A 115,343-nucleotide genomic window follows, 5' to 3' on the forward strand; every position below is an offset into this window, starting at 1 on the left:
CAAGTCTCTGAAGGAAATCTACGTCAGCTCCCAGGGTGACCGTAAGGGCACTAACTCCGGTATTACCGTTTACAATCTGGAAACCGGCGCTTACAAGAAGACCATTCCTTTCGGCTCTCAGGCTCTTGCGATCACCTCCGATGAAGCACGTGACCTGCTGTACGTGACCGATTACGGCACCGGCAATGTCGGTGTTGTTGATGCACGAACCGGCACCGTTGTTTCTCAGGTGTCTACCGGTGCGACCAGCGGCGCAAATGATGTTTTGGTCACTGCAGACGGCAGTGTATACGCTGTAGCACGCAGCATCGAAGGTGCTTCCGCTATCGAAACCGACTACACCATCGATAAGACCACCGGCGAATACCGCACCTCTAGCACCGAGCCCAAGGGCAAGGACAACGCAGACTCCCCGATTACTCCCGGCGTCATGGTGAAGATCAACACCACCGTTGAAACCACCGCGAAGCCTGCTGCACAGACTTCTTCTGAAGAACTGGTGAAGACCTACGCCGACGGCGCTAAGCTCTACGCCGTGAAGGACTGGACCACCGGTGAAACCCTGAAGCTGCGCGGTGAAGGTTTCAAGACTCAGGACGGTTCAAAGGGCTCCGTACTCGCAGTCAAGCTGAACAAGGGCCGCATCTCCGCGAAGGAAGAGCCGAAGTTCAACGGTGCTGAGGGCAACAGCGCAGGTGTTTGGGCGTACATCCAGGCAGATGAGAACGGTAATTTCACCGCTGAACTGCCGTACCCGACCACCGAAAACTCTAACCTGACGGAAAACCTGAAGAGCGGCGATAAGGTTTCGGTCTTCCTGCTCTCCGGCTCCATTGTTGAAGGTGACACTCCTCGCGGTGGTGAAGCGCTCTCCGCAACTGTTGCAGAGAAGAAGGCAGACACCGCTGAGACCTGCGCACCGGCAGAAACCACCCAGGTCTCTGCTGCTCCCTCTGGCGTGACTACCACTTACCCCGCGGGCACTAAGCTGAGCCTGCCTGATAGTGATGCGCCCACTCCTGCTCCGAGCGAGTCTGCTAAGCCTGAGCCGACCACCCCGGCTCCGAGCGAGTCTGCTAAGCCTGAGCCGACCACCCCGGCTCCGAGCGAGTCCGCAAAGCCCGAACCCAGCACCCCGGCACCCTCCGAAAGCGCAAATTCCAATGAGGTTGTGCACGAGTACAAGGACGGCGCTAAGGTCTACTTCCCCAAGACCTGGGACGGCCAGAAGCTGACCTTCCGTGGTGAAGGCTTCAAGACTCTGGACGGTAAGGGCTCCGTTATCGCCGTCAAGCTGAACAAGGGCGCTATTTCCGCGAAGGAAGAGCCCAAGCTCGAAGGCGTTGAAGGCAATAGCGCAGGCATCTGGGCATACATCAAGGCGGACGAAAACGGTAACTTCACCGCAACCATCGACCGCCCCACCGTGGCAAACTCTAACCTGACTGAAGAACTGAAGACCGGCGATAGCGTTGCTATCTACCTGCTCTCCGGTTCCTTGGCAGAGAACGATAACGTACGTGGTGGCGTTGCCGTAGAGTACACCTTCAGCGTTGAAAACCAGGCACCTGCGCCGAAGGTTTCGGAGCCGAAGGCATCCGAGTCGGCTAACGCACCTGTAACTAACCCCTCTGCAGCGCCTTCCGCACCGGCAGAATCCAAGGAACAGGTAAAGGAAAACGCTAAGGACCAGTCCAAGGCTCCCGTGGATTCTTTGAACTCCGAGACCCAGAAGAAGGACAACGCTGCTCCGAAGACCTCCGGATCTTCGTCGCAGAACGTCACCTCTTCCAGCAATGGCTCGACCTCTTCGAACTCCTCGAAGTCTTCACTGGCTAACACCGGTGCTTCGGGCGTCGTCATTGCAGCCGGAATTGGTGTTCTTGCACTGGTTGTTGGCGCAACCGTGCTGGTAGCACGTCGCCGCAAGGCATAGTCCCGTACCCCACGGCAGCCCACGATACTACCGCTCGGTAGTAGCTAAAGAGGCAGAGCGGGATCTACTAGATATTCAAGAACCCGATTGACTCTCTGAAACTGCCGATACACATTGAAAGGGGCGGTACCCATCGAAGCGATGGGTACCGCCCCTTTCAGTTTGCATATATGCCTGTTATATAGGCGGAAGGCCTAGACCAGGGTTAGAAGTAGCAGCTGGGGATGGGGAAGGGAATGAATGAGAGAAAAGGGGGAGGCGCCCCCTCTGCACTCGCTCACCCATATTTGACGATTTAACAGCCCCAAAGAATGAAATGTAGGGTTCTAGCGCCTCAGATATAAAGAAAACCCGCACCGAAGTGCGGGTTTAGTGTCAAAGCGAGGTTCGGTCCCTAGACAAACGGATTAGCGAGGAAAAAGGGACCCAAGAAATCTGTCCGATAAGGACCGAACCTCTTATTTGACGCATGCGTCTCTTCTATTATGGTACATCTCGTTGATTTTCGCACCTTGAAGCGTGTTTATTACCAAAAAACTTGATTTTTGAAAAAACAACCCTTAATTTCTAAATTTTTAAGCAGATTTTTTCGGAACGCTGCTTTGAGGGGCTCAGAAGTGACGAAATATTACGAAATCCATGGCTCTAGACGCCTCAGGATAAGCTTATAAACTCTATAATCTGTCAATATCTCTAGATAGATGTCTTTTGTGCTGATTATATGCAGACTGCAAAGTTTTCGTTGAGTAAATCCACCTCACTCAGATCCCGGGGGAGAGCAATGAGTATTGCCGATATAGGGTATCTTGGCCACGAACGGCGCAGCGCATGGACTACGCCAGAAAAGCCTCAAAGTGGTGGGTGAAGCGTAAGATATATAACAGAAAGCTCCGGATGCTAAGCCCGCAAAATATGAGGTGAGCTAGCCTCCAACCTACACAACTCTGGAGATATCTATGGTTCCCTCAGCCTCAGGAGAAGAACAGAAGAGCACCCTGGGCGCCAACCATTTTTCTGTGGATCGTTCTGCGGGGCTCGCTGGGCAGTATCAAGTGGCATACAACCCCGAAGAGAACGTTCTTTTCGTAAGCGGAAGCTTTAATCACACGAAGACCCACGGTACTCTCTGCGCAACAATCGCACGCATAAACGCAGATACCCTGCAGATTGAGAAGACGGCTGTTCTGCCTGCTATCCCGGAAAATAACCCCGGGTTAGAGAACCTCTTCCAAATCCAGGCTGCCTACGGTCTAGCAGCAGACAACGAGCGGGAGCTTCTCTGGACCGGAGGAACCCGCACAAACTCGGTATCCGCATACTCCCAAAAAGACCTAGCACTCGTATGGGATTCTCTCGCTCTAGGAGTGGAGATGCTAATTCCGCGTGAGCTATATGTTGCACCCAGCGGTGCCGTACTCGTGACCGGAATGGGTGGTTACCAGGTAATCGCTGCACCTAACGCAGAAGGAGAACACACGGTTAGCTCTCTTCAAGGGGACGGTCCCGCTATGCTACTAGGACCCGTAGCTGATGAAGCTCGTAGCCGCCTGTACATCCCGAATATTATGCGAGATGAAATCTGGGTTGTGGACATGAACACCTGGGGGCTCGTACGTAGGCTACCCGTAACTGGCGGGGAAGACGCCAATGCTCCAATCGGTGTTCACGGTGTGGAGATTGATTCAACGCGCGGCGAACTGTATGTCTCTGCACAGGGGCGCGAGGGTAAAAACGGCGGTCTATATGTTCTGAGTTTTGAGGGCGAACACCTCGCTTATCTTCCATTTGGCAAAATGCCCACCGATATCTTGCTCGATGCAGAACGCCAGCTGCTCTATGTTGCCGATTTTGGGGGCAAGGGAGACCCAGCCGCTGCTGGCGGCGGAACTGTTACCGTCGTTAACACGCTCAATCGAACCATTGTTGAGACTCTGCAGGTAGCCCCAACCCGTATTAATCATCAGGTCCTGTTGAAAGATGGGAGCGTCGTCGTTATTGATAAGGCAGGGGACTACTCAGCAGTTATGGTTCCCTACGTGCTGGATGCGCACTCCGGTGAATACTATGAGGCGGCGGAGGAGTCTCGCCCCGGAGAAACTCCTCGCGCTATCGTTCGTGACGGTATTGCGAAAGTGTATGTGCCTTAGCTGCTGAGTGGAGAGTGGTAGGCGTGCTGTACTCTAGTCCGGTATGCACGTTTACGAGGAGTGGAACCTCTGGGATCTCTCGCCAGCCCTGCGGCAAGTCTGTCGTGGGGGCATATTAAAACGTAGTAAAATATAAATATCTACCATCCTTGTTTGACACATTGTTTGGTAGATTTCTCGAGGCCCCTTCAGTTTCTTATGCGTCAGGAACTACACGAAGGGGCCTCCTGCTTTAAGTGTCAAATAAGCCGCCTTCTCGCTCGGTGTTGATGTGGGGTATGAGGTTTTTGGTCTCCGATACATGCATTGTCTTGGTGAATAGGGTAGTGGAGACCGAAATCATAGTTAACAAGCCCTTGCGCTACATACCTGCTTCCTGTACAGTGTTAAGACTGTGTGGCTGTATCCAAATAGCCGCACAACCACGGGCTTCTCGTGCCAGTGCATAATGCCGCTACTTACGGGTGGGATACGCCCGCTTCACGCGGGTCCAAATGCTTCTGGCATGGGTTTGCCCCAGGCGTTTCCGCTAACCCCTTCCACAGAGATGGGGCCCGGGGCGTCAACCAATCCCGTAAAAATGTTCCGCAAGGCTGGCTCGCGCCTAAAGCGAGTCGGAACCGGCGAGACGACAGGAGAAATATGATTCAGCAGGAGTCGCGACTGAAGGTCGCCGACAACACTGGTGCGAAGGAAATCCTGACCATCCGTGTTCTCGGTGGTTCCTCGCGTCGCTACGCAGGCATTGGCGACATCATTGTCGCAACCGTCAAGGATGCAATTCCCGGCGGTACCGTAAAGAAGGGTGACGTTGTCAAGGCAGTCGTCGTCCGCACCAAGAAGGAAACCCGTCGTCCCGACGGCTCCTACATCAAGTTCGACGAGAACTCCGCAGTGATCCTGAAGAACACTGATGGTGATCCCCGTGGTACCCGTATCTTCGGCCCCGTGGGTCGTGAACTTCGCGACAAGAAGTTCATGAAGATCGTTTCGCTGGCTCCGGAGGTGCTCTAATTCATGGCTAAGATCAAGTCCGGCGACCTGGTTCAGGTTATTTCCGGTGCAGATAAGGGCAAGCAGGGCAAGGTTCTGAAGGTTCTCCCCAAGGAAAACCGCGTGATTGTTGAGGGCGTCAAGGTCGTCACCAAGCACACCAAGGCTAACCCCCTGACCGGCGCAGCAGGCGGCATTCAGAAGGTTGAGGCACCGATCCACGTTTCTAACGTTGCGATTGTTGACCCCGAGACCAAGAAGCCGACCCGTGTTGGTTTCCGCCTCGAGACTGTAGAGCGTGACGGCAAGGAGCGCACCGTTCGCGTGCGCGTTGCTAAGCGTTCGGGTAAGGACATCTAATGACCGAAACCAAGATCACCCCCCGCTTCAAGACCAAGTACGCTGAGGTCGTCGTTCCCGCTCTGCAGGAAGAGTTCAAGTACGAGAACGTCATGCAGACCCCGAAGATCGTTAAGGTCGTCGTAAACATGGGTGTCGGCGAGGCAGCTCGCGACGCAAAGCTCATGGACGGCGCAATCCGCGATCTCACCGCAATCACCGGTCAGAAGCCGATTGTTACCCGCGCTAAGAAGTCCATCGCACAGTTCAAGCTGCGCGAAGGTATGCCCATTGGTGCACACGTCACCCTGCGTGGCGACCGCATGTGGGAATTCCTGGACCGCCTCGTCACCCTGGCACTGCCCCGAATCCGCGACTTCCGCGGCCTCTCGGACCGCCAGTTCGACGGTAATGGTAACTACACCTTCGGTCTGACCGAGCAGTCCATGTTCCACGAAATCGATCAGGACTCGATCGACCGCGTGCGTGGTATGGACATCACCGTGGTGACCTCCGCGAAGACCGACGAAGAAGGCCGTGCAATCCTGAAGGCACTGGGCTTCCCGTTCAAGACCAACTAACGACTACGTTGTAGGTCCAGACCCCGTTACCGCGGGGTAGGGAAACCACAACGAGGAAGGGCTAAAGCCCACAATGACTATGACTGATCCGGTCGCAGATATGCTGACCCGTTTGCGTAACGCAAACTCCGCATACCACGACACCGTATCCATGCCCTACTCCAAGCTGAAGGCTCGCATTGCAGAGATCCTGAAGGCTGAGGGCTACATCGCCGACGTGAAGGTTGAGGATGCAAAGGTCGGCAAGACCCTGACCCTCGTCCTCAAGTACGGTCCGTCCCGCGAGCGTTCCATCGCTGGCGTGCGTCGTATTTCCAAGCCGGGCCTGCGTACCTACGCAAAGTCCACCAACCTGCCCCAGGTTCTGGGTGGCCTCGGCATCGCAATCCTGTCCACCTCTTCGGGTCTGCTCACTGACAAGCAGGCAGCGAAGAAGGGCGTGGGCGGCGAAGTCATCGCTTACATCTGGTAGTCGGTTAGAAGAGAAAGGAAGAGAATAATGTCACGTATTGGACGTCTCCCCATCTCGGTTCCCGCCGGCGTTGAGGTTAAGGTCGATGGCAACCTGGTCACCGTTAAGGGCCCGAAGGGCGAGCTCTCCCACAAGGTAGCTTCCCCCATCACCGTGGCTCTGAACGAAAACGAGATCGTTGTATCTCGTCCGAACGACGAGCGCCTGTCTCGCTCGCTGCACGGTCTGACTCGTACCCTGATTCAGAACCTGATTATCGGCGTTACCTCCGGCTACGAGAAGAAGCTGGAAATCGTTGGTACCGGTTACCGTGTGACCCCGAAGGGTAACGACCTGGAGTTCGCTCTGGGCTACTCCCACCCGATCAACATCACCGCTCCCGAGGGTATTACCTTCGCAGTGGAGGGTGCTAACAAGCTGACCGTGTCGGGTATCGACAAGCAGCTCGTTGGTCAGGTTGCAGCAAACATTCGTGGTCTGCGTAAGCCCGATCCCTACAAGGGTAAGGGTGTTCGCTACGCAGGTGAGCACATCCGCCGCAAGGTCGGAAAGGCTGGTAAGTAAACATGGCTATCAAGTCGAAGGCAGCGCAGCGTGCACGTCGTCACGCTCGCATCCGCAAGTACGTTTCGGGTACCGCTGCGCGTCCGCGCCTGTGCGTCACCCGTTCGACCCGTCACATGTTCGTTCAGGTTATCGACGATGTCAAGGGCGTAACCCTGGCATCCGCTTCCACCATGGAAGCAGAGCTGCGTGCAGCTGACCTGGACAAGACCGCTAAGGCAAAGCGCGTTGGTGAGCTCGTTGCAGAGCGCGCCAAGGCAGCTGGTGTTGAGGCAGTCGTGTTCGACCGCGGTGGTAACAAGTACCACGGCCGTGTTGCAGCCGTTGCTGACGGTGCACGCGAGGGAGGTCTTGCACTCTAATGAGCGAGCAGAACGTAAAGGAAACTCAGGTGAGCGAAGCAGTAGTAGCTGAAACCGCTGAGACCTCCAACCAGCGCGAGGAGCGCCGCAACAACCGCGGCGAGCGTCGTGGCCGTGGTGAGCGCCGTAACAACCGCGCTCGCGAGGAGGAGAAGGACAAGTACATCGAGCGCGTTGTGACCATCAACCGCGTTTCCAAGGTCGTCAAGGGTGGTCGTCGCTTCAGCTTCACCGCACTGGTCGTCGTTGGTGACGGTAACGGCCTGGTCGGCGTTGGCTACGGTAAGGCTAAGGAAGTTCCCGCAGCAATCTCCAAGGGTGTCGAGGAAGCAAAGAAGAACTTCTTCCGCGTTCCCCGCATCGAAGGCCGCACCATCCCGCACCGCGTGCAGGGTGAAGCAGCTGCAGGCGTTGTGATGCTCCGTCCGGCAACCGCTGGTACCGGTGTTATCGCAGGTGGCCCCGTGCGTGCAGTACTCGAGTGCGCAGGCATTCACGATGTGCTGTCCAAGTCGCTCGGTTCCTCGAACCAGATCAACATCGTTCACGCAACTGTTGCAGCACTCAAGGAGCTTGAGGAGCCCCTGGCAGTGGCAGCCCGCCGTGGCCTGCCCACCGATGAGGTTATCCCCAGCTACCTGCGCAACACCAAGTCTGAAAAGGCAGGTGCGTAGTAATGGCCAAGCGTATTCAGCCCAGCGACGCAAAGCTGGAAATCACCCAGGTCAAGTCCTATGTTGGTCAGAAGCAGAACATGCGCGACACCCTGCGTTCCCTGGGCCTCAAGCGCCCCGGCAACAAGGTAGTCCGCACTGCTGACCCCGTCACCGTTGGCATGGTTAACACCGTTGCTCACCTGGTGAAGGTTGAGGAGGTCAAGTAAAGATGGCAGAAGCTATCAAGATTCACGATCTGCGCCCGGCACCGGGTGCCCACAAGGCAAAGACCCGCGTTGGCCGCGGTGAAGGCTCCAAGGGTAAGACCGCAGGTCGCGGTACCAAGGGTACCAAGGCACGTTACCAGGTTCGTGCAGGCTTCGAAGGCGGCCAGCTGCCGCTGCACATGCGCCTGCCGAAGCTGCGCGGCTTCAAGAACCCCTTCCGCACCGAGTACCAGGTTGTTAACCTGGACCGCATCCAGGAACTGTTCCCCAACGGTGGCGACGTCACCGTCGAGGCACTGGTTGCTAAGGGTGCCGTTCGCAAGAACGAGCTCGTGAAGGTTCTGGGCAACGGCGAAATCTCCGTCAAGGTGAACGTTGTTGTCGACAAGGCATCGGCTTCTGCTATCGAGAAGATCGAGGCCGCTGGCGGTTCTGTAACCGTTAAGTAGTCTTCAAGACTAGAAAGCCCCCGTCCGTACACTGTACGGCGGGGGCTTTCTGCTGCTCGAAAAGACTCACAACAGGGGTATATTCCTGTATTCGTATATTTGAACGCTTGGTGCACGCCACATTTAGTGTTCAAAAATCACGCTAAGAGAATATAAAAGCTACATAATCTGCTAGGGAGTTATCGTTACCCGCTCCAAACACGATAGACTGGAAGATGTGTTTACTGCGCCCTAAAACTCCTTGAGAGGGATGGGCGCCCCATAGACTTACAGGAGGACATGTGCTGAGCGCATTCGGGCGAGTCGTTAAGACCGCCGATTTGCGGCGTAAGCTGCTGTTTACCCTGGCAATGATTGTGCTGTACCGCGTGGGCACTTTCATCCCCGCGCCAGGCGTTTCCTACGGAAATGTACAGCAGTGTCTGAACGCCAATGTTACGAGCGGTGGCGTCTACGATATCGTCAACCTCTTCAGTGGTGGCGCACTGCTGCAGCTTTCGATCTTTGCCCTCGGCGTGATGCCGTACATTACCGCGTCCATTATCATCCAGCTGCTGCGCGTGGTCATCCCGCGATTCCAGGAGCTGCACGATGAAGGCGCGCAGGGTCAGGCAAAGCTCACCCAGTACACCCGCTACCTGACCATCGCTCTTGCTCTGCTGAACGCAACCACCATCGTCTCGATGGCGCGCTCCGGCGTTCTGTTGGGTAACTGCCCTGGCATCATTCCCCAGGACGACGTACTGCACATCCTGCTGATTATCGTCACCCTGTGTGCGGGTACTACCGTCATCATGTGGATGGGTGAGCAGATTACCGAGCGTGGCGTCGGCAACGGCATGTCCCTGCTGATCTTCACCTCCATCGCTTCCTCCTTCCCGAGTGCTCTGGGCTCCATCCAGCGCACCCACGGTTGGGGTATCTTCGCAGCTGTCTGCGGCATCGGCCTGCTGGTCATGCTCGCTGTGGTCTACGTGGAACAGTCTGTTCGCCGTATCCCCGTACAGTACGCAAAGCGCATGATTGGTCGACGCACCATTGGTGGCACCAGCACCTACATTCCGCTGAAGGTCAACATGGCAGGCGTGATCCCCCTGATCTTCGCCTCCTCCCTGCTGACCCTGCCCGGTCTGATTGCCCAGTTCAACACCCCCACCGACGGCTCCACCCCGCCGGACTGGGTTAACTGGATTAATGCATACCTGGTGCGCGGCGATCACCCGCTGTACATTGCTCTCTACTTCTTCATGATTATTGGCTTCGCGTACTTCTACGTGGCGGTCACCTTCGACCCGGTAGAAGTAGCGGACAATATGAAGAAGTACGGTGGCTTCATCCCCGGTATCCGTGCCGGTAAGCCCACCGAGCGTTACCTCAGCTACGTACTCAACCGAATTACGTTGCCTGGCGCACTTTACTTGGGTGTAATTTCCATGATTCCCCTGGTAGCGCTTATCCTATTCAACGCAAACCAGAATTTCCCGTTCGGCGGCGCCTCGCTGCTGATCGTGGTGGGTGTTGGTCTTGATACTCTCAAGCAGATCAACGCTCAGCTCCAACAACGAAACTACGAAGGACTGCTCCGATGAACCGTCTGCTCATCGTCGGCCCTCCCGGTGCAGGTAAGGGCACCCAGGCCGTCAAGATCGCTGAAGCACTGAAGATTCCCGCGATTTCCACCGGTGATATCTTCCGCAAGAACATCAAGGAAGAGACCGAGCTGGGCAAGGAAGCGAAGTCGTACATCGACTCCGGTAACCTGGTTCCCGACTCCGTCACCAACAACATGGTGCGCGCACGCCTGGAGGAAAGCGACGTCGTCAACGGCTTCCTGCTCGACGGCTACCCCCGCAACACCTCCCAGGTGCACGAGCTGGACTCCATCCTCGAAGCCAAGGGCGAGAAAATCGACCGTGTTCTCCTGCTGGTTGCAGACAACGACGAACTCGTCGAGCGTCTGCTCAACCGCGCAGCAGAACAGGGTCGCACCGATGACAACGAAGAGGTCATCCGTCACCGCCTGAAGGTCTACGAAGAAGAGACTGCACCGCTGATCGCAATCTACCGCGAACGCGGCATCGTCAAGGAAGTTAACGGCCTCGGCGAGATTGCTGAAGTCACCGAGCGCATCCTCGACGCTCTGAAGTAATCTTCTGCTGTACCCCCGCAATTTGAGGTGCATGATGCATCACAAAGACTTGCGGGGGTACAGTGCTGTCTGTAGAGTTCTAAGCTTGGGCGTACTGCCCCCCATACCTAAGGAGCCAGAATGGCACGAGTCGAAATCAAAACCAATGCACAGCTTCAGCAGATGGCTCGTGCAGGCGTCATTACCAGCCGTGCACTCGATGCGGCAGTGGCGGCAGCCCGCCCAGGCGTAACCACCGCAGAGGTGAACGCCGCCTTTGAGCGCACCATGCTGGAGCTGGGTGGCACCTCCAACTTCTACGGCTACTACGACTACCCGGCGACCGTATGCACCTCCGTCAACCACGAGGTCGTTCATGGTATCCCCGGCGACTACGTTCTCAAGGACGGCGATATTCTCTCCATCGACGGTGGCGCATACGTCATCGACCCCGCCACCAATCGCCAGTGGCACGGCGACTCGGCACGTACCGTGCTGGTCGGTGACAATGTGAGCGAAGCCCGCGCGGAACTCTCCGCCGTCACTCGCGAGGCAATGTGGCACGGTATCGCTGCTCTGGCAACCGCAAAGAAGGTCGGCGAAATTGGCCTTGCCATCGAAGCGTACGTGACCGAAGAATATGGCGACAAGTACGGCATCATTGAAGACTACGTAGGCCACGGTATCGGTTCCCAGATGCACATGGCACCGGACGTACTGAATTACGCAGTACGTGACATGGGCCCGAAGATTAAGCCTGGCATGGCTTTCGCTATCGAACCGATGCTCGTCACCGGTTCCATCGAGACCAAGGTACTCTCTGACGACTGGACCGTTGTGACCGTTGACGGTTCCGATGCATGCCAGTGGGAGCACTCCGTTGCTGTGCACACCGACGGCATCTGGGTTCTGACCGCAGAAGACGGCGGCGCCAGCGAACTTGCTCGCTTTGGCGTAACCCCGGTTCCGATTCCCGCCTAAGCCCCCCCCTAGGGGGAACCCACCTTTAGCTGCCCCACCTCCATCCGAAGAAACCGGCGAATCCGGTCCGGTGCGTGACAACGCATCCGAAAGCATCCACATCACAAGGAAGAAGCTCCATGAGCGAAACTCTCAATAGCGGCGAGGCAACCGCACCCGCTGCGACCAAGGTGCCGGTTGAAATCTCGAACGTTCGCCCCGCACCCGGCCAGATTGCCCTGAAAGCGCCGCGCCGCGCGAAGCCGCCCAAGCACATCGCTGACTTTGATATGGCTGGCCGCCGCGAATTTCTGAAGGAACTGGGCTACCAGTCGTTCCGTGCGTCCCAGCTGTCTAAGCACTATTTTGAGCGTCTGGTCACTGACCCCGCTGAGATGACTGACCTGCCGGCTAAGGATCGCGAGCAGATGGTTGCTCAGGCGATGCCCCAGCTTCTGACCCCGGTCCGTACCCTCGAGGCTGACGGTGGCGACACCCTGAAGGTTGTGCACCGCCTCTTTGACGGTGCGCTCATTGAGTCTGTCATCATGCGCTATGACAACCGCGTGACCATGTGCATTTCTTCGCAGGCTGGCTGCGGTATGAACTGCCCCTTCTGTGCAACCGGTCAGCAGGGTTTGACCCGTAACCTGTCCACCGCAGAAATTGTGGAGCAGGTCGTAGCTGGTGCCCGCTACCTGAAGCAGATGAAGGGCCTGGAAGAAGCAGAAGGTGGCTCTGAGGATACTCGTCCGCTGCGTGTCTCGAACATTGTGTTCATGGGTATGGGCGAGGCGCTCGCTAACTACAAGGCAACCATGGGTGCTGTGCACCGTCTGATTGACCCTTCGCCCGAGGGCCTGGGTATTTCTGCTCGCGGTCTGACTATGTCGACCGTGGGCCTGGTGCCGGGTATTCGCAAGTTTGAGATGGAGAAGCTGCCCATTACTTTGGCTCTGTCTCTGCACGCTCCGGATGATGAACTGCGTGATGAACTGATTCCGATTAACCAACGATGGAAGGTTGATGAGACCCTGGACGCTGCGTACGACTACTACCGTACGACCGGCCGCCGCGTCTCCATCGAGTATGCGCTGATTCGCGATATTAACGATCAGGGTTGGCGTGCGGATCTGCTGGGCAAGAAGCTGGCTCAGCGCGGCCGCGGCTGGGTGCATGTGAACCCGATTCCGCTGAACCCGACCCCGGGCTCGAAGTGGACGGCATCCCGTAAGGGCGTTGAGCAGAACTTTGTGGAGCGTCTGCGTGCCCACGGTATTCCGACGACTATTCGTGATACTCGCGGTTCCGATATTGATGGTGCATGCGGTCAGCTGGCTGCTAAGGAAGACTAAGCGGCTGAGCTTTGACCGATAAACGGTGCCCCTTTCCCGAGGAGGGAAGTCCTTAAGACTTTCTCGATAGCGGGGGAGGGGCTTCTTCCTTTCAAACCTTAAGTGCCTGATGTCATAAAAATCACGGTTGTTTTTCCATGGTCTTTGCCGTAGAGTTAACAGTTGGTTGTTTGTGCCAGTGTTAAGTGCGCCTTAAAACGCCCTAGCACCTCACCGCGGTGAGCTCACAAACAGAAGATACATTTGCCCGCCGCACCTGCGACGGGCACCGACGTTAGCGGAGGATATGGCTAAGAAAGACGGCGTCATCGAGATTGAAGGCTCTGTGGTTGAAGCTCTGCCCAACGCGATGTTCCGTGTTGAGCTGGATAACGGCCACAAGGTTCTCGCACACATCTCGGGCAAGATGCGTCAGCACTACATTCGCATCCTGCCTGAGGACCGAGTAGTAGTGGAACTGAGCCCCTACGACCTTTCCCGAGGTCGTATCGTCTACCGTTACAAGTAAACCCGAGATAAACGTCGCCCCTGGCGGCGTTTAAATCGTGTTCAAAGGGATAACGCAGTTCCCCAACGTAAGTGAGGGAACCTCTTATCTCGCCAGTAATCAAGTTGCAATCAAAAGGAATGCGATGAAGGTCAAGCCGAGCGTTAAGCCGATCTGCGATAAGTGCAAGGTGATCCGCCGTCACGGTGTGGTCATGGTGATCTGCGAAAACCCGCGCCACAAGCAGCGCCAGGGCTAATCCCTAGTAGCTGATTTCATAGCCGCCCTGTAAGGGGGCGGAATTGTCATAGGCACCGCTCCGAAGCAACGCCAACGAGGCGCCTTCGGATACCTCCGGACTCAGAGGCCGGGGACCGGGTCAGAACAACCCGGGCAGTGATGCTATAGACCTCTGGAAAACAACAAGGAGAAGCCAGTATGGCACGTCTCGCTGGAGTTGATATTCCCCGCGAAAAGCGCGTGGAAGTTGCTCTCACTTACATCTACGGCGTGGGCAAGACCCGTGCACACGAAACCCTCGCTGCTACCGGCGTCAACCCTGACACCCGCGTCAAGGACCTGACCGACCAGGAGCTCGTGGCACTTCGTGACTTCATCGAAGGCAACTACAAGGTTGAAGGTGATCTTCGCCGCGAGGTTGCAGCTGACATCCGCCGTAAGGTTGAAATCGGTTCCTACCAGGGCCTGCGCCACCGCCGCGGCCTGCCGGTTCACGGTCAGCGCACCAAGACTAACGCACGTACCCGCAAGGGCCCGAAGCGTACCGTCGCAGGTAAGAAGAAGTAAGCAACGTTGCTCTGTTGGATATCTCTATCCGACCAACGTATTAGAAAACCTTTGTAGGAGAATCAAAAATGCCTCCCAAGACTCGCGCTGCGGCAGCTCGTAAGACCAACCGCCGCAAGGTTAGCAAGAACATCGTTGCTGGTCAGGCTCACATCAAGTCGACCTTCAACAACACCATCGTCTCCATCACCGATCCCACCGGTGCAGTGATCTCCTGGTCCTCCGCTGGCGACATGGGCTTCAAGGGCTCCCGTAAGTCCACCCCCTACGCCGCACAGCTGGCTGCTGAGGCTGCTGCAAACCGCGCCAAGGAGCACGGCGTCCGCAAGGTTGACGTGTTCGTCAAGGGCCCCGGTTCCGGTCGCGAAACCGCAATCCGCTCCCTGCAGGCTGCAGGCCTCGAGGTCGGTTCGATTCAGGACGTTACCCCCGTTGCACACAACGGTTGCCGTCCCCCGAAGCGCCGCCGCGTCTAATTAGGTCCCTGACCTAATCCCTCGACGGGTACGCTCCACGGAGCTGTACCCGGAGAGTACAGACACCCGTCTGCTTCCTAAGATATGTTTTCCCCAACCTGTGGGCTCATATAGCGGAGCTCACCGAAAGGAAACAAAGTGCTTATTGCACAGCGCCCCACTCTGACTGAAGAGGTCGTAGCGCCCAACCGCTCGCGCTTCACCATCGAGCCTCTGGAGCCCGGTTTCGGCTACACCATGGGTAACTCCCTCCGCCGTACTCTGCTGTCCTCCATCCCCGGCGCCGCTGTTACCAGCGTCCGCATTGATGGCGTACTGCACGAGTTCAGCACCGTTCCCGGCGTGACCGAGGACGTCACTGAGATTATCTTGAACATCAAGAAGCTCTCCATCTCTTCTGAGAACGACGAGCCCGTCGTGGCCTACCTGCGCAAGCAGGGCGAAGGTGAACTGACCGCAGGCGACATCGAGGTTCCCGCTGGCGTGGAGATCCACAACCCGGAACTGCACCTGGCAACCCTGAACGCCTCGGCAAACTTCAACGCTGAGCTGGTTATCGAGCGCGGTCGCGGCTACGTGACTGCAGCTCAGAACAAGGTCGGCGATGGCGAGATTGGCCGTATCCCGGTTGACTCCATCTACTCCCCGGTTCTGAAGGTTACCTTCAGCGTGAACGCGACCCGTGTTGAGCAGCGCACCGACTTCGACAGCCTGACCCTGGACGTCGAAACCAAGGAAGCCATCGCACCGCGTGACGCCGTTGCTTCTGCAGGCAGCACCCTGGTCGAGCTCTTCGGCCTGGCACGTGAGCTGAACATTGCAGCTGAGGGTATCGAAGTTGGCCCGTCGCCCGCCGACGAGTCCATGGCCGCTGATCTGGCACTGCCGATCGAGGACCTGAACATGTCCGTCCGCTCCTACAACTGCCTCAAGCGCGAGGGCATCCACACCGTGGGTGAGCTCGTGACCCGCAGTGAAGCTGACCTGATGGACATCCGTAACTTCGGTGCTAAGTCCATTGACGAGGTCAAGGCAAAGCTCATCGAGCTCGGCCTGGCCCTGAAGGACTCCCCTCCCGGTTTCGAGCCTGCTGCACGCCCGCTTGATGACGAAGACGGTTCCGGCGAATAATTTCGACCGAATAGTTCACCCGGTTCCACCGGGATCAGTCAAACTTGATTCCCTAAGAGGCTCCGCTGCTGGGGCGTTAGGGAACGCAACTATGGAGATTTAACTATGCCTACTCCCACTAAGGGTCCCCGCCTCGGCGGTTCCCCGACCCACGAGCGCCACATGCTCAACAACCTGTCGGCGCAGCTGTTCCAGCACAAGCGCATCACCACCACCCTGACCAAGGCAAAGCGCCTGCGTCCGGTGGCAGAGCGCTTCATCACCTTCGGTAAGAAGGGCGACCTGGCTGCTCGCCGTCGCGTGCTGCGTTCCATCACCGACAAGTCCGTCGTGCACGAGCTCTTCACCGTTATTGCTCCGGCAATGGCAGAGCGCCCCGGTGGTTACACCCGCATCATCAAGATCGGTAACCGTAAGGGTGACAACGCTCCCATGGCAGTCATCGAGCTCGTCATGGAGCCCGTTGCAACCAAGGGTGCAGTTGCTGAGGCAACCAAGGTTGCTGAGAAGGCAGCTGAGGCTCCCAAGGCTGAAGCAGCCGAGGGCCTGCCCGCAGGTTCCCACGCACCCCTGGAGTCCGGCGAGGCTCCCGAGGGCTTCGAGGTTAAGGGTAACGCCGATTCCATGAAGTACCACGTGCCCGGTTCCCGCTGGTACTCCAGCACCAAGGCTGAAATCTGGTTCGACTCCGCTGAGTCGGCAGAGGCTGCAGGTTACGCCCCCGCAGGTGGCGCAGCAGCACAGAAGGTTTCCGAGTAATACGGATCCCAGCTGATTTAGGCTAAGCCTAAAATATATCAATCCGCCGTCCACTGCTGTGGGCGGCGGATTGGTGTATCTGCATACTTAACGAGGAGACGGTTCTTTGCGCATTCGCTATACAAGAGCCGGCCCGTATTCTTCAACCGTCCTTTACCGCTGAAAGGCACACCAATGCATAACGCTACTGCTTTAGAGAACCGTGAAGAACAGCCCTTCACTGCTACGCACCGCGTGCGAATTGATTGTGCCTACGACGGTTCTCTTTTTAGCGGGTGGGCTGCCCAACCGAACCTGGTTACCGTGCAGGGGGTCATTGAGAACGCCCTTGAACTGATTTTGCGGGCGCCTCACCGCGTGGTGGTCGCAGGCCGAACCGATGCCGGTGTGCATGCGGAAGCCCAGACTCTGCATTGCGATCTGAACGATGAGGATTGGACTCGCCTGCAAGGTCGAACTGGGGAGGACGACCCGACGGCTGCCCTGGGCCGCCGCCTCACCGGCGCTCTTCAGCGTTGTCTTTACGATGCGGAAGAGCAGTTGAACTTGCCGAAGAACGTTCGCGGTATTCTGCAGGGTGCTATTCAGATTCACCGCGTGAGCGAAGTTTCTTTCGAATTTGATGCGCGTTTCTCGGCTACCGGTCGCCGCTACGTATATCGCATTGCAGATGGCGCGGCGAACGGTCTTAATCCTCTGCACCGTACCTACACCTGGGCGGTACCTGAGCACCTGGATTGTGCTGATCTTAACCAGTCAGCGCAGCAGCTACTCGGTCTGCGTGATTTTCTCGCCTTCTGCAAGCCGCGTGAAGGCGCGACCACGATTCGTGAGCTGCGAGAACTTAGCTTCACTCGTACTGAAAGTGGCCTTATTGAGGTGCGTGTGGTGGCTGATGCCTTCTGTCATCACATGGTGCGTTCACTTGTGGGTGCGTTGGTGCTCTACGGCACGGGTAAACGTGACGCGGCCTGGTTGCGTGAGCGGATCAAGAACCCGGGACGCGAGGCTTCGCTGACTCTGGCGCCTCCGCATGCTCTGGCACTAGCTGAGATTTACTACCCTGCCCCAGAGCTGTATGGAGAGCAGGCGAAACGTGCTCGAGCAAAGCGCGAGGACCACGAAGCACAGAGCGCTTAACGCCCTGTGCATATTGAGCTCCGTCATGTTGCTCATGCGCCGTGAAGCGTCGCGGGGGAGCGCAACTACCTCAGGTGAATTACACGGATGGAATTTAAAATGTGTTTAAGACAAAAAAGCCCTATTTTTAAGGCTTCGGCGGTGGATTAAGCACTCGACGTCCTGTATAGTCTTGATATGTTGTGCGTGTTCTACCCGAGCGCGCTCTAAATCGCTGTCTAGTTGCAGGACGTTAAGGCGGTCTAGAGTACGGGCAGAACGGGCGGCAGCTCGGTCCTCACCCGGGTGTTCGTCATGCACGTAAGTAAAAGGCGCGATACCCAACTAAGCGCCGTATGTACATTTCGAGACAAAGGCCAATATTTTGCGCACTTATACTCCCAAGCCCGGCGAAGTCGAGCGCCAGTGGCACGTCATTGACGCCACCGACGTTGTTCTCGGCCGCCTCGCAAGCCAGACCGCTATCCTGCTGCGCGGTAAGCACAAGCCGACTTTTGCTCCCCACGTTGACACCGGTGACTTCGTTATCATCGTGAACGCTGAGAAGGTCGCCCTGACCGGTGCAAAGCTCGAGCAGAAGCGTGCATACCGCCACTCGGGTTACCCCGGCGGTCTGAAGTCCGTGAACTACGCAGAGCTGCTTGAGACCAACCCCGTTCGTGCGGTTGAGAAGGCTGTTAAGGGCATGCTGCCCAAGAACAAGCTTGCTGCACAGCAGCTCAAGAAGCTGAAGGTCTACGCTGGCCCCGAGCACCCGCACGCGGCACAGCAGCCCAAGACCTACGAATTCAACCAGGTCGCCCAGTAATTCGGGCCTACGAAGAAACAATAGGAGAAATCGTGGCTCAGAACGAAGAGCAGATCGTAGTCGAGGAAGAGCTGACCAGCTACACCTCGGAGTCCGCTGCCCCCGCAGCGGCTAAGGCAGCACGTCCGGCACTGACCGTTGCAGGCGCAGCAGTTGGTCGCCGCAAGGAAGCAGTAGCACGCGTTCGCGTTGTGCCCGGTTCCGGCAACTGGACCATCAACGGTCGTAGCCTGGAAGACTACTTCCCCAACAAGCTGCACCAGCAGGACGTCAACCAGCCCTTCAAGCTCCTGGAGCTCGAGGGTGCATACGACGTCATCGCACGCATCAACGGTGGTGGCCCCTCCGGTCAGGCAGGTGCTCTGCGCCTGGGTATCGCTCGTGCACTGAACGAGATCGACCGCGAGAACAACCGCCCCGCACTGAAGAAGGCTGGCTACCTGACCCGTGACGCACGCGTCATCGAGCGTAAGAAGGCTGGTCTTAAGAAGGCACGCAAGGCTTCGCAGTTCTCCAAGCGTTAATCGCTGGTTTTTCCGAAGCGTTACGCCCCGCTTCTCCCTAGGAGAGCGGGGCGTTTTGCGTATCTACTCACCGTGAGCGTTACAAGGTTATAGGGTGCATATAACTGTTACGTTTGTTCATCGAAGAGCACACCGGTAGAGTTAAAGAGTCAAAGCAGACAGGAAGAAAAGAGTACTCATGGCAGAGCAGAATCCCTCCACCCAGCCCGAAAAGAAGGCAGTGGAGGCTCCTCAGACTGAAGCCCACCAGCACGCCGCTGAAGGCGCACACGCACACACCGGTTCTGAGAAGAAACAAGCCATCAAGGAAGCCCTGAAGCCCCAGGCACGCCGCACCTCCGTTGTCGAGGACTACTCGGCAGAGCTGGACGAAATGGCTTCCCTCACCCGCGCCCTCGGCAAGGACAAGAAGGACGACGAAACCTCGCAGGCATGGAAGAAGGGTTACCCCTACGACACCAAGCTCAGCCGTAAGGCATACGAGAAGGAAAAGCGTGCCCTGCAGATTGAGCTGCTGAAGCTGCAGCTCTGGGCTAAGTCCACTGGTCAGAAGATTCTCATCATCTTCGAAGGCCGTGACGCAGCAGGTAAGGGTGGCTCCATCAAGCGCTTCACCGAGCACCTGAACCCCCGTGGCGCTCGCGTTGTGGCACTGGAGAAGCCGACCGATATCGAGCAGACTCAGTGGTACTTCCAGCGTTACATCAAGCACCTGCCCTCCGGCGGCGAAATCGTCCTGATGGACCGCTCCTGGTACAACCGTGCCGGCGTTGAGCGCGTTATGGGCTACTGCACCCAGGCGCAGTACTTCGAGTTCATGCGCGAAGTTCCGGACCTGGAGCGCATGCTGGTGAACTCCGGTATCCACATCATCAAGTTCTGGTTCTCCGTCACCCGCGAAGAGCAGCTCGCACGCTTCACCTCCCGCCGTACCGACCCGGTTCGCCAGTGGAAGCTTTCTCCCACCGACCTGGCATCCCTGGATAAGTGGGACGACTACACCGCGGCAAAGGAAGCAATGTTCTTCTACACCCACACCGGTGACGCCCCCTGGACCGTTATCAAGTCCAACGACAAGAAGCGCGCACGTCTGGAAGCAATGCGTTACGTGCTCTCCCAGTTCGACTACCCCTCCAAGGACGAGGCAGTCGTGGGCGAGCTCGACTCGCTGATCGTTCGCTCCGCATCACACGTCTTCGAGGACGAGTCCGGTGACTCCCCCGACGGCTTCCCCGTCGTCAAGTAAGCGTTGAGAGATAAGGGAGAGTAACAACTCAACCTTGCGGCGGTATAACCGCTAAACAGCTTGCCCTGTGAAGGTGCCTGCCTCTCTTTTCCCTCTCTGGGAACTGAGAGCAGGCACCTTTGCGCGTCTACAGAAACATTAGCTATGAAGCAGATATGTAGCCGCTGAAAATCACTTTCTGATTCTGAAGAAAATACGGTGTATACGCCTGAGGAGAGTTATGCGCATCGTAAAATAAAAGGGTGACTGAACGACTTTTTGGAACCGACGGCGTACGCGGTCTGGCAAACGATGTAATTACTCCCGCCCTGGCTATGGAGCTCGCGCAGGCGGCCTCTATTGTGCTGGGCTTTGACACGGTAGAAGAGGGTGTACGCCCCCGTGCCGTGATCGCAAATGACTCCCGATCCTCTGCAGACTTTATTGTCTCTGCGATGAAGGCTGGCTTCGCTAGCGCAGGTGTTGACGTGCTGGACGCCGGCATTGTCCCCACCCCCGCAGCAGCTTACCTGGTGGCACACACCGGTGCTGACTTCGGCGTGATGATTTCTGCATCGCACAACCCCGCAGCGGACAACGGCATTAAGTTCCTGGCCCGAGGCGGCCAGAAGCTGGAAGACTCCGTTGAGGACGCCATTGAGCGCGTCTACCGTGAGAAGTCCTTCCGCTACCCGACCGGTGGTGCTGTGGGTACCGTCAAGCCCCTGGAGAACGGTACCGAGGCTTACGTGAAGCACCTGGTCTCCACCCTGCCCGAAGGCAAGCCCCTCGCAGGCAAGAAGATTGTTCTGGACTGCGCAAACGGTGCGGCATACGCAGCATCTCCCGCAGCTTTCGAAGCGTTGGGTGCAGAGGTTATCGCACTGGCTGTAGAGCCCAACGGCACCAACATCAACGACGGCGTGGGCTCCACCCACCCCGAGAAGCTGCAGGCAGCAGTCGTTGAGCACGGCGCGGACCTCGGCATCGCCCACGACGGCGACTCCGACCGTTGCCAGGCAGTTGATGAAAAGGGCAACCTGGTAGACGGCGACCAGATCATGGCTATCCTTGCTGTTGCCGCTAAGCGCGAAGGTAAGCTCGCAAAGGACACCCTCGTCGCAACCGTGATGAGCAGCCTGGGCCTGGAGCTGTACCTGCGCGAGCACGGCATTACCCTCGGCCGCACCGCTGTGGGTGACCGCTACGTCCTCGAGTCTATGCGCGAGCACGGCTACAACCTTGGCGGCGAGCAGTCCGGCCACGTTATCATGAGCGACTACGCAACCACCGGTGACGGCGTTCTGACCGGCATCCAGCTGGCTGCAGAGGTGGCTCGTAGTGGTCAGACCCTCTCGGAGCTGGCATCCCGCATGCAGCCCACCCCGCAGCGCCTGATCAACGTCAAGGGCGTTGACCGTGCGGCGGTCAAGACCAACGAGGCGCTCGCTACCGCTGTGAGCGGGGCTGAAGGCGTACTGGGTGAGAGCGGCCGCGTGCTGCTGCGTGCATCCGGCACTGAGCCTCTGGTTCGCGTGATGGTTGAGGCTGCAACCCAGGAGCAGGCTGATGAGGTTGCTCAGCAGCTGGCTGACGTCGTGGCTAAGGAATTGGCACTCTAAACGTATTCTTCCGGTGCGAAGACCGCAGTGGAGGATAGAGAAGGGCTGGGAAGGTGTTACCTTCCCAGCCCTTCTTCGTCATCTTGAGCGGGCGTAGGGGATGAGGATACGGAAAACCCCCGTATCCACAGGGATACGGGGGTTTGAAAGTTAGTGTTAGAGAGCAGAGAAATTACTTCTTTGCCAGAGCGTCGCGGATCTCCTTGAGAAGTGCAATCTCGGTCTCTTCCTCTTCCTCAGCCTTGTTCTTTGCTGCCAGCTCGGTCAGCTTCTGAACGGGCAGAACAACTGCGAAGTACACAGCAGCTGCGATCAGGATGAAGTTAACAACAGCGGTCAGGAACACGCCAACCTTGATCTGGTCAAAGACCAGGAACTCGTCGAAGTTGGGGGACTTCACCAGCATCGAGATAGCGGGCATCAGGACGGACTGGACGAGTGCGTTCACCACAGCGGTGAAGGCGGTACCCATGATCAGACCAACTGCGAGGTCGATGACGTTACCGCGGATCAGAAAATCTTTAAAACCCTTAAGCATGAGATATAGAATAGCGCCTTTTCACCTCAGAAAATGCCATATTCTGAGAAAATTTTCACTGTAAAGCATGTGTCTTTCTTCACAGTGATTCCGTGGCGCCCAATACTTAAGGTCTAGGTTACATGAAGCTGAGTAAAAATCTCTGAAACCCGCGAAAAACCGCGGATTTGCAGGACTTGTACGCGAAAAAATATGCATCTACTGCGCCTATTTAATTCCGACACGGAAGCTAGAAATACGATGCACATCACCACTCGACGCACTTGGCAAAGCTGAAAGCTTAGCCCAGAGCCTAGCTCGCACTTGCATAATCGGGTGCCGCACCCGTACCGATGAACTCCTCAAAAGTCTTCGCACCCGAAGACACATACTCCTGAGCAATCTGCACACCCACATAACGGTAATGCCACGGCTCAAAACGATAACCGGTCACCGACTGACGACCATCAGGGAAACGCAAAATATATCCGTAACGCGGAGCATTCTTCGCCAACCACTGACCAGCCAGCGTATCGCGGTAACACTCCTCCAGACGGCAACCCTCAGGAGAAGCAAAATCAATCGCCAAACCCGTCTGATGCTCCGAATAGCCGGGACGAGCCGACAACTGGTCTGCCACCTGCTGGCCGTTCACCGAAACCCAATACTGATAGGTCTGCTGCTGCACCGCATACGAACGATACGCGCTAGAAACAAGCAGGGTCACGCCGTCGGTCGCCGCCGCATCAATCATCGTGTCCGCCGCCTTAGCCGCCTCAGCACGCAATTGATGGCCGTAGAACTCCACCAGGTCACTCGGCTCCCAGTCCTGCTGCGCAAAAGGGCGCATCTTATTCACGAGGCAACGCAACGAGTCCGGCTGAGACTCAACACTCGGCTGAGCAAGAGCCAACGGGGAAGAAGACGTGCTCGCAGAAGCTGAAGTGCTGGCAGAAGCACCGGTAGCAGAAGCAACAGGGGAGGGCGCGGCAGAAGAGGTCGCCGCAGTGGAAGAGGCACTAGAAGAAGCCACTGAAGCCGTCGCAGACTCAGAAGCAGAAGCGCTCGCTGCAGAAGATGAAGAGGAGGCACCCTGACCCTGTGAACCACCCTGCGAACCACAAGCCACCAATAGTGCGGTACCGCCAACCCCCAAAGCGGCACCCAAGAGAGCGCGGCGGTTCAGCGCAGAACTATTAAGAGACTCCTGAGCGGTAGACGTACGGTGCAGAGACTTCACAATAACTCCTCATCATGGCGTAGATGCAAACAAAAAGCGCCGGAAGCCTAAACCCACCCCGCGAGGGAGTGGAGCCTCCGGCGCCTTCTACTAGAATGCACCACAATACCGGCTAAAAGCCGCACACGAACACTAAAAACCTAAAGAACCTCTAGTTCTTACGCAGAAGAACCTGCTCCACGGTATGCTCGGCACCCTTCTGCAGAATCAAATGCGCACGAGCACGAGTCGGCAAAACATTCTGCACCAGATTAGGCTCATTCACGCTCTTCCAAATGCCGGTCGCTACCTCAACCGCCTGCTCATCGCTCAGCTCCGCATAACGCTTGAAATACGACTCCGGATTCGCAAAAGCCGAAGAACGCAGAGTCAAGAAACGATTCACATACCAGCGCTCAATATCCTCAGTGCGGGCATCCACATAAATAGAGAAATCAAAGAAATCACTCAGCGTCAAATCGGAAGTCTCCGGACCCTCAGCCTGCGAAGGTGCCAAAACATTCAAACCCTCAAGAATCAGAACATCCGGTGCCGTGACCTCAATATGCTCATCCGGCATGATGTCGTAATACAGATGCGAATACTTCGGCGCCACCACACGCTCAGCGCCAGACTTCACCTGCGACACAAAATTCAACAGGGCGCGGCGATCATACGACTCCGGGAAACCCTTACGGTGCATAATGCCGCGACGCTGAAGCTCCGCGTTCGGGTACAAGAAACCATCCGTCGTCACCAGCTGAACATTAGGAGTAGACGGCCAACGACTCAAAAGAGCCTGCAAAATACGCGCCGTCGTCGACTTGCCCACCGCAACAGAACCCGCCACACCAATAATGAACGGGACACGCCGCTGAGACACATGCAGAAAATCATTTGTCATATGGTTCAACGAAGAAGCAGCAGTCACATACAGATTCAGAAGACGAGAAACCGGCAGATAAATACGCTGCACCTCCTCAAGGTCGACAGTTTCACCCAGGCCTCGAAGAGACTCAATTTCCTCAGCACTGAGGGGAACAGAAATCTCATCGGCTAGGTGCGACCAACGGGAACGGTCAAGATGCATGAAGCGGTCATCGCCAGAAAAATACGGTGCGGTGCTCATTTATCTAAGTGTACGAACTTTCAGCCCGTGGGGAAAATATCTACTCTCACGGTATGTCTGAAGAAATAAATGTATGGAAAGAAAAGGGTAAAACCTGAAAAAGCCAGGAAAGCCACAATAAACGTGACGTATAACGGTATTTCACCGTGCGCATATCTGGATACTTGTGGGATAAACTTATAGCATGTGTGGAATCGTAGGATATGTAGGTCTGGACACTGCTCCGGACGGTAACAAGTTTGACCACAACGCATACGATGTGGTCCTCGAAGGTCTGCGCCGCCAGGAATACCGCGGCTATGACTCTGCTGGCGTGGCACTCGTGTGCCCCGACGGCATCGTATTCCGTAAGAAGGCAGGCAAGCTCCTGAACCTCGAAAACGAGGTTAAGGAAAACCCCCTGCCGGACTCCCAGATTGGTATCGGTCACACCCGTTGGGCTACCCACGGTGGACCCACCGACAACAACGCTCACCCCCACGTTGTCGACAACGGCCGCCTCGCCGTCGTACACAACGGTATTATCGAAAACTTCGCAGAACTGCGTGCCGAACTGCTCGCCGAAGGCGTAGAGTTCGCATCTCAGACCGACACCGAGGTAGCTGCAGCAACCATCGCAAGCATCTACAACAAGCTCGGTACCGGTGACCTCACCGAGGCAGTACGCGTCGCATCCAACCGCCTCGAAGGTGCATTTACCATCCTGGCTATCCACGCCGACCACCCGGACCGCGTTGTGGCAACCCGCCGCAACTCCCCGCTGGTCATCGGCCTGGGCGAGAACGAGAACTTCCTCGGCTCTGACGTCTCCGCGTTCATTGACTACACCAAGGAAGCCGTCGAAATGGGTCAGGACCAGATCGTGACCATCACCGGCAGCGACTACTCCATCATCGACTTCGAAGGCAACCCCGCAGAGGGCAAGCCCTTCCACATCGAATGGGACGCCGCAGCAGCTGAAAAGGGCGGCTTCAACTCCTTCATGGAGAAGGAAATCCACGAGCAGCCCACCGCAGTTGAGCAGACCCTCATGGGCCGCCTCGACGAAAACGGCAACCTCACCCTCGACGAACTGAACATTGACGACTCGGTGCTGCGCACCATCGACAAGATCATCGTCGTCGCATGTGGTACCGCAGCATACGCAGGCCAGGTGGCACGCTACGCCATCGAGCACTGGTGCCGCATCCCCACCGAGGTTGAGCTCGCACATGAGTTCCGCTACCGCGACCCCATCGTGAACGAGAAGACCCTCATCGTGGCACTCTCGCAGTCCGGCGAAACCATGGACACCCTGATGGCAGTGCGCCACGCACGCGAACAGGGTGCAAAGGTTATCTCCATCTGCAACACCCACGGCTCGACCCTGCCCCGCGAATCCGACGCTGCGCTGTACACCCACGCAGGCCCCGAAATCGCAGTGGCATCCACCAAGGCATTCCTGGCACAGATCACCGCAGCATACCTGCTTGGCCTGTACCTGGCACAGCTGCGCGGCAACAAGTACAAGGACGAAATTGCTTCGATCCTTGCCGAGCTGCAGAACATGCCCGCAAAGATCCAGAAGGTCCTCGACAACGACACCCAGGTCAAGGAACTGGGCGTCGAAATGAAGGATGCCTCCTCCGTGATCTTCCTTGGCCGCCACGTGGGCTTCCCCGTCGCAATGGAAGGCGCACTCAAGCTCAAGGAAATCACCTACATCCACGCTGAAGGCTTCGCAGCAGGCGAGCTCAAGCACGGCCCCATCGCACTGATCGATGAAGGCCAGCCGGTCATCGTAGTGGTTCCCTCCGCAAACGGTCGCGACTCCCTGCACGGCAAGGTCGTCTCCAACATCCAGGAAGTGCGCGCTCGCGGCGCCTTCACCATCGTCATCGCAGAGGAAGGCGACGAGGCCGTCAAGCCCTACGCAGACCGCCTCATCACCGTCCCGGCATGCCCCTCGCTGCTGCAGCCCCTGCTGGCAACCGTGCCCCTGCAGATCTTCGCATGCGCACTGGCAGAAGCTAAGGGCCTGGACGTTGACCAGCCGCGTAACCTCGCAAAGTCCGTGACCGTGGAGTAATCCTCTGGAGTAATCCTCGGAAATCGCCTCAGCGATAACGACAAGGGCGGTGGTTGAGTTCTTAGAGAACTTGACCACCGCCCTTGTCGTTTAACCTGGTGGTTATTCGTGGATGACCCAACAAAAATAGACGCTGTGAAACAGATATCAACTATGCGTCATATTTGCCGCTATCCCATCTAAAAGAAACGAATCTCGCTAGACTTAAAACAAGAGAAACCGCAAACAGGACGCGGCACCACCCCTAGCCCAGAAGGTGAAGCTCATGATCATGGGAATCGGCGTAGATACCGTCAACATCGAACGATTCGAACGAATCGTCACCGAAACACCAGCCTTCGTCCGCCGCGTCTTCACCCCCAACGAACGTACCCGGAATGTACGCTCCCAAGCCGTACGATTTGCCGCCAAAGAAGCCGTCGCAAAAGTACTCGGAGCACCCGCCGGACTCAACTGGCAAGACTGCGAAGTCGCCACCGCCGAAAGCGGCCAACCCTACCTCATCATTCAGGGCACCATCGCCCGCCGTGCTAAAGAACTCGGCATCAACCGCATCCACCTCTCGCTGACCCACGATGAACCCATCGCCATCGCCATCGCAACCGCCGAATACCTCAGCGATGCAGAACTGGCGCACCTGCAAAAGTTCAACCCCGAAAGCTACCGACTCAGCGTCATCGCCGGTGATGACACCGACGACTAACGTAGAGTCACACTAACACAGAATTACACCAACACAGAGTCACATCAACATCACAACCAGGTGACCCCTAAGGCCCGCACGGTGCCACCCAAGGAGACAGCAATGAAGCTCATCTACACTGCTTCCCAGGTACGCGAAGCAGAAAAGCCCTACATCGAAGCCGCCGACTACGACGGATACCTCATGCAACGCGCCGCAGACGCCGTCGCAGCCGAAGCGCAGGAGCTACTCCACGGCACAGAAAACGCCAAAATCCTGCTCCTCATCGGCCCGGGCAACAACGGCGCAGACACCATCTACGCCGGCGCCCGTCTCAGTGCCAAGGGCCACCGCGTTGACGCAGTCATCTTCGACCCCAGCGAAAAGAACCTCGAACTCATCGCCCGCGAAGGCGGCGAAGGCACCCGCGTACTCGACCCCGAACACACCCTCGAACACCTTACCGGCTACGACCTGACCATTGACGGCATCCTCGGTACCGGCTCCAGCGGTGCCGTACGCGGTAGCGCCGGCGAATACCTGGGCGTACTCCGTGCAGCGCAGCTCGACGGTAAGCTCGGCGCAGTCCTCGCAGTAGACACCCCCTCCGGAGTCGACAACAACCGCGGAACCGTGCACGAACCCTCCCTGCGCGCCGATCGCACCGTCACCTTCATCGGCCACAAGCTACCGGCAGGCACCTGCCACAGCGTCCACTCCGGAGACATCAAACTCTACGACCTTGGCGTTCCCGAAGCCCTCAACTCCCACAAGCCTGCCCTGCGCGTTCTCGACCGCGAAGACTACCGCGAACTCATCGAAGTACCCGACGAGCACTCCCACAAGTACACCCGCGGCGTACTGGGCATGCTCACCGGTAGCCTCGAATACCCCGGCGCAGCCCTCATGAGTGTACGCGCAGCCCTCAACACCGGCGTGGGCATGGTCCGCTTCAACGCCAATTCTCACGAGCTACGCCAGCTCATGATTGCCCACAACCCCGAAACCGTCTACTTCAGCGGCGCCCCCGCCCTGCAGAGGGTCACCGTATGGGCCGGCGGATCTGGCTCTAGCCACGACTCGCTGGACAAGAACCGCTACCTGCTCCACTCGCCCGAACCCGCCATCATCGACGCGGGCGCCTGCGACCTGGCGGCAGAATACCTGGCAACCGGCAAGCCCCTCGGCTCCCACAAGATCCTCACTCCGCATGCCGCAGAGCTCGAACGCTTCCTGCGTATCGTGCACGAGCTCGCCCCCGAAACCTGGAAGAAGCACCTGGGTGACGCCATCGTACCCAGCCGCAAGGATATCGACGCAGAACCCTTCCGCTGGGTACGCGCCGCCTCCGAACTTTCCGGCGCCACCGTGATGCTCAAGGGTGGCTACACGCTCATTGCTGCACCCAACGGCGCCACCTACAGCGTCGCCGGAGGAAGCCCCTGGCTCGCCACCGCAGGCAGCGGCGACACCCTCACCGGCATCTACGGCGCCCTGCTCGCCCAAACCGTAGCCGCCTTCGACGCCCGCGGAGAAGCCCTAGAAGGCTGCACCTTCGCCTCCATCGGCGCGCTCGCAGTCTACCTGCACGGTGAAGCCGCACGCGCCAGCGCCACCGGAAGCGTCAAGGACGCACTGCTGGGCCCCGCCCCGGCAACCCGCGTCGCGCAGATGCTCCCCGAAGTCATTGCGCGACTCATCGCCGAATAGGGCAGAGGCGCCCAGTACGCCGCCTCCAGCCTAACGCCCTCCAGAGATTCTAGAGCGTCTCTCAATGAACCAGGCAGAAGGCACAAAGGAAGGGGCGTGAATCCACCGGAAATGGATTCACGCCCCTTCTGTGCGTTTATATCAATGGATGATGCCAAGCTGCCTGTGCCGGAACAGCATCTTCAAAAACGGCATACATACCAGCGAGAGACCCCCAACTCTTCTTAGTACGCGCCTTCCTTAGCGAAAACCGCACGGACAGTACGCAGAAGAATAATGAGGTCACCGGTAAGCGACCAGTTCTCAACATAGTAGAGATCCAGACGAACCGACTCTTCCCAAGAAAGGTCACTACGGCCAGAAACCTGCCACAGACCGGTAATACCGGGCTTCACCAGCAGACGGCGGTACGCAATGTCCTCGTACTGCTCAACTTCCTCAACCAGCGGAGGACGCGGACCCACCAGCGACATATCGCCAATGAACACGTTCCACAGCTGAGGCAACTCATCAATCGAGTACTTACGGATGAACTTGCCGATGGGGGTAATACGCGGGTCGTCCTTCATCTTGAAGAGCACACCATTACCCTCGTTCTGCTCCAGGAGGCGCTTCTTAACCTCTTCGGCGTCAGTACGCATCGAACGGAACTTCACCATCTTGAACATTTCACCGTTCAGACCCACACGGTTCTGCAGGAAGAAGACCGGACCGCCATCACGCTTGACCAGCAGCGCCACCACCAGGAACAGCGGAGACAGCAGAATCAAACCCAGACCCGAAGACACAACATCCACAGCGCGCTTGAAGAACGCCGACAGACCGGTAATACGCGGCGTCGACACGTGCACCAGCGGCAGACCATTCAGCGGCTGCATGTGCATACGCGGACCAGCAATATCGGTCGTCGCAGGAGCCATAATCAGCGAAATATGCGCATCAGCAAGCTTCCAACCCAGCAGACGAACCTGATCCGGGCTCAAGTGGTGACCATTCGTAACCGCGACCATGTGAATATCGTTCTCGCGGATGGCCTCCATAATGTCAGCCGGAGAAGTGCTGTAACCAAGGACCGGAATCGGAGCGCCAGCAACAGTAGTACCCGGGGTGAAACCGGGCAGGTAGAACGCAGCGGGGGACAGACCGGAAGCAACCACATCCTTCAGGTTCTTGTACAGGTGCTGACCGGTCGTCACATCAGAAATAATCATGACGCGAGTCAACGCACGACCGCGAGTACGCGAACGCACCAGACCCTGACGAATCAGCCAACGCTCAACGAGCAGAAGGAACAGACCCAGCGGGTAAGCAATCAGCAGGTACATACGGGTGACGTCAACCTTAAGGAAGAACGCCACAATAATCAGCAGGCAGAAAAAGTAAGTAGTACCGCGAGTAATGAGGCGGTACTCCTCAGTGCCGAACCCCATGATGCGCAGGCTGCGGGAGCCGTTCACCTGGAGGATAAACCACCAGCCGACAACCATACCAACGCCCAGGAAGATGTAATCAATAGCGGGAATACGGCCATCCAGGGCGTTAATAGGCCAAACGTTCACATAGGGCAGGTCAGCATTCTCCCACCCGAAACGAATCAGATGCGCAGCGACAACCGCAATAGCAATGGCGAGAAAATCGCCAAAGTAAAGGGCACGCTGAACCTTGGGATGCCAGCTTCGCTTGACGACGAAGTCTGAACCCCACATTTTTTTAAGACGATCTTGTACTTTCAACGGTGTAATCTTCCCCGGAAATTTGTCCTGTGTCGTGGACTGAGAGCGGCGAATAGGCACATTTACCCCTAATTATCGGTGAATAGGGAATCGTGTCCTAGTCTTTGTCCTGATGAATGAGTGAACCCTTAATCTTACTGAGTGAAAATAATGGCAGAGACTACGGCAAAGGCGCTGGTAAGACGCCTAGTGGAGCGTTATATGAGCCCACAGAGCGCATAAACGTGTTCCGTAAACTATTCTACGGGGTCGGGGGTCTTCCGTCTCGAAGAATGAAGAGGCAAAGTCGCTCCGGTGTGATGAAATCAATCACAGAAAAAGAAGAGAATAAGAGCCTCCGGGAAGAATGCCTAGTGGAGCTAAGAAACTCCCAAAACTACCGGTATGTTTCACGCACCTGCAGAAAAACAATAACCGGCATATAAAAAGACAAACCCCGGAGGCTCAATAACAAACCCTACGCACACGGCGTAAAAGGGACATTAAGGACGCTCAAGCCCCGCACGATCCAAAATGAAATCAATCATCGGCTCATAACGGCGCGGCGGAACGTTATCGTCCATCGGCACGCACACCGGCAAATCTCCCTGCTCAGCCGCAACAAACAGACCCGGATCATTACAATCCGCAATGCCAATCGTCAGCAGCTTACGAGTAGACGCCGCATAACCACCCATACCGTGATCCGAAACCACCAGGTCCGGGGTCACGCCACGCGCCTCCAGCTGATCCAAAGCGATGCGCATCGGGCCGGGGAAATGCGTATGCTGCAGGTTGCCGTACTGCTCAAACATCACGACATCCATAATCTGGCGGACGTCGCCGTCCAGGAAACGCTCGCCCTCCTCAATCTGAAGAACCTCAGCACCAGCAGCCTTCGCCGCCGCAGCCATCACCGCGTACATGGGGAACAGACCCGCCGGGTGACCGGTCGCAAACAGAATACGAGAACCCGCACGCACCGCCTCGCCAAAGATACGGGCGTACTCCTCCAGCGCGCTGATGCACTGCTCGGCACCAATAGTGTCCTGACCGTGAGTATGCGAACGGTCCGGGTTCAGACCCGCGCGGCGGACCATCACCTCAAACACCGAATCGTAATCCCACTCGCGGGTCCACTGCACACCAAACTCAAGGTGCTCATTACCATCCAGGAAACCCTGAATATGGTCCAGGTTATTCTCTCGGGCGGTCGCTACCTCACCGGTAATACGCACCGAATCCAGGTACGCGGCGAACTCATCGCGGCTCATGGAGAAAGACATTAAAACTCCTCACAACGTGAAAAATACATTACTGCGAGATACCCTGACGTACCTCGGCATAAGCTTCAAGGGTTCGGCGCGCCGTCTGATCCCAACCCATCGTGCGGGCACGCGCCGCGGCGTTCGCACCCAACGAATGACGCAGATACGGGGCACGCACCAGACGCTCAATAGCCGCAGCCCAACGCTGCGGAGTACGAGGCGCCACCAGCAGACCCGTACGGTGGTTCTCCACCGCATAGCGCAGACCGTCAGCATCCGTAGCGAGCACTGCCGCGCCGCACGCCTGCGCTTCCAAAGCGACCAGGCCGAATGTCTCAGACGACGACGGGGATGCCACAATATCGGCGGCACGGAAAATATTCGCCAACTCAGACGCCGGAACCGGGTCCTTCAAATGCACCCGATCCGCCACACCCAGCTCAGCTGCACGCTGCAACAGGCGGCGCTCATAATCCGAATCGGAACGACCAATAATATCTACGTCCACCTGCAAGTCATCGGGGAGCAGCGCGAGTGCCTCCACCAGCAGATGCGGGCCCTTCAACGGCTGAGGCCTACCGGCAAAAACAATGCGGCAACGAGTCTCAGAGGTGTCATTGAGCGGATGCACGCCAGGAATCGTATGGAAAATCGAGGTGTCAACACCCGGCGGGATAGTGGCAAGCTTCTGCGCGTCCGTACCGTAATACTCGCCCATCTGCTGCGCCTCCAGGGGAGTATTCACAATCACCCGGCTCGCGGAGCTACTCATCAGGCGCTCGGCGGCATAGCGCTCCTCGGGTTCGGGCGCCTCACCTTCGCCGCGGCGCGCATCCTTGGCAGCAGCCGTCGTATGCGGAGTAAAAAGAACAGGAACCGGGAAGCCAACGCCCTGAGCCGACCACAGGTCGGATGCACGAGCCGCAGCCTGACCCGACAGCCAATAGTGGGCGTGAATAATATCCGGGGTGTACAGTGCCTGCTCGACGCACGCCTGCGCAAAATCATCGGTGACCGCAGCCAGCTCATTCTTCGAAAGACCACGGGCGGAGGGCAGATCAAGACTGTGGCGCACAAGGCGCTCGCCGGGCTGAGGAGGCTGACGGAACGGCGAATCGGTCGGAAGCGCCTCACCGCGATCCAGGGTGAAAACCTCAACCCGCAGCTCCGGATCCAGTTCCAGCATGGCATGCACCGACCGGGCAATATAGACGTTCATGCCGCCTGCATCTCCGCTACCGGGCTGCGCAAAAGGGTCGGTGTGCATGGAATACACGTGAACCGTCCGAACCGGCGGCAGAGTGCTCATCGATGCTTTCCTCTCTAAAGGGGTACCTGACCTAGTGTAGCGCGACAGGACTTTCGCACAGCGGGAGGTCTAGAATTTAGTAGAAGAGAGGCTGCTCAAGTACAGCCTGTAGTACCCGCCCGTCAGAAACGAAGGACCATGACTCACCCTCAGCAGCCTGCCGAACCGCTTTACTGCCCGCCCTGCGCTCCCGGCCAGGTGGAACGTAGCGCCACGATTGATCTTGACGCGCTGGAACATAATGTGCGCCGACTCAAGGAACTCCTTGGCGACCGCGTGCTCATTGCAGTGATTAAGGCGGATGCGTACGGTCACGGCGCGTACCCGGTGGCACGTTCGGCTATTGCAGCCGGCGCTGACCTGCTGGGTGTGGTGCACGTGAACGAGGCGCTGGAACTGCGTGCTGACGGTATTGATGCGCCGCTCATGGCGTGGCTGCACACCCCCTCCACCGATTTTGAGGCTGCACTGCAGGAGAAGATTCGTCTGGGTGTTTCCGGTTGGGACCTGGAGGCGGTTGCCGCCGCCGCTGAATGCACCGGCGAGCGCGCTATCGTGCATCTGAAGGCTGATACCGGTCTGGGCCGTAACGGTGCCACCGCGGCGGATTGGCCTGCGCTGGTGGCTCGCGCCGCTTCCCTGGAGGATGCCGGTCTGATTACGGTTGAGGGTATTTTTAGCCACCTGGCGGTTGCGGATGAGCCGACCCGCGCCGAGACTGCGCAGCAGGTCGATACTTTGGATACTTTTGTGGCTCAGGCTCGTGAGGCTGGCCTGGCCCCGAAGATCGTGCATTTGGCGAACTCCCCGGCGACCCTGACCGCCTCGCTGGAGGGCTGGGACACTGAGGAGCGTCTGCTCGGTGACGGCGTGCGTTGCGGCCTCGCGCTGTACGGTCTTTCCCCGCTGCCGGAGGTGACCGCTGAAGACCTGGGGTTGAAGCCCGTCATGACGGTGGGCAGCTACATTGCCGCCGTGAAGGAAGTTCCTGCAGGTCAGGGTGTTTCCTACGGTCTGCGCTACCACACTCCCAAGGCAACCACCCTGGCGCTTGTGCCGCTCGGCTACGCTGACGGTGTGCCGCGCATTGCGGAGAACGCGCCGGTGCGCATCTACCCGGGCGCGCAGAACGTGGAGAACGGCTCCGTGCCTAATAACGCGGAGGGTACGACCTACCGCGTGGTCGGCCGCGTCGCCATGGACCAGATGGTCGTTGACCTGGGCGAACCCGGCCTGAGCGATCCCGCCCTGGGGTACCTGGGCGCGCCCGCCATCCTTTTTGGCGCTGGCGAGAACCCGCCCGTAGAGGAGTGGGCTGAAGCGGCGCAGACCATTAACTACGAAATCGTGACCCGTATTTCTCCCCGTGTGGAGCGCCTCTACGTCGGCGGCTCCTGGGTTGAAGCTGAGCTGAACGAGCTGTGGGGCACCGGCGAGGAACAGGAGGGCTAATGAGCGCTGAATACATTTCTGCCGCCCTCGACCTGGACGTGACCGGCCCCGACCATACGCGCCGCCTGGCGCTCACCCTGGCGCAGCACCTGAACGCCGGGGACGTACTACTCCTCTCGGGCGAGCTCGGCGCGGGCAAGACCACGTTCACCCGCTCCCTGGGCGAAGGCCTGGGCGTGCGCGAAGGTGTTATCTCACCGACCTTCGTGCTCTCGCGCGTGCACCCAAACCTGCCGGACGGCCCCCGCCCCGGCGGCCCCGACCTGGTGCACGTGGACGCCTACCGCCTCTCCAGTGCCGAAGAGCTCGACGACCTGGACCTGGAGTTCTCCCTGCCGCGCTCGGTGACCGTCATCGAGTGGGGCCGCGATAAGGCTGAGCATCTGAGCGATTCCCGCCTGGAGCTGGACTTCACCCGTCTGACTGGTGCGGATGCGCGCTTTGCCTACTCGGGTGCCGAAGAGTTCAGCTGGGACGACGAAGACGAAAGTGACGAGGACGCGGACACCCCCGAACCTCGCCTGCTGCGGGTGCGCGCCTTCGGCCCCCGCTGGGAGCACGCTTTCGACGCTCTGAAAGAGGCCCTGCAGAGCGCCTAGAGCCCGCGCGTTAGAATGATAGGGTGCTAGTACTTGCCCTTGATTCATCCGCCACCGCATCTGTGGCGCTCGCCCGTGTGCACGGCTCCGAAGCCGGTGCGTCCTTCGAAATCCTCGCCCGCTACGAGAGTGAAGATACCCGCTCCCACGCCGAGGTGATGGGCCCCTACGCGCAGGCGGCCCTGCAGGACGCTGGCGTGCGCGGCGAAGATTTGGATGCGATTCTGACCGGTACCGGCCCGGGACCTTTTACGGGTCTGCGTGCCGGTATCGTTACTGCGCGCGCTCTGGGTTTTGCCTGGTCGGTGCCGGTGTACGGCATGATGAGCCTGACCGCGCTGGCTGAGCGTGCTGTGTCTGGTGCGGCTGCCGAGGATACTGCCGGGGAAGAGAACGTAGAACGAGCGTTCGCCTCTGCTGAAAGTGCTGAGCTTGTAGAAGGTGCTGAGCTGCTCGTACTCTCCGACGCGCGCCGCCGCGAAGTCTACTCCGCCCGCTACCGCGTGAACTCCGAAGGCTACAACCTGGTGGACGGCCCGAACGTATGCCCCGCCTCCGAAATTCTGCCCGGTAGGGCTCCCGCCTACGCTTACGGTTACGGTGCTGGCCTATACTCCGAAACTCTCGAAGAACACGGCTGGACCATCGTCGATTCTGCCCGTCAGGTTCACCCCCACGCCGAGTACCTGGTTGCCGCCGCGGCACGCCTGGGCGTAGAGAACCTGAGCGAGGACACCTCCGCCCAGTACCTGCGCGACTCGGACGCAAAGGTCCCCGCCGCAATGCTCGCCCGCCAGCAGAAGCAGGCCGCGCAGTCCGCCGCACAGGCTGCGCAGACTGCCGCGCAGAAGGAGAGCTAAATGAGCGCTACCGAAAATATCGTGCGAGACGACCTGGCACTGAATAACCTGGCACTGAATAATCTGGCACTGAGTAACCTGGCACTGGGCGCCCGCCTGCGCGTTGCCGAACTTGCCGACGTGCAGGCCATGCACCGCATGGAGACCACCCTGTTTCCTGCCGATGCCTGGCACATCGACATGTTCCTCGAAGAGCTGACCCACCCGACCCGCACCTACTACATGCTCGAATTGCCTGCAGAAGGTTCGGAAGATAACGAGGGCAGCTGGCGCGCTATCGGCTACTGCGGAACCATGGTCGTAGCCGACACCGCCGACGTTCAAACCATCGGCGTGCTCCCCGAGTACGAGGGCCACGGCTACGGTCGCGCCATGCTCGAGCAGATGCACGAGCGCGCCCGCGAGCAGGGAGCCGAGCGTATCCTGCTGGAGGTGCGTGCCGACAACCCGCGCGCCCAGCGCCTCTATGAACGCAACGGCTACCGTGCGATTCACGTACGCCGCGGCTACTACGATGACGGAACCGACGCCATCATTATGGAATGTACGTTCTAAATACTCCGTTGGGCTAAACGGCAATCCCCGCAGTAGGGGCAAGCTTTCGCCGCCCTCTACATCGCAGTATCCCTACAGTACAGCATCCCTACATCACTGCAACTAGAAGCACTACGCGCAGACAGCGCAACAGAAAGATAGACTATGAGCACTCGCGAACCCCTCGTTCTGGGTATCGAATCCTCCTGCGATGAGACCGGTATCGGCATCGTGCGCGGTGCACAGCTGCTCAGCAACACCATCTCCTCCTCCATGGAAGAGCACGTGCGCTTCGGCGGCGTGATCCCCGAAATCGCCTCCCGCGCTCACCTGGACGCCATGATCCCCGCCCTCAAGGCGGCACTCGCCGAAGCGGACATCACCCTCGATCAGGTGGACGCTATCGCCGTCACCGCTGGCCCCGGCCTGGCGGGCGCACTCATGGTCGGTGTCTCCGCGGCGAAGGCACTCGCTATTGCCACCGGCAAGCCCCTCTACGGCATTAACCACCTGGTCGCCCACGTTGGCGTTGGCCTGCTGGAGGACAACGGCACCGAAGACGGCTCCGACCTGCTGGCGAATGCCGGTTCCGGTGGTCTGGGTGCGCTGCTGGTCTCTGGCGGTCATACCGAAATCCTGCAGGTGCGCGACATTACCTCCGATGTGCGTCTGCTCGGCGCGACCCTCGACGATGCCGCAGGCGAGGCCTACGACAAGGTCGCCCGACTGCTGGGTCTGGACTACCCGGGTGGCCCCGCGATTGATCGCGCCGCCGCCGAGGGTAACCGCAACGCCTTCGTGTTCCCGCGCGGCCTGTCGAACCGCAAGTTTATGGGCACCGCCGAGGAGCCCGGTGCGCACCGCTACGATTTCTCCTTCTCCGGCCTGAAGACCGCCGTGGCGCGCGTGATTGAAAGCTTTGAAGCGGCCGGTGAAGAGGTACCGGTTGCCGATATCGCCGCGTCTTTCCAGGAGGCGGTCGTGGACGTCATCACCAAGAAGGCGATGCTTGCCTGCCGCGAGCAGGGCATGAAGACCCTGCTGCTCGGCGGTGGCGTGGCGGCTAACTCGCGTCTGCGTGAGCTGCTTGCCGCCCGATGCGCCTCCGAGGGGGTGCGCCTGATTATCCCGAAGTTCACCCTGTGCACCGATAACGGCGCGATGGTTGCGGCGCTGGGTGCCCGCCTGGTCGCTGCCGGTCGTGAGCCCTCGGGTGTGGACTTCACGACGGATTCCTCGCTGCCGGTGACCACGGTCTGTTTCTAAACGGGCTACCTCTGAAATAGCTACTTTCGCAGGGATTATTAGCGCGAACCCGTTGATGCGGCTCGCCTCGAAAATGCTCATAGAAATGCCTCGGCACAGTCTCACAAAGGACTGCGCCGAGGCATTTTCTGTATTCAAACTTTAGCTGGGGGGGGGGGCTCTAACGCAGCGCTCGCGCACGAGACTGCGCGGCAACATCTAGCGCCACTTCACGCAGAGAGCCGGTCTTCTCAAAGACCGCACGCTGACGATCCGCACCCGTACCCTCGGCGAGGATGCGGCGTACCTGCGCCAGCTCTACCTCACAGTCAAGGTCGCGTGCCACCGGCTCCAGCTTGGGCAGAAGCAGCTCAAAATCTTCACGCAGGGTACGCTGCACCGGCTCGTTAGAGACCACAATTTTAGCCTCCAGGCCGTAGCGGGCGACGCGCCACTTATTCTCCTGAGCGTGCCAGGGGGCGAGCACCTCAACGCTTTCACCCGCCTCAATGCGGCGGGAGAAGTACTCCACCAGGCACTGCGTGAACGCCACGATCGCCGCAACATCGGGCAGGGACGCGAGGCCATCGCAATAGCGCATTTCAATGGTGCCGTAACGCGGAACCGGGCGAACATCCCAACGGTCCTCGCTCGGGTCGTTGATCACGTCGGTTGCCACGAGTGACTCCAGGTAATCGCTGTACTGCTCCCAGGTATCAAAGTGGAAGGGCAGGCCGTTCGTGGGCAGCTGCTGGTAAAGCTGGGTGCGGTGCGAAGCGTAACCGGTATCGACCCCGTCCCAGTAGGGGGAGGAGCACGAAAGCGCCAGCAGGTGCGGTCCGTAGTTGGTCAGCGCGTCAATAAGCGGCAGAACCTTATCGCGGGAGTCAACACCCACGTGCACGTGCACGCCGTAAATGACCATGTGGCGGCCCCAATACTGGGCGCGCTCGACCACGCGCTGGTAGCGTTCCTTCGCCACAACCGGCTGGTCAGCCCAGTGGGAGAAAGGGTGAGTGCCGGCGGGGTAGAACTCAATGCCCAGCTCATCGGTGATGTCGCGCAGGGTATCCGTCAAATCCTGCAGCTGACGGCACGCCTCAGCGACGGTGCGGCAGATGCCGGTCACCACTTCGACGGTGTTCTCCAGAAACTCGCCGGTCACATGCGCCCGGTTGGAGGCGGGCTCAAGCAGTTCGGGGCGGCGCTCGCGCAGGATGGATAGCACCTCGCTGGCGCGCTGGGTCAGTGCGCCGCTTTCACGGTCGATGAGCGCAATCTCCCATTCCACGCCGAGAGTGGACTGCGGGGAGGTAGCAAAGTCGATCATATTGCCTTTCCTGCGTCTGGAAATAGGGTCGTGCATGGTGCCGACTATGGAAGTTATTATCGGTGGGCTCTACCCGGCTGTGCGCTAGCCGGTGGGAGCCGGCTTTTGCGGGGGAGTACCTCTACTAGGCACCGTATCTAGTGTACGGTCTTGCGGTGCCCGGTGCCCTGTCGAGTGCAGAATCCGGAACGGGAAACGTCACGAATCGTCACGAACGGTAACCCGTCCTCGGGTCTGGGCAGTCGGGTCTGGGCCGTCAGTGCTGGGTAGTTAGGGATGGGTGGCCGGGGCTGGCGAGGTTAGAGCGGGCGCACATGCCAGCCGACGCGGCGTGAATCCCTACCCGAACCGATACGGGTAAAGACCAGCGTTGCCGGACGGTACGAGGACTCCTGAGTACCCGCCTGCGCACCCGAAGAAGAATTAACGTTCTTTTTCTGTTTCTTCTTGGAAGGCTTAGAACCCGCCGAACCCAGCAGGCGCGCACGCAACTGCTCCGGAACAATGTCCACGCCACGCTTCTTAATCGTCAGCGCCGTAAAGCCCTGCTCACGCACCCAACGCTTCAGCTGCTTCTCCTGCAGGGGAATCTCCTCCAGCACCTCGTAGCAGGCAACCAACGGATGCTCCACCGGCTCGGCAGAACACAGGTACGCCAGGTGCTCATCCAGCAGGTGCGCGCCAATACTCTGCGCAAACTCAGCGACCAGATGCGAGCGCACAATTGCCGGGGCGGGCTCCAGCAGGTAATCACCGGGCTGCGGTAGGGACGTCGGAACGTCAACACTCTGCTCCGCCTCTTCCGCCGTCAAGGGGCTGCGGAAGCTCACCGCCTCGTAGGGAGGCAGTAGGGCGCCGGTTTTGGTTGAGCCTTCGGTTGATCCTTCATTAGGGGCAGCCTCTTCCGCAGGCCACTCGCGCACAGAGGTTGCCGTGCGAGCCACCCCCTCCTGAGCCAGTGCGTTAAACCAGAGCACCAACTCGGCGAGGGATCCCTCCGACTGGATCCACTCCGCCTCAACGCGCGGGTTGGGGTTCGCCTCCGACGCAATATCTTCGGGCGAGGGGATGCCCTCATGAGGAAAACCGGGGCCCAACTTCACGCCCATCGGCACACCCGTACGCGCCAGATTCAGCACGAATGAGAACGGGGGAGAGAACGCCTCCGGATCAAAAAGGCGCTCCGTCTGGGCCTTCTTCGCACCCCGCAACTCGCGGCGCGCCGGGTCCATCCACACAATGCCCACCGGCTCACCGGCAGCGTCCAGAAGTTCACCGTGCACATAATCGGTCACATCCCCCGAATACACGCGCGCCTGCGGGCAAAACTCAAGGTTCTTCGCCGCAAAAGAAGCCGTCAGCGGATCCAACTCCACCGCAACCACGGCACCGCGCTCCGCCGCATACACGGCAGAATCCGAGGCGATACCGCACCCCAAATCAGCCACCGTGCCGGCAACCGGGCGCAGACGCTGAGCGCGATAATGCGCAATCACCGGGCGGGTCGCCTGCTCCGCCGCCTCCTGAGTGAGCATGAGGGTGCGGGCGCGCTCGCCGAACTTGGCGCGCGCACGGGTACGAGCCTGCGCCAGCGAAATAATCTGCGCAGACTCCTCGGGGCTGAAACCTCGCGAACGCAAAGAAGTAACGGCGCTGAGCGTATCCGAGCCCAGCGGGTAGAGCTCATCGGCTGCCGCGAGCGCTTCGGCACTGAACGGAAGCTTGGCGGCGGGAGTAAAAGGGGATGCGGGAATAGGCATGCTCCTCATTTTACGGGGTGCCGATTTTGGGAGGTGGGAAGCCCGATCTGCTCGGTTTTTTGCTCAGCGTTCGCCTTGCGGTGAAACACCCCGGCAGAAGGGCGTTTTTCTTGACCGAAAGCACAGGTGAAACTAGAGTTGAGGTAACACTCGAGACAGTCATTGGGCGCGCCACTGCGCCGCTGTCTCGCATCAAACGTAAATCCACAACCCGGAGGAACCGATTATGGCTATCAAGCCCCTGGAAGACCGCGTCGTTATCAAGATCGAGCAGGCTGAGCAGACCACCGCATCCGGTCTGGTCATCCCCGAAACTGCGAAGGAAAAGCCGCAGGAAGCACGCGTTGTCGCCGTTGGCCCGGGCCGCGTGGATGAGAAGGGCAACCGCATTCCCGTAGACATCAAGGAAGGCGACGTTGTCGTGTTCTCCCGCTACGGTGGCACCGAGGTTAAGTACCAGGGCGAAGAGTACCTGATTCTCTCCGCACGCGACGTTCTGGCAATCGTCGACTAATACTTTCAGATGCTCATGCGCCGTACCGCTCATCCGGTACGGCGCATGAGCTATCATCTGCCCCTTAAAAATTTCCTTTCTGTGACGCACTAGGAGTAGCGAACACATGGCTAAGCAGCTTGAATTCAACGATGCCGCCCGCAAGTCCCTGCAGGCTGGCGTCGATAAGCTGGCAAACGCGGTCAAGGTAACCCTCGGCCCGCGCGGGCGCAACGTTGTGCTCGACAAGCAGTGGGGTGCACCCGTCATCACCAACGACGGCGTGTCCATTGCTCGCGAAATTGAACTGGACGACCCGTACGAAAATCTGGGCGCCCAGCTGGCGAAGGAAGTCGCCACCAAGACCAACGACGTAGCCGGTGACGGCACCACCACCGCAACCGTGCTCGCACAGGCACTGGTCAACGAGGGCCTGCGCAATGTTACCAGCGGCGCGGCACCCGCCGACGTCAAGCGCGGCATTGAGGCTGCTGTGGAGGCTGTTTCCGCACGCCTGCTCGAGAACGCACGCCCCGTGCAGGGCCCCGAGGTGGCGCACGTTGCCGCTATCTCCGCCCAGTCCGAGCAGATCGGTGAGCTGCTGGCTCGCGCCTTCGAGAAGGTCGGCCAGGACGGCGTCATCACCATCGAAGACGGCTCCTCCACCGAAATCGAACTGGACATCACCGAAGGTATGCAGTTCGACAAAGGCTACCTCTCGCCCTCCTTCGTCACCGACGCTGAGCGCGGCGAAGCAGTGCTGGAGAACAGCCTCGTGCTGCTCTACCAGGGCAAGATTTCCACCATCGCAGAAATCATGCCCGTGCTCGAGAAGATCGTTCAGGCGAAGAAGCCGCTGACCATCATCGCAGAAGACGTTGACGGTGAGGCGCTCTCCGCACTGGTCGTGAACAAGCTGCGCGGCACCATCAATGTGGTCGCTCTGAAGGCTCCCGGTTTCGGTGACCGCCGCAAGGCAATCATGCAGGACCTGGCAATTCTGACCGGCGGCACCGTCGTGACCGGCGAGCTCGGCATCGACCTGCCGCAGGTCACCCTGGAGCACCTGGGCTCGGCACGCCGCGTGACCGTCACCAAGTCCCACACCACCATCGTGGACGGCGGCGGCGACCCCGAGGCAATCGAGGACCGCGTGCAGCAGCTGCGCCGCGAAATTGAGCGCGTGGATTCCGAATGGGACCGCGAGAAGCTCAAGGAGCGCCTGGCTAAGCTCGCCGGCGGCGTGGGTGTCATCAAGGTCGGTGCCGCAACCGAGGTTGAGGCGAAGGAACGCAAGCACCGGATCGAGGACGCTGTGTCCTCCACCCGTGCCGCTCTGGAAGAGGGCATCGTCTCCGGTGGCGGTTCCGCACTGGTTCACGCACTGAAGGCACTGGACGGAATGGACCTGGGCAACCACGACGCAAACGTGGGTGTACAGATCGTTCGCCGCGCCCTGGTTCAGCCGCTGCGCTGGATCGCTGAGAATGCTGGCGAAGACGGCTACGTCATCGTCTCCAAGGTCTCCGAACTGCCCGTGGGTCACGGATTCAACGCCAAGACCGGCGAGTACGTGGACCTCATCGAAGCCGGTGTGATTGACCCGGTGAAGGTGACCCGTTCGGCTCTGCAGAACGCATCCTCCATCGCGGCTCTGGTGCTGACCACCGAGACCCTGGTGGTTGAGAAGCCCGAAGAAACTGAAGAAGCCTAAATAGTGTGTGTGCCCGGTGCCGCCCCCTCCACCATGGAGGCGGTACCGGGCACTCGCTGTCGGTAGGCTCGGATGCGCTCGCGTTCGTGGGGGTGTTAGAACCTACCGACAGCCTCCCGCTGAGGGGCGCTTACTATGAGTGCTTCTCAGCAAAGAAACCTTTAGCGGTTTACTATAGAAGGTAAGCTGTTCCCGTTTGCGCTCAAACCACCTTGTGGGGTGCGAGCAGACGGGTCGTACCGCATCTTGACATACGCAACGTATAGGCTGAGCTTCTCACCGATGAAGCCAGCATCCGAAAGGTAGACAATGACCATTCCCACCGCTCTGTCCGAGGATCCCTTCGGCTTCACCGGCCTGACCTACGATGACGTGCTGCTGCTGCCCGGCAACACCGACGTCATCCCCTCCGATGCGGACACCTCCACCCGCCTGTCCAAGCGCATCACCCTGAACACCCCCATTATTTCCGCCGCAATGGACACCGTGACCGACTCCGCTATGGCAATCGCTATGGCACGTCTGGGCGGTATGGGCGTTATCCACCGCAACCTCTCCATCGAGGACCAGGCTGCACACGTGGACCGCGTTAAGCGCTCCGAGTCCGGCATGATCATTAACCCCGTCACCATCGGTGCTGACGCAACCATCGCCGAATACGACGAGGTCTGCGGCTACTACAAGGTCTCCGGTCTGCCCGTCGTCAGCGAAGAGGGCGTGCTGGAAGGTATTATCACCAACCGCGATATCCGCTACATCTCCCGCTCCGACTACGAGGGCATTCGCGTCCGCGACATCATGACCCCCATGCCGCTGGTCACCGCGCACCCCAGCGTCACCAAGGACGAAGCATTCGCACTGCTGTCCAACAACAAGATTGAGCGTCTGCCCCTGGTCGACGACGCAGGCAAGCTCGCCGGTCTGATTACCCTCAAGGACTTCGTTAAGACTGAACAGTACCCCAACGCCACCAAGGACGAGGACGGCCGCCTGCGTGCCGGCGCCGCTATCGGCTTCTTCGGTGACGGCTACGAGCGCGCAATGACCCTGGTCGAGGCAGGCGTCGACGCACTGTTCGTGGACACCGCAAACGGCCACTCCCAGGGCGTGCTCGACATGATTGCCCGCCTGAAGAAGGACCCCGCCGCAGCACACGTGGACGTCATCGGTGGCCAGGCTGCAACCCGCCTGGGCGCACAGGCAATCATCGACGCCGGCGCTGACGGCGTGAAGGTCGGCGTTGGTCCCGGCTCCATCTGCACCACCCGCATTATCGCCGGTGTTGGCGTTCCCCAGGTGACCGCTATCAACGAGTCCGCTAAGGCGGCAATCCCGGCAGGCGTGCCGCTGATTGCTGACGGCGGTATGCAGCACTCCGGCGAGATCGGCAAGGCACTGGTTGCAGGCGCTGACTCCGTGATGCTCGGCTCCCTGCTTGCCGGTACCACCGAGTCCCCCGGCGAACTGATCTTCATGAACGGTAAGCAGTACAAGGCATACCGCGGCATGGGTTCGCTGGGCGCAATGCAGACCCGCGGCCGTCACAAGTCCTTCTCCAAGGACCGCTACTTCCAAGCTGACGTCTCCAGCGAAGAGAAGCTGATTCCCGAGGGTATTGAGGGTCAGGTTCCCTTCCGCGGCCCGCTCTCCGCAGTGATTCACCAGCTCGAAGGCGGCCTGCGCCAGACCATGTTCTACGTCGGTTCCCGCACCATCGAGGAGCTCAAGTACAAGGGTCAGTTCGTGCGCATCACCCCCGCAGGTCTGAAGGAATCGCACCCGCACGACATCATGATGACCGTTGAGGCACCGAACTACCGCCGCTAAAACGCCTCACCAACGATGATTCGCCGCATGGTGTGCACACCATGCGCCGTTGAGCCCGCCCCATACCCGTTCAGGTATCGGGCGGGCATCGGCGCGAATAACGCCCAGCGGCACCCCTCAAACCGAATTCGAAAGGATTCACCCCATGTCTGAAATTCAGATTGGCCTCTCCAAGAACGCCCGCCCCACCTACTCCCTGGACGATGTGGCGCTGGTGCCCACCCGCCGTACCCGCGACCGCCGCGACGTCGACACCTCCTGGCAGATTGACGCCTTCAAGTTCGACACCCCCATCATTGGTGCGCCCATGGACTCGGTCATGTCCCCGGCGACCGCCATTGCACTGGGTAAGCTGGGTGGCCTGGGCGTGCTGAACCTCGAGGGCCTGTGGACCCGCTACGAGGACCCGCAGCCGCTGCTCGACGAGATTGTTGAGCTGCCCGAGGCGGACCCCGCCTCCGCAACCACCCGCATGCAGCAGATTTACTCCGAGCCGATTAAGCCGGAACTGATTACTGCACGCTTGGAAGAGATCCGTGACTCCGGCGTGGTCGTTGCAGGCTCCCTGAGCCCGCAGAACACCCAGGAGCACTACGAGACCGTAGTGAAGGCGGGCGTTGAGCTGTTCGTCATCCGCGGTGCGTCCGTCTCTGCTGAGCACATTTCCACCTCGCACGAGCCGCTGAACCTGAAGAAGTTCATCTACGAGCTCGACGTTCCGGTCATCGTTGGTGGCGTTGCTGGCTACTCGCAGGCTAAGCACCTGATGCGTACCGGCGCAGCCGGCGTGCTGGTGGGCTTCGGCGGCGGTTCCGCACAGACCACCCGCCAGGGCCTGGGCATCTCCGCACCCATGGCAACCGCTATCGCCGACGTGGCTGCGGCACGTTCCGACTACCTGGACGAGTCCGGCGGCCGCTACGTACACGTGATCGCTGACGGCTCCCTGGGCCGCTCCGGTGACATGGTGAAGGCGCTCGCACTGGGCGCTGACGCTGTCATGCTGGGCGCTCCGCTGGCTCGCGCATCCGAGGCTCCCGGCCAGGGCTGGTACTGGGGCAACGAGGCGCACTCGCTGGACTTCCCGCGCGGCGTACGCACCCCGCTGGGTGTTGTCGGCTCCCTGGAGGAGGTCCTGTACGGTCCTTCGCACCACGTGAACGGCACCAGCAACATTGTCGGTGCGCTCAAGCGCGCAATGGCTAACTGCGGTTACCTGGACCTGAAGAAGTTCCAGAAGGCTGACCTGACCGTGGTTCCCGCGTACCGCGGCTAATGTAGCTTCATGAATCACCGCTTGGCGGTTGGCAGGTTGTGGTCTGCCGGTCACCAGGCGGTGCTTTCTATACGCGCGCTCTACCCCCGTTAGAGCATGTAGCGGCACCCCGGGATGGGGGAGCGGCTACGTACCGTCGGCGGCGTACAGCGATAGCGTAAAATAGATATATCCCCGCGCAAGTGCGCGGATTAGTACCAACACGTTGAGGTAATTTTCGTGACCAACTCTGTGAACCTGGACCAGCTCGAAGAGCGTCCCGTCCTGGTGGTAGATTACGGTGCACAGTACGCGCAGCTCATCGCTCGTCGCGTGCGTGAAGCCGGCATCTACTCCGAAATCGTCCCCCACTCCATGAGCACCGAGAAGATGCTCGCCAAGAACCCGGCAGCCATCGTGCTCTCCGGTGGCCCCTCCTCGGTCTACGCCGATGGCGCACCCAAGGGTGACAAGGCCCTGTTCGAAGCTGGCGTGCCGATCTTCGGTATCTGCTACGGCTTCCAGGTGATGGCTCAGACCCTCGGCGGCACCGTCGCCCAGACCGGTCTGCGCGAATACGGCGCAACCGACGCTGTGATCTGCGCTGAGAACTCCTCCTTCCTCACCGGCACCCCCACCACCCAGAACGTGTGGATGTCTCACGGTGACTCCGTGACCGAAGCCCCCGAAGGCTTCGAGGTGCTGGCAAAGACCCCCGGCGCATCCGTGGCAGCATTCGTGGACGAGTCCCGCAAGCTCGGCGGCGTGCAGTGGCACCCCGAGGTGAAGCACTCCGACTACGGCCAGGTCGCCCTGGAGAACTTCCTCTACAATGTGGCAGGCCTGAAGCCCACCTGGTCTACCAACAACATCATCGAAGAGCAGGTCGCAAAGATTCGCGAGCAGGTCGGTAGCGACCGCGTCATCTGCGCGCTCTCCGGCGGCGTTGACTCCTCCGTGGCAGCAGCTCTCGTGCACAAGGCTGTCGGCGACCAGCTCACCTGCTTCTTCATCGACCACGGTCTGCTCCGTGAAGGCGAGCGCGAACAGGTCGAGCAGGACTACGCAGCATCTATGGGCATTAAGGTCATCACCATTGACGAGTCGGAGCGTTTCCTCTCCGCGCTCGATGGCATCACCGAGCCCGAGGCGAAGCGTAAGGCTATCGGCCGCGAGTTCATCCGCTCCTTCGAAGAGGCACAGCGCAAGCTGATTGCCGAAGCAGGCGAAGAGGGCGCAGACATCAAGTTCCTGGTCCAGGGCACCCTGTACCCGGACGTTGTCGAGTCCGGCGGCGGCGACGGCACCGCAAACATTAAGAGCCACCACAACGTGGGCGGCCTCCCCGACGACCTGACCTTCGAACTGGTGGAGCCGCTGCGCACCCTGTTCAAGGACGAGGTTCGCGCTATCGGTCGTGAGCTCGGCGTTCCCGAGAAAATCGTGGCACGTCAGCCGTTCCCCGGCCCCGGCCTGGGCATCCGCATTGTCGGCGAGGTTACCCGCGAGAACCTGGAGACCCTGCGTGCCGCTGATGCTATCGTGCGTGAAGAGCTGACCGCAGCAGGTCAGGACGAGCACATCTGGCAGTGCCCCGTGGTTCTGCTGGCTGGCGTTCGTTCCGTGGGTGTTCAGGGTGACGGCCGTACTTACGGCCACCCGATTGTTCTGCGCCCGGTCTCTTCGGAAGACGCAATGACCGCTGACTGGTCGCGCCTGCCGTACGACCTGCTGGCTAAGATCTCGAACCGTATTACGAACGAGGTCAAGGACGTTAACCGAGTGGTGCTGGATGTTACCTCCAAGCCCCCGGGAACCATTGAGTGGGAGTAATCCCGCTGTGGGCTACCTAGCTTTGTAGCTGGGAGCCTGTGAAGGAGCCGCCCGGTGCATCCTGCTGTGATGCGCCGGGCGGCTTCTTCGTATCTTCCTAACGATATATAGCGGGTCTGAAGATGGAGGGGTTGTCGTAGTACTGAAAGGAAAATATAATGTAGCTACGTAGTTACATTATTTATGTTTTCATGTCGTGAGCAGCAAGGGGGAAATTATGACCGTTATGACCAGCCGCGAGTTCAACCAAAATCTCGCCAAAGCCCAGAAGCAGGCTCAGCAATCACCCGTTATTATCACTAAGCGTGGTGAACCCACCTATGTCCTTATGACCTATGAAGAGTATTCGCGTAGCCAGAATGAGAGCTCTTCCCTGTATGATTTCTTCGCAAACTACCCTCAACCTGCTGAAGGTATGGACCTGCCCGAAGAATTCCCCACGGCAGAACGTTCCGCACATCAGCGCCCCATTGTAGAGTTCTAGGGGACAACGATGTACCTGCTTGATACCAATATTATTTCTGAGTTGTGGAAGCTCTCACGCGGTAAGGCTGACCCTGTTTTTGAGTCGTGGTTTCGCCGTTATTCAGAAAAGCCACTCTATATTAGCGTCGTGACCCTTATGGAACTAGAGCGCGGTGTGCTTGCTATGGAGCGTAAAGATCCGATACAAGGTGCTTATCTGCGTGAGTGGTTTTTGGCAGTTCGAGAGAAATTTCAGAAACGAACTCTTGTCATTGACGGAGCTGTAGCTGATTGTTGTGCAGGGCTTCACGTGCCGGATAAAGCGCCGGAGAACGACGCATGGATCGCTGCAACTGCTTTGACTCATGGTCTTACTCTCGTAACGCGCAATGTCAAAGATTTTGAGCGTCTGCATGTTCGGCTCCTGAACCCCTTTGAGTGTGCAACCTAAGATGGCTGAAGCCCCGTAAGGAGCCGCCCGGTGCATCCTGCTGTGATGCGCCGGGCGGCTTCTTTCATATGAGCGTTTCTGAAAATACTCCGTAGCCTAGATTTTTCGCATGAATTTTAAAGAAAAACACCAAAATATTTAAAACGAGAGTTCAAATAAAAGAACTAAAAACTCTCCACAAAACCACACGGGGAAAAGAAAAACCTTTAATGCGGGTGATGCGGGTGACGAATCGAATCACGCCAATGAGCGCTCGACCCCAACCCAAAATGCAGAGCAAAAAACGTGCCAAAACAGCAGAACCCAAACGCGCACGCCATGTACACGCCGTAGGTTAGCATCATAAACTCAGAATCGTGACTCACACCCGAGGCGACATTCAACGCCAACGAGACGCCCAGAATCACAAGCCACGCAGCGCTCGCAGCCGCAATCAGCCACGAGATAGCACTCAGCACCGGGTGCGGGACCCTAAACGTACGTTCAGGACCGCTCATAGACGCTACGGGCGCAGCAGAAGCAACAACAGGCTCAGCCACTGCAGTCGAAGCGTTCACTGCTGAGGGGGCCGCAGAAGAGCGCCACGGAATATGCACACCGGCATGCTGCCCCTGCGCCTTCGCGGGGGTCTTTGCGGAGCGGTGGGGGACGCCTCCAGCATCGGGAGGAGAAGAAAGATACGGTTGCTGCATTGCGGGCTCCTGAGCGTATAAACCTCGCATGAGAAGAAACAACAGCGCGTCTAATGATGCGAGAAAATGAGTGTCGGCGATAGATTGAAAGAATACGCTGAAAATATATCCTTTCTATATTTCAAGATTAGAAGCGAACCGCATAAAAAACGAGGGTTTGGCGGAATATGATGCAATATGACGCGAAAAATCCGAAAACCACAGAGAAAAAATAATCAACCTCAACCTGAAGGTTCAGGGTAGGGTTATTAGACACGCCCTAACGCGGCAAAAACAGCAGAGCTACAGCGAAAGGAACGAGCATGGGAATCATCCTCCCACTCATCTACCTAGGTCTAGGTCTGGGGCTCGCGCTACTGCTACCCGATCGCTGGAGCACCCGCCTCAAAGAAGACGCCTCAACCCTGCTGACCCGCTGGATCATTCCCGCCGTCATCATCTACACTGTCGCAACCAGCCGTCCCGAGCTGTTCTTTGTCGCCGCCTCCACCATGGTGTTGATGCTCCTTGGCGTGCTCTGTGCCGGGCGCATCACCGGCGACCCCGTGCAGAAGCTCGCCTTCGTGTACCTGAACGCGGGGCTCTTCGGCATCCCTGTGGTTGCCGGATTCTGGGGCGAGGAAGCCGTGCGCGTGTACATTGGCGCGTATATCGGCAACTCCATCATGGGTAATATTCTGGGCACCTCGCTACTACGCGGTGGTTCTACAACAGATGCCGGGGAGCGCGCCGCCTCAAGTGCACGAGCCGCACAGAACTCACACACAACACAGGATGCACGAGCCACTAGGAGCCGTGGGGAAACCCTCCACACGGTGCTGCGGGGGCTGCGTACCAGCCCGCCGGTTATCGCCGTGGTGGTGGGTCTGCTCTGCCTGCCCGCCGGCTCTTTCCTGAGCGTTCACGGGGCAGGTTTCTACCGGGTACTGACCTGGATTTTCAGCTTTATCGGACTGATTGTTCTGGGCATGTGGCTCGGTGTTGCCAAGCTACACCGCGCCGACCTGACCCGCGCCGCCGGATGGGCATTCCTACGCGCCGTGCTCGTGAGCGTCTACAGCATCGGCGTGCTGGCACTCGCCCGCTGGGCACACGATACGGCGGGCGTGCACTTTGACCAGTTGCTCGCGCATCCGCAGGTGCTTTTTCTTCTGGCTGTTCTGCCGCCAGCAGCTAATATCGTCATTCTGGAAACCCACTACCGGCACGAAGGCACCGCAGCCCCCGTCATTGCCGCAGGGGCAGCCGTCAGCGTAGGAATGATAGCGCTCGCCGTGCCGATCCTGCAGCTCGTCTTCGCCAGCTAAGTAGAGCCTCCAGCTAAGCAGAGCCAAGAAAGCACACCGAGAGAACATAGGAGAGAATGCAGGAGACAACACAAAAGGAGGGCGGGGCATAAGCCTCACCCTCCTTCTGCTGTCTATCACCTTATCGGCACGCCGTAGCACTCAACGAGCTACAACGCTTAGCGAACGATGTGGTACACCTTCGCCTCGTAGGGGCGCAGGGTCGAACCCGCATCGTCCTTGTAGTTCGAGCTCACCAGCTCAACACGAGCACCAGCCTCACGAGCCTCAGAAAGCACAGCGAAGTCGCGCTCCTGCTCCTCAGCAGTGAAGTTCGAAACAACCAGCAAAGACTCGTTCGCGGGGCTGCCATCCACACCACCGGTACGGGTGTACGCGTACACAGCCTCATCCTCGTTGTGCGGAACCTGAACCGAATCCACCGGAGCGAAGGACGCGTAAACCATCAGGTCCTTCAGCTTGCCGCGGCGCAGAGCCACCAGCTGCTGGTAGTGGTAGAAAATCGAATCCTCATCAGCCAGAACAGCCTCAGCGTTAATCACCGGGTAGTTCGGGTTCACAGCAATCCACGGGGTAACACCCTCGGGGCTGAAACCACCGTTCGCGGAGGCATCCCACTGAACCGGGGTACGAGCGTTATCGCGGCCCTTAATGTAAATCGCCTGCATCGCCTCTTCGTGGCTCAGACGCTTGTGATCAACGTGCATGTCCTCGTAGAAGCGGATCGAGTCACCATCGCGGTAATCCTCAATCGAATCAAACTTCACGTTGGTCATGCCCAGCTCTTCACCCTGGTAAATGTACGGGGTGCCCTGCATGAAGTGCAGAGTGGTCGCCAGCTGCTTAGCGGACAGGGTGCGGAACTCATCCGAATCGTTACCGAAGCGAGAGACAACGCGCGGCTGGTCGTGGTTGTTCCAGTACAGCGAACCCCAGGCGTTACCCTCCAGGGTGGTCTGCCAGTCGTTCAGGATGCGCTTGAGCTCGGTCAGCTTGTACGGTGCGTAGGACCACTTGCCGCCCAGATTGCCGTTCGGGTCGTTATCCACGCCCATGTGATCGAAGTGGAAGATCATGTTCAGCTCACCGGTGTGGTAGCCAGCCCACAGCTTAGCGTCCTCGGGGCTGGTTGCGCTGGTCTCGCCCACGGTCATCACGTCGTAGCGGCTGAAGGTCTCGCGGGTGAGTTCCTTCATCCACGGGTGCACCATGGTGCCGTTCGTAATGACGAACGGAATCGAGGAAGTGTGCTTCTCATAGTCGGTGGAGGGGTCATCCGGGTAGCCCTCGGGCTTGGAGATGATGTTGATAGCGTCCAGGCGGAAGCCGTCAACGCCCTTGTCCAGCCACCAGCGGACCATGGAGTACAGGTCCTCGCGAACCTTCTCGTTCTCCCAGTTCAGGTCGGGCTGTTCCTTGAAGAAGATGTGCAGGTAGAACTGGCCGGTCGCCTCGTCCCACTCCCACGCCGGGCCGCCGAACTCGGACGCCCAGTTGTTCGGAGGAATCGGGTTGCCGTCCTCGTCGAAGCCCTTCGGGTCCTTCCAAATGTAGTAGTCGCGGTAGGGGTTGTCCTTGGAGGAGCGGGATTCCTTGAACCAGGGGTGCTCATCGGAGGTGTGGTTTGCGACCAGGTCCATCAGGATCTTGATGCCGTGCTTGTGGGCGGTTTCAAGCATCTCGTCGAAGTCTTCCATGGTGCCGAAGTCACCCATGATCGCGAAGTAGTCAGAGATATCGTAGCCGTTGTCCACGTTCGGCGAGTCGAACACGGGGGAGAGCCAAATGACGTTGATGCCCAGCTTAGCCAGGTAGGGCAGCTTCTCGATAATGCCCTTCAGATCACCGATACCGTCGCCGTTAGCGTCGTTGAAGGAGCGGGGGTACACCTGGTACACCACGGCTTCCTTCCACCACTGGCGGCCTTCGTAGGAGGGAACCTCGTATGCCTCGGAGTTGCTCATAATTGCCTTTCTATACCGGCCATCCAGCCGAAAAGAGGAACAAATTTTGTCTGTGATTAAAGTATAGGGCGAAGAGGGACCGGAATGTCCGTTTCTGGTCCCCCTTCGCACAGTATGAGTGGGGTACGACTACTTGGCGTTACCGAAGAGGTACACCTTCGCCTCGTAGGGGCGCAGCAGGGTGCCCTCGTCGGTGAACTCGCGGTTCTCATCGCGGTAGTTCGAGCTAATCAGCTTCGGGGTGTTCTCGATTGCCTTCAGCTCAGTCGGGGAGAGTGCCTGCGAGTTGGTCAGTACCACCGAATCCAGGTTGCCACCCGCGTAGTTTAGCTGAACGGTGTCATCGGTGAAGTTCGCGACGACCAGCAGTGCGCGCTCGCCGGTTGCGGCGGCGTCCTCATCGGAGTTCACGCGCAGGTAGGCGTAAACCTGGTCATCCTCTTCATCCAGCAGGCGGTACTCGCCGGTCAGGACAATCGGGTGCTCGCGGCGCAGGCTAATCAGGTCACGGTAGTGGTAGAACACCGAATCCTGGTCAGCGAGCTCTGCCTCCGCGTTGATTTCGGTGTAGCGCGGGTTCAGCTTCAGCCACGGGGTGCCGGAGGTGAAGCCTGCGTTCTCGCCAGCGGTCCACTGCATGGGGGTGCGGGCGTTATCGCGGCCGGAGGCGCTGATGTAGCGAAGCATGTCCTCCGCGGAGACGCGGCCCGACTCTTCAACGTACTTGCGCCAGGAGTCGTGAATCTCCAGGTCGTTGTAGTCCTTGACGTCGTCGAAGAAGACATTGGTCATGCCCAGCTCTTCGCCCTGGTAGATGTAGGGGGTGCCCTGCATCAGGTGCAGCACGGTACCCAGCATCTTGGCGCTGACGGTGCGGTACTCGGGGGAGTCGTTACCGAAGCGGGAGACGGTGCGCGGCTGGTCGTGGTTGTTCCAGTACAGGGAGTTCCAGCCGCGGCCGTGCAGGCCTTCCTGCCAGTGGGTGAGGACCTTCTTGAGGTCAACCAGGTTGAAGCGGCGGTCGGACCACTTGCCGGTCACGCCACCTTCGGAGGCGTCTACGTCCATGTGCTCGAACTGGAACACCATCTGCAGCTCGTTGCGGTCGAAACCGGTGTAGAGTGCGGCGTCGTCCACGGTCACGCAGGGGGTTTCGCCCACGGTCATGACCGGGTACTTGCTCAGGACCTCGCGGTTCATCTCCTGCAGGAATTCGTGCACGCGCGGGCCGTTCGCTGCGACAGCCAGGCAGTTGTCGAGGCCGCCAGCGAGGACTGCCGGGTCCTCGGGGAAGGAGAGGTCCTTAGAAATTAGGTTGATGACGTCCATGCGGAAGCCGTCCACGCCCTTGTCCAGCCAGAAGCGCATGATGTCGTAGACCTCTTCGCGGACCTTCGGGTTCTCCCAGTTCAGGTCGGGCTGCTTGACGGAGAAGTAGTGCAGATAGAACTGGCCGGTCGCCTCGTCCCATTCCCACACGGAGGGGCTGAAGCAGGAAATCCAGTTGTTCGGCGGAATCGGCTTGCCGTCCTCGTCGAAGCCCTTGGGGTCGCGCCAGATGTAGTAGTCGCGGTAGGGGTTGTCCTTGGAGGAGCGTGCCTGTTTGAACCATTCGTGCTCGTCGGAGGTGTGGTTGACGACCAGGTCCATCATGAGCTTGATGCCGTGCTTGTGTGCGGTTTCGAGTAGCTCATCGAAGTCTTCCATGGTGCCGAACTCGGTCATGATGGCGCGGTAGTCGGAGATGTCGTAGCCGTTGTCATCGTTCGGGGAAGCGTAGATGGGGGAGAGCCACAGTACTTCGATGCCGAGGTCTGCCAGGTACGGAATCTTCTCGGTAATGCCGGGCAGATCGCCGATGCCGTCGCCGTTGGAGTCGTTGAAGGAGCGGGGGTAAATCTGGTAGACAACGGGTTCCTGCCACCACTGGATCTGGGTCGTCATTGTTCTTCCTTTCCTTGGTATGGATGAGTGTTGTGTGGGGCCGCTCTGTGGGCGGCTAAAGTCTGATGCCCTTAGTGCTGGGTGGTGAGGGGCGTCAGGACGCTCTGAGGGGCCCAGCTTGCGGGGTCAATCTCCAGGAGCAGGCCGCTGTGATCGGAAATCGCCTCGGGGGAGTTATCCCGGAAGACAACCGCGTGGGATACCACGTCGACCAGGCGGTCAGCGAAGACAAAGTCGATGCGCTTGGCATCCGTGCTACCTTCCCAGCCGGCGATTTCGCGGTGGACGGTGTTCTCGCCGTCGGTGTGCTCCGCTAGGGATCGGGTATCCACCATGCCGCTGGAGGTGACCAGCGCGTAGCCTTCATTGCTCAGATGTGCTGCGGAGTTGAAGTCGCCGCCGAGCAGTACCGGTGCGGTGCGGGCGCACTCGGCAAGCTCCTGCGAGAGGTGTGCGTATTCCTGCGCGAAGAGGGGCTCGCCGTCGAAGTCCCACCAGGACATGTGGGTGGTGGCGCACCAGAAGGTGCCCGTCTCAGTTTCGATGAGCGTTGCCTGTGCTGCGCGGCGCTGCACCTGGAAGTAGGTGTAGTCGGGGGACATATTGATGGGCTTGATACCGCGAATCGGCAGGCGCGAGAGGACGGCCACGCACTCGTCGTAGCGCTCCCACCCGAGGTGGGTCTCGGTGAGGGTCCACTCGTAGCGGGCGCCGAGCGCCTCCAGCGCGCGCACGAGGAGCAGGGCGTAGTTGTCTTCACGGACCGGAATACCCGCGCCGCCGCGGAAGTGGAGGGGATGTTCCACCACGGGGGTGGAGGTCAGCTGGTTGACCTCCTGGAGGGCGATAACGTCCACCTGCTGTTCAATAATGAACTTGGCGAGGGTACGGATCTTGGCAATCTGGTGGATTTCGCACCAGCTGTGCGTATTGAGGGTGAGGAAGCGCATGTATTAAGTCCGGGGTATGTGTGAGGTTGAAGAATGATATGCGCACCGCGTATTGAGGTGGTGAGTGTTTATGCACTCTGACCTCTATGGGCGCACTGTTTATGCTATCGATTCTGTGCGCTAGGTAATAGGGAAAAAGTCTCATCTGCAGCAAGTATTTTTAACCAGTGCCGGGATATGTTTCAGGTTCTGAAAAACTCTTTCAAAACTCACAGTTTTGGTACCTGTGGGCAGGTATGACCTGGCATTATTGTTTCTGTCTAAAACACATTCGGCATTTAGCGCACGCAGGATATGTGGCACCCGTCTCATATACTTTCGTTTGAGGGTATAAAGATACGGCGTTGCCACCGCAGACCGGCAACGATCGCCGGCACCTGCGTCCGCTCACTCGACAACCCGAAAGGGCGTATAGCCTCATGATGGAAAAAGTACAGAGGTTCGGCTCTGCCATGCTGGCACCCGTTCTTCTCTTCGCATTCGCTGGCCTCGCGGTCGGTATTGCGATCATTGCACAGAACGGCGACCTGATTCCCCTCGCTGCTGACAAGGAAAGCGCGTGGAACCACTTCTGGTCCGTTTGGGAGTCCGGCGCATGGACCGTCTTCAACCAGATGGAACTGCTCTTCGTGATCGGTCTGCCCATTGCACTGGCAAAGACCGCTAACGCACGTGCAGTGATGGAAGCTGCAATGGTCTACCTGACCTTCAACTACTTCGTCGGCACCATGCTCAAGGTATGGGGCAAGGGCGGCACCGGTTTCTTCGACCTGGACTACACCACCGACATCTCTAAGAGCGCGGCAGGTACCGGTCTGAAGATGATCGCCGGTATCAAGACCATGGACACCGGTATCTTCGGTGCCATCATCATCTCTGCAATCGTGGTGTGGGCACACAACCGCTGGTTCGACAAGAAGCTGCCCGACTTCCTCGGCATCTTCCAGGGTTCCCAGTTCGTCTACGGCGTCTGCTTCTTCCTGATGATGCCCGTGGCATTCCTGTTCTCCTGGCTGTGGCCCTACGCTCAGCACGGCATCTCCTCCCTGCAGGGCTTCTTCATCGCATCCGGCGCACTCGGCGTGTGGGTTTACACCTTCCTCGAGCGCTTCCTGATTCCGACCGGTCTGCACCACTTCATCTACTCCCCGTTCGTCTTCGGTAATGTTGTTACCCCGAACGGTATTGCTAAGGACTGGCCGACCCACCTGACCGAGTTCGCAAAGAGCGACAAGCCCCTGAAGGAACTGTTCCCCGGCGGCGGCTTCGCACTGCACGGTAACTCGAAGGTCTTCGCACCCATCGGTATCGCAGCGGCGTTCTACACCACTGCTCGTCCCGAGAAGCGCAAGGAAGTTCTCGCTCTGCTGATCCCCGTCAGCCTCACCGCAATCCTGATCGGTATCACCGAGCCCCTCGAGTTCACCTTCCTGTTCCTGGCACCCCCGCTGTTCCTGGTTCACGCAATCCTGGCAGCAACCATGGCTGCAATCATGTACCAGCTGGGTCTGGTTGGTTACATGGGTGGCGGTCTGCTCGACTTCCTGTTCCAGAACTGGATCCCGCTGTGGGCAAACCACTCCGGCACCTACCTCATGCAGATCGGTGTGGGCCTGTGCTTCACCGTTATCTACTTCCTGGTCTTCCGCTTCATGATTCTGAAGTTCGACTTCAAGACCCCCGGTCGTGAAGAAGACGGTGGCGAGACCAAGCTCTACAGCAAGGCAGAGTACAAGGCTGCTAAGGCTGCTGAGAAGGACGGCGGCGCAGCAGCTCCCGCAGCTGACGGCGACCTCTACGCACCCCGCGCAGCGGGCTTCCTCGAACTGCTTGGTGGCGCAGAGAACATCACCACCGTGAACAACTGCGCAACCCGCCTGCGTGTCTCCGTTGCTGATGAGTCCCTCGTCAGCACCTCGGATGCAGACTTCAAGAATGCAGGTGCTCTGGGCCTCGTCCGCAAGGGCAAGGCATTCCAGGTCATCGTCGGCATGGACGTTCCCCAGGTTCGCGAGCGTTTCGAGACCATGGTGAACGAAGCTAAGACCCTCTCCTAAGAGACTTCAGCTTTCAGCCACCTGACGGCATAACGCCTCATAAGGTATAGACTTCGCCGGCGGTATCGGATAACACCGATGCCGCCGGCGAAGCTGTACCCGGACACGTACCAGGCGCATACCCAGTTCAAATCTGTTGGCATACACACTCAAAGTGAGAGATGACCGTCCTCACCCACCCTGGCCGATGACTCTAGAGCGTGTACTATTTATATATTGCTCACCATCGGATTCAGGAGCTTTGAGTGGATTTACAAGACGTCGTGAATGCGAACCAGCACCGATTCAGTGAAACTGAACGGGAAATTTTGGCATTCATGCTAGAAAACGAAGAGTTCGTTGCAGAGTCAACGATCAACTCTCTGGCACATAAAACCTATACTTCGACCAGCTCAATTATCCGCCTGACGAAGAAGCTGAACTTCTCCGGATTTGCCGAGTTGAAGTACTTCATTAAGTCCTCTCTGAACCGCAGCGAACCTTTCAACCCGCGGTTCATTGAGAGCGGTCGCGAAGATATTCAGCGCACCTACGACTACCTCGAGCACATGGAACTGAGCGGACTGCTCAAGCGCATCCATGAGGCTCGCACCGTGTACTGCTTCGGTACCGGCTACGCGCAGCGCAACGCCGTGCAGGAATTTACCAAGTCCATGCAGGTGTGCGGTAAGTTCTGCCAGGTCATCCCGGCGCGCAATGAGTTCGAAAGCGCCATGAACAATATGACCCAGGACGACGTGGTCATTATTGTGTCCTTTTCAGGTCAGACCGAGAACATGCGCGAACACATTAAGATGCTGGCGCTGCGCCGCATCCCCATGATTGCGGTGACCGCCATTGGTGTGAACTACATGTCTTCACACGCCGAGTATTCCCTGCATTACCAGACGACCCCCACCCAAATCAGCACCCAGCGCAAGCCCTACTACTCCTTCGTTGCGCTGTCGGTACTGCTGGACTACATCGTGCGCCGCTACATTGAATTCGTTGAGAATGAGCGCCGCGAGTCCCTGCAGGACCAGGTGGATGACGCCCTCAACAGCGGGAGCGAAATCGACGCCTGACAAGGCATTACTGTGCCCACCTGCCCCTTCACTCACTCCTCCTGAATCCGACCGAATCCACCTGAGATCACCTGAAAGAGACACCCAGTGACCGCAATTTTCGCGCTCATCGAAAACACCGAGAAGATGCGTAAGTACCTGTTCTGGTACCTCATGATCATCCCCGCGCTGCTACTGCTGTGGATTGCTCTGGGCGCAGCGAACTCCCAGATGGACTTCCAAGCAGCCCTGAAGATTCCCTTCTTCACCGTAGCATTCCTGAACGCATGCCTCAGCCTGCTGCTGGGCGGCACCCTCAAGTTCGCAGGTGCAGAGAACGAACGCACCGAACGAGCCTACGCCCTGTACCTGACCATTCTGCTGGTCATCATCGGTAACCTGCCCGGCGCAATCCTGAGCTTCTTCCTCTTCCGCTCCCTGCGCTTTGGCAACCTGGAAGGCGAACTGGCACCCAAGTACCGTTGGGCGCTTCTGCCCGCCATGGTCTTCTACGTATTGGTCACCGTAGTGCTGCTCGCCGCCAACCTCGCAATGTGGTCGAAGTAAGCACACCGGCATACTAAGCACGCAGGCGCGCACTGACACCGCCCCGTATGGGGCACACCGGGCAGAGGACCCCGGAAGAACCACCATCTTCGGTGTGTACGCGCAAACGTACACCGCACTGACCCACAAGGACACTCACGACGTGAACCAGATTCCCGAGCCTACCGACGCGCAACACGCACCCGGCACCCCGGCTGATACTGCTCAGCCCGCCGCAGCCGCCGCGACCTCAGCAGAGGAAACCCACGAAGTAGCCGACGAAATCAACATCGCCGAGCTGCCCGCACACCTGAACCCCGCCCACGAGGACTTCGACCCCTCGGCGGGGCTTGAGCGCTGGGCAGAACAGATGGACGTCTACACCGGACCGGACGCGATGCTCGACTTCAACCAGGTCGACTACGTGCACATCGACCTGTCCGAAGCAAACCCCTCCGGTCTGGCTCAGCTACTCGCCGGACGCAAGACCCGCCTCTCCACGATTCTGCGCGACAAGTCGCAGCTCGAGGCGGGTATGCGCTCCGCCCGCACCCTGCGCACCAAGATCTACGAACTCGCCACCGACCACGGCCTGGACTCCGGCTACTTCGTGGCGGGTACTGCCTCCTGGCTGTCGCACGACACCCGCGAGGATGCCGCCGCCTACGAGAAGCGCTTCATCGCACCGATTCTCATGGCGCCGCTGAGCATCACCCCGCACCCGAAGGATGACGACTTCGAGCTGCGCCTCGCCGGTTCCGCACGCCTGAACCCGGCAATGGTCCGCCAGATTAAGCAGGAATACGGTATTGACCTAGGCACCATGGACGTGGCTCAGCTGGCAAACTCCATGTCTCGCCTGGACCCCGAGCCGGTTATCGAGCGTATGCGCGCATCTGCCGGTCGTATTCCGGGCATGACCATTGAGTCGAAGTATTTCATCTCCACCTTTGCTGACCTGAAGGAAAGCCTGGGCGAGCTGCCGCACACCGCCATCACCCCGCTGGTTCGTGACCTGGCGGCACTGAAGGTTCCCGGCGTGAAGCCGCGCGAGCTCAACGCCCACAACCTGCAGCAGCCCCTGGACCAGCGCGACCCGGCAGAAGAAATGCTCTTGCTGGACGCTGACGCGAACGCCCAGGAGATTATCGACACCGCGGTCAGCGGTTTCTCCTTCACTATCACTGCGGCACCCGGCACCGAGCCGTTGCGCACCGCCGTGAACATTGCATCCGCGCTGATGGGTCGCGGTAAGTCCGTGCTCGTGGTGGGCGAGAAGCGCTCCACCCTTGCCGAGTTCTCGGCGCTGCTCAAGCGCACCGGCATTGAGAGCCTGCGCTACGACCTGCTCGCCGAGCACGACTCCGAGGCTCAGCGCGCCGAGTTCATTCGCGCCATTGTGCGCAATGAGAGTGCCGAAGAACCGAACTCCGAGGACCTGAACGAAGAGCTCGTCGCGACCCGCGCCGCGCTGCTCGACCACACCCGCGCCCTGCTGAACAAGGACGCGAACTGGCAGATTTCCGTCTACTCGGCGTTACAGCGTCTGGCTGAGCTGACCGCCTCCGAGGACGGCCCGGCAACCCGCGTGCGTTTTGACCGACCCATGCTTGATGCGCTCATGGAGCGTGAGCAGGTGCGTGCCGAGCTGGTGCGCCTAGGCGAGATTGATGGTTTTGCGGCGGCTTCGCGTACCTCCCCGTGGTACCGCGCCCGCCTAGTCAATGACGAGGAAGCCGCCGAGGCGTACGCCCTGGTCATTACCCTCAAGTCCTCCCTGCTGAACCTGCGCGAGGCAATGAACCGCACCAGCGCCATGCTGGGTCTGCGCACGGGTCGTACCATCGCCGAGTGGGAGTCGCAGCTGGCGATTCTGATGCGCATCCGTGAGACGCTCAAGCGTTTCCGCGCAGACGTCTACGACCGTCCAGTGACCGACCTGATTGCGGCGACTGCATCCGGTTCGTGGCGTCGTGAGAACGGCATCGAGATGAGCAGTATGCAGCGTTCCCGCCTGCGCCGCGCGGCAAAGGAGTACATCCTGCCCGGCGTGAATATTGGTGACCTGCACGAGCAGCTGAAGATTGTTCAGGCCGAGCGTGCCGAGTGGATTCGCCACATTGAGGCGCCCCGCACCCCGCAGATTCCTGAGAACCTGGATCAGCTGGCTGCCGCCCTGAACTCCCTGGTGTCTGAACTGGCGGGCCTAGGCATTGTCCTGGCTGACACCGTTGAGGGCACCGACTTTGTACGCACCGACCTGGATGCCCTGGACGCGCGCCTGGACGCCCTCATGGCGGACCGCGTGCTGCTCATGACCCTGCCGGAGCGTGACGCCCTGACCCAGAAGCTGCGTGAGCGCGGCCTGTCGGAGCTGCTCGATGACCTGTACGCGCGTCAGGTTCCGACCGAGGTTGTTTCCGCTGAACTGGAGCTTGCCTGGTGGCAGTCTGCCCTGGAGTTCTTGCTGCAGCATCACGAGGGTAAACTGCTGGACGGCGACCGCCTGCGCGATATGGAGTCCCGTTTCCGCCGTGCCGACTACGCCCACATGACTAGCGCCCCGGCGCGTCTGCTGGCGAAGGTTGCTCGCGTGTGGACTGAGCGTATTGAGTCTGAGCATGATCAGGCAGCGTACCTGAAGAGCCAGCTGCGCGGCTACGAGTTCGTGCTCGAGGAGCTGCTGACTCACGCCCCGGTGATGGCACGTACCCTGCTGCCGCTGTGGACTGCGAGCCCCTTCGCCCTGGCGCGTAAGGTTCCCGCCTCCATGCGTTTTGATACGGTGCTGCTGCTGGACTCCGAATCGACCCCGCTGGCGGCGAACCTGCCCGCGATTACTCGCGCCGACCAGGTGATTGCCCTGGGCGACCCGCATTCGGGTTACCCCTCGCCGTTCATCGTGTCCGCCCCGACTTTTGGGGCGCCGGAACCGGCCGGTGAGCAGCTGGACAGCACCTTCGACGTGCTCGCTACCGTACTGCCCAACCGCACCCTGGCGATGCTGCACCGTAGCATGGACCCGGTGATTCTGGACTACCTGAACCGTGAGTTCTACGGTTCGCAACTGCATGCGGCTCCGGTGAGCCGCGCCTCCGCCCAGCCCGCCGGTTCGCTGACCGTTGAGTACATTGATACTCGCGGTAAAGTGAGCGATAACGCGAACCTGGATTCGCCCGGTGTTGAAGTGGAGCGCGTGACGAACCTGGTGCTTGAGCACGCCTACCGTACCCCGGATCGTTCGCTGGCGGTGGTGACGGCTAGCCCGAAGCACGCTCAGCGTGTGGCTGAGTCGGTGCGTCACGCCCTGAGCCTGTACCCGCAGCTGGCGCCGTTCTTCGCCGCCGGTGAGGAGTCTTTCCGCGTGGTCGACCTGACCCGCGCCGAGACCCTTGAACGCGATACCGTGATTTTCTCCCTGGGTGTGGGTCGTGCCCGCCTGGGTCAGGCGTCCTACGATTTGGGTCAGCTGTCTGCTGAGCATGGCCGCCAGGGCTTTGTGGTGGCGTTGACTCGTGCACGCCGTGCCCTGCGCATTGTCTCGTGCATTGACCCCTCCGAGCTGGACCCGCAGAAGCTGCATCATGGCGCGGTGGATTTCTACCACCTGCTGCGTGAACACGCGGAACGTCAGGCGCGTGAAGAGGTGGAAGCGAAGGCACAGCGCGTGCCGGAGACCCTGCCGCGTAACGCGTTCTTGGCCGCCGACGACGCGGACACCCCGGATTTGGGCGACTGGCTGCTGAACGATTTGGTGGCGCGTCTGCAGGCTCGCGGTGTGCGTGTGACCCGCGGTGAGGGCGATATCGCTCTGATTGCGCACGCCCCGGAGAAGCTGGCGGCTGAGCCGGTTCCCGCGCTGGGTGTGGCTCCCGTGGTCTCTTCGAACCCGAGTGTTCCGGCGGCTATGCCGCTGGTGGCCTGCTCCGATGGTGAGCCGAATTATGCGCGTGCTTCGGTGCGTGAGCGTACCCGCCTGCTGCCGGAGCGTCTGAGCCGCACGGGCTGGAACTACATTACGCTGGGCACCCTGGAGGTTTTCGCCGATCCGGACGCTGTGGTGGCGCGCGTGCTGCACTACCTGGATATGGATGAGGGCGCTGAGGTTCGTGGCTAGTTATTCGTCGACGCCGAAGCCTCGCCGCGGTCACCGTCGTGTGAGCGGCGGCGGCTCGGTGAGCGGGGCTGAGCCTCTGCTGGTGGGTGTGACGACGCCTCCGGTTGTGGCTTCGGGTACTTCCTCTGCCGCGGGGGCTTCCCCGAAGAAAGCTGATGCCCAGAAGCAGAACCCCCAGAAGGCGAGTTCTCAGAAGGCGGCTGCTTCTGCGCAGCCGCTGACCCCGGAGGAGCGTGAGCGTCTGGAATGGATGCGTCAGCAGCGTCCTCCGCACTGGGGTAACAATATCGTGTAGCGTCTTCCTGAGGGAGAGCACTTCTTAAAACGCCGAGGGGCGGGGCAACCTGTGTTGCCCCGCCCCTCTTTTGGGCTGGTGTGGGACCCCGTTTAGGAGTTGCCCTTGTCGGTGCTGTAGAAGCCGGAGCCCTTGAAGGTCACTCCGACGGTGTTGTAGCGCTTGCGCAGGGTTTCTTCGCCGCACTGCGGGCAGATGCGCAGTGCATCGTCGCTAAAGGACTGGCGCTGTTCAAAGACGTGGTTGCAATTCTTGCACTGGTAAACGTAGACCGGCATTTTGTCCTTCTGTATCCGTTTTCGCTGGGATGGTTTATTAACGTGGTTTGAGTGTACCGCTTTTGAAAGGTTGGGAGCTATTTGCGTTTTCTTCTCAAATAGCTATTTCTGTTTCTTTTTACCTTTTTCCTGAGTGATTTTGTTGGTGTGTTCCTGCATATCTTTGCGTTTTTGCATAAAGATTTGGGTGTCAATCAAGAGCGAATCGGGCGTGGGTGAGCCGGGTGCTTTTAGCCCTGCTGGTGAGCGAGGAAAATGCCCCGCTCGGTGAGAATCACCGGTAGAATAGCGTCCCACTGGTCGTAGGGAATGGCTTCGTAGATTTCGTCGCTGAAGACAATGCCGATGCTCCGGCCGGTGAGCTGCTGGTCGCTGAGCAGGGGGATAATGCGGTCGTAGTAGCCGCCTCCCTGACCGAGGCGGTGCCCGCCTGCATCAAAAGCAAGGGCGGGGATGAGGCGCAGGTCGGCGTCAATGAATGCTTGCGTGTCTTGTTCTTCGCCTTCGGGTTCGGGGATGCCCATGGGGCTGAGCGGATGCTCAACGGTGGGGTCCCAGTGCACCCAGGCGAGTTTGCGACCGGGGCGTACGACGGGCACGAGGATGCGGTGTCCCTGCTCATGGAGAGCGTTTAGTGCTTGGACAATGGGCGGCTCAGATTTGGTGGGCAGATACGCCGCAATGGTACCGGGGGAGTGGACCCGCTGCGCAACCGCCTCGAGAATGTGGTGGGTGAAAAGGTCAGTCAGATGTTGCTGTCCGTGTTCGCCGCGGTGGCTGCGTGCGGTGAGGCGGCGCGGGCGGATTTGGGAGCGGAGAATGTCTTTGTCTAGGGAGATATCGTCTGCGCTGGCACCGGCGTCGGAGTTGCTGGTGGCGGGGGTTGTGTTGAGGTGCATGGTGTGTCCCATCGTCGTTGCGGGTCTTGTGTGAAGGGTTGGGGAGTGGCGCGTCCCGTAGGAAGTAAGGTGCGTTCACTCTATGCTGAGAGGTATCCGTGCGCAGGGTAAAACTGCCCTGGTGGGTGGTGAAAATTGACCTATATCTGCGGGGACGTGGATTCCACTTTTTAGTATAGGGTTTGAGAAAAATAGTGCTGAGTTCTGTGGGGTGCATTTTCTTTGCACACCGAAGAATGGGCCGCTGTGGATATGTAGTTAGTCACGTTGAAGATTTTTTCATGTCATAGTGTCTATAAATCGCCTTAAGTACTTTACAACTTAGGGTATTCTTGTGGCATGGCTACTGAAATTAAGTCTGTTACTAAGGCAGTTATTCCTGCTGCTGGTCTGGGCACCCGATTCCTGCCCGCAACGAAGGCAACCCCCAAGGAAATGCTCCCCGTCGTTGATCGCCCCGCGATTCAGTACGTGGTGGAGGAAGCAATCCGTGCCGGTCTGAACGACGTTCTGATGATTACCGGCCGTAACAAGCGCGCTCTCGAGGATCACTTCGACCGCGTTCCCGTTCTGGAGCAGCAGCTCGCTGAGCAGGGTAAGGACGCCCTACTCGCATCCGTGGTAGCTACCAATGAGATGGGTGGCGACCTGCACTACGTGCGTCAGGGCGACCCCAAGGGTCTGGGCCACGCTGTTCTGCGCGCAAAGCGCCACGTTGGTGACGAAGCATTCGCTGTTCTGCTCGGCGATGACCTGATTGACGAGAAGGAAGACCTGCTCGCTCGCATGGTGGAGGTCCAGGAGCGCACCGGCGGTTCTGTCGTTGCTCTGATGGAGGTTCCCCGCGAGGCTATTTCTGCTTACGGCGCAGCTGCTATTGAGGCTGTTGAAGGCGAGGACGGTTTCGTTAAAATCACCGGCCTGGTTGAGAAGCCTGCTGCTGATGAGGCTCCCTCGAACTACGCTGTGATTGGCCGTTACGTTCTGAGCCCGAAGGTCTTCGAAGTTCTGGAGAACACCGCTCCGGGCCGCGGCGGCGAGATTCAGCTGACCGACGCTCTGCAGACTCTGGCTCAGGGTGAGGGCGAAGGCGAAGGTGTCTACGGTGTGGTCTTCTCCGGCCGCCGTTTCGACACCGGTGACAAGCTGTCCTACCTGAAGGCAAACGTTATTCTTGCTGCTGAGCGCCCCGAGTTCGGTGACGACCTGCGCGCATGGCTGAAGGACTTTGTTGCAGAGAACTGCTAATTACTCTGCACCCGCTCTCTAAAGAGGGCAACCGATAAATACCAACCACGCTGAGGAAGGCGTTCTTTCCGGTGGGGCGTTTTAGCCCCAAGGGAGGGCGCCTTCCTTTGCGTCGTATGTGTCTATTATGTGCTTGGGGTGCTACTGGGCGAGGGCCCAGGGTGTGCCTTGTGCAGGGACGCGACGACGTTGTAGTGTGCATATTCCTTCAGGGGTATATGTGCATATCCAGCCCGATTCTTGCCGCTTATGGAAAGCATTGGGAATATAAGGGTATGATTAAAGTCTAGGGATAAAGGGACGATAGAGGGCGACCTGAATATGACGCTTTTGAACACCTCCGGCGTGTTGGTAATTCTGACCGTGATTTTGCTGCTGTGGTTTGTGCCCAGGAGCCTGCGTCGCGCGCCCGCTGGCCCTGTCATGGAGCCTGAACGTCCCCTGATTAGTGCTGAGCGTACCGCGGAGGATATTCTCGCCTCCGCCGGTGTGTTGCTGAACGAGTCGGAGGCATACCAGTCCTCCGATCACGCGGTGGCACCGGGTACTTCTCTGCCGTCTTCTGCTCTTCCGCAGGCTTCTTCCCGTTCCTCCCACACGGTGGAGGAATCCGCCCAGCCTGCGCCCGATACGGCTTCTATTTCGCAGATTCGCGAATCTTCCCCGACTGCCCCTTACACGGATGAGATTCCGGTGGTGGAGGAGTCGAAGCCCTCGCCTCTGTCCTACTTTGATACTTCGAGCCCGAGCGGTATTGCCCTGCTGGTTGCTGCCGGTCTGGGTGTTCTTGCCCTGGTTACCGGTCTTCTGGCGCTCTTTGGTGTGCTGGCGTGGGGCTGGGCTGTTCTCTTGCTGATTCTTGCCGGCGGTGCATGGGCTGTGAGCCGTTTTGGTCTGCTGGAGTCTGTTGCTAACCAGGTCAAGGCGAGCCGCGATGCACGCCAAGCTAAGGCAGAAGATGATGAGGATGACGAAGCTGAGGACGAAGCCTACGAAGAGTCCGATGAACATGAAGAAGCCGGCGATGATGCTTCTGAGCCTGTAGAGGACTCGGCGGCTGAGGGTGTGGAGCCTGAAGTTGCTGAAGAGCCTGCACATCATGCTCGCCCCGCCACCCGTGAGGCTACTACCCGCAAGTCTATACACGGTGTGAACCGCGAGGCGGCACGTCCGAGCCGCGCGCACATCGCGGTGGAGTCCTCCGATGAGGCTCCCGAGGCGGCTCCTCGTGCGGAAGCGCCTGCTGCGGCACCTGCTCATTCTTCTCGTGCCGTACCTGCCCGTTCTGCCCGCGCGGCGGAGGCGCCCGTCGCACACCGTCAGGAGCGTCGCCAGCAGCGTCCGAGTCGATTCCAACCGATTCGCCGCGGTAGCGTGCTCTTCGATCAGGAGAGCGGTTCCGCTACTTCCTCCGGTGCACCGCGTACTGCGGCACAGCCTCAGCGGGTAGCGCAGGCTCCGGTTGCTCCGAGCCAGCCTGTCCTGCCTCAGCCTGCACAGCCCGCTCAGGCACCCGTACAGGCTCCCGCCAAGCCGGTAGCAGCTCAGCCTGCACCAGCCACCCAGGCACCTGCACAGCCGGTAGTAGCTCCCGCACAGCCGGTAGCGGCTCCCGCACAGCAGCCGGCAATTCACCCGGATCAGCCGGTGGCTCGCCAGGCTCTGCGTGACGGTTCGCCCGTCCGTCAGGCACCTGCGGCACCTGCTACTCAGGCTCCCGCTCAGCCGATTCCCGAAGAGATTCCTCTGCCGGATGTCCTGGATGATTCCGAATTCGACGCGCTGGATATCGCCTCGCTGAACGATTCGGCTCTTTCGACCGGTGCTACTGCGACCGGCGGTGTTCGTTCGACGAACCGTCACCCCGGTGCCGGCTCCTCCTTTGAGGCGGTTAGCAACACCTGGAACCCGGTTCAGCTGCCTAAGCCGCTGAGTGCACTGCACCGCCAGGACAAGAACCAGGGTAAGAAGTAGACTTTGCTCCAGACACGCATAAAACCCCGACAGTTCACACTGTCGGGGTTTTTGTATGCCTGGGGATGATTGGGAAGAAGTTAAAAAGAAAAGGAACCCCGTCCATGGGGTTCCTTTTCTAGCATCACACACAGGAAGAAAGTCTTCTAGACCGATTAGGAAGGCCTTCCCACAAGGCCTGCCCTATTCGGTAATAAAAATATATCCTAATTCCCGTGCGGGTGACAAGCTGAAAATAGCGACACCCTGTCAATAAACTAAGGTTGCCCTAAGTAAAATCCGCGCCATTGCAGGCGACAAGGGGCAATAACCCCCGGCTGAAAAAATTTAAAAAAATTTTCTGACCCCTCCAAAAGTCGAATAAGAAGCCTCAAAGAACCTTCAATCAGGTTAATATCGCCCACTCATGAGAGAATAGCCGGGTGAAAGATTGGTTTGACGCACTCCCGATTGAGGTTGCCCTAGCTTTCATGTGGGTGGTCGGAATCGTCCGCACCAGCATCGTGTACGCTCTTGGCGCGCTTGCTGCTGAAGGCGGTGCCCGCCTCGACCGCATCCGCAAAGCCATGGACAGCCCGCTCTACCGTAAAGCGCGCCGCTTGATTAATCGGTGGGGCGTTATTGCTGTGCCCCTCTGCTTTCTCACCGTGGGTCTGCAAACCGCGGTCATCATCACGACCGGCTTCACGAAAATGCCTCTGCGTCGCTGGGTTCCCGCGATGCTGGTTGGAACCTTCATGTGGGCGTGTATTTACACCACCATCGGCTTCGCAATTCTTGCGGCCCTCGGCCTGGAGCCGTGGATGTTCCCGCTCGCCCTTGCCATTGTTATCACGGTGCTGGTCATTGTGACTCAGCTGCGCGAACGCCGCATTAACCGCGAAACCGTTGAGAACACTGCGGATAACATCGCCGAGAACTAGTCCTACCTTCAGCGGGGGATAGGTGCACTATCTCGCCGGGTTGAGGCCACTCACCTGCCCTCAATGCCCCCGCCCAAGATGTGCTAGCGTGGAGGGATGAGTTCATCCGCATCCTCCACCGCAGGCACCCCCGAAGAGCAGCCCGTCAACGACTCTGCCCTCACCGCAATCGACCCCGAGCAGAGCGCGCCCGAAAACGCTACCGACCAGGTAGAAAGCGAAGCGCCCACCGAGGCCCCCGCCCGCGTGTACCTGCATCCCGAGCAGCTGGCGATGATCCAGTCCCCGGAGGCTCTGCCCATCCCCGTGCTGCAGCGCTCTGTGCTGCGCATTAGCTACGTGCCCGCGATTATGCCCGGCAAGTGGTTCAACCGCTGGCACGAGCGTTACGGCGACCGCGTGCAGCTGGCGGAGGTGCCCGTGCGTGAGGCGCGCGGCCTGGACTCCCTGCATCAGGACCTGTGCCTGATTGACCCTGCCCTCAACTCCGCGGAAGAAACTGCCTCCGAGGCGCCCGCTGAGGATAGCGCCGAGGCTACCGAACACGCCCCTATCGAGCGTAAGGACGTACCCGATAACCCCTTCGCGCACATGAGTATTGTGCGCCCCGACCGTGAACCGGCAAGCACCGACGGCGAGAAGTACCACAGCATCCGCCTCTACGAGGAGCTGCCCGTGGTCATTCTGCCGGTGGACCATGTACTCACCGTGCTTGATGAGGTGCCTGTGGAGGAGCTTGCCGAAGAGTTCCTGCTACAGCCCGCCTCCGATATCCCCGCCTATGAAGAAGTCTCCCGCGCATGGCGTGAGAACGCCGGGCGCATCGTGCCCGAAGGTCTGACCGATAAGGAAACCATCGAGCTGGTTGCCGCCGGTGTGGGCCTGTACATTGTGCCCATGTCCATTGCGCGTTTCTACCACCGCAAGGACCTCACCTACCGCCCCGTTGCCGGTCTGGACACCTACCCGGTGCACCTGGTCTGGCCGCGCGCCCCCAAGGGCGAGCCGCGCAGTGAAGAGCTCGAAGCGCTCCTGCAGGACTTCATCGGTATTGTGCGCGGCCGCACCGCAACCAGCGACCGCGGTAGTGAAACCCGACAGGCACGCGCCGAACGTGTCGCCGCCGAAAAGGCAAAGGCGAAAGCGAAGGCACGAGCCGCCAACGCCCGACGCGAAGCACGCGATAAAAAGCGCGCCAACGCCAAGAAAAACGGTAACGCGCGCCAGCACGCTCGACAGTCCGCCAAAGCCGCCAGCGCACGCCGCGGCAAGAAACGCTAACGAACGATAGACGGTAAAATCAAACCATGGCATTAGCAATGGAAACCCGACCCGCAGCCTACGCAGTGATCATTGAGCAGGGCAAGCTGCTCATGACCCGCTGGGTGCCCGAAGACCGCGCGCTCAGCCCCCTCTGGTCCCTGCCCGGCGGCGGCATGGAACCCGGTGAACAGGCGGATGAGACCGCGCTGAGGGAAACCCTCGAAGAGACCGGCTACAGCGTCGCCATTGAAGATATTCTGGGTGTGCACGCCGGACACTTCCCCGTGCGTTCCACCCAGAAAGACCCGCAAGCGCTACCCTTCTGCGCCCTGCGGGTGGTTTTCCGCGCCCACATTGTCACCGGCGAACTGCGCCACGAGGTCAACGGATCCTCCGACACAGCACGCTGGGTACCCATCGCTGAGCTAGACACCATCCGCTACGGCACCCTCATCGACGAGGTCGCCTCCATGATGGGCTACTCCAACGCCGCCAGCTGGGCACGCGAATACCGCGAATTTCTTGCCGATGAAAACGCACGGAAGCTTCCCTAATGAACCGACTGACCCTCACCCGCCGTGCGGCGCTCACCTCCCTGGCGCTCATGCCGCTGCTCGCCGCTTGCGGGAATAATGACGCTACCCCCCAGGTGGACCCTTCCGCATCCAGCTACGGTACTCTGCGTATCGGCTACGGTGCTCTGCGTGAGATGCGCGCCGTAGCGCACGTGTACGCGCGCGCCCTGCGACAGATTGGCTACTCCGTTGAACTTGTCGACACCGACAACAGCCGTGCTACCGCCCTGCGCGGGCTCATGGTTCCTTCGGCTAATTCCGCCACCCCTACCGCTACTCTGCCCGACGACGAGGCAACCGGTAGCACCACTGCCGCGGCCCTTGAATCGTTGGACCTTGTCATCGACTACAGTGGAGACCTGCTGCTCTACCTGACCGACGACGGCAAAATCAGCCCCGCCGCCGCACAGAACGAACGTATTGCCGCCTCCGTGAGTGCCTCCGCTCAAGCCGCAGGCGTGACCCTGCCCCCGGCGGCCACCCCCACCACGGAGGAGAGCACCGCCTCCGCACATGCTACGGACGGTACCGCAAGCCCCTCGGCAAGCTCCACCCGATCCGCTGACCCCATCAACCTGCGCGCCATGAGCACCACCGACATGACCAACGCCATCTCGCGCATCCTGCCCGAAGAGCTCATGCTTCTCAACGGTGCTAGCGCCACCAACAAGGATGTGCTGGTCACTACCCGCGCCGTGAGTGCCCGCCACAAGCTCAACTCCCTCGCGAACCTGCGTGAGGTGCAGTCTTCCCTGGCGTTCTCCATCCCGGCAGGGTACTCCAGCGGCACCTACGGTGTGGATTCTTTGCGTAGCCTCTACCGCTACCGCGTGCATGACCCGAAGATTCAGGACGACCCCGCCGAGCGCGTCAACGCCCTCACCGCAGACACCGTGCAGGTGACCCTGCTGCACAGCAGCGACTCCGCGATTGAAGAGAATCGCCTGGTCACCCTGGAAGACCCCTCGACGGCGCTTTTGCAGCAGCAACTGGTGCCCATTATCCGCCGTACCCTGCCAGATAGCGCCCGGACGGCAATTAACCGCGTATCATCTACATTAGACACGGGTAACCTCTCGTTCCTGTTGCGTCTGACTAGCGGTTCCAACCCCATCGCAGATGATGACGCAGCACAATTCATTTTGGATCACCCTAGAAAGTAAATCATCATGACGAAGTACCGTCAGTCCTCAAAGTTGAGCAACGTCCTGTACGACATCCGCGGCCCTATTCTGGATGAAGCCAATCGCATGGAAGCGATGGGCCACCGCATCCTCAAGCTGAACATTGGTAACCCCGCACCCTTCGGCTTTGAGGCGCCAGATGCCATCATGATGGATATCATTCGTCACCTGCCCGAAACCCAGGGCTACTCCGATTCTCGCGGCCTCTACTCGGCACGTACCGCCATTGTGCAGCACTACCAGAACCGCGGCATCATGAACCTCGACACCGACTCCATCTACCTGGGTAACGGTGTGTCTGAGCTGATCCCGATGACCCTGCAGGCACTGTGCGAGACCGGCGACGAAATCCTGGTCCCCATGCCCGACTACCCGCTGTGGACCGCATCCACCGCGCTGGTGGGCGGCAAGCCCGTGCACTACCTGTGCGACGAGGAAAACAACTGGTACCCGGACATCGAAGACATCAAGTCGAAGATTACCGAGCGCACCAAGGGCATCGTGGTCATTAACCCGAACAACCCGACCGGTGCTGTCTACCCGCGCTCGATTCTGAAGCAGATCGTGGACCTGGCACGTGAGCACGGCCTGGTCGTGTTCTCCGATGAAATCTACGAAAAGATCACTTACGACGGTGCTGAAGCCATCAACATGGCGACCCTCACCGGCGACGACGTGCTCTGCCTGACCTTCTCCGGTCTGTCCAAGGCGTACCGCGTCTGCGGTTACCGCGCAGGCTGGGTTGCTATCACCGGCCCGAAGAAGGACGCAGCAAGCTACCTGGAAGGCATTCACCTGCTCGCCTCCATGCGCCTGTGCTCCAACGTTCCGGCACAGCACGCAATCCAGACCGCGCTCGGCGGCTACCAGTCCATCAACGAGCTGATCGTTCCCGGCGGCCGCCTGTACGAGCAGCGCACCCTGGCACACAAGATGCTCAACGAGATTGACGGCATCAGCTGCACCAGCGCGGACGGCGCGCTCTACCTGTTCCCGAAGATTGATATTGAGCGCTTCGACATTACCGACGACGAGCAGTTCGCCCTAGATCTGCTCAAGAGCCAGAAGATTCTCTTCAGCCACGGCCGCGCGTTCAACTGGAAGGACCCGGACCACTTCCGCCTGGTGTTCCTGCCCGATACTCAGACCCTCACCAGCGCCCTGGAGCGTCTGGGTAACTTCATGGCTGACTACAAGCAGAAGCACTAGTACTCCCGCTTCTGCCTTGTAACAGACGAAAATAGCCTGCCCCGCAGTTCTGATGAGCTGCGGGGCAGGCTATTTTGTTGGTTGGCGGATGCGCCAGAGCGGGTGCTGGAAACGGCTTTAGTTCGCCGCAGGCTCCTGACCGCTCTGTGCACCTGCCTGTGCGCCGCGTGCCGCGTTCAGGCGCTCCTGCGCGCCCTGCAGCCACGCCTCGCAGCGGGCGGCAAGCGCCTCGCCACGCTCCCACAGGGCGATGGAGGTCTCCAGGTCGCTGGCGCCGGACTCCAGCTGGCGTACGACCTGCTCCAGTTCGGCGCGTGCCTGCTCGTAGCCGAGGGTTTCGACGGGTGCGCCCAGCTCGGCGCTGTTGAAGCTAATGTTCTCGCTCATTGAGGAACCTTTCAGAGGTAAAAACTTGGGATAAAAACTAGAGGTAAAACGTAGGTATCGAGGTTTAGGAGATGTTCGAGGGGTCCGTAGAAGTCACGGTTGCCTGCGCCGAACCGGTCGCCGCACGCACCGTAATCTGCTCGCCCTCGCTCAACGCCGAAGCGTCACGCACAATAGCGCCCGCGGCATCCTGAACGATGGAGTAGCCGCGGTTGAGCGTCTGCGCAGGCGAGAGCGAACGCACCCGCGCCAACGTATGCGACAGAGTCGCCGACTCACGCTCCAGACGGTGCTGCACCGAACGGTGAGCGCGCTCGCGTAGCTGGCTCAGCTCTTCCACACGCATGAGCAGGGAGGACTCCGGGTGGGTGAGCACCGGGCGGCTGCGCAACTGGGCAATGTAGTTCATCTGCATGCCCACGTAGCCGAGTACCGCGCGGTCCAGGCGGGCACGGGCCTCGGTGATGCGGGCGGTTTCCTCCGAAATATCGGGCACAATGCGCTTACCCGCGTCAGTGGGGGTGGAGGCGCGCAGATCGGCGACCGCATCGAGGATGGGGGAGTCAGCCTCGTGACCGATTGCCGAGACCACCGGGGTGGTGGCCGCTGCGACGGCGCGGATGAGCGCCTCCTCTGAGAAAGGCAGCAGGTCTTCGAAGGAGCCGCCGCCTCGGGCGATGACGATGACGTCCACCTCCGGGTGGGCGTCCAGTTCGGCGAGAGCCGCAATGACCTCAGCCGCCGCGCCCTCACCCTGAACGCGGGTATTGCGCACCTCGAAAACCACGCCGGGCCAGCGCAGGGAGGCGTTGCGGATAACGTCCTTCTCCGCGTCAGAATCGCGACCGGTAATCAGGCCCACGCGATTCGGCAGCATGGGCAGCGGCTTCTTACGCGCGTCAGAGAACAGCCCCTCGGCGGCGAGAGCTTCACGCAGACGCTGCAGCTGCTCGTGCAGGTTGCCGGTGCCGACCGCGTACACTTCCTTGCCGATGAGGGAGAGCTTGCCGTTCTTCCACAGGCTCGGCTTGGCGCGGGTGACGATGCGAGCGCCTACGGTCACATCGGCCGCCAGGCCGCTACCGGCACGCCCGAAGAGCGCGAGGGTGAAGGAGAAGTCTTCGTTGAGGTCTTTGAGCTCCATGAAGACGTTGCCGCCGCGGCCGTTGAGGGAGGCGACCTGCGCCTCCACCCAGAGCTCGGGAACCTTGTCTACATAGTTTTTGAGGTTCTGCGCGAGCAGGGCGAGGGGCCAGGGGTTGGTGGCGGTGGTTTCCTGAGACTTCCCGGGAAGCTGCCGCTCGTGCACGGGCGGCACCACCAGCGCGGGTGCCGGCTGCGCTGCGGAGGGGTTGTAGAAGTTCATACCTTCTATTGTCCCTGATTGGTTGGTTATGCGCCTGCGCACAGGTCAGCCTGGCGACTCGGGTAGCTTGCACGGAGTGCAGGCAGAACTTAGCTTCTGGCGCATTCTGCGGGTCTGAATCGGCTTTGAACACTGTGAGCGGGTACCCTAGGCTCATGCGCTCACCCGATCAGTCAGCACATCAGAACAACGCCCTCAACACCGCCGCGGCTTCGTCAGCGGCGGGTACTGGCGCGCAAAACTACCCGGCGGACGCGACCCGAGTCGTCGATACTCGGATTACCCGCACGGACGGCTACTATACGGCGGATGAAGACACCACTCTGCTACAACCCACGCGCACGCTCGGCCACGCCGCAGCCCCCACCAAGGCTGAGCTACAGGCCGCCCCCGAGCCTCCCTTCGCGGCAGGTTTGCGCAGGTTCCTGACCGTTGTACTGTGCGCCCTGGCCCTGGTGACCGGTCTGGGCGCAACCACGGGCGCCTGGGTGAACTCAAAGCTCATGTCAGAGCGCGGTTTCTCACAGATTTCCTCCAACCTGGCGGAGGATTCGCAGCTTGCCTCGCGCATCGCTGACGGCGCGGTCGAAGACCTCATGAACTCCGAGGCTATGACAACCTTCCTCGACGGCACCAAAGAAAGCGGCTTATACTCCATTCTTGTAAAGCCGACACAAGACGGTATACGTTCCCTGCTCAACCGTTCCGCGGCTGAGCTGTCAAAAACTGAAGAATATCGAAGCCTCTGGAAGGAAGTTGCCGAGGAAACTCGCCGTTACAACCTTGAACACCAGGACGGCCCCGCCGTCATTGTGCTCACCCCCTTCTACCGTGCGCTGGATGCGAAGGTCGGCTCTATCGGCTCCTTCGACCCGGACCTGACGAAGCTCGGCCCTGAAACCCTCAACATTGACCGGGTGAAGGACGGCAACAGCCAGCAGGACCAGCAGGAGTGGTTCCTGCACGCCGGCATTAACCGCGCCGCCGCGCTGGGCAAGTCCACCGTGCCGCTGACCATCATCTCGGTGCTGAGCCTACTGCTGGCTACGTTGCTGGCACCCAGGCACCGCATCCTGGTGCCGGTGGTTACGGCTCTGCTCTACGCCCTGCTGGGATGGGGGGCGGCAGCCTGGTTTGGCAGCCAAAGCCCTGAGTCCCTGGGAATTACCAGCCACAGCACCGCCGGAACGGCACTGATTACCGGGGTATGGAACCAGCTTGCACCGTCACTGACCGGGCATTTGCAGGCGGCGGCAAGCTACGGGCTGGTCTTGGCAATCCTCGCCCTGCTGCTCGGTATTCTGATTCGCCTCATCGCCCTGGGACGTAGCCCTGCGAGCGGTGCCACAGTCATCACACACTAAAAGTCCGAACAACGTAGGATAGTAACCATGTCCACTGAAACTATTGCCCTGGGCCTGCCGCCCGTACCCCGCGAGCGCCGCAGCCGCGCCGACGTTGAAGCCGCCGCACCCGTCACCGGTGAGAAGAAAGTCCTGCTCGCCACCCCGCGCGGTTACTGCGCGGGCGTTGACCGTGCCGTGATTGCTGTTGAGAAGGCGCTGGAGCACTACGGTGCGCCCGTCTACGTGCGCAAGCAGATTGTGCACAACCGCCACGTGGTGGAGACCCTGGAGAAGCAGGGCGCTATCTTCGTTGATGAAGTGGATGAAGTTCCCGAAGGTTCCGTGACCGTGTTCTCGGCGCACGGAGTGTCCCCGGCGGTGGTTTCCGCAGCTGGCGACCGCTCCCTGAATACTATTGACGCGACCTGCCCGCTGGTGAACAAGGTGCACCGCGAGGCTGTGCGCTTCGCCAAGCAGGACTACGACATCCTGCTCATCGGTCACACCGGCCACGAAGAGGTCGAAGGTACCGCCGGTGAGGCGCCCGAGCACATCCAGATCGTGAACTCGCCCGAGGAAGTGGATCAGGTAACGGTCCGCGACCCCGAGAAGGTTGTGTGGATTTCTCAGACCACCCTGTCCGTGGATGAGACCCTGGAAACCGTGGCGCGTCTGCGTGAGCGTTTCCCGTCCCTGCAAGATCCGCCCTCGGACGACATCTGCTACGCAACCTCCAACCGCCAGGGCGCTATCAAGGAGATTGCTCCGCGCGCAGACCTGGTTATCGTGGTGGGTTCGGCGAACTCCTCGAACTCCGTGCGCCTGAAGGAAGTAGCCCTCGAATACGGCGCTAAGCGTGCCGAGCGTGTGGACTTCGCACACCAGGTCGACGAATCCTGGTTCGAAGGTGTGGCAACCGTGGGCCTGACCTCCGGCGCGTCCGTGCCCGAGGTTCTGGTTCAGGAGGTGCTGGCTCTGCTCGCCGAGTACGGCTACAGCACCATCGAAGAGGTCGAGACCGCGAAGGAAGATATTCTCTTCTCCCTGCCGAAGGAACTGCGTTCCGCCCTGAAGAATGACGAGAACGTGGGCCGCCAGCTCGGTGGCCGCGGCGCTAAGCCCACTCGCTAATACTTTTAGCTTATGACCCCGTGTCCTCTTCCCCGTGTGGGGAGAAGACACGGGGTCTTTGTATCTGATGTGCGGGATGCGCGGGCAGGGACGCTTGCGCAGCTTCACGTTCACGCTACGCGGGGGAATGCCCCCCTCTGCGGCGCTGGGGCGCCTTGAGGACGGAGCCCCCGCTTCGCGTAACCGGTCGCGACGCTCGCATATCCTCAACTCATGACATTTGTCATGGGCAGGTCATGACACTCTGTACCGCACCGGCGCAAAAACCGGCGGTGTAATAGAAACATGAACACCGCAGCACTTCAGAACAGCAAGCAAAACACCGCAGAAACCGTTATTTCCGCCCGCTCCCTCCGCCAGGTTTTCTCCACCCGTGCGGCAGGCACCGTGGTCGCCGTCGACTCGATTGACCTGACCGTCAAGCGCGGCGAAATCATCGCACTGCTCGGCCCCAACGGTGCGGGCAAGACCACCCTCATCGACATGATTCTTGGTCTGACCCAGCCCAGCGGCGGCGAGTTGAGCGTCTTCGGTCGCAACGCCTCCGAAGCGGCACGCGCCGGTCTACTCGGTGCGGTTCAGCAGACCGGTGGCCTGCTCAAGGACCTGACGATTCGCGCCACGGTCGAGATGATTGCCGCCCTGTACCCCAAGCCTATTGACGTGGATGAGGTACTCGCCGGCGCCGACCTGACCGAGATTGCTAAGCGTAAGGTCGGCAAGTGCTCGGGCGGTCAGCAGCAGCGTCTGCGTTACGCCCTGGCGACCATGCACTCGCCGGAACTGCTGATCCTGGACGAGCCGACCGCCGGCATGGACGTGAATGCGCGCCGCACCTTCTGGGAGCGCATGGAAGCCATAGCCGAGCGTGGAACGACCATTCTTTTTGCGACGCACTACCTGGAAGAAGCACAGAACTTCGCCCAGCGTATCGTGCTCATGGAATCCGGCTCTATCATCGCTGACGGCTCCTCCGACGAGATTCGCGCCCTGACCGGCCACCGCCACCTTTCCTTCCTCGCACCCGCACCCATCACCGACCTGGATGTGCCGGTTGAGGTCACCGAAGAGTCCGGCGGGTACCGCCACCGCATCTCCGTGGTGGAGATTGAGCGGGTACTGCGCACTCTGCTGAATAACTACAGCATCACCGACCTGGAGGTCACCAAGCCCTCCCTGGACGAGTCCTTCACCCTGCTGACCGAGCAGGCCGCCGCCTCCAAGGCATCTGAAGCCTAAATACCGTACCGCCCCAATACCACACCGCCGCTGCTACACACCTCAAGGAAAACATCATGCTCCGCTACGCACTCTACGACATCCGCGCTTCTATCCTCTCGACCGACCGTTTCTTCTTCGGCGTGGCACTGCCCATCGTCTTCTTCCTGCTCTTCGGCGCGATGCAGGACTACTCCTCCCAGCCGATGGGCGACGGCAACGTAGCAGCGTACGTCATGATTGGAATGGCGCTGTACGGTGCCGTGCAGAACACCGTGGCGATTAGTGGCAGCACCGTCACCGAGCTCTCGAGCGGCTGGAACCGCCAGCTGGCGCTGACCCCGCTGACCACCGGCAAGTACCTGGGCGCGAAGGCACTGACCGCCCTGGTGATTTCTGCGGTGCCGGTGATTGCGGTGAACATTGTGGGCATGTTCACCGGTGTTGAAATCCCCGTGAACCAGCAGCTTGCAGCCGGCGCGCTGACGGTGCTGTGCGGTCTGGTGTTCGCCTTCTACGGCATCATGATGGGTCTGCTGATTCGTAACGAGAACGCCGTGTCCATTGCGAACGGTCTGCTGGTGATTATGAGCTTCTTCGGTACCGTGTTCTCCCCGCTGAGCACCGACCTGCTGAAGTACGCCCGCTTCACCCCGCTGTACGGTGCCGCCGAGATTGCCCGCTACCCCTTCGCCGCAGGTCAGACCATTATTCTGGGTGGTGAGGACTGGTTCGTGACCGAGCCACTCTGGTACGCAGTGGTGAGCCTGGCAGTGTGGGCGGCTATCTTCCTGGGTGTTTCTGCCCTGCTGATGCGCCGCGCAACCCGCCGCTAAATGCTTCTTCCCGCCGCAGTCTCAAGGGTTCCGTAGTATCAGGGGCTTCCGAGGCTGCGGCGGAAGCCGTATCCACTCACGCTGCTCCTACTAACACTGCCGCTACTGACACCGCCGCGCCGGTGGTATCTGCACCCGCGGCACCCGCACGTTAGGCTAGAACCATGACCGAAACCCACACCCACACCCACACCCATTCCTACGAGAACGAACACCCCCATACGGAGAATGAGGCGGCACCCTCCGCCGCGAAGCGCACCCTGGGCAAGCACCGCTTCCGCTTCCTCTACCGTGAACGCCGCGGCAACGTGAACTGGCTGGCGCTGGGCTTTAGTGCCCCGTGGCTGGTGTTTCTGCTCATGCCGCTGGACAGCTTCCTCACCACCCCGGAGTTGGGGCCGGTGCGCTGGACTGGCGTGGCGCTAATTGCGGTGTTCGCGGTGGTGAACTGCTCGGCGTACGCGGTGCCGTGGCTGGTGCCGGTCACCTCCACGGTGCGTCGAAGCGTCATCTGGACGGTGCTGATGGCACTGCCTGTAGCTGGCCTGACGGCGCTACGGGTGGAGTCGGCGTATGTGGTGTTCTTGTCGTTCAGTATGTACTTTGTGGCGTTCTGGATTTTTGGCACAATCGCCCCGTACCGCCTGCGCCTGGGCGTGGCGGCGACGATTGCCCTGGTCTGCTGGCTAATTTTTATGGCGAGCATCGGCTTTGACGTCACCGCGCGCGGCGGTATTGCCCTCTTTATCGGTGCGCCGATGGTGGGCATGCTGGGCTTCTCCTACCTGATTGAGCTGGGCGAACGCGCGGACGTAGCGCGTGCCTCCCTGGCGCTTTCTGAGGAACGTGAAGAGATCGCCCGTGATGTGCACGACGTGCTCGGCCACTCCCTGACCGTCATCACCCTCAAAGCGGAGCTGGCGCAGCGCCTGCTGGAGATTGACCCCGCCCGCGCCGGCGCCGAGATGGAGGCGATCGCGCAGCTGTCCCGCGCATCCCTGGCGGAGGTTCGTTCAACCGTGACGCGCCTGCGTGTGCCCGACTTCTCGGGTGAGATTGAGGGTGCGGGCCGTGCCCTGCAGACCGCCGGTATTCGCGCCGAACTGCCGGAGGCTCAGAACGCGCTCGCAGTGGCTGGCGTGAACGCGAAGCTGTTCTCCTGGGTTCTGCGTGAGGCGGTCACGAACATGGTGCGCCACTCGGGTGCGAACGCGGCGCGGGTGCGTCTGAGCGCAACCGGTCTGGACATCCTCGATAACGGCGTGGGCGTGGGCGATGCCCGCGGTAACGGCCTGACAGGTATGGCTCAGCGTGTGGCGGCGTCCGGCGGTAGCGTGGTGATTGAGGCGGCGCCCGCGCAGTGGCTGGCGGAGAACCCTGCCGGTGGGGTGGGCACGCGCATCCGTGTGAGCATGGACGGCGACACCTCACTGCTGTAGATAGAGCGCTGTAGATTGTGGAACTTGGCGCCGCGCCCTGGACGGGGGAGCTACCCGCCCCTGTATGGTGGTGGTAGACAACCTCACGCGGTTGTTCCGCCCGCCGTTATCACCCCGTCTTCGCCCCTTGGGAGGCTCCCATGATTCGTGTTCTGCTCGCTGACGATCAGCAGCTCATCCGTGAGGCTCTTGCCGCCCTGCTGGGTCTGGAGGTTGACCTGGAGATTGTGGGTCAGGTCGGTAGTGGTGATGAGGTGTTGGGTGCTGTCGCCCTGCTGAAGCCGGACGTGGTGCTGCTGGATGTGCAGATGCCCGGTACTTTGCTGGCTGATGGTATTGAGGCGGCTGCGGCGTTGCGTGATGCGGGTGCTTTGAGTGAGTCGGGTGAGCCGGTGCGTACGCTGATTGTGACGACGTTTGGCCGCCCGGGCTATGTGCGCCGCGCCCTGGAGGCTGGTGCGAGTGGTTTCGTGGTGAAGGATACGGGTGCTCGCCAGTTGGCGGAGGCGATTCGTCGTGTGCATGCGGGTTTGCGTGTGGTGGATCCGTCGTTGGCGGCGGATTCTTTGGTGACGGGTGCTTCTCCGTTGACGGAGCGTGAGGCGCAGGTGCTGCGTGAGGCGGCGTCGGGTGGTACGGCTCAGCAGATTGCGTCGGCGTTGTTTTTGTCGGCGGGTACGGTGCGTAATTATTTGTCGGCGGCGATGGCGAAGACGGGTGCGTCGACTCGTCAGGATGCGGTGCGTATCGCCACGGAGAACGGCTGGCTCTAGCCCGCTGTTCTCATCAACACGGGCGGCTCCTGCGCGAACACGGTAGAATGGTAGTGTCTATGCCCGCAGGCGCCCCGCACCCGTTTCTTCCTGAGACCGACGGTGTCGCGCTTGGAAGCGGGCACCATTTTCGCCCTGTGCCCGCCCGCACCCGCCGCATCACTTACGCGGCGCATCCTGAGTGTTTGGCGGGGTACATGATTCGAAGGAAAACTTGTGGCTCTAACTATCGGCATTGTTGGCCTGCCTAACGTGGGCAAGTCCACCCTGTTCAACGCTCTGACCGGCAACACTGTGCTGGCGGCTAACTACCCGTTCGCGACCATTGACCCGAACGTGGGCGTGGTGAGCCTGCCGGATGCGCGTCTGAACCGTCTGGCTGAGATTTTTGGTTCGGAGCGTATTCTGCCTGCGACTGTTTCGTTCGTTGATATTGCGGGTATTGTGAAGGGCGCTTCTGAGGGTGAGGGCCTGGGTAACAAGTTCCTCGCGAACATTCGTGAGGCGCACGCTATCGCCCAGGTGGTGCGTGCGTTTGATGACCCGGACGTCATTCACGTGGACGGCAAGGTTGACCCCGCCTCCGATATGGAGACCATTAACACTGAGCTGATTCTGGCTGACCTGCAGACTTTGGAGAACGCTATTCCGCGTCTGGAGAAGGCTGTGAAGATTAAGAAGGGTGACGCCGCTCAGCTGGAGACTTATAAGGCTGCGCAGAAGATCCTGGAGGATGGTGACACCATCATTTCTCGTGCGAAGGACGCGAAGCTGGAGCTGGCTCACCTGAAGGAGCTGAACCTGCTGACTGCTAAGCCGTTCATTTACGTGTTCAACGCGGATGAGGGCATTCTGGCCTCTGAGGAGAAGCAGCAGGAGCTGCGTGATATGGTGGCGCCGGCTGAGGCTGTGTTCTTGGACGCGAAGCTGGAGGCTGATCTGGTGGAGCTGTCTGAGGAGGAGGCTCGCGAGATGCTGGAGATGAATGGTCAGGATGAGTCCGGCCTGGACCAGCTGGCTCGCGTGGGCTTCTCGACTCTGGGCCTGCAGACTTACCTGACTGCTGGCCCGAAGGAGGCTCGCGCCTGGACTATTTATAAGGGTGATACTGCGCCGCAGGCTGCTGGCGTGATTCACTCTGATTTTGAGCGCGGCTTCATTAAGGCTGAGGTTGTGTCTTTCAAGGATCTGGATGAGGCTGGCTCCATGGCGGAGGCGAAGGCTCGCGGTAAGGTCCGTATGGAGGGCAAGGACTACATCATGCAGGACGGCGACGTGGTGGAGTTCCGCTTCAACGTCTAAGTTGACGGGTCGATAGGACTTTGAGAATCCGGTGACGGCGGGATGACGAAATTCATCTCACTGTCACCGGATTTTTTGTACCCTTAATGCGTAATGTAATTCGCTAATTGAATTTTATGCAGGAGGTATAAAAAATATCGTCTACAGGTGACGTAGAAGATTTTAGATGTTGTAAATTTTTTATTTTTTGATTATTGGATGAAATTCTGTTGGATTGCAGTGAGCCACGGTTTTTGAGTGAGGCGAGATTAGCCGTGATGCTTGACCCTCCATCTTTTTTCCTTTCTTTCAATGACCCTGCACCTAAAGGAGTGTACAAGTGACAGCTTACGATGATGTTTTGCACTGGGCAGATTCAAGGCCCTGGTGGCAGCAGAAGGTTCTTGCGCGCATTATTGCTGGTGATACTTTTGAAAAACAAGATTATGAGGACATCGCGCGAAGTCTAATGGAGGAACCTGAATCTCCCCCTGATGGAGGTTGGTTTTCAAACCTCACACCACTGCAGGCGACGCGGGATGAATCTGTTCGTATAGTCGAGGTACGAGACCTCGCTAACGTTAATCGTCTTGCTTCTGGTCAAGAACTTACATTTGACCCAGATGGACTCACCGTGGTGTATGGAAACAACGGTAGCGGTAAATCTGGTTATGCTCGAGTAATAAGCTCAATGGTTGGAGCACGTCGTCAAGAGGAGATTCTTCCGGATGTGTTCGCTAATGATTCTGGAGCGCCTTCGGGCAAAGTTGTTTTCAAAGTTGGTGATAGCGAAAAAATTGCTGTTCTAGGACAACCGACTGATCCAGACCTCAAGCGTGTAGCTTTTTATGATGAGCACTGCGGAGATAGCTATCTGACTACCGAAGCGGAGATTTCCTACCGTCCTTCGGCGGTGAAACTGCTCGAGGATCTCACAGCCGTATGCATTGGCGTATCTCAAGTGATTGATTCATGGAAACAAGAGAAAAGTTACTCTGGGCCGTTGCCTAAGGTCAATCCTGGTGGTTCTGCCGATGTGTTTCTTCGTGGTCTCAACGCCGCAACAACCGATGATGATATAGAAGCAGTAACCCAGTGCCCTCCTGATATTGACAAGCAATTGGAAGCACAGAAGAGCATAACCGCTCGTCTTCGTGTCAGTAACCCTACCCAAGAAAAAGCCCGACTGGTCGAGACTTCCAATGCACTCACTAAGATTGCAAATCATTTGGAGACTCTTGATAAAAAGGTTGGAGAGCAGGGTGAGGAACAATTTGCTGTCCTGGTCGAGAAGGCAGAATCTGCTCGGAAAGCCGCGGATTTTGCTTCACAGAGGACGTTTGGGAATGAGCCTCTATCTGAAGTTGGATCAAACGTATGGAGGACGTTGTGGAATGCGGCAGAGTCATATTCGAAGGTTGCCTACCCTGATTACGACTTCCCGAATACTTCTGATGGCTCGGTCTGCGTCCTGTGCCAGCAACAACTTGATGATGCTGCCGCAGACCGACTTGTGAGGTTCCAGCAGTTTGTCGTAGATAAGACTGCCGAGGAAGCACGGCGCGCCCAGCACCAAGTTGATGAAGCACGAAGCGAGCTTAAGAAATGGAGCAATACGCCATCAGACATATCAGCGGCAGTCATTAAACTTGAACTGCAAAAATATCCTAATACGCAAAAGCTTAGGTCTATCCTTAAGGCCCTAGAAAGTCGTGCCTCGGCACTTGTTGCGGGTCAACCGGCTGATTCGGTTGACGTCACTACCACTGTGGCTACTATCCGGAGGGATGCAACCACTCATCGTAACCAAGCAGATGGTATAAATTCGGAGGAGTTTGCAAAAGATCTTGTAAAGGCAGAAGCGCAGGAACACCGTCTACAAGATCAAATTGCGATGCGCGATGGACGTAAACTCATTGAAAACGAACTAAAAAGACTCCAAGCTAAAGATAAGCTCGAGAAGAAACAGGCCGAGACAAATACTCGTTCAATAACCATGAAGGTCGGTGAACTTACCCGTACTTACGTAACTGGGGAAGCGGACGAGTTCTTTACCCGCGAAGCGCAGAATCTCGGTCTGGAACAGGTTAGGTTTAAAGCCACCAAAGCTCGACAAGGTTCTCAACTTCATAAGGCGGATCTTCAAGGTGCTCGCACCGGAACGAAGCTCACAGATGTCCTTTCTGAGGGAGAGCAGACTTCCCTTGGTTTTGTAGGATTTCTCACAGAGGCTCATTTCGATGCTAGTAAGTCAGCCCTAATCTTCGATGATCCTGTCTCGTCTCTTGATCATATGAAACGCAATCTTGTCGCTAGGCGAATCGTTGAGCTAGCCAAAGATAGGCAAGTTGTGGTGTTCACACATGATGTAGCCTTCACCATGCTCCTGCATAAAGCGGCAGAAGAGTGCAATGTGTCATATACTATGCGAGGTATTGAAAAGCGAAGGAAAACTGACCCGGGGTATACGACTACAAAGCATCCCTGGAAGGCAAAGGACGCAGCCCAACGTATACATACGTTCAATAATGAAGTGGAGGCTCTGGAGCGTAACGAAGAGGGGATGTCTGAGGAGGAGTATCAACGGGAAACTGAAAATATCGCAGGCCACATGTCTCAGACTTGGGAGCGGATTATTAGTCAGGTCATCGCGGAGCCTCTGGTTGACTACGAATCATTAGAAGTTCGAGTAGGGAAACTCCGAATTATTGGTCGTGTCACAGAAGAAGATGTGAAGACCTATGATGACTCCTACAGCCGTATCTCTGGATGGGCATCACGGCATGACCCTCATCCTACACTTAACTATTCCCCACCAACTGTTGACGAGCTAAAGAATGAATACAAAATCATTAAAGCTTGGTACGAGAGGGTGAAGAGATATCAGAAATAGTTAGAGAAAGCCTATATGCCCCGAAGAGTCTCCCGCAACTCATTTCGCTGCCTCAGATGAGTTAGTAGAAAAGGAGAACAAGGACCCTGGGTACGGCGGTTGATGACGTGGGGGAGTTCCGCTTCAACGTCTAAGCGGTAAAAATATAAAAGCGGAGTCCCGCACTGTACACACGGTGCGGGGCTCCGCCCTATTAACCCTCGCGCGCCACAACAGGCAGCCGCCGGGTATAAGCCTTATCGACCGGGATTAGTGGTCAGAACCAACCATAACGTTGGATGCCTTGATGACTGCGTACGCGGTCTCGCCCACCTTCAGGCCCAGTTCCTTAATGGACTCATTGGTGATGGATGCAGAGATAACAACCTCCGGAGCGATCTCAATCTTAACGATGCCGTTAGTCGCACCCTCAGTAATCTCAACAACCTTGCCAGCGAACTGGTTACGTGCAGAAAGCTTTATCAAGCCGTACCTTTACAGTTATTGTAACTGACACATTGAATATAAATATCAATGGGGCATCGTATTATTTAGAGTCCTAGCTGCAACCAAGGTTAAAAATATGGATAATATAAAGTCCTAAGTATGTATTGACTAGTGAAAATATTGTAACTCAGACTGGGCTCTTTGGCGACATGGTAAAATTTGGTACTATATGAGATAATAGTAGAATGCATTTGTAATCTACCTAAGACGGATTCTATGAATGTATTGATTTATTCGGTATCCGGGAATAAACAAAAGGAAAAGATGAAGGGAAGCGTATGTCGCGCACTACAATGATTAACACTGTTGGTGCTAAATATCAGTCCACCAATATTGAGGGTGGTGAGTTTAGCTATGTGAAAGCTGCTGGTGGTCGTGACCGGCTTCGTTCTGCTCTCGGAAGGGACTTCCGTCATTTTAAGGTTGATCTTCGATTTATCGACGAATCGACCAATACAGTCATTGTTATAGAGACAAAACAAAAGTTTGTAGACAGTGACGTTGAACAGTTGCGCGAATATGTAGATGAGGAGAAAGCCTTATTTTCTCATAATAGGATTATTGCTATACTTGCGAACACTTCAAATAGTGATCTTCGTGTATGGAAAAATAGTATTGATGATGCCCATGAGATTCCAGGTGAAACTTCAATCGATACGATGGATTACTATAAGACGCTGTTCGATGTGAATCGCCAAAATAATCGAGAAAAGGTGCTGAAGAATACATATGCACTTAACGAGCTCCTTCATAAGAAAGATATTGATGAAAAGCTTCGCAGTCAGTTTGTTGGAACTATGTTGCTCTATGTAAAAAGCGTAATTCAAAAGCGCGGAATTTCTGATATTGGCGAGGATGGTTCTAAGCAATTAGATGATTATTGGAATAATCTTGACGCGCCGCAGATTCGCACTGGTATTAATACTGCACTGTCCAATCTTCTTAATGGTTCTGATAATATGGAAAAGAAAGTGAAGCTGCTTGAAACAAATATCTTGGAGAACCAGAAAGTCAAGAACTTGGAGCTTGAAGACTGGGTCGAAATCCTTAAAAAGATTGTTGAGGGTATTTATGTCTACATTGATGATAATAGCTCTGAAGGTCAGGATTTGTTGAACCTCTTCTTTATCGCTTTTAATAAATACACTGGCAAGGCAGACAAGAACCAAGCTTTCACTCCTGATCATATTACTGAATTTGCTTGCCGTGTTACTGGAGTTAATCGCAATACTCGTATCTTTGATGGCACATGTGGCTCAGGTTCTTTCCTAGTGCAGGGAATGGTGAAGGAGCTTGCGGATACATCTAATATGGCTGGGACGCAAGAAGAGAAGCAGGTACAAAAAACCAAGATTAAGAGAGAACATATCTATGGTGTCGAGATTGAAGAGAATGCCTTTGGCCTTGCTACAACCAACATGCTTATTCATGGTGACGGTAATTCTAATATTAAGTTGGCTAACCTCTTTGAATCGGAAGAATTCTTCTATGAGGCGGACCCTGACGTTATCCTCATGAATCCTCCGTTTAATGCTAAACCAATTAATATACCAGAGAAGTATAAGGATGACTGGGGAGATTCTAAAGACGGTAAAGAAGATCCAACTAAAGGTATGGTTTTCGTTCAATTTATTTCAGACTGTGTGCAGAAATCTAATAGTAAAAGGCGTAAGAATAATCAGTCTGCAAAAACTGTGACTATGGCAGTCATACTCCCAGTGAGTGCAGCTATTGGAGCGAATAAAGTTCTCCAATCTTCAAAAAAGAAGCTTCTTGCTGATAATACACTCGAAGCTGTTTTTACACTGCCGAATGAGATATTCTATCCGGGTGCATCAGCCTCCGCTTGTATGATGGTGTTTACTTTGGGGCAGTCACATTATGACCCGGAGACCGGCGACCCTTGTAAGGCCACCTTTTTCGGTTATTTCAAGGACGATGCACATAAAAAAAAGAAAAATATTGGTCGTATTGAACAGTTTGATGAGAACAATGTGAGTAAATGGAAAGCTGTGGAAGATAAATGGCTTAGGCTTTACCGCAATAAGGTGGTTGAGGCTGGCATGTCTGCTATGCAGGAGGTTAACTATGAAGATGAATGGCTTGTTGAAGCATACATGAAGACAGACTATTCGGTACTTACAGAAGCAGATTTTCAGGCTACTATAAACAACTATCTGGCTTATCTTGTTAAAGAAGGAAAAATTATTGAACAGAAATTAGATTCAGGGAACGGAGGAGTTTAATGAATCTTGATACTCGGGATTGGCAGGGATTTAAGATTGAAGACTTATTCTCCCGTTTTGAACGCGGTAAAGCTAATCAGACAAAGCTCGAAGAGGGGTCTGAAGTATTCTATGTTGGAGCGAAGCGTGACGATAATGGTGTTATGCTACATTGTGCCTACGATGAGAATCTTATTAGCAAGGGTAATTGTATTGTTTTTATTAGTAATGGGCAGGGGTCAGTGGGCTATGCGAACTATATGAATATAGATTTTATTGCATCCACAGATTTGATTCTTGGATATGCAGATTGGCTTAACGAATCAATCGGCTTGTTTCTGTCGACAATATTTAGTCTTGAACGCCCTAAGTATTCCTTCGGGCGCAAATGGGGGCGTTATTTAAAGACTACAGTAGTTGATCTCCCAATTCAGCGTGATAGCTATGGGCGCCCTGTTATTGATGCTTCCAATAGGTTTAGCTCTAAAGGCTATATTCCTGATTGGAAGTATATGGAGGGATTTATACATGCGCTTGATTGTAGGCCACTGAGCACAAAGAATTCAGTATGTTCCATCCGCAATCTGGATTTCCAGGAGGACAGGTGGAAATGGTTTGCTCTTGGAGGATCTGAAGGGTTGTTTGATATTCGCAAAGGTAAGCGTCTTACTTCAAATGACCAAACCGAAGGAGAGACCCCATATGTTGGTGCGATAAGCTCAAACAACGGAATTGCTAATTATATTGGGCAGGCTCCAATTCATGATGGTAATACCATTTCATTGAGCTACGACGGATCGATAGGAGAGGCATTCTATCAGCCAGATCCATACTGGGCTAGCGATGCTGTTAACGCGTTGTATCTACGTTCAGAATATGGGGTGCTAAATCCTGCTACGGGTCTTTTTATCTGTGCAGTACTTAGACAAGAGAAATATCGGTACTCGTATGGACGAAAATGGACCATTGAGAGGATGAATGATACAAAGGTGCAGCTTCCAGTTACCCCTGAAGGTATGCCGGACTGGAAATTTATGGAGCAGTACATCTTGAATCTCCCTTATGGCGATCGGATTCCAGATAAAACCTTTGAAGCGGTTAAAGGGTAGTAAAATCATTAGCTGTATTCAGCCAGTGCCTTTCAACCCTTTCGTTGAGCGCGGCTTCATTAAGGCTGAGGTTGTGTCTTTCAAGGACCTGGATGAGGCTGGCTCCATGGCGGAGGCGAAGGCTCGCGGTAAGGTCCGTACGGAGGGCAAGGACTACATCATGCAGGACGGCGACGTAGTCGAGTTCCGCTTCAACGTCTAAACGATAAAAACATAAAAGCGGAGCCCCGCACTGTACACACAGTGCGGGGCTCCGCCCTATTAACCCTCGCGCGCCACAAAGGCAGCCGCCGGGTGTAAGTCTTATCGACCGGGATTAGTGGTCAGCACCAACCATAACGTTGGACGCCTTGATGACTGCGTAAGCGGTCTCGCCAACCTTCAGGCCCAGTTCCTTGATGGACTCGTTGGTGATGGAAGCGGAGATAACAACCTCGGGAGCAATCTCAATCTTAACGATGCCGTTGGTTGCACCCTCGGTGATCTCAACAACCTTGCCAGCGAACTGGTTACGTGCAGAAAGCTTCATGAAGCCGTGCCTTTCACTCAATAAACGTACAAATGCTCTAGATACTTTACACACCTTATCCTCTGCATAATGAGCAAAAACCCGAATTTTCGCAAATATTACGCACAAATCAGGCAAATTTTATTTTCGGCTTCACCCACGCCCCGCGCGCACCCCAAAAGACCGGCAAAAACCAGCCCCATATATGCGGTTCACACCCGCCAAATGGTATAGTCAGCACGAACGCGAGAACCCTCGCACCCTCCACCGTCGCACCCCGCCCTCGCTGACGCGCGCCCACACGCCGCAGCCACACACAGTAGGGGAGCGGTGCATCCGCACAGATCGAAGAAGGAACCATGAGCGAAAACCTCAACGAAATCGAAGCACCCGCCTGCCCCGAATGCAACGAAAACTACACCTACGAAATGGGCGAACTCTGGGCATGCCCCATGTGCGGCCACGAATGGGAACGCACCGCAGCAGGCGAAACCGAAGAAGAAGCAGGCGCCAAGGTTCTCGACTCCGTCGGTAACGAACTCGTCGACGGCGACTCCGTCACCATCGTCAAGGGTCTGAAGGTCAAGGGCGGCGCAGACATCAAGGCAGGCACCAAGGTGCGCGGCATCCGCCTGCTCGAATCCCCCGTCAACGGCCACGACATTGAGGCGAAAGTTCCCGGCGCAGGCCAGATGTACCTGAAGTCCTCCGTGGTGAAGAAGGCATAAGCCAAGAAGGCATAACCCAAGGCGATATAAGCCAAGAAGACGTAATGCCTCCTGCGGGGCGCAGAAAAGGCGGCACCTCCCGCACTAGCTCACGCTAGGGGAGGTGCCGCCTTTGTGTATGAGGGGCTCATCTGAGAAAAGCTCAGCGCGCCCTCAATATGTCGGAATGTTTTACTTCCTGCCGGTAAGGCCCAGGTAGACGGAAATAGTCAGCATTGCAGCGAAAATCGAAATAATCCAGCGGATCCAGTCAATGCCGCTGGTGTCCGCTACACCCAGCTGGGTCGCTGCCCAAGTGCCGATAGCCGCGCCGACAGCACCGCAGATAATGGTCCAAAGAATCGAAATGTTCTGACGGCCTCGCATGAAGAAACGTGCGATCGCGCCAATAATTGCGCCGGTAATAATGGTGCCAATAATAGTGCCCATTGTTATCTCCAAAGGTTATACACCTGCCGCTGTGACAGGTGGTGTGTTAGTTCTAGTGTAGGCAATGCTGGTTACGGAAAGCTTAATAACGGGTATGTTAAGGTAAACGGCACCTCAATGTTTTACGTGTAAAACACTGAGGTGCCGTTCCTAACGGACGAAGCGACTACTTCGACTTACGCCAAATCTTCAGAGCGCTACAAATCAGCGGCAGCTGCAGGGGCAGGCGACCGTACGCAATAGCCTTACGCTGAGTGGACTGGTTACGTGCATCCAGAGCCATCTGAATGTTCGCGGGGAACACCGCAACAAACAGCAGAGCAGCAAGCAGGCCACCGGCGCGGCGGGTCTTATCATTAGCCAGCAGGGCAGCGGTGCCCAGCTCAGCTACACCCGAACCGTGAGTGTACGCGTGGGCAGGACCCGGCAGGTACTTCGGCACAATCGAGTCGAAGGGATCCGGGATGATGAAGTGCAGCGCACCCATCACAGCGAGGGCGCGAGCCATGCGAGTAGCCGAGCGCTCAGCGCTGTACTCTTTCTTCTTAAAAATACTCATGCTCCCATTATGCGCCCGTCAGATGCTTATTCCCCGCCTCAACGATGCGCTGAACCGCTGCGTGTTTGACTGTCTAAAATGCGGACTAGGCACGTCAAATAGAAAAACGTTGTTCAAAAGCAGGTAAGATAGGGGACAACGGCACCACGTGCGGATGACGCCCCGCCTGCCCTCACCTTTAGGTGAGTCGCCAGACGGAGTAAAACACCGGGTGCCTACCGGAACAATCAAAGGAGTTATACCGTGAAGAAGATTCTGTGCATCGCTATCCTGGCAGGCGCCGCATACTTCGGTTACAAGAAGTTCGTTGCCTAAATAGCTAGCCCTCGGGCACTCTACATATCCTTAAGCAACGGAAAACCCGCCGTCTCACATATGCACCATATGCGAGACGGCGGGTTTCTCGTATGCCCAACCTCCTGGGCATCAAACACGTAGCCTATAAGGTGAACCGGCTATTCGCTCGGCGGAACCTCACCGGTCATCACAACCTTGTTCTGCGAAGAGCTCCAGCTGAACTCAGCAGTCGTGCGACCGCTCGCGCTGGCGGAGCTCTCATCACCCTTCACATAGCGGTAGGTCACGCTAATCGAGCTGTCCGAGGTACGGGTAATCACCGGAGAGAACGAGTACGGCTCATAGGTTGCGGTACCAATGAACTTGCCGCGGTGGAACAGCAGAATGTGGTGCGCCATCGAGGAGATGCAGCAATCAGACGGGGAAGAACCCGGAATCGCGTCAATCCACGACAGCTCAGCACAGGGATCGTAACCCTCGTAAGTGCGCGAAACGTTCGTCCACTGATCCCACTTGCTCTTATTCTTCAACTCGCGCAGAGCCTTAGACACCACCGTCGATGCAGAATCAGACGCGCAGGTGGAGTCCTTCTTCGACTCAGACTTAGCCTCAGACTTGGAACCCGACTTTGACTCAGACTCAGAGGTCTTTGACTCGGATGCGGTCGGCTCAGCATGAACCGTAATCGTCACCACCGACGGCACCGGAGCAGGCGACGAAGCACTCGGGGTAGCGCTCGCGGATGCACTCGGGCTCGCCGACGGGGTCGGGAACAGCGCCTGAGTGGAGGTCGCGCTCGCGGATGCAGAAGCGCTGCTAGAAGAAGACACTACGGTACCCGAAACAGCAGAATCAGTGCTTGCCGAGCAGGAAGTGACAACAAGAGCTAGAGCGGCGCCCAATGCGGGTAGAGCCAAAGCGGTACGGCCGGTGAAACGGCGGCGATTAGAAGACATGGATACTCCTGAAGATGCGCGGCAGCGCGCACCGGTGCTGGTCAAGAAGTGAATAGTGAACTCGTCCAGTATAGGGAAAAAGAGGCGGGCACGTGGTGCGCGCGGTCAATGCCGTTCGTTACCAGTGCCGTTCGTTACCGTGACATGCGTGAGCAGCTGCCCGGCGGCAAACCCCTCAACAAACACCGGCTAGCAGACCTTATCGTCCGTCAGATAATGCACCAGCCAGGCGCGCCTCGCGGTCGCAATACGCGCCGTAATCCGCGGAAAAACCCACAGGCTAATCGCGCCCTGAGCCCACAAAGTTAGCGAAAACAGCAGCGGCCGGAACGCAACATCGCGCGGATCCACGTCGGGGTTGAGAAGACGCGCGAGTGCATCCGACAGGAAAATCGACGGGAACATCAGCGACATCAGCACCGTGCCCAGTACCCAGCCCGGGCCGAAACAGAGCAGAACCCAGCGGGCGGTCATCCGCAGGTTCTTGCGGTGCGCCCAGCGGAACTGCCAGCCGCGCAGACGGTACGGATAAATCACGCCCAGAATCGAGCCCAGGGACACCACAATAGCCGGCACCACAAAGAACGACAGGGACATCATGAGCGTGGGGGTCAGGTTCTTGTCCTGACTGTGCAGAACCAGCGCCAGCAGGGTGCCGGAAACACCCGTGATCAGACCAATTGCAATAGCCTTCGTGCGCACGAACAGGTGCAGGGCGTGCGGGTCGCTACTGCGCAACGCACGTAGCGCATGCTCCTCATCGTGGCCCATCAGGTTCGTTGAGGTGACGTCCGCAACCATCCAGCCGACCATCACCAGCGCAAAACCAGCCGGGCCCTTAAACTCGCTAAACAGCCACGAACGCCAGACGTCCGGGAGTAGGTACCAGCAGATTGCCGCCAGCAGGGCGTTACATATGAGCGTCTGCGTTTCCACTGGGAGGGGGCGCTTGAACATGCGGCGCAGCTCAGCGCGCACACTCGGACGGTACGTATTCTGCGGATCAACGAGGGCGCGACCCTCCACCCGCTGACGGCGCAGGTCCTGACGGAGTGCCCTGAAATTCGTCACGGGATGCGCCAGCGGCGCAAGGCGGGAAGATACGTGCCTCAAAATGCTCACCTGCCCATTGTAAAGGCGCACATATAGAGTGACCGACCGGGATAACCGTTAGACAGCGGCTACAGCAGAGGCAAAGACAACAGAGCCGGAGGAGGCGAAATGGCGTAGCGGGAAATCAGCTATGCGGAAACTCCGCCCGCTAGTGCCTGTGTCCCCTTGCACACCCGCCGCATCCAAGGGACAATGAAAGCATGGCTGAAGTAACTCTACAGAACGAACTCGTAATCCACACCAACGGCGACCTGCCCGCAGTCGGCGCAAAGCTGCCCGAATTTTCGGTTCTCGCGGCTGATCTCTCTGAGATTTCCTCCGCAGATTTCGCAGGTAAGAACCTGGTGCTGAACATCTTCCCCTCCGTCGACACCGGTGTTTGCGCAAACAGCGTCCGCACCTTCAACAAGCAGGCTGCAGGCCTGGAGAACACCGTCGTGCTGTGCGTCTCCAACGACCTGCCCTTCGCAATCGGCCGCTTCTGCGCAGCCGAGGGCATTGAGAACGTTGTGACCTCCTCCGCTTTCCGCTCCTCCTTCGGTGAGGACTTCGGCGTGAAGCTCGTGGACGGCCCCCTGGCTGGTCTGCTGGCACGCTCCGTGGTCGTCGTGAACCCCGCCGGTGAGGTTGTCTACACCGAGCTGGTTCCCGAAACCACCAACGAGCCCAACTACGAAGCAGCCCTGGCAGCTATCAAGTAAGCCCTAATAGCTATCAACCAGTAGCTATCAAGTAAGCTTAGTACGGGAGCCGGATGTGACGCCGGCACCCGCATAGTACTTCCGTCAGGGACACCTGGCGGTACACAGCACAGCAGATACTGAACGTCTACAGCGCATGATCTAAGGTTCACCCACACATGCGGCTGGCGACAGCATAACGCCCCGCCCACCCGGTATTTCGGGTGGGCGGGGCGCTTTACTATATCCAGACTTAGTGCGCGATTCAGACTTAGTGCGTGGAGGTGCCGGGATTGCCGGGAGCTTCGGAGGCTTCGGTGGGCTCCTCATCCGCGACCAGCATATGCTCCGGCAGGGTGCCGCGGCGCTTAGCCACCACAAAACGCGACACCAGCAGCAGAATGTACACCACCATCGAAATCAGCAGCATCGACTGCGGCGCCACCAACAAACCAACCGCCGCAGACACACCTGCAATAGCCGCAGTGGTATGGTCTTTTGAGCTCTGATAAGCATCGATGGCGAGCACCGCAAAGAGTGCCGTCATCACAAAATCCACGCCCTTGAGCTCACTCAAGAAACTTGCACCTAGTACGTAGCCGAGCGTTGCGCTCGCCAGAACGCTCAGGTGCAGACCCGCGTGAATCCACAGGATGCGGGAGGCACGCAACCGATGGCGATCCGGGCCCGTATTCAGTGCATACGCCTCATCGATGAGCGTGTACACGGTGTAGAACTTCGCCAAGCCGCCACGCACCCGCTCAATCGGGTAGGACAGGCCGTACATGAGGTGGCGTGAATTAATGAGCAGAGTCATAACAGCGATAGAGAACAGCGAGGCATGATTCGAGATCATATCGATCAGCACGAACTCTACGGAACCGGCAAAAACCAGGAGCGGCAGCAGGGGAGCCACCCAGAACGGCAGACCGTAACTGTGTACCAGCACGCCCAGACCAATGCCGACAAAGAACAGGCCCAGCATGATGACACCGGCAACGCGCATCGCCTCGGCGAAGCCGCTCTCGCGCGGCTGCTGAGGCCCCTGTGCATCGGGGGAGGCGGGCGCCTCCACCATGGGAATCATGCCGGTTAGCGGAAGCGCAGAAGCAATGACCTGCTCCACCTGCTGCTGGCTCGCCTGATGAGGCTCGGGCTGAGAAGAAACAGCAGGGGAAGAAACAGAGTTCTTAGAAATGCTCATCATGACCCCCTAGAAAACCCAGTTAGCCAGCACAACGCAGGTGACGGTACCCGCCACCATGCTCAGCACCATATTCTTACGCCACAGGTGCGCCCCCACGGTCACCACCAGACCCGCCAGGTACGGTGCCGCTGTAGCGAATGAAGAATAATTAATCTTCGCCACCGCATAGATGGCAAGCAGTGCGACTGCGCCGAGCGGAATCCAATGGCTGAGCGCATCCAAAAGTTCGGAGCCAGCCAGAGCCTTCTTCAGGCCGAAGGGAAGCAAACGAAGCAGGAACGTAATACCTGCAGCCACAAGAATTGCGGCAAGAATATAGCCGGTGGTCACTTCACTGTTCATGAAGATTTTCTCTTTCTGCACATACTCAGCGAAAGACCCCGAAAGAGTGCCCCGAAAAGAGCGGAAGGGCCCTGAAAGAGGCGCGCGGGTGAAGATACGAAAGCATCCGCGAAAAAGGGTAGGGAGAGCCCACCCGAAGAAGGGGCTGGGGGCTAAGTAGTGCGGTAGGTACGTGAGTTGATGAAAGCCGCGAAACGAAGAGGCGGAGGGTCGTTCCTCCTGCACGAGTTTCCTGTGTGGATAGTTGCGCTCGGCAGTAGTTCTGCGCGGGTAGTTGCGCGCGGCAGTAGTTCTCGTGTGTGACCTCGGGTGATGCCGCTCCCGGTGCGGTGTTACTCCGGGGCGGCACAGCGTTCTGCGTCGCTAGTTTCCTTAGCGGTGTCTTTCATCTGAGTCATGGGGTACCTTCACCTCTGGGAGCCTCCGTGCAGGTTCGCGCGGGAGGCATTTTAGTAATCCTAGAAATAGAAAGAGGGGAGAGCGAAGCTCCACTCATCTATCCTAACCGGTTTCGAACACGTATGTAACGTTCTTATCGCTGTGTGGAAGCGGGAGCATCAGCGGTAGCGGCGGTGCCGGAGCTCTCCGCGGCGCTTTCAGCCTCAGCCGCTACCTCATGCACAGCACGATGCGGCAGAGTACCGCGGCGCCTCGCCACCGGGAAACGCGCCAGTAGCAGCACCACATACGAACCCAACGCCACCACCAAGAACGAGGACGGCGCAAAAATCAGCGCAACCGCCGCCGAAGCCGCAACAAAGAGCGCCGTCACACGATCCGGGTTGGCGCGGTAGCCGTCCATCGCAAGAACCGTGAAGATAGCCACCATCACGAAGTCCACGCCCTTCAGACTGCTGAGGAAACTCGCGCCCAGCACATACCCGAGGACTACGCTTAGAACCCACGACACGTAAATCAGCACGTTCACCCACAGAATGCGCGCCCCCGAACGCTCATGACGGTCGGGACCGGAGTTAACCGCGAACGCTTCGTCGCAAAGAGTGTGAATCGCCAGAGCCTTAGCCCAGAAACCCTTCACATTGTGCAATGGGTAGGAAAGACCGTACACCAGGTGGCGCGCATTCACCAGGAACACCGTCAACGCAATCGACGCTAGGGGTGCGCCACCACTGACCATGCCCACCATGAGGAACTCCACCGAACCGGCAAAAACTAGGGCAGATAGCAGTGGCGCAGTCCAGATCGGCAGGCCGTGCGCGTTGAGGATAATACCCAAACCCAAACCCAGCACAGCGATACCGAGCATCACCACGGAAGAATCCGCAACAGCCAAGCGGAAATCATTCTGCGAGCCTGCACCCTTAAATCGAGCGCCCTGACGCTGAGCGCCCTGAAGCTTGGGAGTCTGTGCCATAAGTGGGTTCCTCGCATGCGTTACGTTCTACGAAATGGCTCGTCTGCCTGCAGGCGGGTAAAGATAACGCCCGCCGCGGTTTTCCAGTGTATAGGAGCAAGCGGTTGACCGACGAGAAAAAGAGTCCGGGAATAAAATAATGAGAAACACGCTTATAGTGAATGACGCTAAACAACGCGGCGCTGAATAACCTAGCGACCGTGCAGACAACCCGAAAGGAACCTCAATGGCTGAACAGAACAACGCTGAGCAGGACAACACCGTGCAGACTGCAGAAGAGCAGAAGAAGGTGTACTCGCGCCAGCAGGAACGCCGCGAACTCGACAACTACCGCCAGACCAAGATCGAGCGCATCGACCGCCTGCGCTACCGTGCCTACGGTGCCAACGGCGCAACCCTCGACTTCGGTGTGGGCGAGGGCCTGCTGACCCCCGTCGAGCTGCTGCTCGCCGCGATTGCCGGCTGCTCCTCCGTAGACGTGGACGCGGGCACCTCCCGCCGCTCCACCCCCGAGGTGTTCGAGGTGCTCGCCTCGGCGCTGAAGCAGACCGAAGACGGCGCGGTGCGCCTCGACGACGTTGAGGTGGACTTTGATGTGCGTTTCCCCGCCGATGAGCAGGGCGCCAAGGCTCAGAAGATGGTGGACCGTCTGATTCAGCTCAGCGAGCAGAAGGACTGCACCGTTTCCCGTACCGTGGAGCACCCCACGAACGTTTCGTTCCACAACCTGGCTGACTAAAGCCGGGTGAGCTAAAGCCTGGCGCAGTAGATAAGCCAGAGGAAGCCAGTAAACAGGATTTTGAGCCCTCCCGTACTGCTTATACATGAGCGGTACAGGAGGGTTTTTCTGTGTTTTTGTGGTTTTGGGTGGAAAAGAGCCTAAAAAGCGAGTAGGATTGACCCTCAGATTAGGAAAACTTACGGTACGTAAGAAATCCTTATGATTGAAGAATTTCTTGACCCAGGCACAAACCTTCGGCGGCACCACCCGCAGCAAGACTAGACTGGACACCAGACTAGACCGCTAGCAAACGCACGAAGCAATAGCCTCAGAAAGAAGACCTGACATGGCACAGCCTACAGAGACTTCCGGCGCTGCATCGGAAGCCACCCCCGCAGAGGGTGAACTGAAGCGAGGCCTCTCCGCCCGCCACATGCAGATGATTGCAATCGGCGGCGCAATCGGCACCGGCCTCTTCGTCGCCTCCGGTAAGACCATCTCCACCGCAGGCCCCGGCGGCGCAATCCTCGCCTACGCCCTCATCGGCATCATGGTGCTCTTCCTCATGCAGTCCCTCGGCGAGATGGCTGCGCATCTGCCCGTCCCCGGCGCATTCCAGACCTACGCGGCACGCTACGTGTCCCCGTCCTTCGGCTTCGCCATGGGTTGGAACTACTGGTTCAACTGGGCGATTACCGTTGCCGCCGAACTCGTCGCTGTCGGCGAGGTGATGAGGTACTGGTTCCCGGACATCCCATCCTGGGTGTGGGCGGCAGGATTCCTCGTGTTGCTGACCGGCATCAACGCCCTCTCGGCACGCTCCTACGGTGAAAGCGAATTCTGGCTCGCCACCATCAAGGTTGTCACCGTGGTTGTCTTCCTCATTGCAGGTATCGCCATGATCTTCGGCATCCTGGGCGGTAGCTCCCCTGGCTTCTCTAACTGGACCGTCGGTGAGGCACCCTTCGTCGGCGGCGCACCCGCCGTACTCGCCATCTTCATGGTGGCTGGCTTCTCCTTCCAGGGCACCGAAATGATCGGTGTGGCAGCCGGCGAATCTGAGAACCCCCGCCGCGACGTGCCCCGCGCACTGACCAGCGTGTTCTGGCGCATCATGCTCTTCTACATCGGCGCGATGGTCGTCATCGGCTTCCTGATTCCTTACTCCGACCCGAACCTGCTCACCGCAGCGGACGGTAACATCAACATCTCCCCGTTCACCCTCATCTTCGAGCGTGCGGGCATCGCCTTCGCGGCAGCCATCATGAACGCCGTGATCCTCTCCGCAGTGCTCTCTGCAGGTAACTCGGGCCTGTACGTTTCGGCTCGTATGCTCTTCGCGCTCGCCCAGGAGGGTAAGGCACCGAAGATGTTCACCCGCATCAACTCCGGCGGCGTGCCCATGAACGCGCTGCTGGCTACCGCAGCTATCGGCGCGGTCGGCTTCATCGCTGCACTGCTCTCGCCGGATGGTGCGTACCTGTGGCTGGTGAACGTGTCCGGTCTGGCTGGCTTCATCACCTGGGTGGGTATCGCCGTGGCTCATTACCGTTTCCGCCGCGCATACCTGAAGCAGGGCAACAGCCTGAAGGACCTGCCCTACGTGGCGCCGTTCTTCCCCGCGGGCCCGATTATCGCCTTCCTCATGTGCCTGGTCGTAATTGGTGGCCAGAACTACGAGGCGTTCCTGAGCGGTGACTGGGCTGGCGTGCTCAGCTCCTACATTGGTCTGCCCGTGATTATCGCGGTCTGGCTGGTGCACCGCGTGGTCACTCGTGACCGCCTGATTCCGCTGGAACAGATTGACGTGAGCGGCATCGAGGTTAAGGCTTCGAAGTAACGCGAACGATTGCACCAGCTGATTGAATGAGTTGATACGTGAAGAGCCGCCGGTTCCCCTGACTGAGGGGAGCCGGCGGCTCTTTGCTATCCGCAGTTTATTCCGCACGGGAGAGTTAGGTTGTATGCCCTGCAGCTCTTAGGAGTGGCGGCGCGAGCGCAGAACGCTCAAACCCAGACCCGCACAAATCGCGACAACGCCAATGCCAACAATCACTCCAACGCTGGATGTGCCGGTGTTCGCCAGGGTAGCCTTCTTGGGGCTGCTCTCCTTAGCGAGGCTGTCCTGTGCCAGGGAATCCTTTGCCGAGCGGGTGGCGGTCACCGGAGCCTCCTGAGAGGGCTTGCTCTGAGCAGGCTTATTCTTGGGATGCGCCACGGTTGCGTCCTCCAGCTTGTCAGCGTTGGGGGTCTTATCGGCAACCGGTGCCTCCGGAGCGACCGTTGCCTCCGGCAGCGCAGGAACCGTCGGCGCGTCGGTCGGGTTTACGCCCACGGTTGCTTCCGGCAGCGCAGGAACCGTCGGCGCGTCGGTCGGGTTCACGCCAACGGTTGCTTCGGGCAGGGGTGCCACGGTGGGCGCATCGGTCGGGTTTACACCAACGGTTGCCTCGGGCAGAGGTGCCACGGTGGGCGCATCGGTGGGGTTTACACCGATAGTTGCCTCAGGCAGGGGAGCTACGGTGGGTGCGTCGGTCGGGTTCACGCCAACGGTTGCTTCCGGCAGGGGTGCCACGGTGGGCGCGTCGGTCGGGTTCACACCTACGGTTGCTTCCGGCAGGGGTGCCACGGTGGGTGCATCGGTGGGGTTTACACCGATAGGTGCCTCGGGCAGGGGAGCTACGGTGGGTGCATCGGTGGGGTTTACACCGATAGTTGCCTCAGGCAGGGGTGCCACGGTGGGAGCGTCGGTGGGGTTCACGCCAACGGTTGCTTCCGGCAGGGGTGCCACGGTGGGTGCGTCAGTGGGGTTCACGCCGATGGTTGCCTCAGGCAGAGGAGCCACCGTCGGAGCATAGGTCGGAACCGCAGAAACCACGGGCTCCTGCGCGAAAAGCTCAAGAGGCTTCTGTGCATCAAACGAGCCGTACTCAGCACCCTGAACGCCAGCCGCCATGGTGCCCGCAATGTACTTGTGAGAGGTATTCAGCGTCGCCGCAACATCCGCCGGGACCTTCACCTCCGTCTCAAAAGCACCGTTGTGAATCTGCGAAGCAGGTACGGTCACCTCAGCCACGAAGCGCATACCCGTCTGGGGAAAACGACCGGGAACCCACACATTCGTATCAGACACCACCACGCGCACACCGTGCGGGGTCGCTTCACCGGTGTAGCCGGTACCGCGCACCTTCAACACAGTCTCACCCTTGGTGTTCAGACGCGGCGAATCCACGTGCAGAACCGGTGCGGCGCTATCCTTTACAACGTCCATGCGCAGAACCTGACCGCCCCCGTAACCATCAACGATGATATTAGCGACGAAGCTGTAGTTCTTCGCCGGGTCAACCAGGCTACCGGGAACGTAATGGGTCGCAGTCGCCGTGCCGTCCTTGAACGGGCCCTCAACGCGCACCGTCTGAATCGGGTTCAGAAACGGGAAACCCCTATGGTTTGCCTCGTGCAATGCCGGGGCGAAAGCGGTAGTTTTCGCGGGCAGTTTCGACGCCTTGAACGTAATCTTGTTCAGACGCAGGGCAGTCTTCAACTCACGGGTATTAGTCTCAACCTTGTAGTTGTAGACCGTAATAACCGGCGGGTTATCCGGATTCGGGGTATCAGCCGCTGCAACAGAAGGCAGAGCGCACAAGCTCAAGGATGCGGCAAGAAGAACAGAAGCGCCGGCGCTACCGTAGCGGCGGGCGTGGGAAGAGTTAGCCATCATGAAGTTCCTTCTACATGGGTGATTGAGTGATCCGCACTCTTCCTGTATCGCGCCAAGTCGAGTGCGTATACGGTACCGCGACATCGCGGTTAATTACACCGTAACACGCACCTAAACGCATGAACCGGACATAAGATAACTCGCCGAAATATTACGTAAAACCAATGCCTACAGGGCGGATGAATAAGACAAACACGCACAGCGCCGGCTGGAGGATACGGAAATGCTAGGGTAGAAAGATGCCCACGCAGAAGAACCCGCAGAACCGAGTAGAAGCAGCCCCGCCCGCCCCGCCCGCCGAACCCAGCGCTACTGAGCACAGCGCCATCGACAGCACGCACCGCGTCGTGAACGTGTGCGCTGTAGCAATCCGCAACCGGGACGGGCTCGTACTCACCGTGCGCAAACGGGGCAGTGATGGGTTCATGATGCCCGGCGGTAAACCCGAACCGGGGGAGACCCCGCTACAGACCGCCTGCCGCGAAGTGAACGAAGAAATCGGGCTTACCCCCGACCCCGCCCGGATGCACCATCGCGGACTCCTGGAAGCGGCGGCACTGAACGAGGCAGGCTTTACGGTACGCGCCGAAACCTACGAATACGCACCCACCGACGAACAACACGAGCTATTGGCTTCTCTGGTGCCGCAGGCAGAAATCGCTGAGCTGCGCTGGGTCAACCCTGCCATGAGCAGCCCCTTCGATTCTGCATCGCAGGCACCGCTGAATACCGAGCAGATTTTCCCGCTGCTGGCACGCACCCCGCTACCGTAACCCCCGCCCCTGACGGGCCCCCTGAACCGGCGGGCGGCACACATGAGGTACACAGGTGCATCCGGTACCCTCAACACAGCAACATCTATCGCGGGTAGAACGCATAGAGGCGCTCCACCCCGGAAACCCCCATACACCCCAAGGAGAACCATGAAGAAGACTGACTACAACCTCGCCGTCTACTGCGGCGCACGCTCCGGCAACGACCCGCTCTTCACCACCCGCGCCCAGGAGCTCGGCACCCTCTGCGCCCAGAACAATATTGGCGTGGTGTACGGAGGTGGCCGCACCGGCCTCATGGGCACCGTCGCGGGCGCAACTCTGGACGCCGGCGGCGTGGTCTACGGCGTGGTCACCCACAAGCTGGTCGGCCTGGAGGGCGTGTACCCCGGCCAGACCACCCTCGACATTGTGGACACCATGCACCAGCGCAAAATCGCCATGATTGAGAAGGCTGACGCGTTCGTCGCCATGCCCGGCGGCCCCGGCACCCTCGAAGAGTTCTTTGAAGTTTTCAGCTGGCAGTTCCTCGACATTCACTCCAAGCCGGTCGCCCTGCTGAACGTCAACGGCTACTGGGACAAGCTCATCGACGCCATGCACTACATGGCGTCCACCGGCCTGCTCAACGAACGCTACCTGGATGAGCTCATCATCGCCACCACCCCCGAAGAGCTGCTGGAGGCGCTCGCCAAGGACCTGGAACGCCGCGCCGCCGAGAAGAACACCGCTGAATAAAACTAACGCAGAAAACGAGATTGACTATGGCAACCACCCCCAACCAGGCACGCACCCTGCTACTGACCTTCTTCGGCCCGTTCCCCGGCGTGCCGGTGAACCCCACCGTAGCGCTCGCCGAAGGTGCTCAGCGTCTGCTGGCCCGGATGCGCCCGGATTTGACCGTCATCACCCGCGAGCTGCCCGTCAGTTACGACGGTTCCAGCACCGCCCTGCGCACCGCCCTGCAACAGGTGCAGCCCGACGCGCTCATCAGCTTGGGCGTGGCGGTTGGCCGCGACGTGGTCAGCCTGGAGCAGGTCGCTATCAACCTGGATTCTGCCGGTATTGAAGATAACGACGGCGACAAGCGCTGCGATGAGCCGATCGCCCCCGGCGGTCAGGAGGCGTACTTCTCCTCCCTACCGGTGCGTGCCAGCTTTGAGCGCCTGCGTGCGGCGGGGGAGCCGGTCGAGATTTCGTACACCGCCGGAACCTACGTGTGCAACCACGTGTTCTACGAGGGCCAGCGCATCAGCCGTGAACTGGGCTTGAGCATCCCCGCAGGATTCGTGCACGTGCCCGCAACCTGCGCCGACGGTGCAGAGGCCACCGAAGGCGCCGGCATGACCGCTCACCGTGACGCCGGTGGCGTAGTACGTGACGAGCGGGGCATCCCGCATCTGCCCGAATCCACCGTGGTGCGCATTATTGCCGAGGTCGCCTCCGACACCTTGCCCGCAGTGGACTAACAGCACGGCATTGAGCTAGAACTCGTACAACAAAACCGCCGGATAGCCTCCCAAACGGGAGCCTATCCGGCGGTTTGTGCATCCTATACCCGCAGGTCATAAAACCCTGGGGGCTATGTTTGAGCTACTACTTGGTGCGGTTCTTCAGGTAGTAGTCAATCAGCGAAGCAGTCGAAGAATCCTGACGAGCCAGAACCTCGCGGTCACCCTCAATAGCGGGAACCAGGTCCAGTGCCAGCTTCTTACCGAGCTCAACACCCCACTGGTCGAAGGAGTCAATACCCCAAACAACACCCTGAACGAAGGTGATGTGCTCGTACAGGGCAATCAGGGAGCCCAGAACGCGCGGGGTCAGGCGCGGCGCCATGATGGAGGTGGAGGGGCGGTTACCGCTGAAGATACGTGCGTTGACCACGTGCTCTGCGGTGCCCTCTGCGCGAACCTCTTCCTCGGTCTTGCCGAAGGCGAGAGCCTGAGACTGTGCGAAGAAGTTAGCCAGGAACAGCTCGTGAACGTCCTGCTCGCCGTCCTTGGTCGGGTGTACCGGGTTAGCGAATGCCAGGAAGTCCGCGGGAATCAGGCGGGTACCCTGGTGGATCAGCTGGTAGAAAGCGTGCTGGCCGTTGGTACCGGGCTCGCCCCAGAACACTTCACCGGTTGCGTAGTTGACGAAGGAGCCGTCCGCGCGAACGGACTTGCCGTTGGACTCCATGGTCAGCTGCTGCAGGTATGCGGGGAAGCGGTGCAGGTACTGGTCGTAGGGCAGAACCGCGTGGGTCTCAGCACCCAGGAAGTTCACGTTCCAAATGTTCAGCAGACCCATCAGAACGGGTACGTTCTGAGCCAGGGGAGCGGTGCGGAAGTGCTCATCCATTGCGTGGAAGCCTGCGAGGAAGTCAGCGAAAACCTTCGGGCCGAAAACGATAGCCAGGGAGGTACCGATCGCGGAGTCTACAGAGTAGCGGCCGCCAACCCAGTCCCAGAAGCCGAAAGCGTTCTCGGGGTCGATGCCGAATGCTGCGACCTTATCCAGTGCGGTGGAGACAGCCACGAAGTGCTTAGCCACAGCCTCGGATGCTTCCTTACCTTCCAGAGCGCCAGCCTCAGCCAGTGCGGACAGCAGCCACTCGCGTGCCACGCGTGCGTTGGTGAGGGTTTCGAGGGTGCCGAAAGTCTTGGAAGCGACGATGAATAGAGTAGTCTCGGGGTCCAGGCCGGAGACCTTCTCAGCCACGTCGGTCGGGTCAATGTTGGAGATGAAGCGTGCGGTGATGCCTGCATCAGCGTAGGGCTTGAGAGCCTCGTACACCATGACCGGGCCCAGGTCGGAGCCACCGATACCGATGTTCACAACGGTCTCGATGCGCTTGCCGGTGATACCGGTCCACTCGCCGTTGCGCACGCGCTCAGCGAATGCGTAGATCTTCTTCAGCACGGCGTGAACGTCTGCGTCTACGTCCTGGCCGTCAACGGTCAGTGCGGGGGTGTAACCCTCGGGGCGGCGCAGCGCGGTGTGCAGTACTGCGCGGTCCTCGGTGACGTTAATGTGCTCGCCGGAGAACATCGCCTCGCGAGCCTGCTCCAGCTTGACCTCTTCAGCGAGCTTGACCAGCAGCTCGACGGTCTCGGGGGTAATCAGGTTCTTGGACAGGTCGACGTGCAGTTCGTCGGCGGTGAAGCTGAGCTTCTGCGCGCGTTCCGGGTCAGCGGCAAACCATTCGCGCAGGTTCGGAGTGAGGGACTTGTGGTGAGCGGACAGAGCAGACCACGCGGAGGTGGTCGTAGGGTCAATAGAAGTAGTCATGTTTCCATTCTCTTATTTTCGGGTGTCTATGTCACCTCTTTCGAGAGTGATATGGGACGATACGGCGAAAAAATCGAAACCTGGCACGCTGTTGTGGGCCTTGCAACATCAAGATGTAGAGTAAAACCTATGACTTCTTCACCTGAACACACGCCCGCTGACACTCACACACCGCGCTACCTGCTCATCTCCCGTGAAGGGGAAACCCTCCTCAACGATGACGGAACCCTGCACTACCTGACCGGTAAGGATGCTGTCGAGCCGCTGACCGAAGAGGCGGTCCTTGCGCGCAGCGTCATCCGCCCCGCCGCCTACGGTGCCGACACGGAGAAGAACAGCGGGGCACAGGTGCACGTGCTCTACTGCGAGAACGAAACCCTCGCGCAGGTCGCCGCCGACCTGAATAATCCTCGGGTGCGCGCCTCCAGCAGTGGCTTCTGGTACTACCCGGTCCACGAGGACCCGGAAGGCCGCGCCCACTACGCAACCGCCCTTGCACGCCGCGACTACCTCATCGACATGAGCTACTCCGCCTACAGCGGCGAAGAGGCGCCCCTCGGCTCCAAGGGAATCCGCCGCACCGCCTCGGGCGAAATGGTGTTCCCCCGTATCGAACCCGCCGTCATGGCGCTGGTGACCAGCCGTGACGGCGAGCGCGTACTGCTGGCAAACAACCGCCAGTGGCACCCCAACCGTTTTGCGCTCATCGCCGGATTCGTTGACCCCGGCGAAAACCTCGAAGAGGCAATCGCCCGCGAAGTCTACGAAGAAACCGGCCTGCACGCCCTCAGCACCGAGTACCGTATGAGCGATGTGTGGCCTTTCCCGCGTTCGCTCATGATTTGCTACCGGGTGCGCGTGGATGAGAACGAAACCATCATCCACCACGACGGTGAGATTCGTGCCGCACGCTGGTTCACCGCCGCTGAGCTGCGTGAGGCGATTGCTATTTCGGAGGAACGTGGCAACAGTGACGAGGATGACCCCGCCAAGCTGGAGCTGCCCGGCACGAACGCCGTCGCTCGCCGCATGATTGATGAGTGGCTCGCAGAAAAGCCCTAGTGATACACTGGTAGCTAAGCCCAACGGAGGGGGGTCCGTTTTGGCGTGCCCGGAAACGTTCTCATCGCAGAGCGGGTCCACTGGCATACACTCAAACCGGCAAACACCCCCAGATACCTATCTGAAGGTACTGCCCCGTGACCCCCGCGCCTTCTAGAGCGCACCCGCTGGCAAGACTATCCCCTAGATTTAAGCGAGAAACTTAACGCATGTCTGAAAACACCGCTTCGCGCCCCGACCTTCGCAATGTGGCCATCGTGGCACACGTTGACCACGGCAAGACCACCATCGTCGACGCGATGCTGCAGCAGACCCACGCCTTCTCTGCCCACGCAGATGTTGAAGACCGAGTCATGGACTCCGGCGACCTCGAAAAGGAAAAGGGCATCACCATTCTGGCGAAGAACACCACCGTGTTCTACAACGGCCCTTCCGCCAACGGTGAGACCATCACCATTAACGTTATTGACACCCCCGGCCACGCCGACTTCGGTGGCGAGGTGGAGCGCGGCCTGTCCATGGTTGACGGCGTTGTGCTGCTCGTGGACGCATCCGAAGGTCCGCTGCCCCAGACCCGCTTCGTGCTGCGTAAGGCACTGGCTGCTAAGCTGCCCGTGATCCTCGTGGTGAACAAGGTTGACCGCCCCGACTCCCGTATCGACGAGGTCGTTGGCGAGTCCATGGACCTGCTGCTCGGCCTGGCATCCGACCTGGCGGACGAGGTTCCGGACCTGGACCTGGACGCTGTGCTGAACGTTCCGGTGGTGTACGCATCCGGTAAGGCTGGCGCTGCATCCCTGAACCAGCCCGCAGACGGCCAGCTGCCCGACAACGACGACCTTGAGCCGCTGTTCAAGACCATCATCGAGCACGTGCCCGCCCCCACCTACGACCCCAACGAGGTTCTGCAGGCACACGTGACCAACCTGGACTCCTCCCCGTTCCTGGGTCGTCTGGCACTGGTCCGTATCTTCAACGGCACCCTGAAGAAGGGCCAGACCGTTGCGTGGGCACGTCACGACGGTGAAATCAAGAACGTCCGCATCTCCGAGCTGCTGGCTACCAAGGCTCTTGAGCGTGTTCCCGCAGAGTCCGCTGGCCCCGGCGAGATTGTCGCAGTGGCTGGTATCGAGGACATCACCATTGGTGAAACCCTCACCGACGCTGAGAACCCCAAGCCCCTGCCGCTGATCAAGGTGGACGATCCCGCGATCTCCATGACCATCGGTATTAACACCTCCCCGCTGGCTGGTCGCGTCAAGGGCGCAAAGGTCACCGCACGTCAGGTGAAGGACCGCCTGGACCGCGAGCTCATTGGTAACGTGTCCATCAAGGTTCTGCCCACCCAGCGTCCGGATGCGTGGGAAGTTCAGGGTCGTGGCGAGCTCGCCCTGGCTATCCTCGTGGAGCAGATGCGCCGCGAAGGCTTCGAGCTGACCGTGGGTAAGCCCCAGGTGGTTACCAAGACCATCGACGGCAAGGTCTACGAGCCCATGGAGCACATGATCATTGACGTGCCCGAGGAGTACCTGGGCGCTGTCACCCAGCTGATGGCTGCACGTAAGGGCCGCATGGAGAACATGGCGAACCACGGTACCGGTTGGGTCCGTATGGAGTTCGCTGTTCCCGCACGTGGTCTGATTGGTTTCCGTACCCAGTTCCTGACTGAGACCCGCGGTGCCGGTATTTCTTCCTCCTACTCGATTGAGCACGAGCCTTGGGCTGGCGAGATTGAGTACCGCACCAACGGTTCGCTGATTGCTGACCGTGCCGGCGTGGTGACCCCCTACGCAATGATTAACCTGCAGGAGCGCGGCACCTTCTTCGTGGAGCCCACCTCCGAGGTGTACGAGGGCATGATCGTTGGTATGAACTCCCGTGCAGACGACATGGAAGTTAACATCACCAAGGAAAAGAAGCTGACCAACATGCGTTCTTCGACCGCGGACAACTTCGAAAACCTGACCCCGCCGAAGAAGCTGACCCTGGAGGAGTCCCTCGAGTTCGCTCGCGAGGACGAGTGCGTTGAGGTGACCCCCGAGGCGATTCGTATCCGTAAGGTCATCCTGGACTCCAACGAGCGTGTCCGCGAGTTCCGCCGCCGCGCACGTGCCAACGACTAATACTGCGCGAACTAATAGCGCGTTAGCGACTCACCTGCTGTAGCGGGCGTCGCTGCCCAGAGTCGTCGTTGTTCAAGAGCCGCCGCTACCTTCTGAAGAGGAGGTAGCGGCGGTTCTGTTTAACCCTCAGGCACGTTCGGGAAGTACCGAAGGGGTAGGGCGGAGAGAAGAACAAGGAGAGCGGAACGCTTTTGCTTTCTGCCTAAAACTGCTTCCGAAAAGCCTGAACACCCCGCGCTGTACATGCGAGTGTGTAAGATAAAATAATGCGCCTGCACGGTGGCACCTACCCGCCACCCCACACGGCGCTGTTGACTGTCCGAAAGCCCGACCCTGCGTATGAGAGGGAAAGCCTGTGTCTGAAACCGAGAACACTCAGCCTGATTCTGCGACCCCCAGCTACCCCACGCAGGGTGAGCGTATCACCCCCGGTTCCCGCCGTGACCTGCTGCCGAATAATTACGATGCGAAGAATGCGCGCATCCTGTTCGTGCACGCGCACCCGGATGACGAAACCTCCTCGACCGGCGCGACCATGGCGTACTATGCGCAGAAGGGCGCGGAGGTGTACCTGCTGACCGCTACCCGCGGTGAGTTGGGAGAGGTCATCCCCGAGGAGCTGCACCACCTGGAGGTCGGTAAGCCCGGCTGCCGTGATAACGGTGAGGCGCTGGGCGAGTATCGCACTGGTGAGCTTGCCGGCGCTATCAAGGCGCTGGGCGTGAAGAAGCAGTTCTTCCTGGGGCAGGAGCCTGCCGTCGCTGAGGGCACGCTGCCTCTGTACCGTGACTCCGGCATGGCGTGGGGTCCGGAGGGTAAGCCCGTCGCCAACCCGGTGGCGGCGGCTGATTCGTTGACCGCGCAGCCTCTGGAACCGCAGGCTCAGGCTCTGGTTGCCGCTATCCGCGCCCTCACCCCGGATGTTCTGGTCACCTACGATTCGGACGGCGGCTACGGCCACCCCGACCACGTGCGCGTGTACGAGATCGTGCACCGCGCCCTGCAAATTCTTGAAGATGACGAGGACCGCCCGATTCTCACCTGGGGTATTGAGGGCGAGTTCGATACGGCTGATCAGCGCGTGCAGGCGGCAATCTACGGTGACGGCACCGCCAAGCGCAAGGCGATGGAGGCGCACCGCACCCAGATTACGGTCGTGGACGAGAAGACTTTCGAGTACTCGAATAAGGTGCCGCAGAAGATTTCTGCCCTGGAGACTTTTCGTGTGCTCGACGGCGACCCGACGGCGACCGTGCACCCGAAGCCGCAGGAGGCTGGCCTGGTTGCGGGTGTTCTGACCGGCTCGATTCTGGGCATTTTTGCCGGTATCGCCGGCTCGATTTACCACGCTTGGGTCGTGTATGCGGGCGATACCGCCCTACCGCTGGGCCTTCTGGTGGCGTACCTGACGGTTTTCTTTACCGCCCTGTGGTGCGCCCTGTCGCTGCGCCGCGGCTACGCGGCGGCGGTTGTGGCTGTTGCCGTGTTCGTGACCGTGTACGTGCTCGGTTATGGTCGCCCCGATTCGCCGTTCGTGCTGGTGAACCCGAGCCATTCGGCGATTGGCTTCTACGGCGCCCTGTGGTGGTTTGGTGCCCCGGTTGCGGCGATGCTGGGCATGCTCGTGTACACGCGCGCTCGCGTGAAGGACGCGCAGTATTTCTCGCCGCGTGCGGCGCATCAGCGTGCGCGCGCTAAGAAGTAGTCTGAAGGTTACTGCTCAGTTATAACGTGGGGGAGGGGCGTTCCGGTTAGCCGGGACGCCCCTCCTGCTGTTTTGGGCGGCACAGTTGCTGTCTTCTGCACCCGCCGGACAGAGGCCCGGATAGTGGAAAATAGGGAAGAAAATTTATGCGTTATTCGGTGATTTTAGCGGGGTGGAAATAGTCGCGACTTCATCAAAAAATTCATGTGACGAAGATTTCATTTTTGGCTTAATCTATTTTTGAAAGCCAGCCGACTAGTCGTAATGCAAATAAATACCAGGTCAGCCTAGCCTAAAAAATACCCCCACAAACCCAATGACCCACTGTCTGATACACCACGAAAATACTGTTAAACAGTCAGCGCGCGATAGACTATACACAGACTTCCCCGCCGGGTACCAACCACTCGGCGGTTTACTCTGTAGATTTTGCCCTGCAGCAGACGACCCGCAGACCGGCGGGCATGGGGCGAACAGCTTCTAGAAAGGCACACCAATGACCTACGTAATCGCGCTTCCCTGCGTGGATGTCAAAGACCGCGCATGCGTTGAAGAATGCCCCGTCGACTGCATCTACGAAGGCGAACGCACCCTGTACATCCACCCCGATGAGTGCGTGGACTGCGGTGCCTGCGAGCCCGTCTGCCCCGTAGAAGCAATCTACTACGAAGACGACGTCCCCGAAGAGTGGAGCGAATACGTCAGCGCCAACGCAGACTTCTTCGACGACCTGGGTTCCCCCGGCGGCGCAGCAAAGCTCGGCCCCACCGGCAAGGACGTGCCCTTCATCGCGGCGCTACCCCCTCGTGGCGAGTAATCCCTGCGGCGAATAATAGCGACAACCGCATAGACTGACCGCACCCGCTAATGGGTGCCAAGAGCCTCCATCACAGCACCCGGTGCCCACGCACCGTCTAGGCGCTGGAATGGAGGCTCTTGCTGTAGGCACGCCAGCGCACGGACGCTAGACTAAAATGACGAAAACTATTCCCAAGCAACCAGGTGACACAATGACTTACGGCCTGAACCTGCCCGAATACCCCTGGGAGGCGCTCGCCCCCTACCGCGCAACCGCAGCCGCCCACCCGGACGGTCCGGTGGACCTGTCCATCGGCACCCCGGTCGACCCGACCCCGCAGAACATTCGTGAGGCGCTGGCGGCTGCCTCCGATGCACCCGGCTACCCGACCACCCACGGCACCCCCGCCCTGCGTGAGGCTATTGCTGAGTGGTTTGCGCGCCGCCGCGGCGTGACCGGTCTGAGCCCGGAGGCGATCATGCCCACGGTCGGTTCGAAGGAGCTCGTGGCGTGGCTGCCGTTCCTGCTGGGTCTGGGCCCGGGCGATGTGGTCGTGTACCCGCGCGTTGCGTACCCCACCTACGATATGGGTGCCCGCTTTGCCCGCGCCGAGTCCGTGCCTGCCGACAGCCTGGACGAGCTGGACGCTGACACCCGCAGCCGTGTGAAGCTGATTTGGGTGAACTCCCCGGCGAACCCGAACGGTGTGGTGCGTACCGTGGAGCAGCTGCGTGAGGTTGTGGCGCAGGCGCGTGAAATCGGTGCCGTGGTGGCATCTGACGAGTGCTACGCGGAGCTTGGTTGGGGCGCTTGGGATGAGGCGCGCGGCGGTCAGCCGGTGCCGTCCATCCTGGATCCGCGCGTGTGTGATGGTGACTTCACCGGCCTGTTTGCCGTGTATTCGCTGTCGAAGCAGTCGAACCTCGCCGGTTACCGTGCCGCGTTCATTGCCGGTGCCCCCGAGCTGACGCCGAACCTGATTAATAGCCGTAAGCACGCCGGCATGATTGTGCCCGCCCCCGTGCAGGCTGCCATGATGGTGGCGCTGGCTGATGAGGCGCACGTGGCGGCGCAGAAGGACCTGTACCGTGCCCGCCGCGAGGTACTGCAGGAGGCGATTGCCGCCGCCGGTGGCCGCATCGAGAGTTCTGAGGCTGGCCTGTACCTGTGGACCACCTTCGGTGAGTCCACCTGGGATTCGATTGGTCGCCTGGCGGAGCTGGGTATTATTGCTGGCCCCGGCGTGTTCTACGGTGAGGACGGCGAAGGCTACGTGCGCATCGCTCTGACCGCCTCTGATGAGGCGGTGGCGAAGGCGGCTGAGCGCCTGAAGGCATCTGCGTCTAAGTAGTCCCGACGGGTCTAACTAGCCCGCATAGCAGAAAGCCCCCGCACCCTCCCGAAAGGGGAGTGCGGGGGCTTTGCCATATCTGCTGATTGCCGTTGGCTGAGGAGCCCGAACGAGAAAGGCTACTTGCGGCCGCCGGGCAGAACGAACATCTGAACGGTCGGCGGGTTCGGGTTATCCAGAGCGTCCGGAATCAGGTTTCGGGTCACCTTCGCGGAGGTGCGCGACGCCAGCCTGTCCGTAATGCCGGTTGCTACAGCCGTCAGAACAAAGTTCACCGTCACGAAGAGTGCCGCCGCCAGAATCAGGGTCTGCAGCACGTTGCCGTCACCGGAACCGATGCGGCGCGCCGAGGCGAGTAGCTCCGGGTAGGAGATGATGTAACCGAGTGCGGTGTCCTTCAGAATCACCACGAACTGGCTGAGCATCGAGGGCATCATCGCGGTGAACGCCTGCGGAAGCAGGATCCGAATCAGCGTCTGGGTCGGGGTCAGACCAATCGCAAGACCCGCCTCGCCCTGGCCGCGAGGAAGTTGCTTCACGCCCGAACGCAGCAGCTCAGCAATCACCGAACCGTTGTACAGGGTCAGACCAATGACCACGGCGATGAAGGGCAGCTGAGCAGGCGGAAGACCGCTGTACTTGCCCAAGAAGAGCCAGAAGAAGATCATCATGATCAGCACTGGCACGGCGCGGAAGAACTCTACCACCACGGTGCCGAACCAGCGGATAACGCGGTACTGGGAGAGTCGAGCAATACCGAAGACCACACCGAACGCAACCGAGGTAACCACCGAAACCGCTGCCGCCGACAGGGTCGAGGCAAGGCCCGGCAGGTAGTAGGAGCTCCAGGCGCGGGCGGTGAACAGATCAGTCCACTTTTCTGCCTCCAGCTGCCCCTTCTGACCCATCACGGTCAGCACGTACACCGCAAATAGTGCAAAAAGGACTACCGCAGCAATGTTGAAGATGCGGATACGACGCTGCGCGATAGGACCTGGCTCGTCGAAAAGCACCGAAGAAGCGGCGCGGGTGTCATTACTGATAAAAGGGTTTTTCATCGCTTTACCGCCAGCTTACGGGATG

The 115,343-nt window shown here is 58.9% G+C and carries 105 protein-coding genes and 1 pseudogene (2 of these 106 running past the window's edge); 77 read left to right on the top strand and 29 right to left on the bottom strand.

Annotated features, from left to right (window positions below; all coding sequences use genetic code 11):
* The 26 genes from O3649_RS00935 to glmM form a co-directional block, all read left to right on the top strand.
* Positions 1–1,936, top strand: the 3' portion of a protein-coding gene (locus O3649_RS00935; RefSeq protein ID WP_371572346.1) for an LPXTG cell wall anchor domain-containing protein. The gene continues 836 nt to the left of window position 1, outside the view; 1,936 of the gene's 2,772 nt are visible here — the last part of the coding sequence; its start codon lies beyond the left edge, outside the window; the stop codon is at positions 1,934–1,936.
* Positions 1,937–2,892: 956 nt separating this feature from the next.
* Complete coding sequence (locus O3649_RS00940; protein ID WP_371572348.1) at positions 2,893–4,083, top strand: YncE family protein; 1,191 nt, start codon at positions 2,893–2,895, stop codon at positions 4,081–4,083.
* Between the two features lie 642 nt (positions 4,084–4,725).
* Positions 4,726–5,097 carry a 50S ribosomal protein L14 gene (rplN, locus tag O3649_RS00945; protein ID WP_005504986.1) on the top strand — a complete coding sequence of 124 codons (372 nt, stop codon included), beginning with the start codon at positions 4,726–4,728 and terminating at the stop codon, positions 5,095–5,097.
* Between the two features lie 3 nt (positions 5,098–5,100).
* Positions 5,101–5,436 carry a 50S ribosomal protein L24 gene (rplX, locus tag O3649_RS00950; protein ID WP_005504988.1) on the top strand — a complete coding sequence of 112 codons (336 nt, stop codon included), beginning with the start codon at positions 5,101–5,103 and terminating at the stop codon, positions 5,434–5,436.
* Positions 5,436–5,996 carry a 50S ribosomal protein L5 gene (gene rplE, locus O3649_RS00955; RefSeq protein WP_005505001.1) on the top strand — a complete coding sequence of 187 codons (561 nt, stop codon included), beginning with the start codon at positions 5,436–5,438 and terminating at the stop codon, positions 5,994–5,996. The genes rplX and rplE overlap by 1 nt, the downstream gene beginning before the upstream one ends.
* Positions 5,997–6,069: 73 nt before the next feature.
* On the top strand, positions 6,070–6,468 hold the full coding sequence (gene rpsH, locus O3649_RS00960) for a 30S ribosomal protein S8 (protein WP_005505003.1): 399 nt from the start codon (positions 6,070–6,072) through the stop codon (positions 6,466–6,468).
* A 27-nt stretch (positions 6,469–6,495) separates the two neighbouring features.
* Positions 6,496–7,032 (top strand): 50S ribosomal protein L6, encoded by a 537-nt coding sequence (rplF, locus tag O3649_RS00965; protein WP_005505004.1) that lies wholly within the window; start codon positions 6,496–6,498, stop codon positions 7,030–7,032.
* A 2-nt stretch (positions 7,033–7,034) separates the two neighbouring features.
* Positions 7,035–7,394, top strand: coding sequence for a 50S ribosomal protein L18 (gene rplR, locus O3649_RS00970; protein ID WP_005505006.1), 360 nt, complete (start codon positions 7,035–7,037; stop codon positions 7,392–7,394).
* A 29-nt stretch (positions 7,395–7,423) separates the two neighbouring features.
* Positions 7,424–8,068, top strand: a complete 645-nt coding sequence (gene rpsE / locus O3649_RS00975; protein ID WP_171840195.1) for a 30S ribosomal protein S5 — start codon at positions 7,424–7,426, stop codon at positions 8,066–8,068.
* Positions 8,069–8,070: 2 nt separating this feature from the next.
* A complete protein-coding gene (gene rpmD / locus O3649_RS00980) occupies positions 8,071–8,277 on the top strand; it encodes a 50S ribosomal protein L30 (RefSeq protein WP_004005265.1) in 207 nt (68 codons plus the stop codon).
* A 2-nt stretch (positions 8,278–8,279) separates the two neighbouring features.
* Positions 8,280–8,726, top strand: a complete 447-nt coding sequence (rplO, locus tag O3649_RS00985; RefSeq protein ID WP_005505008.1) for a 50S ribosomal protein L15 — start codon at positions 8,280–8,282, stop codon at positions 8,724–8,726.
* A 281-nt stretch (positions 8,727–9,007) separates the two neighbouring features.
* Complete coding sequence (secY, locus tag O3649_RS00990) at positions 9,008–10,315, top strand: preprotein translocase subunit SecY (RefSeq protein ID WP_005505014.1); 1,308 nt, start codon at positions 9,008–9,010, stop codon at positions 10,313–10,315.
* Positions 10,312–10,875, top strand: coding sequence for an adenylate kinase (locus tag O3649_RS00995; RefSeq protein ID WP_005505015.1), 564 nt, complete (start codon positions 10,312–10,314; stop codon positions 10,873–10,875). Before secY ends, O3649_RS00995 begins: the two co-directional genes overlap by 4 nt.
* A gap of 120 nt (positions 10,876–10,995) precedes the next feature.
* Positions 10,996–11,835, top strand: coding sequence for a type I methionyl aminopeptidase (map, locus tag O3649_RS01000; protein WP_371572350.1), 840 nt, complete (start codon positions 10,996–10,998; stop codon positions 11,833–11,835).
* Between the two features lie 119 nt (positions 11,836–11,954).
* A complete protein-coding gene (rlmN, locus tag O3649_RS01005; RefSeq protein WP_005505017.1) occupies positions 11,955–13,169 on the top strand; it encodes a 23S rRNA (adenine(2503)-C(2))-methyltransferase RlmN in 1,215 nt (404 codons plus the stop codon).
* A gap of 286 nt (positions 13,170–13,455) precedes the next feature.
* Positions 13,456–13,677 carry a translation initiation factor IF-1 gene (gene infA, locus O3649_RS01010; protein WP_005505018.1) on the top strand — a complete coding sequence of 74 codons (222 nt, stop codon included), beginning with the start codon at positions 13,456–13,458 and terminating at the stop codon, positions 13,675–13,677.
* Positions 13,678–13,801: 124 nt separating this feature from the next.
* Positions 13,802–13,915 (top strand): 50S ribosomal protein L36, encoded by a 114-nt coding sequence (rpmJ, locus tag O3649_RS01015; RefSeq protein WP_004005257.1) that lies wholly within the window; start codon positions 13,802–13,804, stop codon positions 13,913–13,915.
* 179 nt (positions 13,916–14,094) lie between these two features.
* Entirely contained in the window at positions 14,095–14,463 is a 369-nt protein-coding gene (gene rpsM, locus O3649_RS01020) for a 30S ribosomal protein S13 (RefSeq protein WP_005505026.1), read from the top strand.
* 68 nt (positions 14,464–14,531) lie between these two features.
* Positions 14,532–14,939: a 30S ribosomal protein S11 gene (gene rpsK, locus O3649_RS01025; RefSeq protein ID WP_005505028.1), complete on the top strand. Its 408-nt coding sequence runs from the start codon at positions 14,532–14,534 to the stop codon at positions 14,937–14,939.
* Between the two features lie 138 nt (positions 14,940–15,077).
* On the top strand, positions 15,078–16,070 hold the full coding sequence (locus O3649_RS01030) for a DNA-directed RNA polymerase subunit alpha (protein ID WP_005505031.1): 993 nt from the start codon (positions 15,078–15,080) through the stop codon (positions 16,068–16,070).
* A gap of 105 nt (positions 16,071–16,175) precedes the next feature.
* On the top strand, positions 16,176–16,829 hold the full coding sequence (gene rplQ, locus O3649_RS01035) for a 50S ribosomal protein L17 (RefSeq protein WP_005505032.1): 654 nt from the start codon (positions 16,176–16,178) through the stop codon (positions 16,827–16,829).
* 174 nt (positions 16,830–17,003) lie between these two features.
* Positions 17,004–17,969, top strand: coding sequence for a tRNA pseudouridine(38-40) synthase TruA (gene truA, locus O3649_RS01040; protein WP_371572353.1), 966 nt, complete (start codon positions 17,004–17,006; stop codon positions 17,967–17,969).
* A 364-nt stretch (positions 17,970–18,333) separates the two neighbouring features.
* Positions 18,334–18,777: a 50S ribosomal protein L13 gene (gene rplM / locus O3649_RS01045; protein WP_005505035.1), complete on the top strand. Its 444-nt coding sequence runs from the start codon at positions 18,334–18,336 to the stop codon at positions 18,775–18,777.
* A gap of 32 nt (positions 18,778–18,809) precedes the next feature.
* A complete protein-coding gene (rpsI, locus tag O3649_RS01050; RefSeq protein ID WP_005505036.1) occupies positions 18,810–19,301 on the top strand; it encodes a 30S ribosomal protein S9 in 492 nt (163 codons plus the stop codon).
* 178 nt (positions 19,302–19,479) lie between these two features.
* Complete coding sequence (gene ppk2, locus O3649_RS01055; protein WP_049341783.1) at positions 19,480–20,547, top strand: polyphosphate kinase 2; 1,068 nt, start codon at positions 19,480–19,482, stop codon at positions 20,545–20,547.
* 242 nt (positions 20,548–20,789) lie between these two features.
* Positions 20,790–22,148: a phosphoglucosamine mutase gene (gene glmM, locus O3649_RS01060; RefSeq protein WP_371572355.1), complete on the top strand. Its 1,359-nt coding sequence runs from the start codon at positions 20,790–20,792 to the stop codon at positions 22,146–22,148.
* A gap of 172 nt (positions 22,149–22,320) precedes the next feature.
* Here glmM and mscL read toward each other — a convergent pair whose 3' ends face one another.
* From mscL to coaA, 3 genes are all read right to left on the bottom strand, one after another.
* Complete coding sequence (gene mscL / locus O3649_RS01065) at positions 22,321–22,686, bottom strand: large conductance mechanosensitive channel protein MscL (RefSeq protein ID WP_371572357.1); 366 nt, start codon at positions 22,684–22,686, stop codon at positions 22,321–22,323.
* Positions 22,687–22,978: 292 nt separating this feature from the next.
* Complete coding sequence (locus tag O3649_RS01070; RefSeq protein ID WP_070615106.1) at positions 22,979–23,905, bottom strand: M15 family metallopeptidase; 927 nt, start codon at positions 23,903–23,905, stop codon at positions 22,979–22,981.
* 151 nt (positions 23,906–24,056) lie between these two features.
* Positions 24,057–25,013, bottom strand: a complete 957-nt coding sequence (coaA, locus tag O3649_RS01075; RefSeq protein WP_371572359.1) for a type I pantothenate kinase — start codon at positions 25,011–25,013, stop codon at positions 24,057–24,059.
* Positions 25,014–25,197: 184 nt separating this feature from the next.
* Between coaA and glmS the strand changes: the two genes are divergently transcribed.
* From glmS to O3649_RS01090, 3 genes are all read left to right on the top strand, one after another.
* Positions 25,198–27,081: a glutamine--fructose-6-phosphate transaminase (isomerizing) gene (glmS, locus tag O3649_RS01080; RefSeq protein WP_070506897.1), complete on the top strand. Its 1,884-nt coding sequence runs from the start codon at positions 25,198–25,200 to the stop codon at positions 27,079–27,081.
* A 265-nt stretch (positions 27,082–27,346) separates the two neighbouring features.
* Positions 27,347–27,784: a holo-ACP synthase gene (locus O3649_RS01085; RefSeq protein WP_070642933.1), complete on the top strand. Its 438-nt coding sequence runs from the start codon at positions 27,347–27,349 to the stop codon at positions 27,782–27,784.
* Positions 27,785–27,886: 102 nt separating this feature from the next.
* Positions 27,887–29,473 (top strand): bifunctional ADP-dependent NAD(P)H-hydrate dehydratase/NAD(P)H-hydrate epimerase, encoded by a 1,587-nt coding sequence (locus O3649_RS01090; RefSeq protein WP_314099929.1) that lies wholly within the window; start codon positions 27,887–27,889, stop codon positions 29,471–29,473.
* Positions 29,474–29,697: 224 nt separating this feature from the next.
* Here O3649_RS01090 and O3649_RS01095 read toward each other — a convergent pair whose 3' ends face one another.
* The 3 genes from O3649_RS01095 to O3649_RS01105 all read right to left on the bottom strand — a co-directional run bounded on the left by O3649_RS01095 (position 29,698) and on the right by O3649_RS01105 (position 33,762).
* Positions 29,698–31,179, bottom strand: coding sequence for a sugar transferase (locus O3649_RS01095; RefSeq protein ID WP_044150222.1), 1,482 nt, complete (start codon positions 31,177–31,179; stop codon positions 29,698–29,700).
* A gap of 509 nt (positions 31,180–31,688) precedes the next feature.
* A complete protein-coding gene (locus tag O3649_RS01100) occupies positions 31,689–32,471 on the bottom strand; it encodes a phosphatase (RefSeq protein WP_049341800.1) in 783 nt (260 codons plus the stop codon).
* A gap of 28 nt (positions 32,472–32,499) precedes the next feature.
* On the bottom strand, positions 32,500–33,762 hold the full coding sequence (locus O3649_RS01105) for a glycosyltransferase (RefSeq protein ID WP_049363214.1): 1,263 nt from the start codon (positions 33,760–33,762) through the stop codon (positions 32,500–32,502).
* Positions 33,763–33,900: 138 nt separating this feature from the next.
* Between O3649_RS01105 and alr the strand changes: the two genes are divergently transcribed.
* The 5 genes from alr to tsaD all read left to right on the top strand — a co-directional run bounded on the left by alr (position 33,901) and on the right by tsaD (position 38,473).
* Complete coding sequence (gene alr, locus O3649_RS01110; protein ID WP_371572363.1) at positions 33,901–35,214, top strand: alanine racemase; 1,314 nt, start codon at positions 33,901–33,903, stop codon at positions 35,212–35,214.
* Positions 35,214–35,813 (top strand): tRNA (adenosine(37)-N6)-threonylcarbamoyltransferase complex ATPase subunit type 1 TsaE, encoded by a 600-nt coding sequence (gene tsaE, locus O3649_RS01115; protein ID WP_049358743.1) that lies wholly within the window; start codon positions 35,214–35,216, stop codon positions 35,811–35,813. Before alr ends, tsaE begins: the two co-directional genes overlap by 1 nt.
* Before the next feature lie 23 nt (positions 35,814–35,836).
* On the top strand, positions 35,837–36,673 hold the full coding sequence (gene tsaB / locus O3649_RS01120) for a tRNA (adenosine(37)-N6)-threonylcarbamoyltransferase complex dimerization subunit type 1 TsaB (protein WP_371572365.1): 837 nt from the start codon (positions 35,837–35,839) through the stop codon (positions 36,671–36,673).
* Positions 36,674–37,228, top strand: coding sequence for a ribosomal protein S18-alanine N-acetyltransferase (gene rimI, locus O3649_RS01125; protein WP_371572367.1), 555 nt, complete (start codon positions 36,674–36,676; stop codon positions 37,226–37,228).
* A gap of 144 nt (positions 37,229–37,372) precedes the next feature.
* A complete protein-coding gene (gene tsaD / locus O3649_RS01130; protein WP_005508428.1) occupies positions 37,373–38,473 on the top strand; it encodes a tRNA (adenosine(37)-N6)-threonylcarbamoyltransferase complex transferase subunit TsaD in 1,101 nt (366 codons plus the stop codon).
* Between the two features lie 160 nt (positions 38,474–38,633).
* On the opposite strand, the gene O3649_RS01135 is transcribed toward tsaD, so the two are convergent.
* Complete coding sequence (locus O3649_RS01135) at positions 38,634–39,782, bottom strand: glutamate--cysteine ligase (RefSeq protein ID WP_371572369.1); 1,149 nt, start codon at positions 39,780–39,782, stop codon at positions 38,634–38,636.
* A gap of 299 nt (positions 39,783–40,081) precedes the next feature.
* Complete coding sequence (locus O3649_RS01140) at positions 40,082–41,542, bottom strand: class I SAM-dependent methyltransferase (RefSeq protein ID WP_297605748.1); 1,461 nt, start codon at positions 41,540–41,542, stop codon at positions 40,082–40,084.
* A gap of 226 nt (positions 41,543–41,768) precedes the next feature.
* Between O3649_RS01140 and groES the strand changes: the two genes are divergently transcribed.
* The 7 genes from groES to O3649_RS01175 all read left to right on the top strand — a co-directional run bounded on the left by groES (position 41,769) and on the right by O3649_RS01175 (position 49,580).
* Positions 41,769–42,056: a co-chaperone GroES gene (groES, locus tag O3649_RS01145; protein ID WP_005505066.1), complete on the top strand. Its 288-nt coding sequence runs from the start codon at positions 41,769–41,771 to the stop codon at positions 42,054–42,056.
* 106 nt (positions 42,057–42,162) lie between these two features.
* Positions 42,163–43,749, top strand: coding sequence for a chaperonin GroEL (gene groL / locus O3649_RS01150; RefSeq protein WP_049341811.1), 1,587 nt, complete (start codon positions 42,163–42,165; stop codon positions 43,747–43,749).
* A 309-nt stretch (positions 43,750–44,058) separates the two neighbouring features.
* Positions 44,059–45,576 carry an IMP dehydrogenase gene (gene guaB, locus O3649_RS01155; protein WP_005505069.1) on the top strand — a complete coding sequence of 506 codons (1,518 nt, stop codon included), beginning with the start codon at positions 44,059–44,061 and terminating at the stop codon, positions 45,574–45,576.
* Positions 45,577–45,721: 145 nt separating this feature from the next.
* Positions 45,722–46,852, top strand: a complete 1,131-nt coding sequence (locus tag O3649_RS01160) for a GuaB3 family IMP dehydrogenase-related protein (protein WP_005505070.1) — start codon at positions 45,722–45,724, stop codon at positions 46,850–46,852.
* Positions 46,853–47,071: 219 nt separating this feature from the next.
* A complete protein-coding gene (gene guaA / locus O3649_RS01165) occupies positions 47,072–48,664 on the top strand; it encodes a glutamine-hydrolyzing GMP synthase (protein ID WP_371572371.1) in 1,593 nt (530 codons plus the stop codon).
* 217 nt (positions 48,665–48,881) lie between these two features.
* On the top strand, positions 48,882–49,148 hold the full coding sequence (locus O3649_RS01170; RefSeq protein ID WP_070593719.1) for a type II toxin-antitoxin system Phd/YefM family antitoxin: 267 nt from the start codon (positions 48,882–48,884) through the stop codon (positions 49,146–49,148).
* 9 nt (positions 49,149–49,157) lie between these two features.
* Complete coding sequence (locus tag O3649_RS01175; protein WP_083301090.1) at positions 49,158–49,580, top strand: type II toxin-antitoxin system VapC family toxin; 423 nt, start codon at positions 49,158–49,160, stop codon at positions 49,578–49,580.
* A gap of 206 nt (positions 49,581–49,786) precedes the next feature.
* Here the strand turns inward: O3649_RS01175 and O3649_RS01180 are convergent, their stop codons facing one another.
* On the bottom strand, positions 49,787–50,272 hold the full coding sequence (locus tag O3649_RS01180) for a hypothetical protein (protein ID WP_141758465.1): 486 nt from the start codon (positions 50,270–50,272) through the stop codon (positions 49,787–49,789).
* A 302-nt stretch (positions 50,273–50,574) separates the two neighbouring features.
* Here O3649_RS01180 and O3649_RS01185 point away from each other — a divergent pair, with 302 nt between their 5' ends.
* On the top strand, positions 50,575–51,579 hold the full coding sequence (locus tag O3649_RS01185) for a permease (protein ID WP_371572374.1): 1,005 nt from the start codon (positions 50,575–50,577) through the stop codon (positions 51,577–51,579).
* 158 nt (positions 51,580–51,737) lie between these two features.
* Here O3649_RS01185 and O3649_RS01190 read toward each other — a convergent pair whose 3' ends face one another.
* From O3649_RS01190 to O3649_RS01200, 3 genes are all read right to left on the bottom strand, one after another.
* Positions 51,738–53,543 (bottom strand): alpha-glucosidase, encoded by a 1,806-nt coding sequence (locus tag O3649_RS01190; protein ID WP_314099953.1) that lies wholly within the window; start codon positions 53,541–53,543, stop codon positions 51,738–51,740.
* A gap of 129 nt (positions 53,544–53,672) precedes the next feature.
* Positions 53,673–55,487: an alpha-glucosidase gene (locus O3649_RS01195; RefSeq protein ID WP_070685549.1), complete on the bottom strand. Its 1,815-nt coding sequence runs from the start codon at positions 55,485–55,487 to the stop codon at positions 53,673–53,675.
* A gap of 71 nt (positions 55,488–55,558) precedes the next feature.
* Positions 55,559–56,437 (bottom strand): endonuclease/exonuclease/phosphatase family protein, encoded by an 879-nt coding sequence (locus O3649_RS01200; RefSeq protein WP_314099957.1) that lies wholly within the window; start codon positions 56,435–56,437, stop codon positions 55,559–55,561.
* 419 nt (positions 56,438–56,856) lie between these two features.
* On the opposite strand from O3649_RS01200, the gene O3649_RS01205 reads away from it, so the two are divergent.
* The 5 genes from O3649_RS01205 (at position 56,857) to O3649_RS01225 (ending at position 64,495) form a co-directional block, all read left to right on the top strand.
* Positions 56,857–58,494, top strand: a complete 1,638-nt coding sequence (locus O3649_RS01205) for an alpha-glucoside-specific PTS transporter subunit IIBC (RefSeq protein WP_371572377.1) — start codon at positions 56,857–56,859, stop codon at positions 58,492–58,494.
* 263 nt (positions 58,495–58,757) lie between these two features.
* Positions 58,758–59,558: a MurR/RpiR family transcriptional regulator gene (locus tag O3649_RS01210; RefSeq protein ID WP_371573055.1), complete on the top strand. Its 801-nt coding sequence runs from the start codon at positions 58,758–58,760 to the stop codon at positions 59,556–59,558.
* An 87-nt stretch (positions 59,559–59,645) separates the two neighbouring features.
* Positions 59,646–60,104 (top strand): hypothetical protein, encoded by a 459-nt coding sequence (locus tag O3649_RS01215; protein ID WP_049341819.1) that lies wholly within the window; start codon positions 59,646–59,648, stop codon positions 60,102–60,104.
* Between the two features lie 94 nt (positions 60,105–60,198).
* Positions 60,199–64,200, top strand: coding sequence for a DNA helicase (locus tag O3649_RS01220; RefSeq protein ID WP_294632016.1), 4,002 nt, complete (start codon positions 60,199–60,201; stop codon positions 64,198–64,200).
* Positions 64,193–64,495: a hypothetical protein gene (locus O3649_RS01225; RefSeq protein WP_141744676.1), complete on the top strand. Its 303-nt coding sequence runs from the start codon at positions 64,193–64,195 to the stop codon at positions 64,493–64,495. Before O3649_RS01220 ends, O3649_RS01225 begins: the two co-directional genes overlap by 8 nt.
* A 92-nt stretch (positions 64,496–64,587) precedes the next feature.
* On the opposite strand, the gene O3649_RS01230 is transcribed toward O3649_RS01225, so the two are convergent.
* Both O3649_RS01230 and O3649_RS01235 read right to left on the bottom strand, forming a co-directional pair.
* Positions 64,588–64,773: an FmdB family zinc ribbon protein gene (locus O3649_RS01230; RefSeq protein WP_005508445.1), complete on the bottom strand. Its 186-nt coding sequence runs from the start codon at positions 64,771–64,773 to the stop codon at positions 64,588–64,590.
* A gap of 230 nt (positions 64,774–65,003) precedes the next feature.
* Positions 65,004–65,672, bottom strand: coding sequence for a 5-formyltetrahydrofolate cyclo-ligase (locus O3649_RS01235; RefSeq protein ID WP_294632014.1), 669 nt, complete (start codon positions 65,670–65,672; stop codon positions 65,004–65,006).
* 339 nt (positions 65,673–66,011) lie between these two features.
* Between O3649_RS01235 and galU the strand changes: the two genes are divergently transcribed.
* The 7 genes from galU (at position 66,012) to O3649_RS01270 (ending at position 74,048) form a co-directional block, all read left to right on the top strand.
* Complete coding sequence (gene galU, locus O3649_RS01240; protein WP_005508447.1) at positions 66,012–66,920, top strand: UTP--glucose-1-phosphate uridylyltransferase GalU; 909 nt, start codon at positions 66,012–66,014, stop codon at positions 66,918–66,920.
* A 321-nt stretch (positions 66,921–67,241) separates the two neighbouring features.
* Positions 67,242–68,894 carry a hypothetical protein gene (locus O3649_RS01245; RefSeq protein WP_371572380.1) on the top strand — a complete coding sequence of 551 codons (1,653 nt, stop codon included), beginning with the start codon at positions 67,242–67,244 and terminating at the stop codon, positions 68,892–68,894.
* 422 nt (positions 68,895–69,316) lie between these two features.
* Complete coding sequence (locus O3649_RS01250; protein WP_049341824.1) at positions 69,317–69,817, top strand: DedA family protein; 501 nt, start codon at positions 69,317–69,319, stop codon at positions 69,815–69,817.
* 96 nt (positions 69,818–69,913) lie between these two features.
* Entirely contained in the window at positions 69,914–71,098 is a 1,185-nt protein-coding gene (locus tag O3649_RS01255) for a LysR substrate-binding domain-containing protein (protein WP_141752123.1), read from the top strand.
* A gap of 38 nt (positions 71,099–71,136) precedes the next feature.
* Positions 71,137–71,634, top strand: a complete 498-nt coding sequence (locus O3649_RS01260; protein ID WP_044150240.1) for an NUDIX domain-containing protein — start codon at positions 71,137–71,139, stop codon at positions 71,632–71,634.
* Positions 71,634–72,818, top strand: a complete 1,185-nt coding sequence (locus O3649_RS01265) for a glycine betaine ABC transporter substrate-binding protein (protein ID WP_371572382.1) — start codon at positions 71,634–71,636, stop codon at positions 72,816–72,818. Before O3649_RS01260 ends, O3649_RS01265 begins: the two co-directional genes overlap by 1 nt.
* Before the next feature lie 6 nt (positions 72,819–72,824).
* Positions 72,825–74,048 carry a pyridoxal phosphate-dependent aminotransferase gene (locus tag O3649_RS01270; RefSeq protein WP_294643817.1) on the top strand — a complete coding sequence of 408 codons (1,224 nt, stop codon included), beginning with the start codon at positions 72,825–72,827 and terminating at the stop codon, positions 74,046–74,048.
* A gap of 117 nt (positions 74,049–74,165) precedes the next feature.
* On the opposite strand, the gene O3649_RS01275 is transcribed toward O3649_RS01270, so the two are convergent.
* A complete protein-coding gene (locus tag O3649_RS01275; protein WP_070642875.1) occupies positions 74,166–74,435 on the bottom strand; it encodes an exodeoxyribonuclease VII small subunit in 270 nt (89 codons plus the stop codon).
* Positions 74,436–74,499: 64 nt separating this feature from the next.
* Positions 74,500–75,801 (bottom strand): exodeoxyribonuclease VII large subunit, encoded by a 1,302-nt coding sequence (gene xseA, locus O3649_RS01280; protein WP_044150242.1) that lies wholly within the window; start codon positions 75,799–75,801, stop codon positions 74,500–74,502.
* A gap of 155 nt (positions 75,802–75,956) precedes the next feature.
* On the opposite strand from xseA, the gene O3649_RS01285 reads away from it, so the two are divergent.
* The 8 genes from O3649_RS01285 (at position 75,957) to O3649_RS01320 (ending at position 86,718) form a co-directional block, all read left to right on the top strand.
* Positions 75,957–77,165 (top strand): dehydrogenase, encoded by a 1,209-nt coding sequence (locus O3649_RS01285; RefSeq protein ID WP_371572385.1) that lies wholly within the window; start codon positions 75,957–75,959, stop codon positions 77,163–77,165.
* Positions 77,166–77,192: 27 nt separating this feature from the next.
* Positions 77,193–78,278, top strand: a complete 1,086-nt coding sequence (locus tag O3649_RS01290; protein WP_049349333.1) for a 4-hydroxy-3-methylbut-2-enyl diphosphate reductase — start codon at positions 77,193–77,195, stop codon at positions 78,276–78,278.
* 285 nt (positions 78,279–78,563) lie between these two features.
* On the top strand, positions 78,564–79,517 hold the full coding sequence (locus tag O3649_RS01295; RefSeq protein ID WP_371572387.1) for an ATP-binding cassette domain-containing protein: 954 nt from the start codon (positions 78,564–78,566) through the stop codon (positions 79,515–79,517).
* 56 nt (positions 79,518–79,573) lie between these two features.
* On the top strand, positions 79,574–80,332 hold the full coding sequence (locus tag O3649_RS01300; protein ID WP_371572389.1) for an ABC transporter permease: 759 nt from the start codon (positions 79,574–79,576) through the stop codon (positions 80,330–80,332).
* A gap of 164 nt (positions 80,333–80,496) precedes the next feature.
* Positions 80,497–81,771 carry a sensor histidine kinase gene (locus O3649_RS01305; RefSeq protein WP_371572390.1) on the top strand — a complete coding sequence of 425 codons (1,275 nt, stop codon included), beginning with the start codon at positions 80,497–80,499 and terminating at the stop codon, positions 81,769–81,771.
* Positions 81,772–81,911: 140 nt separating this feature from the next.
* Entirely contained in the window at positions 81,912–82,544 is a 633-nt protein-coding gene (locus tag O3649_RS01310; RefSeq protein WP_049346956.1) for a response regulator, read from the top strand.
* A gap of 216 nt (positions 82,545–82,760) precedes the next feature.
* On the top strand, positions 82,761–83,846 hold the full coding sequence (gene ychF / locus O3649_RS01315; RefSeq protein WP_049338127.1) for a redox-regulated ATPase YchF: 1,086 nt from the start codon (positions 82,761–82,763) through the stop codon (positions 83,844–83,846).
* 319 nt (positions 83,847–84,165) lie between these two features.
* Positions 84,166–86,718 carry an AAA family ATPase gene (locus O3649_RS01320; protein WP_371572393.1) on the top strand — a complete coding sequence of 851 codons (2,553 nt, stop codon included), beginning with the start codon at positions 84,166–84,168 and terminating at the stop codon, positions 86,716–86,718.
* Between the two features lie 249 nt (positions 86,719–86,967).
* Here the strand turns inward: O3649_RS01320 and O3649_RS01325 are convergent, their stop codons facing one another.
* A complete protein-coding gene (locus O3649_RS01325) occupies positions 86,968–87,180 on the bottom strand; it encodes a molybdopterin-binding protein (RefSeq protein WP_294646605.1) in 213 nt (70 codons plus the stop codon).
* A 302-nt stretch (positions 87,181–87,482) separates the two neighbouring features.
* Between O3649_RS01325 and O3649_RS01330 the strand changes: the two genes are divergently transcribed.
* The 3 genes and pseudogenes from O3649_RS01330 to O3649_RS01340 all read left to right on the top strand — a co-directional run.
* The gene (locus O3649_RS01330) at positions 87,483–89,450 is read left to right on the top strand and encodes a class I SAM-dependent DNA methyltransferase (RefSeq protein ID WP_371572395.1); all 1,968 of its coding nucleotides are present in this window, start codon (positions 87,483–87,485) and stop codon (positions 89,448–89,450) included.
* The gene (locus O3649_RS01335; RefSeq protein ID WP_371572397.1) at positions 89,450–90,538 is read left to right on the top strand and encodes a restriction endonuclease subunit S; all 1,089 of its coding nucleotides are present in this window, start codon (positions 89,450–89,452) and stop codon (positions 90,536–90,538) included. The genes O3649_RS01330 and O3649_RS01335 overlap by 1 nt, the downstream gene beginning before the upstream one ends.
* A gap of 46 nt (positions 90,539–90,584) precedes the next feature.
* Positions 90,585–90,740: pseudogene (locus O3649_RS01340) on the top strand (DUF933 domain-containing protein); the annotation flags it as partial.
* A gap of 114 nt (positions 90,741–90,854) precedes the next feature.
* Here the strand turns inward: O3649_RS01340 and O3649_RS01345 are convergent.
* A complete protein-coding gene (locus O3649_RS01345) occupies positions 90,855–91,067 on the bottom strand; it encodes a molybdopterin-binding protein (RefSeq protein ID WP_005505155.1) in 213 nt (70 codons plus the stop codon).
* A gap of 338 nt (positions 91,068–91,405) precedes the next feature.
* On the opposite strand from O3649_RS01345, the gene O3649_RS01350 reads away from it, so the two are divergent.
* Entirely contained in the window at positions 91,406–91,774 is a 369-nt protein-coding gene (locus tag O3649_RS01350; protein WP_070680342.1) for a zinc ribbon domain-containing protein YjdM, read from the top strand.
* Positions 91,775–91,945: 171 nt separating this feature from the next.
* Here the strand turns inward: O3649_RS01350 and O3649_RS01355 are convergent, their stop codons facing one another.
* The 4 genes from O3649_RS01355 to O3649_RS01370 all read right to left on the bottom strand — a co-directional run bounded on the left by O3649_RS01355 (position 91,946) and on the right by O3649_RS01370 (position 95,086).
* Positions 91,946–92,203: a GlsB/YeaQ/YmgE family stress response membrane protein gene (locus O3649_RS01355; protein ID WP_005505157.1), complete on the bottom strand. Its 258-nt coding sequence runs from the start codon at positions 92,201–92,203 to the stop codon at positions 91,946–91,948.
* 166 nt (positions 92,204–92,369) lie between these two features.
* Complete coding sequence (locus O3649_RS01360; RefSeq protein ID WP_005508469.1) at positions 92,370–92,762, bottom strand: membrane protein; 393 nt, start codon at positions 92,760–92,762, stop codon at positions 92,370–92,372.
* 455 nt (positions 92,763–93,217) lie between these two features.
* A complete protein-coding gene (locus tag O3649_RS01365; RefSeq protein ID WP_371572399.1) occupies positions 93,218–94,015 on the bottom strand; it encodes an LppP/LprE family lipoprotein in 798 nt (265 codons plus the stop codon).
* Positions 94,016–94,204: 189 nt separating this feature from the next.
* Positions 94,205–95,086 (bottom strand): hypothetical protein, encoded by an 882-nt coding sequence (locus O3649_RS01370; protein WP_371572401.1) that lies wholly within the window; start codon positions 95,084–95,086, stop codon positions 94,205–94,207.
* A 242-nt stretch (positions 95,087–95,328) separates the two neighbouring features.
* On the opposite strand from O3649_RS01370, the gene tpx reads away from it, so the two are divergent.
* Complete coding sequence (gene tpx / locus O3649_RS01375) at positions 95,329–95,829, top strand: thiol peroxidase (RefSeq protein WP_049338137.1); 501 nt, start codon at positions 95,329–95,331, stop codon at positions 95,827–95,829.
* A 250-nt stretch (positions 95,830–96,079) separates the two neighbouring features.
* Here tpx and O3649_RS01380 read toward each other — a convergent pair whose 3' ends face one another.
* The 3 genes from O3649_RS01380 to O3649_RS01390 all read right to left on the bottom strand — a co-directional run bounded on the left by O3649_RS01380 (position 96,080) and on the right by O3649_RS01390 (position 98,732).
* A complete protein-coding gene (locus tag O3649_RS01380) occupies positions 96,080–97,015 on the bottom strand; it encodes an AzlC family ABC transporter permease (protein ID WP_371572403.1) in 936 nt (311 codons plus the stop codon).
* 6 nt (positions 97,016–97,021) lie between these two features.
* A complete protein-coding gene (locus O3649_RS01385) occupies positions 97,022–97,357 on the bottom strand; it encodes a branched-chain amino acid transporter permease (RefSeq protein WP_044142340.1) in 336 nt (111 codons plus the stop codon).
* 532 nt (positions 97,358–97,889) lie between these two features.
* Positions 97,890–98,732: an AzlC family ABC transporter permease gene (locus O3649_RS01390; protein ID WP_371572405.1), complete on the bottom strand. Its 843-nt coding sequence runs from the start codon at positions 98,730–98,732 to the stop codon at positions 97,890–97,892.
* 226 nt (positions 98,733–98,958) lie between these two features.
* Here O3649_RS01390 and O3649_RS01395 point away from each other — a divergent pair, with 226 nt between their 5' ends.
* Together O3649_RS01395 and O3649_RS01400 are read left to right on the top strand one after the other, a co-directional pair.
* A complete protein-coding gene (locus O3649_RS01395; RefSeq protein WP_304269708.1) occupies positions 98,959–99,471 on the top strand; it encodes an OsmC family protein in 513 nt (170 codons plus the stop codon).
* Positions 99,472–99,799: 328 nt separating this feature from the next.
* The gene (locus tag O3649_RS01400) at positions 99,800–101,293 is read left to right on the top strand and encodes an amino acid permease (protein WP_371572407.1); all 1,494 of its coding nucleotides are present in this window, start codon (positions 99,800–99,802) and stop codon (positions 101,291–101,293) included.
* 138 nt (positions 101,294–101,431) lie between these two features.
* Here O3649_RS01400 and O3649_RS01405 read toward each other — a convergent pair whose 3' ends face one another.
* Entirely contained in the window at positions 101,432–103,174 is a 1,743-nt protein-coding gene (locus O3649_RS01405) for a hypothetical protein (protein ID WP_371572409.1), read from the bottom strand.
* Positions 103,175–103,413: 239 nt separating this feature from the next.
* Between O3649_RS01405 and O3649_RS01410 the strand changes: the two genes are divergently transcribed.
* The 3 genes from O3649_RS01410 to O3649_RS01420 all read left to right on the top strand — a co-directional run bounded on the left by O3649_RS01410 (position 103,414) and on the right by O3649_RS01420 (position 105,416).
* Positions 103,414–103,947 (top strand): NUDIX domain-containing protein, encoded by a 534-nt coding sequence (locus tag O3649_RS01410; protein ID WP_210398945.1) that lies wholly within the window; start codon positions 103,414–103,416, stop codon positions 103,945–103,947.
* A gap of 150 nt (positions 103,948–104,097) precedes the next feature.
* Positions 104,098–104,685: a TIGR00730 family Rossman fold protein gene (locus O3649_RS01415; RefSeq protein WP_005505195.1), complete on the top strand. Its 588-nt coding sequence runs from the start codon at positions 104,098–104,100 to the stop codon at positions 104,683–104,685.
* 26 nt (positions 104,686–104,711) lie between these two features.
* Positions 104,712–105,416 carry a pyroglutamyl-peptidase I gene (locus O3649_RS01420; RefSeq protein WP_371572412.1) on the top strand — a complete coding sequence of 235 codons (705 nt, stop codon included), beginning with the start codon at positions 104,712–104,714 and terminating at the stop codon, positions 105,414–105,416.
* Positions 105,417–105,543: 127 nt separating this feature from the next.
* Here the strand turns inward: O3649_RS01420 and pgi are convergent, their stop codons facing one another.
* Positions 105,544–107,220 carry a glucose-6-phosphate isomerase gene (gene pgi / locus O3649_RS01425; protein ID WP_070819435.1) on the bottom strand — a complete coding sequence of 559 codons (1,677 nt, stop codon included), beginning with the start codon at positions 107,218–107,220 and terminating at the stop codon, positions 105,544–105,546.
* Between the two features lie 129 nt (positions 107,221–107,349).
* On the opposite strand from pgi, the gene O3649_RS01430 reads away from it, so the two are divergent.
* The 5 genes from O3649_RS01430 (at position 107,350) to dapC (ending at position 114,260) form a co-directional block, all read left to right on the top strand.
* The gene (locus tag O3649_RS01430; RefSeq protein ID WP_371572414.1) at positions 107,350–108,282 is read left to right on the top strand and encodes an NAD(+) diphosphatase; all 933 of its coding nucleotides are present in this window, start codon (positions 107,350–107,352) and stop codon (positions 108,280–108,282) included.
* Between the two features lie 209 nt (positions 108,283–108,491).
* Complete coding sequence (gene typA, locus O3649_RS01435) at positions 108,492–110,405, top strand: translational GTPase TypA (RefSeq protein WP_314608994.1); 1,914 nt, start codon at positions 108,492–108,494, stop codon at positions 110,403–110,405.
* A gap of 355 nt (positions 110,406–110,760) precedes the next feature.
* Complete coding sequence (locus O3649_RS01440; protein ID WP_371572417.1) at positions 110,761–112,110, top strand: PIG-L family deacetylase; 1,350 nt, start codon at positions 110,761–110,763, stop codon at positions 112,108–112,110.
* A 496-nt stretch (positions 112,111–112,606) separates the two neighbouring features.
* Entirely contained in the window at positions 112,607–112,927 is a 321-nt protein-coding gene (gene fdxA, locus O3649_RS01445) for a ferredoxin (RefSeq protein WP_005505213.1), read from the top strand.
* A gap of 193 nt (positions 112,928–113,120) precedes the next feature.
* Positions 113,121–114,260 carry a succinyldiaminopimelate transaminase gene (gene dapC, locus O3649_RS01450; RefSeq protein WP_371572418.1) on the top strand — a complete coding sequence of 380 codons (1,140 nt, stop codon included), beginning with the start codon at positions 113,121–113,123 and terminating at the stop codon, positions 114,258–114,260.
* Between the two features lie 119 nt (positions 114,261–114,379).
* Here the strand turns inward: dapC and O3649_RS01455 are convergent, their stop codons facing one another.
* Both O3649_RS01455 and O3649_RS01460 read right to left on the bottom strand, forming a co-directional pair.
* Positions 114,380–115,318, bottom strand: coding sequence for an amino acid ABC transporter permease (locus O3649_RS01455; RefSeq protein ID WP_306525675.1), 939 nt, complete (start codon positions 115,316–115,318; stop codon positions 114,380–114,382).
* On the bottom strand, positions 115,315–115,343 hold the 3' portion of the coding sequence (locus O3649_RS01460; protein ID WP_049327621.1) for an amino acid ABC transporter permease. Its footprint extends 655 nt past the window's final position; only the last 29 of its 684 coding nucleotides appear in the window; the start codon falls outside the window, past its right edge — the gene reads right to left on this strand; it ends in the stop codon at positions 115,315–115,317. Before O3649_RS01460 ends, O3649_RS01455 begins: the two co-directional genes overlap by 4 nt.

Source organism: Rothia sp. 27098_8_29 (assembly GCF_041432785.1).
GTDB classification, from domain to species: domain Bacteria; phylum Actinomycetota; class Actinomycetes; order Actinomycetales; family Micrococcaceae; genus Rothia; species Rothia mucilaginosa.

What these genes read in the sequence shown, in the direction of transcription:
- O3649_RS01275 (WP_070642875.1), bottom strand. Translation starts at nt 74,435, where the DNA reads ATGAGCGAGAACATTAGCTTCAACAGCGCCGAGCTGGGCGCACCCGTC.
- O3649_RS01290 (WP_049349333.1), top strand. Translation starts at nt 77,193, where the DNA reads ATGTCCACTGAAACTATTGCCCTGGGCCTGCCGCCCGTACCCCGCGAG.
- O3649_RS00940 (WP_371572348.1), top strand. Translation starts at nt 2,893, where the DNA reads ATGGTTCCCTCAGCCTCAGGAGAAGAACAGAAGAGCACCCTGGGCGCC.
- rplN (WP_005504986.1), top strand. Translation starts at nt 4,726, where the DNA reads ATGATTCAGCAGGAGTCGCGACTGAAGGTCGCCGACAACACTGGTGCG.
- O3649_RS01090 (WP_314099929.1), top strand. Translation starts at nt 27,887, where the DNA reads ATGAAGCTCATCTACACTGCTTCCCAGGTACGCGAAGCAGAAAAGCCC.
- O3649_RS01330 (WP_371572395.1), top strand. Translation starts at nt 87,483, where the DNA reads ATGTCGCGCACTACAATGATTAACACTGTTGGTGCTAAATATCAGTCC.
- O3649_RS01265 (WP_371572382.1), top strand. Translation starts at nt 71,634, where the DNA reads ATGAACCGACTGACCCTCACCCGCCGTGCGGCGCTCACCTCCCTGGCG.
- O3649_RS01335 (WP_371572397.1), top strand. Translation starts at nt 89,450, where the DNA reads ATGAATCTTGATACTCGGGATTGGCAGGGATTTAAGATTGAAGACTTA.
- O3649_RS01305 (WP_371572390.1), top strand. Translation starts at nt 80,497, where the DNA reads ATGACCGAAACCCACACCCACACCCACACCCATTCCTACGAGAACGAA.
- groES (WP_005505066.1), top strand. Translation starts at nt 41,769, where the DNA reads ATGGCTATCAAGCCCCTGGAAGACCGCGTCGTTATCAAGATCGAGCAG.
- rplF (WP_005505004.1), top strand. Translation starts at nt 6,496, where the DNA reads ATGTCACGTATTGGACGTCTCCCCATCTCGGTTCCCGCCGGCGTTGAG.
- glmS (WP_070506897.1), top strand. Translation starts at nt 25,198, where the DNA reads ATGTGTGGAATCGTAGGATATGTAGGTCTGGACACTGCTCCGGACGGT.
- O3649_RS01235 (WP_294632014.1), bottom strand. Translation starts at nt 65,672, where the DNA reads ATGCACCTCAACACAACCCCCGCCACCAGCAACTCCGACGCCGGTGCC.
- O3649_RS01095 (WP_044150222.1), bottom strand. Translation starts at nt 31,179, where the DNA reads ATGTGGGGTTCAGACTTCGTCGTCAAGCGAAGCTGGCATCCCAAGGTT.
- pgi (WP_070819435.1), bottom strand. Translation starts at nt 107,220, where the DNA reads ATGACTACTTCTATTGACCCTACGACCACCTCCGCGTGGTCTGCTCTG.
- O3649_RS01230 (WP_005508445.1), bottom strand. Translation starts at nt 64,773, where the DNA reads ATGCCGGTCTACGTTTACCAGTGCAAGAATTGCAACCACGTCTTTGAA.
- O3649_RS01205 (WP_371572377.1), top strand. Translation starts at nt 56,857, where the DNA reads ATGATGGAAAAAGTACAGAGGTTCGGCTCTGCCATGCTGGCACCCGTT.
- alr (WP_371572363.1), top strand. Translation starts at nt 33,901, where the DNA reads ATGACTCACCCTCAGCAGCCTGCCGAACCGCTTTACTGCCCGCCCTGC.
- rpsM (WP_005505026.1), top strand. Translation starts at nt 14,095, where the DNA reads ATGGCACGTCTCGCTGGAGTTGATATTCCCCGCGAAAAGCGCGTGGAA.
- O3649_RS01260 (WP_044150240.1), top strand. Translation starts at nt 71,137, where the DNA reads ATGGAAACCCGACCCGCAGCCTACGCAGTGATCATTGAGCAGGGCAAG.
- rpsH (WP_005505003.1), top strand. Translation starts at nt 6,070, where the DNA reads ATGACTATGACTGATCCGGTCGCAGATATGCTGACCCGTTTGCGTAAC.
- galU (WP_005508447.1), top strand. Translation starts at nt 66,012, where the DNA reads ATGGCTACTGAAATTAAGTCTGTTACTAAGGCAGTTATTCCTGCTGCT.
- fdxA (WP_005505213.1), top strand. Translation starts at nt 112,607, where the DNA reads ATGACCTACGTAATCGCGCTTCCCTGCGTGGATGTCAAAGACCGCGCA.
- O3649_RS01355 (WP_005505157.1), bottom strand. Translation starts at nt 92,203, where the DNA reads ATGGGCACTATTATTGGCACCATTATTACCGGCGCAATTATTGGCGCG.
- O3649_RS01105 (WP_049363214.1), bottom strand. Translation starts at nt 33,762, where the DNA reads ATGAGCACTCTGCCGCCGGTTCGGACGGTTCACGTGTATTCCATGCAC.
- rimI (WP_371572367.1), top strand. Translation starts at nt 36,674, where the DNA reads ATGAGCGCTACCGAAAATATCGTGCGAGACGACCTGGCACTGAATAAC.
- O3649_RS01185 (WP_371572374.1), top strand. Translation starts at nt 50,575, where the DNA reads ATGGGAATCATCCTCCCACTCATCTACCTAGGTCTAGGTCTGGGGCTC.
- O3649_RS01345 (WP_005505155.1), bottom strand. Translation starts at nt 91,067, where the DNA reads ATGAAGCTTTCTGCACGTAACCAGTTCGCTGGCAAGGTTGTTGAGATC.
- tsaD (WP_005508428.1), top strand. Translation starts at nt 37,373, where the DNA reads ATGAGCACTCGCGAACCCCTCGTTCTGGGTATCGAATCCTCCTGCGAT.
- O3649_RS01415 (WP_005505195.1), top strand. Translation starts at nt 104,098, where the DNA reads ATGAAGAAGACTGACTACAACCTCGCCGTCTACTGCGGCGCACGCTCC.
- ppk2 (WP_049341783.1), top strand. Translation starts at nt 19,480, where the DNA reads ATGGCAGAGCAGAATCCCTCCACCCAGCCCGAAAAGAAGGCAGTGGAG.
- dapC (WP_371572418.1), top strand. Translation starts at nt 113,121, where the DNA reads ATGACTTACGGCCTGAACCTGCCCGAATACCCCTGGGAGGCGCTCGCC.
- O3649_RS01270 (WP_294643817.1), top strand. Translation starts at nt 72,825, where the DNA reads ATGACGAAGTACCGTCAGTCCTCAAAGTTGAGCAACGTCCTGTACGAC.
- O3649_RS01255 (WP_141752123.1), top strand. Translation starts at nt 69,914, where the DNA reads ATGAGTTCATCCGCATCCTCCACCGCAGGCACCCCCGAAGAGCAGCCC.
- rpsK (WP_005505028.1), top strand. Translation starts at nt 14,532, where the DNA reads ATGCCTCCCAAGACTCGCGCTGCGGCAGCTCGTAAGACCAACCGCCGC.
- O3649_RS01085 (WP_070642933.1), top strand. Translation starts at nt 27,347, where the DNA reads ATGATCATGGGAATCGGCGTAGATACCGTCAACATCGAACGATTCGAA.
- O3649_RS01285 (WP_371572385.1), top strand. Translation starts at nt 75,957, where the DNA reads ATGCGCTCACCCGATCAGTCAGCACATCAGAACAACGCCCTCAACACC.
- O3649_RS01100 (WP_049341800.1), bottom strand. Translation starts at nt 32,471, where the DNA reads ATGTCTTTCTCCATGAGCCGCGATGAGTTCGCCGCGTACCTGGATTCG.
- xseA (WP_044150242.1), bottom strand. Translation starts at nt 75,801, where the DNA reads ATGAACTTCTACAACCCCTCCGCAGCGCAGCCGGCACCCGCGCTGGTG.
- groL (WP_049341811.1), top strand. Translation starts at nt 42,163, where the DNA reads ATGGCTAAGCAGCTTGAATTCAACGATGCCGCCCGCAAGTCCCTGCAG.
- rplX (WP_005504988.1), top strand. Translation starts at nt 5,101, where the DNA reads ATGGCTAAGATCAAGTCCGGCGACCTGGTTCAGGTTATTTCCGGTGCA.
- coaA (WP_371572359.1), bottom strand. Translation starts at nt 25,013, where the DNA reads ATGAGCACCGCACCGTATTTTTCTGGCGATGACCGCTTCATGCATCTT.
- O3649_RS01350 (WP_070680342.1), top strand. Translation starts at nt 91,406, where the DNA reads ATGAGCGAAAACCTCAACGAAATCGAAGCACCCGCCTGCCCCGAATGC.
- O3649_RS01420 (WP_371572412.1), top strand. Translation starts at nt 104,712, where the DNA reads ATGGCAACCACCCCCAACCAGGCACGCACCCTGCTACTGACCTTCTTC.
- rplO (WP_005505008.1), top strand. Translation starts at nt 8,280, where the DNA reads ATGGCAGAAGCTATCAAGATTCACGATCTGCGCCCGGCACCGGGTGCC.
- O3649_RS01365 (WP_371572399.1), bottom strand. Translation starts at nt 94,015, where the DNA reads ATGTCTTCTAATCGCCGCCGTTTCACCGGCCGTACCGCTTTGGCTCTA.
- O3649_RS00995 (WP_005505015.1), top strand. Translation starts at nt 10,312, where the DNA reads ATGAACCGTCTGCTCATCGTCGGCCCTCCCGGTGCAGGTAAGGGCACC.
- O3649_RS01295 (WP_371572387.1), top strand. Translation starts at nt 78,564, where the DNA reads ATGAACACCGCAGCACTTCAGAACAGCAAGCAAAACACCGCAGAAACC.
- rplR (WP_005505006.1), top strand. Translation starts at nt 7,035, where the DNA reads ATGGCTATCAAGTCGAAGGCAGCGCAGCGTGCACGTCGTCACGCTCGC.
- O3649_RS01140 (WP_297605748.1), bottom strand. Translation starts at nt 41,542, where the DNA reads ATGCCTATTCCCGCATCCCCTTTTACTCCCGCCGCCAAGCTTCCGTTC.
- rpmJ (WP_004005257.1), top strand. Translation starts at nt 13,802, where the DNA reads ATGAAGGTCAAGCCGAGCGTTAAGCCGATCTGCGATAAGTGCAAGGTG.
- O3649_RS01200 (WP_314099957.1), bottom strand. Translation starts at nt 56,437, where the DNA reads ATGCGCTTCCTCACCCTCAATACGCACAGCTGGTGCGAAATCCACCAG.
- O3649_RS01190 (WP_314099953.1), bottom strand. Translation starts at nt 53,543, where the DNA reads ATGAGCAACTCCGAGGCATACGAGGTTCCCTCCTACGAAGGCCGCCAG.
- O3649_RS01310 (WP_049346956.1), top strand. Translation starts at nt 81,912, where the DNA reads ATGATTCGTGTTCTGCTCGCTGACGATCAGCAGCTCATCCGTGAGGCT.
- rpmD (WP_004005265.1), top strand. Translation starts at nt 8,071, where the DNA reads ATGGCCAAGCGTATTCAGCCCAGCGACGCAAAGCTGGAAATCACCCAG.
- tpx (WP_049338137.1), top strand. Translation starts at nt 95,329, where the DNA reads ATGGCTGAAGTAACTCTACAGAACGAACTCGTAATCCACACCAACGGC.
- mscL (WP_371572357.1), bottom strand. Translation starts at nt 22,686, where the DNA reads ATGCTTAAGGGTTTTAAAGATTTTCTGATCCGCGGTAACGTCATCGAC.
- rplQ (WP_005505032.1), top strand. Translation starts at nt 16,176, where the DNA reads ATGCCTACTCCCACTAAGGGTCCCCGCCTCGGCGGTTCCCCGACCCAC.
- O3649_RS01360 (WP_005508469.1), bottom strand. Translation starts at nt 92,762, where the DNA reads ATGAGTATTTTTAAGAAGAAAGAGTACAGCGCTGAGCGCTCGGCTACT.
- O3649_RS01245 (WP_371572380.1), top strand. Translation starts at nt 67,242, where the DNA reads ATGACGCTTTTGAACACCTCCGGCGTGTTGGTAATTCTGACCGTGATT.
- O3649_RS01455 (WP_306525675.1), bottom strand. Translation starts at nt 115,318, where the DNA reads ATGAAAAACCCTTTTATCAGTAATGACACCCGCGCCGCTTCTTCGGTG.
- O3649_RS01385 (WP_044142340.1), bottom strand. Translation starts at nt 97,357, where the DNA reads ATGAACAGTGAAGTGACCACCGGCTATATTCTTGCCGCAATTCTTGTG.
- O3649_RS01405 (WP_371572409.1), bottom strand. Translation starts at nt 103,174, where the DNA reads ATGATGGCTAACTCTTCCCACGCCCGCCGCTACGGTAGCGCCGGCGCT.
- O3649_RS01160 (WP_005505070.1), top strand. Translation starts at nt 45,722, where the DNA reads ATGTCTGAAATTCAGATTGGCCTCTCCAAGAACGCCCGCCCCACCTAC.
- rlmN (WP_005505017.1), top strand. Translation starts at nt 11,955, where the DNA reads ATGAGCGAAACTCTCAATAGCGGCGAGGCAACCGCACCCGCTGCGACC.
- infA (WP_005505018.1), top strand. Translation starts at nt 13,456, where the DNA reads ATGGCTAAGAAAGACGGCGTCATCGAGATTGAAGGCTCTGTGGTTGAA.
- O3649_RS01300 (WP_371572389.1), top strand. Translation starts at nt 79,574, where the DNA reads ATGCTCCGCTACGCACTCTACGACATCCGCGCTTCTATCCTCTCGACC.
- tsaE (WP_049358743.1), top strand. Translation starts at nt 35,214, where the DNA reads ATGAGCGCTGAATACATTTCTGCCGCCCTCGACCTGGACGTGACCGGC.
- map (WP_371572350.1), top strand. Translation starts at nt 10,996, where the DNA reads ATGGCACGAGTCGAAATCAAAACCAATGCACAGCTTCAGCAGATGGCT.
- O3649_RS01135 (WP_371572369.1), bottom strand. Translation starts at nt 39,782, where the DNA reads ATGATCGACTTTGCTACCTCCCCGCAGTCCACTCTCGGCGTGGAATGG.
- typA (WP_314608994.1), top strand. Translation starts at nt 108,492, where the DNA reads ATGTCTGAAAACACCGCTTCGCGCCCCGACCTTCGCAATGTGGCCATC.
- O3649_RS01430 (WP_371572414.1), top strand. Translation starts at nt 107,350, where the DNA reads ATGACTTCTTCACCTGAACACACGCCCGCTGACACTCACACACCGCGC.
- O3649_RS01170 (WP_070593719.1), top strand. Translation starts at nt 48,882, where the DNA reads ATGACCGTTATGACCAGCCGCGAGTTCAACCAAAATCTCGCCAAAGCC.
- O3649_RS01410 (WP_210398945.1), top strand. Translation starts at nt 103,414, where the DNA reads ATGCCCACGCAGAAGAACCCGCAGAACCGAGTAGAAGCAGCCCCGCCC.
- rplE (WP_005505001.1), top strand. Translation starts at nt 5,436, where the DNA reads ATGACCGAAACCAAGATCACCCCCCGCTTCAAGACCAAGTACGCTGAG.
- truA (WP_371572353.1), top strand. Translation starts at nt 17,004, where the DNA reads ATGCATAACGCTACTGCTTTAGAGAACCGTGAAGAACAGCCCTTCACT.
- O3649_RS01395 (WP_304269708.1), top strand. Translation starts at nt 98,959, where the DNA reads ATGGCTGAACAGAACAACGCTGAGCAGGACAACACCGTGCAGACTGCA.
- guaB (WP_005505069.1), top strand. Translation starts at nt 44,059, where the DNA reads ATGACCATTCCCACCGCTCTGTCCGAGGATCCCTTCGGCTTCACCGGC.
- O3649_RS01390 (WP_371572405.1), bottom strand. Translation starts at nt 98,732, where the DNA reads ATGGCACAGACTCCCAAGCTTCAGGGCGCTCAGCGTCAGGGCGCTCGA.
- O3649_RS01195 (WP_070685549.1), bottom strand. Translation starts at nt 55,487, where the DNA reads ATGACGACCCAGATCCAGTGGTGGCAGGAACCCGTTGTCTACCAGATT.
- O3649_RS01380 (WP_371572403.1), bottom strand. Translation starts at nt 97,015, where the DNA reads ATGATGAGCATTTCTAAGAACTCTGTTTCTTCCCCTGCTGTTTCTTCT.
- O3649_RS01400 (WP_371572407.1), top strand. Translation starts at nt 99,800, where the DNA reads ATGGCACAGCCTACAGAGACTTCCGGCGCTGCATCGGAAGCCACCCCC.
- O3649_RS01175 (WP_083301090.1), top strand. Translation starts at nt 49,158, where the DNA reads ATGTACCTGCTTGATACCAATATTATTTCTGAGTTGTGGAAGCTCTCA.
- O3649_RS01180 (WP_141758465.1), bottom strand. Translation starts at nt 50,272, where the DNA reads ATGCAGCAACCGTATCTTTCTTCTCCTCCCGATGCTGGAGGCGTCCCC.